Origin of the sequence: Neptunomonas antarctica (assembly GCF_001305295.1) — a bacterium.
In the GTDB taxonomy this organism is placed as follows: Bacteria; Pseudomonadota; Gammaproteobacteria; order Pseudomonadales; family Balneatricaceae; genus Neptunomonas; species Neptunomonas antarctica.
Map to the genome: position 1 here is coordinate 115,343 of NZ_LJSI01000015.1, position 111,838 is coordinate 227,180.

Annotated in this window: 91 protein-coding genes, 2 tRNA genes and 1 pseudogene (1 of these 94 only partly in view); 44 read left to right on the plus strand and 50 right to left on the minus strand. The window is 46.8% G+C overall.

Annotated features, from left to right (window positions below):
• Positions 1-46: the 3' end of a DMT family transporter gene (locus Nant_RS00855; RefSeq protein WP_054339749.1), read on the plus strand. 875 nt of this gene lie to the left of the window's left edge; only the last 46 of its 921 coding nucleotides appear in the window; its start codon lies off the left edge, out of view; it ends in the stop codon at positions 44-46.
• Between the two features lie 157 nt (positions 47-203).
• Here Nant_RS00855 and glyS read toward each other — a convergent pair whose 3' ends face one another.
• Positions 204-2,255, minus strand: a complete 2,052-nt coding sequence (gene glyS, locus Nant_RS00860) for a glycine--tRNA ligase subunit beta (RefSeq protein ID WP_054339750.1) — start codon at positions 2,253-2,255, stop codon at positions 204-206.
• Positions 2,255-3,226, minus strand: coding sequence for a glycine--tRNA ligase subunit alpha (gene glyQ / locus Nant_RS00865; protein ID WP_054339751.1), 972 nt, complete (start codon positions 3,224-3,226; stop codon positions 2,255-2,257). Before glyQ ends, glyS begins: the two co-directional genes overlap by 1 nt.
• Positions 3,227-3,366: 140 nt before the next feature.
• Between glyQ and Nant_RS00870 the strand changes: the two genes are divergently transcribed.
• Positions 3,367-4,263: a lysophospholipid acyltransferase family protein gene (locus Nant_RS00870; protein WP_054339752.1), complete on the plus strand. Its 897-nt coding sequence runs from the start codon at positions 3,367-3,369 to the stop codon at positions 4,261-4,263.
• A 3-nt stretch (positions 4,264-4,266) separates the two neighbouring features.
• Here Nant_RS00870 and Nant_RS00875 read toward each other — a convergent pair whose 3' ends face one another.
• The 5 genes from Nant_RS00875 to def form a co-directional block, all read right to left on the minus strand.
• Positions 4,267-5,715, minus strand: coding sequence for a TrkH family potassium uptake protein (locus Nant_RS00875; protein WP_054339753.1), 1,449 nt, complete (start codon positions 5,713-5,715; stop codon positions 4,267-4,269).
• 17 nt (positions 5,716-5,732) lie between these two features.
• Positions 5,733-7,109: a Trk system potassium transporter TrkA gene (trkA, locus tag Nant_RS00880; RefSeq protein ID WP_054339754.1), complete on the minus strand. Its 1,377-nt coding sequence runs from the start codon at positions 7,107-7,109 to the stop codon at positions 5,733-5,735.
• Positions 7,110-7,127: 18 nt separating this feature from the next.
• A complete protein-coding gene (rsmB, locus tag Nant_RS00885; protein ID WP_076495875.1) occupies positions 7,128-8,426 on the minus strand; it encodes a 16S rRNA (cytosine(967)-C(5))-methyltransferase RsmB in 1,299 nt (432 codons plus the stop codon).
• On the minus strand, positions 8,423-9,376 hold the full coding sequence (gene fmt / locus Nant_RS00890; RefSeq protein WP_054339833.1) for a methionyl-tRNA formyltransferase: 954 nt from the start codon (positions 9,374-9,376) through the stop codon (positions 8,423-8,425). The genes rsmB and fmt overlap by 4 nt, the downstream gene beginning before the upstream one ends.
• A 66-nt stretch (positions 9,377-9,442) precedes the next feature.
• Positions 9,443-9,955 (minus strand): peptide deformylase, encoded by a 513-nt coding sequence (def, locus tag Nant_RS00895; RefSeq protein ID WP_054339755.1) that lies wholly within the window; start codon positions 9,953-9,955, stop codon positions 9,443-9,445.
• A 163-nt stretch (positions 9,956-10,118) separates the two neighbouring features.
• On the opposite strand from def, the gene Nant_RS00900 reads away from it, so the two are divergent.
• The 6 genes from Nant_RS00900 to Nant_RS00925 all read left to right on the plus strand — a co-directional run bounded on the left by Nant_RS00900 (position 10,119) and on the right by Nant_RS00925 (position 17,253).
• Positions 10,119-11,159, plus strand: a complete 1,041-nt coding sequence (locus tag Nant_RS00900; protein ID WP_054339756.1) for a LysM peptidoglycan-binding domain-containing protein — start codon at positions 10,119-10,121, stop codon at positions 11,157-11,159.
• A gap of 28 nt (positions 11,160-11,187) precedes the next feature.
• Entirely contained in the window at positions 11,188-12,369 is a 1,182-nt protein-coding gene (gene dprA / locus Nant_RS00905; protein WP_054339757.1) for a DNA-processing protein DprA, read from the plus strand.
• Between the two features lie 75 nt (positions 12,370-12,444).
• Positions 12,445-13,002 carry an L-threonylcarbamoyladenylate synthase type 1 TsaC gene (gene tsaC / locus Nant_RS00910; protein ID WP_054339834.1) on the plus strand — a complete coding sequence of 186 codons (558 nt, stop codon included), beginning with the start codon at positions 12,445-12,447 and terminating at the stop codon, positions 13,000-13,002.
• 27 nt (positions 13,003-13,029) lie between these two features.
• The gene (gene hemF / locus Nant_RS00915) at positions 13,030-13,944 is read left to right on the plus strand and encodes an oxygen-dependent coproporphyrinogen oxidase (protein WP_054339758.1); all 915 of its coding nucleotides are present in this window, start codon (positions 13,030-13,032) and stop codon (positions 13,942-13,944) included.
• Between the two features lie 3 nt (positions 13,945-13,947).
• The gene (gene aroE, locus Nant_RS00920; protein ID WP_054339759.1) at positions 13,948-14,772 is read left to right on the plus strand and encodes a shikimate dehydrogenase; all 825 of its coding nucleotides are present in this window, start codon (positions 13,948-13,950) and stop codon (positions 14,770-14,772) included.
• 99 nt (positions 14,773-14,871) lie between these two features.
• Positions 14,872-17,253 carry a Lon protease family protein gene (locus Nant_RS00925; RefSeq protein WP_054339760.1) on the plus strand — a complete coding sequence of 794 codons (2,382 nt, stop codon included), beginning with the start codon at positions 14,872-14,874 and terminating at the stop codon, positions 17,251-17,253.
• Positions 17,254-17,406: 153 nt separating this feature from the next.
• Here the strand turns inward: Nant_RS00925 and Nant_RS00930 are convergent, their stop codons facing one another.
• Positions 17,407-17,790 (minus strand): c-type cytochrome, encoded by a 384-nt coding sequence (locus Nant_RS00930; RefSeq protein WP_054339761.1) that lies wholly within the window; start codon positions 17,788-17,790, stop codon positions 17,407-17,409.
• Between the two features lie 163 nt (positions 17,791-17,953).
• Entirely contained in the window at positions 17,954-19,300 is a 1,347-nt protein-coding gene (locus Nant_RS00935; RefSeq protein WP_054339762.1) for an HD-GYP domain-containing protein, read from the minus strand.
• Between the two features lie 269 nt (positions 19,301-19,569).
• Here Nant_RS00935 and Nant_RS00940 point away from each other — a divergent pair, with 269 nt between their 5' ends.
• The 5 genes from Nant_RS00940 (at position 19,570) to Nant_RS00955 (ending at position 27,497) form a co-directional block, all read left to right on the plus strand.
• Positions 19,570-24,345 carry an NAD-glutamate dehydrogenase gene (locus tag Nant_RS00940; RefSeq protein WP_054339763.1) on the plus strand — a complete coding sequence of 1,592 codons (4,776 nt, stop codon included), beginning with the start codon at positions 19,570-19,572 and terminating at the stop codon, positions 24,343-24,345.
• 182 nt (positions 24,346-24,527) lie between these two features.
• The gene (locus Nant_RS00945) at positions 24,528-25,403 is read left to right on the plus strand and encodes a DUF2971 domain-containing protein (RefSeq protein ID WP_054339764.1); all 876 of its coding nucleotides are present in this window, start codon (positions 24,528-24,530) and stop codon (positions 25,401-25,403) included.
• A 431-nt stretch (positions 25,404-25,834) separates the two neighbouring features.
• Positions 25,835-25,999 (plus strand): hypothetical protein, encoded by a 165-nt coding sequence (locus Nant_RS21425; protein ID WP_162224913.1) that lies wholly within the window; start codon positions 25,835-25,837, stop codon positions 25,997-25,999.
• A gap of 4 nt (positions 26,000-26,003) precedes the next feature.
• Positions 26,004-26,699 (plus strand): ice-binding family protein, encoded by a 696-nt coding sequence (locus Nant_RS21430; protein ID WP_162224914.1) that lies wholly within the window; start codon positions 26,004-26,006, stop codon positions 26,697-26,699.
• A gap of 354 nt (positions 26,700-27,053) precedes the next feature.
• Positions 27,054-27,497 (plus strand): Lrp/AsnC family transcriptional regulator, encoded by a 444-nt coding sequence (locus Nant_RS00955; RefSeq protein WP_238377033.1) that lies wholly within the window; start codon positions 27,054-27,056, stop codon positions 27,495-27,497.
• Between the two features lie 92 nt (positions 27,498-27,589).
• Here the strand turns inward: Nant_RS00955 and Nant_RS00960 are convergent, their stop codons facing one another.
• The 7 genes from Nant_RS00960 to Nant_RS00990 form a co-directional block, all read right to left on the minus strand.
• Positions 27,590-28,495, minus strand: coding sequence for a DMT family transporter (locus Nant_RS00960; protein ID WP_238377034.1), 906 nt, complete (start codon positions 28,493-28,495; stop codon positions 27,590-27,592).
• 221 nt (positions 28,496-28,716) lie between these two features.
• Complete coding sequence (locus tag Nant_RS00965) at positions 28,717-29,718, minus strand: dihydroorotate dehydrogenase-like protein (protein WP_054339766.1); 1,002 nt, start codon at positions 29,716-29,718, stop codon at positions 28,717-28,719.
• Complete coding sequence (nifJ, locus tag Nant_RS00970; protein ID WP_054339767.1) at positions 29,715-33,407, minus strand: pyruvate:ferredoxin (flavodoxin) oxidoreductase; 3,693 nt, start codon at positions 33,405-33,407, stop codon at positions 29,715-29,717. Before nifJ ends, Nant_RS00965 begins: the two co-directional genes overlap by 4 nt.
• Positions 33,408-33,510: 103 nt before the next feature.
• Positions 33,511-34,641 (minus strand): DUF1513 domain-containing protein, encoded by a 1,131-nt coding sequence (locus Nant_RS00975; RefSeq protein WP_054339768.1) that lies wholly within the window; start codon positions 34,639-34,641, stop codon positions 33,511-33,513.
• Entirely contained in the window at positions 34,631-35,809 is a 1,179-nt protein-coding gene (locus Nant_RS00980) for an imelysin family protein (RefSeq protein ID WP_054339769.1), read from the minus strand. The genes Nant_RS00975 and Nant_RS00980 overlap by 11 nt, the downstream gene beginning before the upstream one ends.
• Positions 35,809-37,266 (minus strand): di-heme oxidoreductase family protein, encoded by a 1,458-nt coding sequence (locus Nant_RS00985; RefSeq protein WP_054339770.1) that lies wholly within the window; start codon positions 37,264-37,266, stop codon positions 35,809-35,811. The genes Nant_RS00980 and Nant_RS00985 overlap by 1 nt, the downstream gene beginning before the upstream one ends.
• A gap of 10 nt (positions 37,267-37,276) precedes the next feature.
• Positions 37,277-38,548, minus strand: a complete 1,272-nt coding sequence (locus Nant_RS00990) for an imelysin family protein (RefSeq protein ID WP_054339771.1) — start codon at positions 38,546-38,548, stop codon at positions 37,277-37,279.
• A 142-nt stretch (positions 38,549-38,690) separates the two neighbouring features.
• Between Nant_RS00990 and Nant_RS00995 the strand changes: the two genes are divergently transcribed.
• Positions 38,691-39,824, plus strand: a complete 1,134-nt coding sequence (locus Nant_RS00995; RefSeq protein ID WP_338011150.1) for a cytochrome-c peroxidase — start codon at positions 38,691-38,693, stop codon at positions 39,822-39,824.
• Between the two features lie 69 nt (positions 39,825-39,893).
• Here Nant_RS00995 and Nant_RS01000 read toward each other — a convergent pair whose 3' ends face one another.
• The 5 genes from Nant_RS01000 to Nant_RS01020 form a co-directional block, all read right to left on the minus strand.
• Positions 39,894-40,805 carry a DUF6630 family protein gene (locus Nant_RS01000; protein WP_054339773.1) on the minus strand — a complete coding sequence of 304 codons (912 nt, stop codon included), beginning with the start codon at positions 40,803-40,805 and terminating at the stop codon, positions 39,894-39,896.
• Complete coding sequence (locus tag Nant_RS01005) at positions 40,795-41,058, minus strand: hypothetical protein (protein ID WP_054339774.1); 264 nt, start codon at positions 41,056-41,058, stop codon at positions 40,795-40,797. Before Nant_RS01005 ends, Nant_RS01000 begins: the two co-directional genes overlap by 11 nt.
• Positions 41,059-41,120: 62 nt before the next feature.
• Positions 41,121-41,783 carry a hypothetical protein gene (locus Nant_RS01010; protein WP_054339775.1) on the minus strand — a complete coding sequence of 221 codons (663 nt, stop codon included), beginning with the start codon at positions 41,781-41,783 and terminating at the stop codon, positions 41,121-41,123.
• 137 nt (positions 41,784-41,920) lie between these two features.
• Positions 41,921-42,577 carry an imm11 family protein gene (locus Nant_RS01015; protein WP_054339776.1) on the minus strand — a complete coding sequence of 219 codons (657 nt, stop codon included), beginning with the start codon at positions 42,575-42,577 and terminating at the stop codon, positions 41,921-41,923.
• Positions 42,578-42,588: 11 nt separating this feature from the next.
• Positions 42,589-44,478: a polymorphic toxin-type HINT domain-containing protein gene (locus tag Nant_RS01020; protein WP_054339777.1), complete on the minus strand. Its 1,890-nt coding sequence runs from the start codon at positions 44,476-44,478 to the stop codon at positions 42,589-42,591.
• 84 nt (positions 44,479-44,562) lie between these two features.
• Here Nant_RS01020 and Nant_RS01025 point away from each other — a divergent pair.
• A pseudogene (locus Nant_RS01025) lies at positions 44,563-44,918 on the plus strand (DDE-type integrase/transposase/recombinase); the annotation flags it as partial.
• 51 nt (positions 44,919-44,969) lie between these two features.
• On the opposite strand, the gene Nant_RS01030 reads toward Nant_RS01025, so the two are convergent.
• Entirely contained in the window at positions 44,970-45,605 is a 636-nt protein-coding gene (locus tag Nant_RS01030; protein ID WP_143773463.1) for a hypothetical protein, read from the minus strand.
• Positions 45,606-45,759: 154 nt separating this feature from the next.
• A complete protein-coding gene (locus Nant_RS01035) occupies positions 45,760-45,975 on the minus strand; it encodes a hypothetical protein (protein ID WP_143773464.1) in 216 nt (71 codons plus the stop codon).
• A gap of 269 nt (positions 45,976-46,244) precedes the next feature.
• Between Nant_RS01035 and Nant_RS01040 the strand changes: the two genes are divergently transcribed.
• Complete coding sequence (locus tag Nant_RS01040) at positions 46,245-46,547, plus strand: hypothetical protein (RefSeq protein WP_054339781.1); 303 nt, start codon at positions 46,245-46,247, stop codon at positions 46,545-46,547.
• A 168-nt stretch (positions 46,548-46,715) separates the two neighbouring features.
• Here the strand turns inward: Nant_RS01040 and Nant_RS01045 are convergent, their stop codons facing one another.
• Complete coding sequence (locus Nant_RS01045; protein WP_054339782.1) at positions 46,716-47,762, minus strand: NAD(P)H-dependent flavin oxidoreductase; 1,047 nt, start codon at positions 47,760-47,762, stop codon at positions 46,716-46,718.
• Between the two features lie 291 nt (positions 47,763-48,053).
• Here Nant_RS01045 and Nant_RS01050 point away from each other — a divergent pair, with 291 nt between their 5' ends.
• The gene (locus Nant_RS01050; protein ID WP_054339783.1) at positions 48,054-48,347 is read left to right on the plus strand and encodes a hypothetical protein; all 294 of its coding nucleotides are present in this window, start codon (positions 48,054-48,056) and stop codon (positions 48,345-48,347) included.
• 58 nt (positions 48,348-48,405) lie between these two features.
• Here the strand turns inward: Nant_RS01050 and Nant_RS01055 are convergent, their stop codons facing one another.
• Positions 48,406-48,948, minus strand: coding sequence for a gamma carbonic anhydrase family protein (locus tag Nant_RS01055; protein ID WP_054339784.1), 543 nt, complete (start codon positions 48,946-48,948; stop codon positions 48,406-48,408).
• A 161-nt stretch (positions 48,949-49,109) separates the two neighbouring features.
• On the opposite strand from Nant_RS01055, the gene prlC reads away from it, so the two are divergent.
• The 3 genes from prlC to Nant_RS01070 all read left to right on the plus strand — a co-directional run bounded on the left by prlC (position 49,110) and on the right by Nant_RS01070 (position 52,198).
• The gene (gene prlC, locus Nant_RS01060; protein WP_054339785.1) at positions 49,110-51,140 is read left to right on the plus strand and encodes an oligopeptidase A; all 2,031 of its coding nucleotides are present in this window, start codon (positions 49,110-49,112) and stop codon (positions 51,138-51,140) included.
• A 155-nt stretch (positions 51,141-51,295) separates the two neighbouring features.
• On the plus strand, positions 51,296-51,556 hold the full coding sequence (locus tag Nant_RS01065; protein WP_054339786.1) for a YheV family putative zinc ribbon protein: 261 nt from the start codon (positions 51,296-51,298) through the stop codon (positions 51,554-51,556).
• A gap of 48 nt (positions 51,557-51,604) precedes the next feature.
• Positions 51,605-52,198 carry a DNA-3-methyladenine glycosylase I gene (locus Nant_RS01070; protein WP_054339787.1) on the plus strand — a complete coding sequence of 198 codons (594 nt, stop codon included), beginning with the start codon at positions 51,605-51,607 and terminating at the stop codon, positions 52,196-52,198.
• Positions 52,199-52,231: 33 nt separating this feature from the next.
• On the opposite strand, the gene Nant_RS01075 is transcribed toward Nant_RS01070, so the two are convergent.
• The 4 genes from Nant_RS01075 to Nant_RS01090 all read right to left on the minus strand — a co-directional run bounded on the left by Nant_RS01075 (position 52,232) and on the right by Nant_RS01090 (position 55,678).
• On the minus strand, positions 52,232-53,521 hold the full coding sequence (locus Nant_RS01075) for an MATE family efflux transporter (RefSeq protein ID WP_238377036.1): 1,290 nt from the start codon (positions 53,519-53,521) through the stop codon (positions 52,232-52,234).
• Positions 53,522-53,592: 71 nt separating this feature from the next.
• Entirely contained in the window at positions 53,593-54,393 is an 801-nt protein-coding gene (znuB, locus tag Nant_RS01080) for a zinc ABC transporter permease subunit ZnuB (RefSeq protein ID WP_420798919.1), read from the minus strand.
• Positions 54,393-55,190, minus strand: coding sequence for a zinc ABC transporter ATP-binding protein ZnuC (gene znuC / locus Nant_RS01085; RefSeq protein ID WP_054339789.1), 798 nt, complete (start codon positions 55,188-55,190; stop codon positions 54,393-54,395). Before znuC ends, znuB begins: the two co-directional genes overlap by 1 nt.
• Positions 55,187-55,678 (minus strand): Fur family transcriptional regulator, encoded by a 492-nt coding sequence (locus tag Nant_RS01090; RefSeq protein WP_054339790.1) that lies wholly within the window; start codon positions 55,676-55,678, stop codon positions 55,187-55,189. The genes znuC and Nant_RS01090 overlap by 4 nt, the downstream gene beginning before the upstream one ends.
• A gap of 112 nt (positions 55,679-55,790) precedes the next feature.
• Between Nant_RS01090 and znuA the strand changes: the two genes are divergently transcribed.
• From znuA to Nant_RS01105, 3 genes are all read left to right on the plus strand, one after another.
• The gene (znuA, locus tag Nant_RS01095) at positions 55,791-56,735 is read left to right on the plus strand and encodes a zinc ABC transporter substrate-binding protein ZnuA (RefSeq protein ID WP_054339791.1); all 945 of its coding nucleotides are present in this window, start codon (positions 55,791-55,793) and stop codon (positions 56,733-56,735) included.
• Between the two features lie 88 nt (positions 56,736-56,823).
• A tRNA-Leu gene (locus Nant_RS01100) sits at positions 56,824-56,910 on the plus strand.
• Between the two features lie 102 nt (positions 56,911-57,012).
• Positions 57,013-57,099, plus strand: a tRNA-Leu gene (locus Nant_RS01105).
• Between the two features lie 154 nt (positions 57,100-57,253).
• On the opposite strand, the gene Nant_RS21780 is transcribed toward Nant_RS01105, so the two are convergent.
• The 5 genes from Nant_RS21780 to Nant_RS01125 form a co-directional block, all read right to left on the minus strand.
• Positions 57,254-57,382 (minus strand): hypothetical protein, encoded by a 129-nt coding sequence (locus Nant_RS21780; RefSeq protein WP_274378309.1) that lies wholly within the window; start codon positions 57,380-57,382, stop codon positions 57,254-57,256.
• A gap of 104 nt (positions 57,383-57,486) precedes the next feature.
• Positions 57,487-59,277, minus strand: a complete 1,791-nt coding sequence (locus Nant_RS01110) for a two-component system response regulator (RefSeq protein ID WP_054339792.1) — start codon at positions 59,275-59,277, stop codon at positions 57,487-57,489.
• A gap of 28 nt (positions 59,278-59,305) precedes the next feature.
• Positions 59,306-59,728 (minus strand): response regulator, encoded by a 423-nt coding sequence (locus Nant_RS01115; RefSeq protein ID WP_054339793.1) that lies wholly within the window; start codon positions 59,726-59,728, stop codon positions 59,306-59,308.
• 39 nt (positions 59,729-59,767) lie between these two features.
• A complete protein-coding gene (locus Nant_RS01120) occupies positions 59,768-62,302 on the minus strand; it encodes a CHASE domain-containing protein (protein WP_082400001.1) in 2,535 nt (844 codons plus the stop codon).
• A 201-nt stretch (positions 62,303-62,503) separates the two neighbouring features.
• Positions 62,504-64,171 (minus strand): aminotransferase class V-fold PLP-dependent enzyme, encoded by a 1,668-nt coding sequence (locus Nant_RS01125; protein ID WP_054339795.1) that lies wholly within the window; start codon positions 64,169-64,171, stop codon positions 62,504-62,506.
• Positions 64,172-64,358: 187 nt separating this feature from the next.
• Between Nant_RS01125 and Nant_RS01130 the strand changes: the two genes are divergently transcribed.
• The 8 genes from Nant_RS01130 (at position 64,359) to Nant_RS01160 (ending at position 70,754) form a co-directional block, all read left to right on the plus strand.
• Positions 64,359-64,844, plus strand: a complete 486-nt coding sequence (locus tag Nant_RS01130; protein ID WP_054339796.1) for an Lrp/AsnC family transcriptional regulator — start codon at positions 64,359-64,361, stop codon at positions 64,842-64,844.
• Between the two features lie 189 nt (positions 64,845-65,033).
• Positions 65,034-65,105, plus strand: a complete 72-nt coding sequence (gene pqqA, locus Nant_RS20915; RefSeq protein WP_076495920.1) for a pyrroloquinoline quinone precursor peptide PqqA — start codon at positions 65,034-65,036, stop codon at positions 65,103-65,105.
• Positions 65,106-65,226: 121 nt separating this feature from the next.
• Positions 65,227-66,159, plus strand: a complete 933-nt coding sequence (gene pqqB / locus Nant_RS01135; RefSeq protein WP_054339797.1) for a pyrroloquinoline quinone biosynthesis protein PqqB — start codon at positions 65,227-65,229, stop codon at positions 66,157-66,159.
• Between the two features lie 8 nt (positions 66,160-66,167).
• On the plus strand, positions 66,168-66,941 hold the full coding sequence (pqqC, locus tag Nant_RS01140) for a pyrroloquinoline-quinone synthase PqqC (protein ID WP_076495879.1): 774 nt from the start codon (positions 66,168-66,170) through the stop codon (positions 66,939-66,941).
• Positions 66,938-67,213: a pyrroloquinoline quinone biosynthesis peptide chaperone PqqD gene (pqqD, locus tag Nant_RS01145; RefSeq protein ID WP_054339798.1), complete on the plus strand. Its 276-nt coding sequence runs from the start codon at positions 66,938-66,940 to the stop codon at positions 67,211-67,213. The genes pqqC and pqqD overlap by 4 nt, the downstream gene beginning before the upstream one ends.
• A complete protein-coding gene (gene pqqE, locus Nant_RS01150; RefSeq protein WP_054339799.1) occupies positions 67,210-68,379 on the plus strand; it encodes a pyrroloquinoline quinone biosynthesis protein PqqE in 1,170 nt (389 codons plus the stop codon). The genes pqqD and pqqE overlap by 4 nt, the downstream gene beginning before the upstream one ends.
• Positions 68,360-70,303, plus strand: coding sequence for an alpha/beta hydrolase family protein (locus tag Nant_RS01155; RefSeq protein ID WP_162224915.1), 1,944 nt, complete (start codon positions 68,360-68,362; stop codon positions 70,301-70,303). Before pqqE ends, Nant_RS01155 begins: the two co-directional genes overlap by 20 nt.
• Positions 70,304-70,376: 73 nt before the next feature.
• On the plus strand, positions 70,377-70,754 hold the full coding sequence (locus Nant_RS01160) for a PH domain-containing protein (protein ID WP_054339801.1): 378 nt from the start codon (positions 70,377-70,379) through the stop codon (positions 70,752-70,754).
• Between the two features lie 72 nt (positions 70,755-70,826).
• On the opposite strand, the gene Nant_RS01165 is transcribed toward Nant_RS01160, so the two are convergent.
• A complete protein-coding gene (locus tag Nant_RS01165; protein WP_238377037.1) occupies positions 70,827-72,086 on the minus strand; it encodes a peptidoglycan DD-metalloendopeptidase family protein in 1,260 nt (419 codons plus the stop codon).
• A 160-nt stretch (positions 72,087-72,246) separates the two neighbouring features.
• Here Nant_RS01165 and Nant_RS01170 point away from each other — a divergent pair, with 160 nt between their 5' ends.
• Positions 72,247-72,852 carry a gamma-glutamylcyclotransferase family protein gene (locus Nant_RS01170; RefSeq protein ID WP_054339802.1) on the plus strand — a complete coding sequence of 202 codons (606 nt, stop codon included), beginning with the start codon at positions 72,247-72,249 and terminating at the stop codon, positions 72,850-72,852.
• A 334-nt stretch (positions 72,853-73,186) separates the two neighbouring features.
• Positions 73,187-74,143, plus strand: coding sequence for a DUF808 domain-containing protein (locus tag Nant_RS01175; protein ID WP_054339803.1), 957 nt, complete (start codon positions 73,187-73,189; stop codon positions 74,141-74,143).
• A 218-nt stretch (positions 74,144-74,361) separates the two neighbouring features.
• Here the strand turns inward: Nant_RS01175 and Nant_RS01180 are convergent, their stop codons facing one another.
• Genes Nant_RS01180 through Nant_RS01190 form a run of 3 tightly spaced genes read right to left on the minus strand, consistent with a single transcriptional unit; the run spans position 74,362 to position 77,167 of the window.
• On the minus strand, positions 74,362-74,655 hold the full coding sequence (locus tag Nant_RS01180; RefSeq protein ID WP_054339804.1) for a hypothetical protein: 294 nt from the start codon (positions 74,653-74,655) through the stop codon (positions 74,362-74,364).
• A 17-nt stretch (positions 74,656-74,672) separates the two neighbouring features.
• Entirely contained in the window at positions 74,673-75,800 is a 1,128-nt protein-coding gene (locus Nant_RS01185) for a DMT family transporter (RefSeq protein WP_054339805.1), read from the minus strand.
• Positions 75,797-77,167 carry an NAD(P)-binding domain-containing protein gene (locus Nant_RS01190; RefSeq protein ID WP_054339806.1) on the minus strand — a complete coding sequence of 457 codons (1,371 nt, stop codon included), beginning with the start codon at positions 77,165-77,167 and terminating at the stop codon, positions 75,797-75,799. Before Nant_RS01190 ends, Nant_RS01185 begins: the two co-directional genes overlap by 4 nt.
• 527 nt (positions 77,168-77,694) lie before the next feature.
• On the opposite strand from Nant_RS01190, the gene ercA reads away from it, so the two are divergent.
• The 4 genes from ercA (at position 77,695) to Nant_RS01210 (ending at position 84,453) form a co-directional block, all read left to right on the plus strand.
• On the plus strand, positions 77,695-78,897 hold the full coding sequence (gene ercA, locus Nant_RS01195) for an alcohol dehydrogenase-like regulatory protein ErcA (RefSeq protein ID WP_238377038.1): 1,203 nt from the start codon (positions 77,695-77,697) through the stop codon (positions 78,895-78,897).
• A complete protein-coding gene (locus tag Nant_RS01200; protein WP_054339808.1) occupies positions 78,881-80,620 on the plus strand; it encodes a PAS domain-containing hybrid sensor histidine kinase/response regulator in 1,740 nt (579 codons plus the stop codon). Before ercA ends, Nant_RS01200 begins: the two co-directional genes overlap by 17 nt.
• 103 nt (positions 80,621-80,723) lie before the next feature.
• A complete protein-coding gene (gene nosP, locus Nant_RS01205; protein WP_054339809.1) occupies positions 80,724-81,896 on the plus strand; it encodes a nitric oxide-sensing protein NosP in 1,173 nt (390 codons plus the stop codon).
• A complete protein-coding gene (locus Nant_RS01210; RefSeq protein WP_054339810.1) occupies positions 81,889-84,453 on the plus strand; it encodes a PAS domain-containing hybrid sensor histidine kinase/response regulator in 2,565 nt (854 codons plus the stop codon). The genes nosP and Nant_RS01210 overlap by 8 nt, the downstream gene beginning before the upstream one ends.
• Positions 84,454-84,456: 3 nt before the next feature.
• Here Nant_RS01210 and Nant_RS01215 read toward each other — a convergent pair whose 3' ends face one another.
• The 3 genes from Nant_RS01215 to Nant_RS01225 form a co-directional block, all read right to left on the minus strand.
• Positions 84,457-85,125 carry a response regulator gene (locus Nant_RS01215; protein WP_054339811.1) on the minus strand — a complete coding sequence of 223 codons (669 nt, stop codon included), beginning with the start codon at positions 85,123-85,125 and terminating at the stop codon, positions 84,457-84,459.
• Between the two features lie 267 nt (positions 85,126-85,392).
• Entirely contained in the window at positions 85,393-86,010 is a 618-nt protein-coding gene (locus Nant_RS01220) for a LysE family translocator (RefSeq protein ID WP_054339812.1), read from the minus strand.
• Between the two features lie 113 nt (positions 86,011-86,123).
• Positions 86,124-86,654 (minus strand): Slp family lipoprotein, encoded by a 531-nt coding sequence (locus Nant_RS01225; protein ID WP_054339813.1) that lies wholly within the window; start codon positions 86,652-86,654, stop codon positions 86,124-86,126.
• A gap of 239 nt (positions 86,655-86,893) precedes the next feature.
• On the opposite strand from Nant_RS01225, the gene Nant_RS20920 reads away from it, so the two are divergent.
• Positions 86,894-87,064, plus strand: coding sequence for an oxidoreductase-like domain-containing protein (locus Nant_RS20920; RefSeq protein ID WP_076495880.1), 171 nt, complete (start codon positions 86,894-86,896; stop codon positions 87,062-87,064).
• Here Nant_RS20920 and Nant_RS01230 read toward each other — a convergent pair.
• Genes Nant_RS01230 through Nant_RS01245 form a run of 4 tightly spaced genes read right to left on the minus strand, consistent with a single transcriptional unit; the run spans position 87,061 to position 90,779 of the window.
• Complete coding sequence (locus Nant_RS01230) at positions 87,061-87,867, minus strand: ABC transporter permease (RefSeq protein ID WP_238377039.1); 807 nt, start codon at positions 87,865-87,867, stop codon at positions 87,061-87,063. The two genes, Nant_RS20920 and Nant_RS01230, sit on opposite strands and share 4 nt — an antisense overlap.
• Positions 87,864-88,628, minus strand: a complete 765-nt coding sequence (locus Nant_RS01235; protein ID WP_054339814.1) for an ABC transporter ATP-binding protein — start codon at positions 88,626-88,628, stop codon at positions 87,864-87,866. Before Nant_RS01235 ends, Nant_RS01230 begins: the two co-directional genes overlap by 4 nt.
• Entirely contained in the window at positions 88,625-89,599 is a 975-nt protein-coding gene (locus Nant_RS01240) for a YVTN family beta-propeller repeat protein (RefSeq protein WP_054339815.1), read from the minus strand. Before Nant_RS01240 ends, Nant_RS01235 begins: the two co-directional genes overlap by 4 nt.
• Before the next feature lie 13 nt (positions 89,600-89,612).
• On the minus strand, positions 89,613-90,779 hold the full coding sequence (locus Nant_RS01245) for an ABC transporter substrate-binding protein (protein ID WP_238377040.1): 1,167 nt from the start codon (positions 90,777-90,779) through the stop codon (positions 89,613-89,615).
• Between the two features lie 235 nt (positions 90,780-91,014).
• On the opposite strand from Nant_RS01245, the gene Nant_RS01250 reads away from it, so the two are divergent.
• Positions 91,015-91,614 carry a hypothetical protein gene (locus Nant_RS01250; protein ID WP_054339817.1) on the plus strand — a complete coding sequence of 200 codons (600 nt, stop codon included), beginning with the start codon at positions 91,015-91,017 and terminating at the stop codon, positions 91,612-91,614.
• Between the two features lie 225 nt (positions 91,615-91,839).
• On the opposite strand, the gene Nant_RS01255 is transcribed toward Nant_RS01250, so the two are convergent.
• Entirely contained in the window at positions 91,840-92,169 is a 330-nt protein-coding gene (locus Nant_RS01255) for a DNA cytosine methyltransferase (RefSeq protein ID WP_054339818.1), read from the minus strand.
• Between the two features lie 484 nt (positions 92,170-92,653).
• On the opposite strand from Nant_RS01255, the gene Nant_RS01260 reads away from it, so the two are divergent.
• The 4 genes from Nant_RS01260 (at position 92,654) to Nant_RS01275 (ending at position 105,733) form a co-directional block, all read left to right on the plus strand.
• Complete coding sequence (locus Nant_RS01260) at positions 92,654-95,650, plus strand: hypothetical protein (RefSeq protein WP_054339819.1); 2,997 nt, start codon at positions 92,654-92,656, stop codon at positions 95,648-95,650.
• A gap of 29 nt (positions 95,651-95,679) precedes the next feature.
• A complete protein-coding gene (locus tag Nant_RS01265; protein WP_054339820.1) occupies positions 95,680-101,859 on the plus strand; it encodes a DEAD/DEAH box helicase in 6,180 nt (2,059 codons plus the stop codon).
• 23 nt (positions 101,860-101,882) lie between these two features.
• Positions 101,883-103,559 carry an NERD domain-containing protein gene (locus Nant_RS01270; protein WP_054339821.1) on the plus strand — a complete coding sequence of 559 codons (1,677 nt, stop codon included), beginning with the start codon at positions 101,883-101,885 and terminating at the stop codon, positions 103,557-103,559.
• 602 nt (positions 103,560-104,161) lie between these two features.
• Complete coding sequence (locus Nant_RS01275) at positions 104,162-105,733, plus strand: DNA cytosine methyltransferase (protein WP_054339822.1); 1,572 nt, start codon at positions 104,162-104,164, stop codon at positions 105,731-105,733.
• 47 nt (positions 105,734-105,780) lie between these two features.
• On the opposite strand, the gene Nant_RS01280 is transcribed toward Nant_RS01275, so the two are convergent.
• Both Nant_RS01280 and Nant_RS01285 read right to left on the minus strand, forming a co-directional pair.
• The gene (locus tag Nant_RS01280) at positions 105,781-106,302 is read right to left on the minus strand and encodes a HEPN domain-containing protein (RefSeq protein WP_202904920.1); all 522 of its coding nucleotides are present in this window, start codon (positions 106,300-106,302) and stop codon (positions 105,781-105,783) included.
• Positions 106,274-107,848 (minus strand): DUF262 domain-containing protein, encoded by a 1,575-nt coding sequence (locus Nant_RS01285; protein ID WP_054339823.1) that lies wholly within the window; start codon positions 107,846-107,848, stop codon positions 106,274-106,276. Before Nant_RS01285 ends, Nant_RS01280 begins: the two co-directional genes overlap by 29 nt.
• 506 nt (positions 107,849-108,354) lie before the next feature.
• Here Nant_RS01285 and Nant_RS01290 point away from each other — a divergent pair.
• Positions 108,355-109,302, plus strand: a complete 948-nt coding sequence (locus Nant_RS01290; RefSeq protein WP_054339824.1) for an IS30 family transposase — start codon at positions 108,355-108,357, stop codon at positions 109,300-109,302.
• A gap of 389 nt (positions 109,303-109,691) precedes the next feature.
• Here the strand turns inward: Nant_RS01290 and Nant_RS01295 are convergent, their stop codons facing one another.
• Both Nant_RS01295 and Nant_RS01300 read right to left on the minus strand, forming a co-directional pair.
• Positions 109,692-109,958, minus strand: a complete 267-nt coding sequence (locus Nant_RS01295) for a DksA/TraR family C4-type zinc finger protein (protein WP_054339825.1) — start codon at positions 109,956-109,958, stop codon at positions 109,692-109,694.
• Between the two features lie 482 nt (positions 109,959-110,440).
• Positions 110,441-111,583, minus strand: coding sequence for an ice-binding family protein (locus tag Nant_RS01300; RefSeq protein ID WP_054339842.1), 1,143 nt, complete (start codon positions 111,581-111,583; stop codon positions 110,441-110,443).
• Positions 111,584-111,838 lie beyond the last annotated feature (255 nt).

Below are 111,838 nucleotides of genomic sequence, written 5' to 3' on the forward strand. Positions count from 1 at the left end.
GGGTTTGTTAAGAAAGATAATCAAAGCTTCGCCTGCGCCTGATTAGAGATCAGTCTATGTTTCACGTGAAACACGCAGCTGTTAGTAAAGAATAAGCCAGCAAAGAATAGAGTAATAAATAGCAGACATTAAAAAACCGGCAGTCGCCGGTTTTTTAATGTCTGGACTAAGCCTGACAATAAGCTAGCTCTCCATTAGATAAGCTAGCTATTAAGCAATGAAATATCTGCCGTTCTTAAAAACAGATCCCGCAAATTCGAAAGAAGCGCTAAGCGGTTATTTCTTACACTTTCATCATCAGCCATCACCATCACGCTATCGAAGAACGCATCTACATCGGCCTGTAGTGATGCAAGCTCTGCAAGTGCGTGAGTATAATCGCCGGCGGCGAAAAGAGGCTGAAGACGCGTTTGCAGCGCTTCAACGCTGCTATGCAATTTAATCTCTTCTGCTTCCTCCAGCAGAGAAATGTTAACTGTGCTTTCCGTTGAAAGTTTGTTTTTCTCAAGGATATTCGACACGCGCTTATTCGCGGCTGCCAATGAAGCTGCTTCCGGTAATGTCTTGAAGCTGTTCACTGCATTAACGCGTTTGTCGAAGTCTAAAGGATTGGTTGGACGCACGGCGACAACGGCTAAGTAGCTGTCTATTGATACGCCTTTGTCTTCATACCAGGCACGTAAACGTTCCAGCATAAAGTCTGTGGCTTTCTCTGCTGCGGTTGCAGCAGCGGGAAGGCTTGCGTGTAAAGAAACAGCCTTAGTCACCAGGTCTTTCAGATCCAGATCCAGTTTGCGCTCAATGATGATACGCAGCACACCCAATGAAGCACGACGTAACGCGAACGGATCTTTTGAACCTGTTGGCGGTTGGTTGATGCCGAATAGACCGGTGAGTGTGTCAAGACGATCAGCTAGCGCGACAGCGATACCAGCATTGCTTTGTGGCAGATCATCGCCTGCAAATTTAGGGAGATACTGTTCATTAATAGCGATGGCTACTTCTTCCTGTTCGCCATCATGTAATGCGTAGTGGTAACCCATCAATCCTTGCAGGTCGGTGAATTCAAAAACCATGTCGCTGAGTAGGTCACCTTTTGCCAGGTACCCTGCTCTTTTTGCATTCTCTACATCGGCATGTAGTAGTACAGCGATGTGTCCTGCCAGTGCAGAGATGCGTGTGGCTTTGTCCAGCACGGTCCCCAATTGGTTCTGGAAGACTACACTAGAGAGCTTTTCGACACGTGATGCTAATGTACTTTTCTTATCGGTTTCATAGAAAAAAGCAGCATCGGCTAAGCGCGGGCGAATGACTTTTTCGTTACCTTCGATCACTTGCTGCGGATCTTTAGATTCGATATTAGCGACCGTAATGAAGTACGGCATCAGCTTTCCATCAGCGTCGACAGCATGGAAGTACTTCTGGTTTTCCTTCATGGACAGGATTAATGCTTCTGCTGGCACATCAAGAAAACGTTCTTCGAAGCGCCCTGTTAGGGCTACCGGCCACTCATTTAGCGCCGTTACTTCATCTAATAAATCCGGATCTATTTCGACAGTCCCGCCAATCTTGACTCCAGCATCGATAACCTGCGAGTTGATTTTTGCGCGACGTGTTGCAAAGTCGGCTATCACATAACCTGGAGCGAGTAGTTTAGCTTCGTATTCGGAAGCATCGATCAGCTCTATTTCATGGTTGTAATGGAAGCGATGTCCGCGCGTTTTACGGCCAGATTCAAGGCCAAGAATGGTGGCAGGAACGACTTCATCACCAAACAGCATTACCAGCCATTTAGAAGGTCTGACGAACTCAATACGGCTGGAACCCCAACGCATACGTTTAGGAATCGGCAGTGCGTTTAACGATTCTTGAACAAACGCAGGAAGCAGGGATAAGGTATCCGTCCCCTTTTCCGTGGTGCGATAGATGTAGTAATCGCCTTTGTTTGTTTCGAGGACTTGTAAATCCGACGACTCAATACCACAAGAGCGTGCAAATCCATCAATCGCTTTTTGGGGCGCTTTGCATGAAGGGCCGCGTTTTTCTATCTCAGCATCCGGTTGTTGGATGCTCACGCCGCTGATTTTTACAGCTAAGCGACGTGGCGCCGCGAATGAGGTGACGTCGCCAAAGGTAATGTTGGCTTTTGTTAATGCCTCGACAATGCCTTTAGTAAACGCGTTGGATAAAGATATCAGGGATTTTGGGGGTAACTCTTCTGTGCCGAGTTCAACGAGAAAATCACGAGTGGTCATTATTTCTCCACCTCATTGGCAGCAAGCACTTCATTGCGCAATGCTTCAGTTGCTAAAGGAAAGCCGAGTGCTTTACGAGTATCGAAGTAGCTTTCTGCTACACCGCGGGCCAGTGTACGAACGCGAAGAATATAACGTTGGCGTTCGGTTACTGATATGGCGTGGCGGGCATCCAGCAAATTGAATGTATGAGAAGCTTTCAATACTTGCTCATAAGCGGGCAAAGGTAGCGGCTTATCAAGGGCGAGAAGCTTCTGGCATTCACGCTCATAATGGTCGAAGTTTTCGAACAGCTTAGGGACATCGGCGTGTTCAAAATTATAAGTAGATTGTTCTACTTCATTTTGGTGGAATACATCACCGTAGGTCACTACGCTGCCGTCAGGGCTTTTTGCCCAGATAAGATCGTAGACACTGTCTACGTTCTGCAGATACATGGCAATACGTTCTAAGCCATAAGTAATCTCGCCGGTCACCGGGTAGCATTCAAGTCCACCGGCTTGCTGGAAATAAGTGAACTGAGATACTTCCATACCATTCAGCCATATTTCCCAACCGAGTCCCCATGCGCCAAGCGTTGGCGATTCCCAGTTATCTTCAACGAAACGTACATCGTGCACCAGCAGATCAACACCGACTCTTTGCAGAGACTCCAGGTATAGCTCTTGGATATTATCCGGAGATGGCTTTAGCGCCACCTGGAATTGATAGTAATGCTGCAGTCGATTAGGATTTTCACCGTAGCGTCCGTCAGTCGGGCGTCGGCTAGGCTGAACATAAGCCGAACGCCATGTTTCGGGCCCTATTGCACGTAGAAATGTGGCAGGATGAAATGTTCCTGCGCCGACTTCCATATCCAGTGGCTGGATAATGACGCAGCCCTGCTCCGCCCAATAGGTTTGAAGTGCCAGGATTAATCCCTGGAACGTACTTACATCTGGAGTCGCATTGTCCGTCACGAAAACCACCATTTCTGAAATAAAGTGAAAAAATTAGCGCTGAATTATACACCATCGACTTACTTTTTCCTGTTCAATACTGCTGTATGGTTGGCGCTAATATTCTTTTTATATGATTTATATATAATGTATTTATTTTTCAGGTTAAATAAATGAAGCAAGTAAAGGCGTATGTTGCGATTGCTATACTTGGATTGATGTCCTTATTGTCTTTGAAGTTGGCGCAAAGATTTGGAGGGTTTCTGGGTAAGCGGTTCGCTAACAATCAGGATTCTGATGTTTCTCGGATCACGCGGATCAATGTAGAGCTGTGTTTTACTGATCTTTCAGCTGACGAGAAAAGCCAATTAGTTCGGTCGAGTGTTATACAAACCTGCAAATCGTTCTCTGAAATGGGGATGTCGTGGTTTTGGTCCCCAGCCCGGTTACTTAAAACAATCAGAAAAATTGAGAATGCGTCATTGATGGCTGATGCTTTTAAGCAAGGATCAGGTGTTATTTTTATTGCTCCTCATCTGGGCAATTGGGAAGTATTGAATTTTTATCTATCAGAGCGCTACCCTTTAACCGCTATGTATCGCCCTCCGAAGTTAAAGTTATTAGATGATCTGATTAAGAAGCGTCGGGCAAGGCTCGGCACTAGGCTAGCACCTGCTGATGCTTCAGGCGTTAGGATGGTGATGAAGGCGCTGCGGCGTGGTGAGGTGGTTGGGATTTTGCCGGATCAGGAGCCTGTGACAGGTGGTGATTTTTCTCCCTTTTTCGGCCATAACGCTTATTCGATGAAGCTGCTCGCCCAGTTAGTTAAGCAGACAGGAGCCAGAGTTGTTTGCGGATATGCTGAGAGATTAAGCGACGGAGAAGGTTTTGATCTCCACTTTATTGAAGCGGATCAGTCTATTTATGATCAAGACCTGGGAACCGCGATGGCGGCAATGAACCGCTCGGTTGAACAGTGTGTCCGAGCGATTCCTGAGCAGTATCAGTGGGAGTATAAGCGTTTTAATTGCCAGCCTGAGGGCATAGAAAGCCCTTATAAGAAGCGCTAATGTTTAACGCCGCCAGAACGCTGGGGTAAACAGCACGAGTAGCGTAAAGACTTCAAGGCGCCCCAGCAGCATGGCGAAGCACAATATCCACTTGGCGGTTTCATTCAAATCCCCGTAGTGCACCGCTACATCTCCTAAACCCGGGCCTAGATTGTTAAGGGTGGCGCCTACCGCTGACCATGCTGTTACTTGATCCAGTCCAGTGCCTAATAATGCAATCATCATAAGGATGAAGACAAGCAGGTACACCGAGAAGAATCCCCACACTGCTTCCAGCACTCTATCTGAAATGGGTTTATTACCCAGCTTAACGGGTATTACAGCATTAGGATGAACGAGTCTTTTTATTTCCCGATAGCCTTGTTTAAGTATTAAAAGGATACGGATAACTTTCATGCCGCCCCCTGTAGAGCCTGCGCAGCCACCGGCAAAAGCGGCAACAAATAACATAAAGGGCAGCATTACCGGCCAGTGTGCGAAATCGGCAGTAGCGAATCCTGTCGTGGTGGCAATAGAGACGACCATAAACGAGGATTTTCTGAGTGAGTCTAGTGGCGCGTATGTATGGGTGCCAATGAGGGCAACGAATGTGATCAAAAACACCACGCCGAGTATGCTTAAATAAAATCTGAATTCAGGGTCATGGAAGTAATGCAGCAGCGTTTTCTGGCGCCATCCATAAAAATGGAGACTGAAATTCACCGCCGAAATTATCATAAAGAAAGTACAGATTGCTTCGATAAGTGTGCTATCAAAATATCCAATACTACCGTCATGTGTTGAAAATCCGCCAATGGCAACCGTGGAAAAGCTGTGACCAATGGCATCGAATAAGGTCATTCCGGCTAGCCAATAACCCAAAGCACAGGCAATCGTAAGCGCCAAATAGATGTACCAGAGTGCTTTTGCGGTTTCTGTAATGCGCGGTGTCAGCTTGCTGTCTTTTACTGGTCCGGGTGTTTCTGCCCGGTAAAGCTGCATACCACCGATACCCAGCATAGGTAATATGGCAACTGCTAGAACGATAATTCCCATGCCTCCAAGCCATTGGAGCTGTTGACGGTAATAAAGAATAGATTTTGGGAGTAAATCAATACCGGTCATTACGGTTGCACCGGTCGTGGTTAAGCCAGATAAAGACTCAAATACAGCATCAACAATGGTCAGATGAGGGCTGGCTGACAGGATTAATGGCACCGCGCCAAATAAGCCGAGCACCACCCAAAACAATACGGTGATCAGAAACCCATCGCGTGTTCTCAAGTCTTGTTTTACCCGGTATACAGGCAGCCAAATAAGGAACCCTGTGAGTAACGTAATGGCGAATGCACCCACAAAAGCATAATCGTGGCCGTCATTATAAAATAACGAGACGCCAATGGGTGGCAGCATGGTGATGCTAAACACCATGAGCAGTATGCCTAAAATTCTTAATATAACGCGATAGTGCATAACCAGTTCTCAGAGTGTTAGAAGAATGCCAAACCGACTTGGAATAGCCGCTCTACTTCCCCAATTCTTCGTTTATCAACGAGGAACAAAATCACATGGTCGCCATTTTCAACAACAACATCATCATGTGCAATTAAGACTTCTTCATTACGCACAACAGCGCCGATAGTTGTACCGGGTGGCAAGTCGATTTCTTCTATTGTGCGCCCCACTACTTTGGAGCTTCGTTTATCGCCGTGAGCAACCGCTTCTAGAGCCTCAGCTGCGCCTCTTCGTAATGAATGCACGGCAGCAACATCGCCTCGTCTTACATGTGTCAATAAAGCGCCGATCGTGGTTTGCTGAGGTGAAATCGCAATATCGATAACACCGCCTTGCACTAAATCTACATAGGCCGGATTATTGATAAGTGTCATTACCGTTCGGGCGCCCAGGCGCTTGGCTAGCATTGACGCCATAATGTTGGCTTCGTCATCGTTAGTTAACGCACAAAAGACATCAGTATCTTCAATGTTCTCTTCTAATAACAATTCTTTGTCAGATGCGCTGCCGTTAAGAACAATGGTGTTGTTAAGCGTACGTGCAAGTAGGTTGCATCGTGGCATGCTGCGCTCAATGATTTTTACTTGGTAATCGTTTTCAATATCACTGGCTAAGCGAGCCCCGATGTTTCCTCCACCCGCAATGATGATCCGTTTGTAGGGATTATCCAGACGCCGTAGTTCGCTCATGACGGCGCGAATATCTTTTTTTGCCGCAATAAAAAAAACTTCATCGTCGGCTTCTATAACGGTATTACCTTGAGGGATGATCGGTTTTCCCTGCCTGAAGATGGCTGCTACACGCGTATCAACAGAGGGCATATGGGTACGAAGGTATGCGATTTCGCGCCCTACCAGCGGCCCACCGTAATACGCCTTTACAGCAACGAGCTGTGCCTTGCCGCTTGCGAAATCGAGTACTTGTAACGCGCCGGGTTGCTGAATAAGGCGTTTGATGTGTTGAGTTACCAACTGTTCCGGGCTGATCAGAACATCAATAGGTAGTGCGTCTTTGTTGAACAGTAACTTTTCTTGCTGCAGATAATCATAAGCACGCACCCGCGCGATTTTGGTAGGTATATTAAATAGAGTTTGGCCTATCTGACACGCCACCATATTGATTTCGTCACTGTTGGTGACGGCAATAAGCATATCTGCATCCTGGGCTCCTGCCTGCGCTAATGCGCTTGGATAAGAGGCGTTTCCTTCGACCGTCCGTATGTCCAGTCGGTCTTGCAGCTCACGAAGCCGATTAATATCCGTATCGACAATAGTAATGTCATTTGCTTCGTTGGCCAGATTTTCGGCTAGCGTGCCACCTACCTGGCCAGCTCCAAGAATAACTATTTTCATTCGGGTTATCCGCTAAGGTTAATCGTCAGCTTTTTTTAAAATCGCGTAATAGAAGCCATCATGACCGTTGGGTTGTGGGAATAGCTGTCTGCCAAAAGGGCGTTCAACCCCCCATTTTGCTTTAATCGGCGTATGGTTAGCGTCACTGTGTTCCTTTATGAAACGTTCTATCAGGCGCTCGTTTTCCTGCGGAAATATTGAGCAGGTGGCATACACAAGTGTCCCACCCCTTTTTAGCATATGCCATAAGTTATTGAGTATTTTTAGTTGCAGGTTAGACAGTGCGTGAATCTCTTCCGCTTTGCGTAATATTTTTATGTCAGGATTTCTACGGATCACGCCAGTTGCGCTACACGGCGCATCAACCAGTATTTTGTCATACGGGTTGTTATCCCACCATGTGTCTGTGGACGCATCGGCTATTAATATATTGGCTTCAAGATTTAAGCGTGTGAGGTTGTCTGTTATACGTTCGGCTCTGGTTGATGATATCTCCAGAGCATCAACTGATATGTTTGGGTTAGATTCCAGCAGATGACATAGTTTGCCTCCGGGAGCCGCGCATGCATCTAGAATACGTTCGCCATTTTGTGGGTCGATTAGCGCTGCACTTAGTTGAGCGGCTTCATCCTGTACGCTGATATCACCTTCTGAAAAGCCAGGCAATTCGGTTACATCAACAGCTGCAGAGAGCATTATTGCCTGTTTCGAATGAGCGCACTGCTCTGCAGCAATGCCGGCTTCTTCAAGAGACTGTAGGTATGTTTCACGTGAAACGCTGCGTTGGTTTACGCGTAACGTCATTGGAGCTTGCTGGTTATTCTGAATTAAAATTTCTTGCCAGTATTCAGGCCAGTTGTGTTTGAGCTTTTCAATGAACCAGATTGGGTGGTTGTACAAAAAAATAGTGTTGTCATAAAGTGATTCGATGATCTGGTCTTTTTCTCTGCTGAAACGTCTCAGCACCGCATTGAGCAGCCCTGTAGTTCGTTGTGCATCAAGCTGATGTGCCGCTTCCACTGTTTCGCTGATGGCGGCATGAGCAGGTATTCTCATCTCTAATAGCTGATAAAGGCCCACCAATAAAAGCGCGTGAATGTGAACATCAGATTTGCGTATGGGTCTTTCCAGAAGCGCTTCAGATATTAACTGCAGTTTGGGTTGATTACGTGCCGTGCCGTAGCAAAGCTGTTTAAGCAGTGATCTGTCTTTATCGTCGCAACGTTTAAGAGAGTCTCCCAGTGTTTGTGTCAGGGAGCCTTTATCGTTAAGTAACGGTGCGATAGCTAAGGCGGCTAAGCCGCGTACATTGATCATATCCCTAAGTGTGTTCCTGTTGAGAAAAGTTCTTTACGGGCATTGAGCACGTCTCGTGATGATAGCGGCTTGCCTCCCGGCAATTGCAGACGGTCTATCGAGAGTGTTGTTCCATTACCGCAGGCAATAATAATTTTTTCTTTGGTCGTCTCAATAATGATGCCCGGTGCTGCAGTGGTTGTTGTCGCTTCTGGTGATGCACTTATGATCCGGAGGGTATCGTCGCCGCGTGTGGTAAATGCAACGGGCCAAGGTGAAAGTCCTCGAATTTGCCGGTCAATGACCTCAGCTGTTTCTGCCCAGTCGATTAGTCCTTCCTGCTTCGTCAGTTTGTGTGCGTAGCAGGCATCCGCGTTATTCTGTTTTACAGGGCTTAATTGCTTATCGGTTATTAGCCGGAGTGTATCCAGTAAGGCCTCCGCGCCCTGCTCTGCGAGCCTATCGTGCAATGCGCCGCTGGTATCTTCTGGAAGAATGGGGCAAGTGGATTTGTACAGCATATCACCGGTATCGAGGCCTTCATCCATTTGCATAATGGTGATACCCGTTTCGGAGTCACCTGCCAGTAATGAGCGGTGTATCGGTGCAGCGCCTCGCCAACGAGGTAATAAAGATGCATGCACATTAATACAGCCCTGCTTCGGCGCATCAAGAATAGCTGCGGGCAAAAGTAGTCCATAGGCTACGACAACCATAAGATCAGCGTTAAGAGCCCGTAGAGCGGCTTGTTCAGGCTCTTCTTTAAAGTTTTGTGGCTGATAAACAGGAATGTCATGTTTAATCGCTAGCGCTTTAACGGGGCTTGCTGTGAGCTTACGGCCTCGGCCTGCAGGCCTGTCCGGCTGAGTATAAACCGCAACAATCTGATGTTCGCTGCTAATCAGGGCCGCTAAGCTACTGGCTGCAAAATCGGGAGTGCCGGCAAAGATTATTCTTAAAGGTGTTGTCATAAGGAGGCCCATAAACAAAAACAGGCTTGCATAGAGCAAGCCTGTGGGTAATCAATATCAAACAGTTTAGTTCGTTTGTTCAAATTTATGAATTTTCTCTAACTTAGTGCGTATACGGTTTCGTTTCAGCGTAGAAAGATAATCAACAAATAGTTTTCCTTCGAGGTGATCAATTTCATGCTGAATACAAACGGCTAGCAAGTCATGAGCTTCGAATTCGAGCGGTTCACCATTCCTGTCTAGTGCTTTTACGCGGATATGGTTCGAGCGTATGATTTCTTCATAAAATCCAGGGACGGATAAACAGCCTTCCTGCATCTCTTCGAGTTCTTCGGATAATATTTCGAAGCTAGGATTAATGAGCACTAATGGTTCATTACTCTCTTCTGATACATCAATAGTAACAATTTGACGATGAATGTTAACTTGCGTTGCCGCCAGGCCAATGCCGGGCGCGTCATACATCGTTTCAAACATATCGTCGATGATTGTGCGTAGTTCATCATCAACAAGTTCAACAGGCTCGGCGATAGTACGCAGCCGGGGGTCGGGAAATTCTAAAACGGATAGCAGGGCCATAAAAATCACATATTCTTTGCAAAGTTATTAAGAAGTGCCATAAACGACACAAAACATCATTTAACCTATTATACTGATATAGCGCTACGATGCATTTGTCGTTCACCATTGTCTTATTATACGTGCAATGGATAATTCTGGTCACTCAGCAAGGGAACTGGAGATGAAAAAACTGTTGGGAATGTGTTTGGCTTCATGGCTTATTCTGTCAACGCCAACTCAAGTACAAGCAAGAGCTGATCAGATACAGCTCCAAGAAAATTATCCACAAGAATATGTGGTGGTTAAAGGAGATACTCTTTGGGATATTTCTGGCCACTTTCTCGAAAAACCTTGGCGTTGGCCTGAGCTATGGGACATTAATCCGCAGATTGATGACCCTCATTGGATCTATCCTGGTGATGTTCTTTATCTGACGTGGGTTAATGGGCAGCCGAAACTACGCGTGAAAAATGATGGACGCTTACAACCGCATGCACGCGTATCTAAGCTGGATAATGCGATCCCTGGTATTGCACTTAAAGACCTGTATGCGTTCTTGAGTGATAACGTAGTGTTGGATGATACACTGCTTGCACAAACACCTTATGTATTAGGTGGGCGTAATAATCGGATTATTTCCGGTGCTGGCGATCGGATTTACGCCAGAGGTGAAATCGACCTCGAGCACAGCACGCAGAATGTCTATCGCCCTGCCAAAAGTTATATTGATCCTGAGACACAAGAACTGCTGGGCTATGAGCTGCTAAAAGTGGCTGAAGCGCGTGTGGTTTCCGTAAAAGCTGATATTACTAGCCTGGATATCCAAAAATCACGAGAGGAAGTGCGTGTACAGGATCGTGTGATTCCTTCTCCTGAGACGCGTATTCAGTCTGTATTTTATCCTGTTGCTGCTCCTGCAGAGTCAGAGGCAACTATTCTTTCTGTGTTGCGTGGTGTGACTAAAATTGGTCGTTATGATGCGGTAGCGATTAATAAGGGAAGTCGGGAAGGGTTGAAATCAGGACATGTTTTCATTGTCTATACGAAAGGCGAAACTATTACTGATCCGGTGACTCAAGAGGAGATAACCCTTCCTTCTGAGGAGGCCGGCACGTTAATGGTTTTCAAAACGTTCGAAAAAGTCAGTTACGGATTAGTTATGACGGCAACGAATGTGTTGTCTGTTGGTGATAGCCTACGTTCACCTGACTTTTATGAGTAAGTTCTGATAAGTAAACAGAGAGTCTGATATGCCAAGCGATCCAAGGGACTGGATCGCTATCAGTCAGTTGCCGGGCATTGGCCCTGCAACATTAGCTAAGCTTTTTCGAGGAAAGTGGACGCCTGATAGATTGATAGCGGATCAACACGATAGTTTCCAATTAACCTCCCCGCATTTGACGTCTCCAGGGCCTGGCTCTCAACAGCTCAGCTTTCCTCGGCTAAATAGTGTGCAGATAGCTCAATTAACCAGCTATGTTAAGCAGACAGGCCCCTTGTGGGAAAAAACTAATCAATTTGTAAATCAGCTGGATGCTATGCAGATTCAGTGCATATTGTCAGACAGTGACAGCTACCCTGCTCTCTTACGTAAAGCGGCGGATCACCCCGTGCTACTTTTTGTGCAGGGTAACCTTGAGGCCTTACATCTGCCGATTGTGTCAATTGTCGGTAGTCGTAACGCGAGTGCGGCGGGCTTACGGCATGCTTATCAGTTCTCTGCATCGCTATCACAGGCGGGATTTGTGGTGGCCAGTGGGCTTGCATTAGGTATCGACGGAGCGGCTCACCAGGCGGCAGTAGATCTTGGGCTACCGACGGTGGCCGTGATGGGTACCGGAAGTGACCGACTTTATCCCTTAAGGCATAAGAAACTATCTGAAAAGATACTAGGGTGCGGTGGCGCGTTAGTCACAGAGCTACTACCCGGCAGTGGGCCTTTGGCGGCTCACTTTCCACGCCGTAACCGGATTATCAGTGGGCTGTCTACTGGAGTATTAGTGGTGGAAGCCGCCTTGAAAAGTGGTTCGTTAATTACTGCAAGATTGGGATTAAATCAAGGCCGCGAGGTTTTTGCATTGCCAGGCTCTATTGATCATCCCGGAAGTCGTGGCTGCCATGCATTAATCAGAGAAGGCGCTGTGCTGGTTGAATCGGTTGAACATATGCTGGATGAGTTATCCACAATGCTGGGTGTGTTAAGGCAAGCGTCTGACAATATCAGCCCAAGCAGCCAGGAAAATAACTTATCAACAGATCAAAATTTAATTCTGACGTCCATAGACTTCTCCTTGACGCTTCTTGAAGAGATTGTTGATCGGCTGGGACTTCTGGATAGCCCTTTAACGAGTCATCTGCAGTCCAGTTTAGTTGAGTTGGAACTGTTTGGGTGGATAGAAGCAGTAGGCGGCGGTTACCGACGGATACGCTGACTTGGCAGCCTATCAGTGTTGCAACTGACCGGCGAAACAGGTATTTTTCCGGTTTTAACTCAAAGAGTTTTAGGCATGAATCAGCAGCACTACTCTCAGGCTGCCAGAGTGTTGCATCAGGGGGGCGTTATCGCTTATCCCACTGAAGCTGTCTGGGGGCTGGGTTGTGATCCTTATAACGAAATAGCGGTACAGAAACTACTGTCATTAAAGCAGCGGCCTGTCGAAAAAGGCATCATTCTGGTTGCCGCCAGTATGGAACAGGTTCAGCCTTTATTGAAAAATCTGGACGCTGTCAGTCTCGCGCGTCTTGAAGCAAGTTGGCCTGGTCCGAACACATGGTTGATACCCGATCCTGACAATGTTATTCCTACGTGGATAAAAGGTGAACACGCCTCTGTGGCGGTTAGAGTCAGTGCTCATGCAGGGGTTATTGCGCTCTGTAAAGCATTTGGAGGGCCGGTTGTATCTACCTCGGCTAATATAGCAGGATTAGAGCCTGCGAGGATCCTATCGGAAGTAAGTGCTTACTTCGGTGATTTTATTGACTATTACCTGCCTGGATCACTGGGTGATTTAGAACAACCAACACGTATACAGGATCTGCGTGATAGCCGCGTAGTTCGTTCTTAATATTCGATCAACCGTTGGAGCTTGGCAATGTCTGTACCCAATATTGACGCCGTAAAAAGTTATTTATTAGACCTTCAGGATCGCATCTGCGACGCGCTAGAAGCGGCCGATGGTGAGCAAAAATTCATAGAAGATAGCTGGGACCGTCCACAAGGTGGCGGTGGTCGCACGCGTGTTATTGTTGATGGCGGGATCTTCGAAAAAGGCGGCGTTAATTTCTCGCATGTATTTGGTGATGCCCTGCCCGCTTCAGCATCAGCACACCGCCCTGAATTGGCAGGCCGCACATTTGAAGCGATGGGGGTGTCGTTAGTCATGCATCCGAAAAATCCATATATTCCGACGTCACATGCCAATGTGCGTTTTTTCATCGCTGAAAAAGAGGGTGAAGAGCCCGTATGGTGGTTTGGTGGTGGTTTCGATATGACACCGTACTATGGCAATGATGACGATTGCCGCCATTGGCATATGACAGCAAAAGATGCTTGTGATCCTTTTGGTGAAGAGATTTACCCGCGGTATAAGCAGTGGTGTGATGATTATTTTTATCTGAAACATCGTGATGAACCGCGTGGTATCGGCGGCCTGTTTTTCGATGACTTGAATGAGTTGGGCTTTGAGAAAAGTTTTGCTCTGATGCAATCGATTGGTAATGCTTATATCCCAGCCTATGTACCGATTATTCAACGCAGAAACGGCACACCTTACGGAGAGAAGCAGCGTGACTTCCAATTGCATCGTCGCGGACGTTATGTTGAGTTTAATCTGGTGTATGACCGTGGAACACTGTTCGGACTGCAATCGGGTGGCCGAACAGAGTCGATATTAATGTCATTACCACCAGAAGTGCGCTGGGGATATGACTGGAAACCTGAACCGGCGAGTGAAGAGTCCGAGCTGTATGAGCATTATCTGAAACCGCAGAATTGGCTGGAGGTTTAGTTTATGGATCGTTATGCCGTGTTTGGTAATCCCATATCGCATTCAAAATCGCCGGCTATCCACACTGCGTTCGCTCAACAAACATCCCAGGTACTGAGCTATGAGGCTATTTGTGCGCCTGTGGATAAGTTTGAAGAAACAGTAAAGGCCTTTTTGGCTGACGGCGGGAAAGGTCTTAATATCACCGTTCCATTTAAGGAAGAAGCCTGGAAACTGGCAGTACTTCGGTCGGAACGTGCCGAGCTAGCCGGTGCCGTTAATACGCTCTATCTGAATCAGGAAGGCCTGTTGTGTGGAGAGAATACCGATGGTGTCGGTATGGTTCGGGATATACAGCACAATCATGGCTACAGCATTAAAGGCAAAAGAGTCTTAATTTTGGGTGCGGGTGGTGCCGTACGTGGGGTTATGAAGCCGGTATTAGAGCAGCAGCCAAAGCAGGTTGTGATCGCCAACCGGACACTCGCGAAGGCCGAGACACTGGCGGCATTATTTGCGCCTTTTGGTCATATTACTGCGTCGTCATTCGACGCTTTGGAAGGCCCTTTTGATCTGATTATGAATGGTACTGCCGCCAGCTTACAGGGCGAAATGCCGGCATTGCCAGAAGGAATGCTTCATTCTCAGTCCTGGTGCTACGACATGATGTACAGCGCCGCCCAAACGCCCTTTAATCAGTGGGCAGAGGCTCAGGGAGCCTGTCAGCAACTGGACGGCCTGGGGATGTTGGTCGAGCAGGCTGCCGAGTCTTTTTATATTTGGCGCGGTATACGCCCGGATACGTCATCGCTTATTCAGATTATCCGCAATGAGTTATTAAATCATTGATTTTGAAGCGTTAACGCATACTTTATTTAGAACCATTTCTTGCATACATTCCGATCAGGGTTTATAAAGTTTATAAACCCTCCTGCTCAGGAAGCTCCGATGGAAAAGCTCAAACCCCTGTCACCCGAAGCACTTTATAAAGTGTGCGATCTCGATATTCTTCCTTTCAGAACGACTGAAACGCTGGAGAATTTTAATGGTTTCTTTGGTCAGGAAAGGGCTATTGAAGCTATGGGCTTCGGTGTCGGTATGCATCGGCCCGGCTACAACCTTTTCGTTATGGGTAACCCGCATACCGGGCGTTTCTCCTTTGCTATGGAGAACCTGAAAGGGATCGCTAAAAAAGAAAAGAAGCCGAGTGACTGGTGTTATCTGAATAATATGCTGGACGATCGCTATCCTCTGGCTATTGAGCTGCAGGCGGGCAAAGCGGCACAGTTGCGTCGCGATAATAAACGCATGATGGAAACCATCATGACGGAGTTGCCTGCCGTTTTCGAAAATCCTGCGTATCAGCGTAAAAAAAGCAAAATTGAGCGTGATTTTAATCGCCATTACGATCAGGCCATTGATAGTGTCGAAAAGCGCGCGCGTGAACATAGCGTGGCTGTCTATCAAGATGCCGGCACGGTTGGATTTACGCCGGTGGCTGATGGCCAGGCGATGGATGAGGCGGCATTTTCTCAGTTACCGGAAGAGGCGCGCGATAAGTTTTCTAAAAACATATCTGAGCTGGAAGATTTTCTGACAGAAAGTCTGACCGAGCTGCCGCAATGGCGCCGTGAAGCAGCAGAAAGAATGAAAGTGCTGGACCGTGATACCGCGCGGCAAACGATTTCTCCATTAATCCAGACGGTTAAAGAAAAGTACAATAATATCAGTGGGCTACCTGATTACTTCAATCAGTTAGAGAGCCACATTGTGAAAAATTGTGCAGATATGATTAATGATGAAAAATTGATTGAGGCGCGCACAGACAATGGCCGTCGCACATTGTTAGATGATCAGTTTGGCGTTAATTTATTGGTTGATAACAGTAAAACCAAAGGGTCTCCCGTTGTTTTTGAAGCACATCCGAGTTATGAAAATTTGTTTGGTCGGGTGGAATACAATAACGATATGGGAGCGCTGGTCACCAATTATCAGATGATCCGCCCCGGTGCGCTGCACAGCGCTAACGGCGGTTATCTGGTGCTGGAAGCAGAAAAACTGCTGGAGCAACCCTTTGTTTATGGTGCGCTTAAGCGCGCGTTAAAAGCACATGAAATTCGTATTGAGAATCCGATGAGTGAGTTCTCGGGTATCAGTACGATTACCTTAAGCCCTACTCCCATCCCACTGCACCTTAAAGTGGTGTTGATAGGGGGGCGCGACACCTATTACTTATTGCAGGAGATGGATCAGGACTTCGAAAAAATGTTTCGTGTGGTGGTCGATTTTGATGAGGATGTCGAACGTACTCCCGCGACAATCCGTAATTATGCCCGTTTAATGAAGACACTGGCCGGTGAAGAAAATTTAGCGCCGCTAACGCGTGATGCGGTGGCCAGGTTGGTAGAGCATAGCTCGCGGTTATCGGGTGATCAGGATTTACTCTCAGCTCACATCGGCGAGTTGGTCGATCTGTTATGCGAAGCGGATTACAAACGAAAAGCGTCAGACGAAGATATTATCAATGTAAAACATGTAGAGATGGCGCTGAACGCTAAAGAAAAACGTACCGGGCGCCTGTCACAGAAGATTCTTGAAAGTATTCTTAACGAAACGGTATTGATCGATACAGACGGGCAGGCGGTAGGTAAAAGTAATGGTCTTACCGTACTTCAGGTGGGTGATGTGTCTTTTGGTACGCCGGCACGTATCACGGCTACGGTACATCCGGGTAACCATGGCATTGTCGATATCGAACGTGAAGTCCAGCTCGGTCAGTCTATACATTCCAAAGGCGTCCTGATCCTCTCCGGCTATCTGGGGCATCAGTATGCACAGGATTTTCCGCTCACCATGTCAGCTAGCATTGCTCTGGAGCAATCGTACGGGTATATAGACGGCGACAGTGCGTCGCTGGCTGAGGTCTGCACTTTGATTTCAGCACTGACGCATATTCCGATCTACCAGCAATATGCACTCACAGGGTCGATCAACCAGTATGGCGAAGTACAGGCGATTGGCGGCGTTAACGAAAAAATTGAGGGGTATTTTAAACTCTGTGAAACGCGCGGATTAACCGGTACGCAAGGGGTCATTATTCCACGTGCCAATGTGCGTAATCTGATGTTGAAAAAGGCGGTAGTAGAAGCGGTCGAACGCGGTGAATTTCGCATTTATTCAGTGGCTACCGTTGATGAATGTTTACAGATTCTGATGGGTCGTGCTGTCGGGCAGCGTAAGCAGGATGGTAGTTTTACACAACGCAGTATTAACTATCAGGTGGTTAAGCGATTGAAAGAACTGCACAAAGCCACAAATTCAAGTAAATAAGCCGCGAGTAACCAGATCATAGGCAGTAGTCTATGATCAGTCAGTAGTCGTAGGAAACCAGCAGGGACTCCCCTGCCGGTTGTTGCTTCTTTAGGTACGGGTGTTAACAGGTACTTATGTGAAAAAGCGGTTTTAACGAACGGTAATAAAGAGTTATTTTAACGAGCGTAAGAAGCTGATCAGATAATCCTGTTCTGCTTGGTCAGTAATCGATACATGGCGCATCCGGGTACCCGGTACCAGTGCTTCATTATCGCTAATCCACTTACGAAGATTATCTTCAGTCCATGTGAGCCCGGACGCTTTCATTGCTTCTGAATAAGCAAAACGCGGCATTGATGCTGCTTTGCGCTCAACCACGCCAATCAGGCTTGGTCCGAACGTATTTTTACTGGGTTCAAGTGAGTGGCATGCGGTGCAGTTATGGTTAAAAATCTGTCGACCAGCTTCTGTCATTCCTCCATCTTCTGCCTGAGCAGATAACGGTGCAGCCAAAACACTGCATAAAATTAAAGACGATAGCAAGTTTGCTTTCATTAGGTGTCCCCCTCCTTATAACGCGGTAAAGACAGTATATTGAGTAAGGCTTTTGTTCGGCTCTTCTACAAAAGAACCGGTTCTATAGCACCTAAGTACTTTTATGGCGGCATGCATGGGAGGAGGTAAAAAGAATGCATTAAAGGGTCTGATAAAGGGATTGTTAATGCTCAATAAAATGAAACTCATGGGATACTTTTAAGAGCGCCTCGTAACATCGGCGATCAACCTGAGTATCAAGGTGTTCTGCCATCATTTCCAACGCCTGTGGTACGGGAATAGGACCACGGTAGGGACGGTCAGCGGTAATGGCATCAAAAATATCGGCGGTCGTAATAATGCGGGTGTCCAGTGTAACTTCGTCGCCTTGCAGGCCGAGTGGGTAGCCTTTGCCATCCATACGTTCATGGTGCGCCTGCGCAACATCTGCCAGCTCTTTAAATGCGCCAATACGCGACAGAATTTCACCGGTAAATGTGGGGTGTAGTTTAATGGTGGTAAATTCTTCATCGGTTAATTTGTCTGGTTTATCAAGGATGCTATTACTGATTCCCAGCTTACCGACATCATGCAATAAAGCGGCGCGCTTCAACCAGCGGCGTCGTTCTTGTGAGTAGCCTAATTCTCTCGCTAACAGGTCGGTAATTAAGGCAACACGATTACTGTGCCCTGCGGTGAAAGGGCTCTTGGAATCGACGACTTGTCCGAAAGCGGCTGCTATCTCATCAATATAATCCTCATCCAGCGTTACCTGAAACTGTGCAGGTTCTAATTGGATGATTAACTCTGCAAGGTTTGTGCTGGCGAGAGTGTCCCAAAACGTATCATCTGCAATACTTAAAAAGCACTCGACCAGGGAAGGTTCAAACCAGCTACCGCAACGTTTTTCAACCTCTGCCAGACAGGCGTGCCTGTCTGTACCTGTGAAAAAAACATCAATCACTTGCGACAGTAGCGCGATTCTTGAATACATCGAAATAGCATCGCCCTTAAGCCCGTAGGGCTTGCCTCCGCCATTCCAGTGCTCATCCAGCCCTCTGATGCCTTCCGCTACCGCTTCGTTAAAGCGCAGTTGGCGAGCAATATCGGCGCCTCTTTCGCAGCGAGTTTGCATTAACTCTGTGCTCCACTTAGTGCCGTTACGCATCACAGAGAGTGTCTGCTTAAAGCGTTCAGCTAAGCCTTTTTGAACACCGGTATGTTGCAGCACAAAGTTGAGAACTTGTTTCAGGCTGCCATCCACTGATTTGAAGTCATGTTTAAAACCTAAATCATCAGTGGCGTAGAGTTGACAGATCCTGGCCGCATTACTGCTACACCCGAGGTCTTTTAATAAAATTGTATAGTACAGCTCCCATAATTGATGAGCCTGTAAACCACAGGTCTGACCTAATTGCATGCCTATCCAGCAAGCACGGATACAGTGGCCTGGTGGTTGCCCTTCGGTCATATCCAATGCATGGCTTAGAGCACTGATTAACTCTGACATTTTCATCGATTGATCGGGCATGAACAGTCTCGTTTATAGGGATATGGAATGCATGATAGATTCAGTATAGATGAAAGCAAAAGAGCTGCCCGAATAGCGCCATAAAATATCAAAATTGCGCCATGACGGGATAATTTTGCGGAAATCTCTTAAATAGTAGACTAAAGTTTGAAGCGCTCCTTTTCAGGGCATACCATACTGAAGTTAACTAACATTCTATACGACGAACAATAATCTCTTTTCATCGATCCCATTTTATCCCGACCAGCTAATAGCGGAGCTCATACTCAATGGACAGCGAGATAGCTAATAAAAAGAATAACAAAACCCTGGCAAAACTTAAGGAACTGCTCCAAAAGAGGCTGGAGGGGCCACAATCCTCCGCCGTTGGGCAGTTTGCTGATCAGTTTTTTACTTACGCACCTGAAGATGAAATTGCCCAGCGACCGATGGAGGCTCTTTATGGTGCCACCTTGTCTTCCTGGTCTTTTTTAAATCGGTTTGATGCCTCTTGCTCAAAAATACAAGTATTTAACCCTGATCTGGAGCAGCACGGTTGGCACAGTAGCCACACTGTCATTCAGATTCTTGCAGTGGATTCTCCGTTCATCGTTGACTCGGTGCGTATGGAGCTGAATCGCCAGGGGATCGGTATCCATGTTATTCAAAATGTTGTTCTGTGGGTACAGCGCGAAGGCGAAGATTTTCAAGGGCTTGCACCTGCGGGCGAAGGTGTGTCCGAATCCTATATTTATCTGGAAGTCGATCGTCATACTGAGGTTGAGTTACTTAAAGGCCTGCAAGATGAATTATTGACAACGATGGCGGCAGTATCGGTGTCGGTTAAAGATTTTTTGCCCATGAAAACACGTGCGGCGGAATGTGCTAATGCATTATCTGCTGCGGGTTATACGCAGGAACAAGCGTTTACAGAATGGTTGTTAGAGGACCACTTCACCTTCCTGGCCAGTGATGAAGTTGAGTGTGAAAATGCGGGCGTGGTGGTTAAGCCTGATTCTGTCTTAGGTATGCTGGCGCTGCCGGGATTGTTGCATCTGGATACTATTGAGACCCCTGATCAGCCGTTATTGATGGTTCGTCATGGTGACCGATCACGGGTGCATCGCCCTGCTTATTTAGATCTGGTTATCATTAGCCGCTTCGATGAACAGGGTGCGTTTATGGGCGCTACGCGTTTTCTGGGGCTTTACACCTCCCCTGTTTATCGTGAAAGACCCAAGCGCATCCCCCTTATTCGCCAGAAAGTCGAACGGGTATTGGCGCGTTCAGGGTTTAACCCCCATGGTCACAGCGGTAAATCGCTGGAACAAGTATTAATTGATCTGCCACGTGATGAGCTGTTTCTGGCAACGGAATACGAACTCTATAACACCGCACTGAAGATATTCTATCTGCAGGAACGGCGGCGTGCCTGCTTGCTGGTGCGTGCCGATAAAAGTGGTCAGTTTATATCTTGTCTCTACTATGCACCGCGTGATCTGTTCAGTACTGCGTTGCGGCTTAATGTTCAAAACTTATTAGCAAAAGCATTCAATGCGCAGGATATTGATTTTACCAACTCATTCAGTGAATCTGTGTTGGCGCGTACGCATTTCGTTATTCGTGTGACACCGGGGCAGGCCACACCGGATCTGGAGAAATTGGAAGCCGATGTTCAGGAACTGTCACGTTCGTGGAACGATGATCTGCAAAATGCCTTGATTGAGACCTGTGGTGAAGAGCTGGGAACAACCCGCAGCAATCTTTATCGGGAAGCCTTCTCTGCTGCTTATCGAGAGCACTTCAGCACACTGCACGCAGTACATGACATTGAAAAAATGGAGGTGCTGGCGACACAGCCATTAAGCATGAGCTTTTACCGGATGCTTGAGCAATCCCGGTCAGTATTACGTTTCAAACTGTTTACCCCGGAAGAGCCTTTGATCCTGTCGGATGTGATTCCGGTACTGGAAAATCTTGGCCTGCGTGTGGTCGGAGAACATCCGTACGTGGTGAGTTGCGTTAACGGAAAAACCTATTGGATTCATGACTTCTCTCTGTCGCATCGTGGTGGTTCAGTACCGATTGAGCTGGATGAAGTTAAAGATATTTTCCAGCAAGCCTATGCGGCTATCTGGCAGGGCCTGGCCGATAACGACGAGTTCAACCGTTTAGTACTGGGCGCTGGACTTAATTGGCGTGAAGTGGCGATGCTACGTGCTTACGCACGTTATAACCAACAGATTCGCTTTGGCTTTAGTCAGGCGTATATTGCTGAAACAATGAGCCGCCATACACAGGTCACGCGTTTGCTGGTAGCGCTGTTTCGGGCACGGTTTGAGCCTTCTCGTCAGGGACGCAGTAAAGGGCAAGCTCTTGTTGAGCGCATTGAAAATAGTATTCTGGATGCGCTAGATAAGGTCGATAACCTCAATGACGATAAGATCCTGCGGCGTTTTCTTGAATTAATAAAAGCAACACTGCGCACCAACTATTACCAGTTAAATGAGCACAACCAGCCGAAAGAGTACCAGTCGTTCAAATTGAATCCGCATCTTATTGCCGGAATTCCTAAGCCGCTGCCGATGTTCGAGATGTTTGTTTACTCGCCGCGTGTAGAGGGTGTGCATCTGCGTGGTGGTAAGGTTGCCCGTGGTGGTTTGCGCTGGTCTGATCGTTTAGAAGATTACCGTACGGAAGTGCTGGGTTTGGTTAAAGCACAGCAGGTAAAAAACGCGGTGATTGTTCCCGTCGGCGCGAAAGGCGGATTTGTTGCTAAATGCCTGCCAAAGGACGGCAGCCGTGATGAAATTCTGGCAGAGGGTATCGCCAGTTATAAAATATTTATCCGTGGTTTACTCGATGTCGCCGATAACTTAAAAAGTGGCGAAGTGATTCCTCCGGTCAATGTCGTGCGTCACGATGGAGATGACCCTTATTTGGTCGTGGCAGCCGATAAAGGCACAGCGACATTCTCTGACATTGCGAATGAGATAGCCGAGTCCTACGGTTTCTGGATGGGTGATGCGTTCGCCTCAGGTGGTAGCCAGGGGTATGACCATAAAGGTATGGGCATCACCGCGAAAGGTGCATGGGAATCGGTCAAATTGCATTTTCGTGAAATGGGTATCAACACCCAGACTGATCCTTTCTCGGTGATTGGTATCGGCGATATGGCCGGTGATGTTTTTGGTAATGGTATGCTGCTATCGGAGCAAATCCGCTTAGTCGCTGCGTTTAACCATATGCATATCTTTATTGACCCGACACCGGACGAAGCCAGCAGCTTTATCGAGCGTCAGCGGATGTTTGCGCTGCCCCGCTCCGGCTGGGAAGATTATGATAAATCGTTAATTTCGAAAGGTGGCGGTATCTTCCTGCGTGCGGCGAAATCAATCACGCTGACACCCGAGATGAAACAACGCTTTGATATCAAAGAAGATAAGTTATCACCGAATGATCTGATCTCGGCTCTGCTGAAAGCCCCCATCGATCTGTTATGGAATGGTGGTATCGGCACTTATGTTAAAGCCAGTACCGAGAACCATGCGGATGTCGGCGATAAAGCTAACGATGCACTGCGTGTTAACGGCAATGAATTGCGTTGCAGGGTTATCGGCGAAGGTGGAAACCTGGGCTTTACTCAGCTGGGACGTATAGAGTTTTGTCATAATGGCGGCGCTTGTAACACCGACTTTATCGATAATGCCGGTGGCGTCGACTGTTCCGACCATGAGGTGAACATTAAAATTCTCCTCAACAAATGTATTGCTGATGGTGATCTCACGATGAAACAGCGTAACGATCTGTTACGTGAAATGACCGATGCCGTTGCCATACAGGTACTGAAAAGTAATGACCGCCAGGCGCGGGCACTCAGTCTGGCGCTGCAACATGCCGGAAAATCCCAGGACGAATATGCACGTCTGATGGATCGTTTAGAGAGAGAAGGACGTCTGGATCGCGCCTTGGAGTTCCTGCCGGGTAACGATGAACTGCAACAGCGTAGGCTGTCTCACCAGAGCCTCACACGTCCTGAATTGTCTGTGCTTATCTCTTACACTAAGGCCGAGTTAAAAGAGAGCTTAACGCAGTCCTGGATTACCGACGATCCTTATGTAAAAAATGAGATTAAAGAGGCATTTCCGGCACAGCTGGTAACGCGTTTTCCTGAAGCGGTACAGGATCATCAGCTGAAGAAAGAGATCATTGCTACGCAGGTTGCCAATGCCATGGTGAATCACATGGGCATCACCTTTACTAACCGCATGATGGAGACCGCCGGGCAGTCTGCCGATCAGGTGGCGGTGGCTTATCTGGTTGCACGTGATGTTTTCCAGTTGCGAGAGCTCTGGGCGGATGTCGAAGCATTAGATAATAAGGTATCGACCGGACTTCAGCAGCGCATGCTGGTGGATCTGCTGCGTCTGATGCGCCGTGCAAGCTATTGGTTACTGCGTAATGTCTGTAACCGTGGCTGTTTCGAAGTACAGGCCGTGATCAATCGGTTTAAACCGGCCATAGCTGAAATAGCCGACTCGTTTACCGACTTATTGTCTGGTGACCTGAAATCTAATTGGCTGGCAAAACGCCAAGAGCTGATTGATGCTGGCATCCCGGAAGAGCTGGCATCACGTATTACCTGTGCAGAGCGGCTCTATGCGGGATTGGCCATCAGTGAAGTGTCTGATGAAGTTAAACAGCCAATCATTAATACGGCGGAAGTTGATTTTTGGCTGGGAGAGCGATTACAGCTGGATTGGGTGAGTGAGCGGATTCGTCAGATTGACCCGCAGAATCATTGGCAGCTGCTGGCGCGTGAAGGCTTTAATGAAGATCTTAATACACAGCAAAGCCGTTTGACCCGCTCAGTACTGAGTTGCGATAGTGAATTAACCGGACAAGCGTTGGCACAAAACTGGCTGGATAAAAATGATCAGGGGTTGAAACGCTGGGAGCGGGTACTTGAAGAACTGCGTTCGACCAGTGATGCGGATAGTGCCACTTTTACGGTCGTGATTCGCGAGCTGACAGAGTTATCTAAAAAAGCTATAAACAGGTCATAACCTGAATAACTGAGTCACAATAAAGGGGATTCTTTACATGTAAGGAATCCCCTTTTTTTGTCTTAGTCATTTGTGTATCAGTTATACGCGTTGGTGATCGAAGACCTATCATGCCTTCAGTCACAGTCAATCCATGAAAATGTGCTAATGTTAATAATGTACTAAAAATACCAGGTTAGTTTATGGTCAGCGATATTACCGAGAAACTTTACTCCGATATACCCAACGAAACTATGTATCACTACACCACCTTTTCGGGGCTGTTAGGTATCGTCGGGAGTGGTTCATTATGGGCCAGTGACATTCGTTATATGAACGACTCTGCAGAGTTGAATCATATGGTGACTCTTATACGTGAAGAGGTTGATCAGCGTATTGGTTTAGGCCACCCCAATCCAAAATTACTGAATCAATTTCTTGACTGGATTGAAGGGCGGGTGACGAATGGCCACATGCTATTTGCCGGATCATTCCGCGCCAATGGTAATCTGCTTAGCCAATGGCGGGGCTACAGTGAGCTGGGTAAGGGGGTCAGTATTGGTTTTGAGCCTAACCAGATTCTGACCTGCGCCCGTCAGCAATCATTTATGGTGGGTAAATGCATCTATGATAGCGCCCGGCAGCGGGAGTTGATCCATCAGATAGTTGATTTTGTAGAAGCCCTGGCGGCGGCTTCATGTGGCCTGCACGGATGCCGGGATGACCTTGTGTTTGCTGAGGTTTTTGAAAAGGTTGAGAGCGATCTGCTACGTATTGCGGCTGTGCTTAAGCATCCTTCGTTTCAGGAGGAAGAAGAGTGGCGTATTGTCTCCCCTGTCATTACTGATTTTCGAGACCCTTCTGTACATTATCGCGAGGGTACGTCGATGCTGGTGCCTTTCTTTGAGTTTTCGCTGGTGGCGCCGAAAGCACAGAAACCGCAGATTCAGCATATTTTCTTGGGTCCTACACCTAATATCAGCTTGTCGATGAACTCATTATCGATGTATCTGGCAAAAGAAGGGGTAGCCCCTAAGCGTGGCATTAACTATTGTCAGATCCCTTACCGGCAGCGTTAAAATCTCTTGATTAGCTTCCGTTTTCGGCGTTAACTAATCGGGCTTCAACGTTGCTTATGGCTTAGCAGAAACTCTCAACATTTCCCCTTCTGCTTGTCTTTATTAAGTGTGCACTTATTATCAAAAATCCTGTCACCCTTGTATTCAACCATCCAATATAAATCATCTCGCTTCCAAAAAAAGTCTGTAGTTTGAACCATATTCAGCTTCTTGAGTTGAATAAATTTGACTGGATTACACTTAGGTGATCACTGCAATACACAACCTACAAAGATCCTGTTCATAAAGAGTTCAGGTAGCAAGTGTGAAAATTATGACGATAAAGAGGCGATAATAGGCCAATCTGCTGATCGTAGTACGTTTTTACTCGTCAAAATCGAAGTTAATCACTATCAGATATTGATCGCTGACCAAAGGGAAGCGAGTTTCAGATGGAGTATGATTATGATAAAAAGGACTTTCCGCCCAGCGGTATTAAAGACAATCACCATAAATGGTTGTCAGAAATTCAGGTATTTGAGGGTGTTACTATTCACTGTCCTTGCCGCGCTCTTTTCGGTACACACCCAAGCAATAGACTCGCCAATATTGAGTGATGATATGAAGACCTTCGCGGTGCTGGGTACCACGGGCGTAAGCAGTGCAGGCACCAAAGGCAGCACTATTGGCAGGGGCGGCAATGTAGGCACCATTACAGCTAACGCGATCACCGGTAAGTATACATTCAAAAAAGGACCCGCCGGATCGAAACAATCAGTGACCCAACTCGCCAATGATGCGCAGGCTGGAATTGATCCTGCGATCGACGCGTTGCAGCTCTTAGCCTCAGAGGCCGGTGCTATCAACATCCCAACAACTCTGGAAGCCTACCAGAGCGTCCATGGCGGCTCTATCGCTCCGGGTACCTACAAGATCACATCCCAAGCCACTGATATCGTTGATAAACTTACTCTCGATGGAGGAGGAGATCCTAATTCCGTGTGGATTTTTGTGTTTTCAACCACTTTCATTACCGGCGTAAAGTCGCATGTTACAGTGAAGCATATAGATGACGGTTCGGGTGTCGGTCTATTCTGGGTAGCCGATACTGGCGCGACCCTTAATGGCAAACATTTTGAAGGAAACGTCCTCGCCCAAAGTGCTATCACCAGTGACGGCGGTCTAAAGATGTGCGGTAGACTCTTGGCGGGCACAGCAGTGACATTGTATAAGGACACTATAGACACAGACTGTAACAACGATGGCTATAGTGGCAGTTCGCTAAATAAACCCTCATTCACATTCCTCTATTATTAGTGTTGGGTTGGCTGGATTATCGGTATTCAGGAAAGACACCAAGAACGCATAATCAGCATTAAGTCCGACAGGCTGCTAGGACAAGTTATTTAATCGACCTGCTCAGTACATAGTTTATTGTTATCTGGGGTCGCTACTCTGAAACAAAAAAGCTGATCTTACGTTCAGATTTTTTACAGTTTCTGATGAGTTTATATCTGATACCCGCGTTTACTTATCGTCTGCGTTACCCTAGATACGTTCCCGTTTTGCCATATTTAATCGTTGTAATCATTAGCAATTAAATTCTTAATGTTAACGGCAACTAATGATATGAATTTCACAGTATGAGTAATATTTTATGGCCCACTTTGTATGATCGATAATATTAACCGAAGGATTTTGAACGCCTTACAGAAGAATGCCCGTATCTCCTACGCAGAACTGGGTAAACAGGTGCATTTATCCGCCCCTGCCGTGACTGAAAGAATCCGTAAAATGGAGCAGGAGGGTGTGATTACCGGCTATTCTGTGTCGGTCAATATGGATAAGTTGGGTTTGCCGGTACTGGCGATCGTACAATGCAAAGTGTTTCGTGCAAAGGAACGTCAGTTTAAAGAGTTGTTACTGAGCATTCCCGATATTCTTGAGTGTTACAACACCACAGGAGAGCAGGCGTTTATTATCAAACTGGCCACCGGATCGATGGCCAGATTGGATGAAATACTGGATCTCTTTGGGGATATGAGTGACACCAATACTATGATGATCCTATCAGCGCCGGTTCATCGTGCGCTCCCCGACACTTTTTTTGATTAAGCTTTTTATTAACTGAAGAAAAAGCTGCTTTCTAAACGGCTATGTAGTTAAACGGATTCAACGTAACCCAAACTCAGATCCAGGCCCTGATTCTACAAAGCAGCGCCTTGCTCAATGGTGGCTTTAGGCTTGCGCTCCGGCCATTGGCTAATCAGCATGCCGGTTAGCATTAATGCGCACCCTGTTAGCTGATTGCTGGTGAGTTGTTCGTTGAGTAGTAACCACCCTCCGATTAAGGCAAAAACAGCTTCTGTGGATAAAATAAGCGCTGTGACGCTGGGTTCTACCTGGCGTTGGGCAATGATCTGTAGTGTAAAGGCGATACCGCTGGAAGCAACGCCTGCATACAGCAAGGGCCACATAGCCAGTTCAAATTGAGCGACTGTAGGCTCTTCGACGATAAGCATCACGATGGCCGCTAAAATGGCAGCCACAAAAAATTGCAGGATCGACAGGCTTATGGCATCTACCTTACGGCATAACCAACCTAAAATGAGCACGTGAGCCGTCCAGAAAAAAGCTCCGATAAGTTCCATCGCATCGCCTTTATTGATGGTCAGGTCATCGGATACCGACAAGGCATAAAGACCGGCAAGCGCCAGCAAAACACCGCTCCAGGTTTTCATATTGGTCGCATGGCCTAAGACAACGCCGACGATTGGCACCATAACGATATACATACCCGTGATAAAACCGGCATTGCCGGCCGTGGTATATTGCAGGCCTATTTGCTGAAAGCTAAAACCACCGAACATCACAGTGCCTGCTACCAGGCCTCCGATGAACAGATCTTTGTTAAGCGGTAGCTTGTGTTTACCTAAAATAAGCCACAGCGGAATCAACGAAAGCGCCCCCAGTAAAAAGCGGGCCGCATTAAAGCTATGCGGGCCCAAATGCTCCATGCCGGTGGTTTGTGCAACAAATGCAAAGCCCCAAATGATAGCGACAACGATCAGCAGCGCATGGGAGGGTTTCATCAGTGTCGTTAGCATTGTCATAACAGTTAAGCGTCCAATAAGAGGGCCAATATAAGGAGTCTTTAATGACGCTATTGTAAGGCTGGACAGCCCGTGAGAGACAGATGGTAACTAACGAAAACAAAGCTGGAAGTCTTTAAAACAAAGGTTATCAGGCTTGCCTGCCTTCTTTTCGAAAGCCAGTTCTGTTTTGACAGCCCACTTTTCAAAAGACAGGCTGTGTTGTGTTGATAATCGATGCTTTATCGGCCCCAGCCGTCCAGTAGGTCCAGATAATTACTACGCTCATAACGGCCGGGATCACGGGTATTAGAATGTGACATACTGCCGCGTAGCTGCGCTAAGGATTCGTATTCATTGGCGTCTAACCAGTTATTGATGTCACGGTTGAGTTCAGTAATAACGGCAGGGCCTTTTTGTAGCAGTACGCTGCACAGTTGGGTGATGTCGGCTCCGGCCAGTGAGGCTTTAATCACATCGGCACTGGTATGCACCCCGCCGGTGACCGCCAGATCAATCGCCACCTGATGTTTCAATATAGCGGTCCAGCGGAGTCGCTCCAACAATTCTGACGAGGTTGACAGCTCAATATGGCTATCTACATCGAATGTTTCCAGGTTGATATCCGGTTGATAAAAACGGTTAAAAATCACTACCGCATTCGCACCGGCTACTTTCAGCTTTTCTACAAAATGTAACGGACTGCTGAACTGCGAAGAAATTTTAATCGCCAGTGGAATATCAACAACCTTGCGCACCCGGCTGACAATCTCGGTGTAACGATGCTCCACCTGCTCTGCGCTTTCTCTGAGGTTGGCCGCTACATAGTAGATGTTCAGCTCAAGTGCATCGGCACCGGCTTGCTGCATATTAGCAGCATGCTCTTCCCAGCCTTCCAGCGACACACCGTTAAGGCTGGCAATCACAGGAATAGAGAGCTCCTGCTTTAATGACATCAGGGTTTCCAGATAATGATCTTCGGTGGTTTTCAGTTTTTCTAAAACCGGCGTAGGCAGATAACCATTGGCTTCTGCGTGGCCGATATCCTGTTCATGCAGAAGCTTATGAATAATCTCATTATCCTGCTGGCAGTGCTCTTCAAACAGGCTGCGCATAACAATGGCAGCAATGCCCGCTTCTTCCAGTTCTGCGGCACTTTTCAAGCTTGCGGTCAGTGGCGATGCGGAGGCGACCAACGGACTCTTTAAGACCATGCCCAGGTAATTGCTGGTGAGCTTATTCATGATGAGATCTCCTTCTTATTTTTTATCTCAGGCTCGGGACCCGCTTCTGCTTCGGGTATGGGTGCCGCCTGCCAATCCATCTCAGCCAGTTGTTCGTAGCGTTTATAGCGTTCACTGACCTCATGTTGTGCGCGTTCCAGCAACAGCTTCGCTTCTTCGGGGTGGGTGCGGTAAAGCATACTGAAACGAGACTCCAGTAAGGCAAATTTAGCATAGGGAATGGATGGCGCTTTAGAGTCGAGTTTAAGCGGATTTTTCCCCTCAGCGGCTTTGCGCGGATCATAGCGGAACAGTGGCCAATGGCCGCTTTCAACCGCCAGTTTCTGATGCAAATGATTATCCTGAAGCTCGTAACCATGGGCGATACAAGGTGAGTAAGCGATTATTAACGATGGCCCGTCGTAAGACTCCGCTTCAAGAAAGGTACGCAGTGTTTGCACATCTTTTCCGGCGTAGGCCACATGCGCTACATACACATGGCCGTAATCCATTGCCAGACGCGCCAGATCTTTTTTGCCGGTAGATTTTCCCGCCGCAGAGAATTTAGCCACCGCTCCCAGAGGCGTCGCTTTTGAGGTTTGGCCACCGGTGTTGGAGTACACTTCGGTATCCAACACCAGAATATTGACATTGCGGTTAGACGCGAGCACATGGTCCAGTCCGCCGTAACCTATATCGTAAGCCCAGCCATCGCCTCCGATAATCCAGACGCTTTTACGGCACAGCTGATCGGCAATATGGGCTAATTCGGGAGCATCGGGATGCTTAACCTTGTCCAGCTGTTTTCGCAATTCAGCGACACGCTGGCGCTGTTCTTCAATACCGGTTTCGGCATTCTTATCGGCCGCCTGATCAGCGCTTAGAATTGCTTCGACAAGCACTTGATCTAGCTGAGGTGTTAAGCGGATCAGTAATTCGCGGGCATACTCATGCTGTTTATCCACAGCGGCGCGCATGCCCAGGCCAAATTCGGCATTATCTTCGAACAGTGAGTTATTCCATGCCGGCCCCCTGCCCTCGTGATTTTTTGTCCAGGGGGTTGTGGGTAAGTTTCCGCCATAGATGGATGAGCAACCGGTTGCATTGGCGACGAGCATACGGTCACCAAATAACTGGCTGGCCAGTCGGATATAAGAGGTTTCGCCGCAACCGGAGCACGCGCCACTAAATTCAAACAACGGCTGCATTAACATCGCACCTTTGATAGTGCCGGTTTTCAGCCCTTTACGATCAAACTCAGGAATCTGCTCAAAAAATGCCCAGTTGTCTTTTTCCTGCGCTAATATTTGTTCCTTGGGTACCATGTTCAGCGCTTTACGGCTGACATTGGTTTTATCCTTAATCGGGCAGATATCCACACACAACGTGCAGCCGGTGCAGTCTTGTGGAGATATTTGATACGTAATCAGCGTCCCTTCCGGGAACTCTTTTGCGCCTTTGATCGGTACGGCTTTAAAGCCTGCGGGTGCATCGTTCAACTGTTCGGGCGCAAATGCTTTGGCGCGCATCACACCGTGTGGGCAGACCAGTACGCATTTGCCGCAGTGCGTACACAAATCCTCTTCCCACTGGGGCAGCTCATGTGCCAGATCGCGCTTTTCATAGCGGGCGGTACCGGTTGGCCAGGTGCCGTCTTGTGGCACCTGACTGACAGGGATCTGATTACCATGCCCGGCTATCAATTCGGCCGTTAACTGTTTCACAAACGCACTGGCGCGCTCTGTCTGTACTTCATGCATCGGAATCCGGCTGGTGGCCTGTGCCGGTATAGTAAGTTGATGCAACTGCGAAAGAGTGGCATCAATCGCTTTTATATTGAGGTCGACAATCCTTTTGCTATGGTGGCCATAGGTTTTTTGTACTGCGGCTTTTATCTGTGCAATGGCTTGGTCGTGCGGGAGTACGCCTGAGATAGCGAAAAAACAGGTCTGCATAATAGTATTAATACGTTTGCCTAGCTTGGCGTCGCCAGCCACGCGATAGGCATCAATAATATGTACGCGTATCTGTTTATCAATAATCTGCTGCTGCACGGAGGTCGGAAAAGTTTCCCACGCCTGTGCGGGTGACGCGGCGGTATTGATGAGTAACACCGCACCCTGCTTAGCTTTATCCAGCATGGGGTAGCGTTTTAAAAAGTCGGGCTGGTGACAGCCAATAAAATTGGCGTGGTTATCCTGAATTTCATAGGCTGAATGAATCGGCTCTGCGCCAAAGCGTAAATGTGACACGGTAATCGCACCGGACTTTTTAGAGTCGTAAACAAAGTGCCCCTGTGCATAAAATCCATCCTGCTCACCAATGATTTTGATGCTGTTCTTGTTCGCGCTAACCGTTCCATCGGCACCTAAACCATAAAAAAGCGCCTGAAAATTGGCCGCGTTGGCGTCAATCGAAAAATCGGGGTCGTAATCCAGGCTGGTGTGCGTCTGGTCGTCGTTAATCCCAACGGTAAACAGATTCTTGCTGTGTGGCTTATCCAGCTCATCAAACACCGCTTTGACCATTGCCGGGGTGAACTCTTTAGATGAGAGGCCAAAACGGCCGCCGATCACTTTAGGAATACGAATAGTGACTGTGGATAACTTTTTGTCGGATGTTTCCAGCAGGTTTTTTGCTGACTGCTCCTGAAATAGCGACTGAAGCAGTGCTGTGGATATGTCTTTATAGAGCGGCTCACCGTTAGCGCCCGGCTCTTTAGTGCGATCCAGCACCGCAATTTTATTAACCGAAACAGGTAATGCATCTAAGAGACGTTGCGCATCAAAAGGACGAAACAGGCGTACTTTTAACAAGCCGGTATTTTCACCGCTTTTGTTAAGGTAAGTAACGGTTTCTTCTGCTGTTTCCGCACCTGAGCCCATAAGGATAATAACTTTATCAGCGCTCGGTGAGCCAATGTATTGATATGTTTGGTATTGGCGGCCAGTGACTTTCGCAAAGCGATCCATCGCGGTTTGCACCACCTCAGGAAAGGCATCATAAAAAGGGTTACTGGCTTCACGGGATTGGAAAAACAGATCAGGATTTTGCGAGGTACCGCGTACTACGGGATGTTCAGGGGATAAAGCGCGATCACGGCAAGCGCGAATCAGATCTCGGTCAATTAACTGCTGCAGCATGTCGGGGGTAACGATGTTTACTTTGCTGACTTCATGACTGGTACGAAAACCATCAAAAAAATGCAGAACCGGCACCCGCCCTTGCAGTGATGCCATTTCAGCAATAGTCGCCATATCCATCACTTCTTGTACGGAGTTTGACGCCAGAATCGCAAAACCTGTGGTTCTCGCTGCCATCACATCACTGTGATCACAGAAAATCGACAGTGCATGGCTGGCTACCGAACGCGCCGCAATGTGGAACACGGTAGGCGTTAGCTCCCCCGCTATCTTGAACATATTGGGGATTTTCAGTAACAAGCCTTGGGATGCGGTGAATGTACAGGTTTTGGCGCCGGCCTGTAATGCACCATGAACCGCACCGGCCGCACCGGCTTCGCTTTGCAGCTCAATAACATCAGGTACTGTGCCCCAGAGATTAGGTTTACCACTGGCGCTCCATGCATCGCTTAATTCACCCATGGGCGAGGCCGGTGTAATCGGATAGATCGCGATGACATCGTTTAACTGGTATGCAATATAAGCGGCGGCTTCATTACCGTCCATCATCCGAAACTGACCCGCCATAACGTATCCCTCTCTGTCTATCTTTAGGCACCTTTACCCAGCATAGAACTTTCGAGAGGGGTGTATTAGCATAATCTGATCAAACGTTGAGGCAGATCAATGGCTAGAAACTGACCAAAGATAAATGATTGTCCCACTGTATAGAATGATCGGTGCTTGCTGCTAAGGAGTTGCGTGCAAGAGTGTGGCTATCAATCGTGTAGAGTCTTCCACGTCCGGTACTCACAAGAAACTCCCCCGCGCGCTCTGTAGGCGCCAGACCACAGCCATCATTAATTTTGATGGCGGCATGAAACTGCTGTAATCGCATGTCCCAGAGAGTAATGAGGTTGCCACGTGGCGCTGAAACGGCGGCAAACTCACCGGAACTATCAAAACAGGCGCTGCCGCAATATTGGTTGAGCTGGCTGTGTACTCCTAATGGTATATTTAAGGGCTTAATGGATTCTCCGCGTGTGTGATAAGCGATTAGCGGGACGTTGTCTCCGGGGTTTCCCTGATATTGCATGGCGATAATCACCTGACCCTCAGCACCGATATCAATATGCCGGATACTGGATTGGTGATATTGATCAGGCAGGTTCACTTGTTCTAGTACGCGGCCGCTGTGCACATCGATATAGGCCAATGAAGGCTGCATCGACGCCAGATTCATTTTTTCTCTGCCCTGTGTTTTTATACCGCCGTTGGCAATTACGACGGTTTTCTGGTCACTCGACAAGCGTAGTTCGTGTGGGCCGATACCTGCGGTTGAGTATTCGTTAATTACCTGAAAATGGTTATTGATATCACGTATCACCAGCCGGCCATCGTCGTGTTGTGCACTGTTTTCGGTGGTTAGCAGATAGCGGCCATCCGCGGTTATCTGTGCGTGCCCATATAAGTGGTGGTCGTTAGCGCAGTTGATCCGCTGCACTAATGTTCCGTTTTCATAGTCCAGCACCTCGATAGACGTACCTGGACGCCGGGCCACGGCCAATAGCCAAGGTTGAGTTGGATGGCTGATCACCTGATGAGCCCTGCCCGGTAGAGCATGGCGAATGATCTCTTTACCAAGCCCGTCAAACAGATGCAGATAATGCTCACCCGTGAGGCTCTGGCTGGCCGACGTGAAGCGTAGTAATGAAGCATCATCCACATCCATGTTCGCATTCAGGGCCTGGCTTGCACGACTCTGCAACAGTAAGGGGGCTGCGGCTATCCAGCCTAAAAACTGACGTCGGTTAATCCCCATCACGGCTGTTAAACCCCAGTTGAATATTTAACGTTTGCATGGCCTGTTCCAGGGTATTTTGCAGCACCAGCAAATGCTCGGTTGTTTGCAATAACTGCTGGCGTATAGCTGCTGTGATCTTCAGGTCAGTAATGGCGGGAAGAGCCGCCAGTTGTTCGCTAATCGTCTTGAATTCAGATTCAATTAATTGCGCACTGACGCTGTCGCCTGACGCTACTAAAAGCGTTTTAACGCTAAGCGGCTGCGTGCCACTGTAAAGCTCATGTAAGGCGATTACGTTCTGCCGGATGTTGTTAATGGATTGTTCGCTGCGCCATGATTCGCTTTTCTTCCAGCGGCTCTGCGCAGCTGATGCACCTAAGGGTGATAGAAGTTTGGTATCACGAAGCGCGTCAACCGGCTCGACCAGCGATTTCATAAATTCTGTTGCCGCTTCTGAGGGCGTCTCGTAGGCAGGAATTGAATCGTCGTTAGTCATATTGTTTTCTCCCGCTGCTGAGATCAACCGGGTCTCTTCTGTCCATTCGGTATGAATCGACGCCGCCGTATCCGAAATATGGCGCGCAATAGCGTGAGCAAGGCTACATTCGGCAGTATCCGCTGTGTCTATCAGATGCTTGTTGGTAAAAAGTAAGCGCTCTAACGCAGGAAAACCTTTAACGCTGATACTCGCAGCACGGAAAAATTCTTCATCGAATCTCTGGTCTGTTGATGCCGGATCTTTCGATGCCAAAGTTTTCGAAGCAAGAGCGGCGCTAAGTTGCTTGGCGCCAATATTCTTTTTATCGGGCCAGTATTGGAGTGAATAATTACGCATCAGCAGTGTTACTGGGCCAAATTGAATATGCTGCACGCCCTGCCAGCTGGCTTGTGCCGCATTAAAGCCAGTGCGTGCCACGCTAAGCGTTTCAAGGCTCGGGGCATCACAAAGCTGCTGAACCTGTTTCTCAAGCGTCGCACTATTGTCTGCCAATAGCTGATAGCGTGGCATCACATGCTGTTCGATAATAGCGCTGTTTAATGTGTGCCATTGCGCTTCAGTTGGTGCCTGGCTCGGCGCTTCAGCAGCATGCACAGCCGTATGTGCCGACGCATGCATAGTGCCCACGCCTAGTATGAGTAAAGATATGCCGAGTAAAACGGGTGTGAGTGAGCCGGTTGGTTGCATTAGAGTGATTCCACAAAAGTGATCAGGTGATGTCTGTTGGATGGTGTCAGTTGCATAAAGCGTCTCTTGCTGGCTTCTGCTTCGCCGCCGTGCCAGAGAATCGCTTCAAGCAAATTCCGTGCGCGTCCATCATGTAAAAATTGGGTATGCTGGCTGACTGCCTGAGTTAAGCCTATTCCCCACAGGGGCGGTGTACGCCATTCCCGGCCCGTGGCAACAAATTCCGGGCGATGATCCGCCAGTCCTTCGCCCATGTCATGTAACAGCAAGTCTGTATAAGGCCAGATGGTTTGGTTGGCCTGTGCCGCAGGCGCATCACCTGTCGTTACATAACGCGGCGTGTGGCATTGCTGACAGCCGATCTGTGTAAAGAGCTTTTCACCATTGATAACCGTTTTAGTGGTGGTATTACGCTGTGCCGGAACCGCCAGATTACGCGTATAAAACTCAATCCAATCGACTATCTGAGCAGATGCTTCTGCGTTATCCAGATGCGCGCTATTGCCGTTGGGCATCGCTTGGCAGCGTATTTGTTGTGTTGTGCATTCACCTGCCCCCTTGGGAAACATCGGTGACGAGATACCCATATCCGCATGCAGGGCCGCATTATTCTGTTGTTTCAGGGTTGGGTTACCTGCTTTCCAGCCAAAGCGTCCGATCACGGACTGTTGTTGCTCAATATCCCAAACGTGGTTGGTGCGGCCAGAGATACCATCATGGTTGTGATCGTCAGGATCTTCGTTAGCGATAATATCGGTTTCTTTAATGGCGGCTAATAGCCCTAATCCAATCATGGGTGGAGCCACACGGAGCGATAACTGTGTTTCAGCATGCAGAGGGCCATACTGGAGCTGCTCAACACGGTACTCAGGCTTTCGAAGAGAGACCGTCGCGGTATCATCAGGAAAGCGAACGGCTATTTCCTGATAACGGACGTTGATGCGCCCTTCTGCCTGCAATCCCTGTACCGATAAATCCTGTAGCTGCGTTCCATAAATGGGTTCAGGAATCACACCTATTTTTCCTGCGTCTAACATGGCCTGTTGCTGTGGTGTTTGCGCAGGGATACTGAGGCGCATGATTATCGATCCGGCCGGGTTTTTAAGGTTATTTGTCTCAATGGGGTGTCCCCGGCCATTTCGAATATGGCAGCGCAGGCATGAGCGGGCATTATACAGCGGGCCCAGTCCATCACTGGCCGTGGTGGAAGACGGTGAAGACACCCATATTTTTTTAAACAGACTGCGGCCCAATGTAAAGGCCATCTGTTCTTCCTGAGTCAGATTGGCTGAGGGAGATGAAAAGGCTCGCTCAGGCTTTTTATAAGGAGCATCAGGGTGCGGCTCGCTGGCATAAGCTGGTGAAGCCTGTGCTTGTGAAAAGCCGAGTAAAGTTGCGATCGTTGCCGTGGGAGCAGCGATCGCAATAATGATCAATACCAAGTAGAACCGTTTCATATCTGAGTGGTTAGTTTTTCAGTGCTGCGTTGGGGTTATCAAGGCTATCGGAACCTTCCAGCGCCCCGCCATCAAGTTCGAGTGCGCTCATTGCTTTCTCGATAGAGCGGGTCTGAGTGATCAGCGCATCGACGGCTTTTTGTACGATGGCATTACCGGCAGTGTTACCGCTGGCAATCAGTACATCAAAGGTATTGCCTTCATTGGCTTGTTCTACCATCGCGTGCATCGCCGCTTGTGTTGAATTGAGTTCATCACGCAGTTGCTGATCGACCTCGGGTGCTTTTGCACGGACGACATCTGATAAGCTCGGACCTTTAATCTTGCTACCATCTATACGTGTATATTCACCCAAATAAACGTTCCTGATACCCATGGCATCATAGAAGTGTGAGTTATGAGTATTATCGGAAAAGCAGTCATGTTCTTCTTCCGGATCGTGCAGCATCAGGCCGAGTTTAATACGCTCGCCAGCCAGCTCGCCGTATGAGAGGCTACCCATACCGCTTAAAATGGTAGTTAAGAACTCTTTCTCGCTTTTTTCAGCAAGTTGGGCTCGCGCTGCGCCGCCTACTTTCCAATTGTTTGCCATCTCATCCAGATCGCTAATCAGCAGCGTGGTTGCCGCCGTGAGATAATCGCGACGGCGATCACAATGTCCGCCTGTGCAATTTTCTATACTGAAATCGGTTGCCGGACGAGCCCCTGCACCCTTTTGTGTTCCGTTCAGATCCTGGCCCCACAGCAAAAACTCAATGGCGTGGTAACCGGTGGCGACATTGGCATCGATAGCATCGGCTTCGTGCAGTGTTTCAGAGAGTAGTTGTGGAGTAATAATAGATGCATCAATCGTACGGGTGCCGAGTGTTAATAGCGGATTAGCGATGACATTGGCGGTATAAAGTTGATTTTCATCGGACTCCGCACCGTAGCTGTCTGTATTCACGTAATCTATCAGGCCCTCATCTAATGGCCATCCATTTACCCGTCCTTCCCACTCATCCACGATAGCGTTGCCAAAGCGGTAGGCTTCTGATTGCTGGTAGGGAACCCGGGCATTAATCCAGGCGTGTCTTGCGGCATCGAGATTTGCTGTCGTCGGCGTTTTCAGTAATGTGTCTACGGCCGCGCTAAGTGTGTTAGCGCTGGTCAGTGCGTCGCCATAAGTCGCTTCCGCAATATCGCTATAGGTACTAAAAATAGCAGAGTCACTGTTAGCAAAAGCGGCTGGAGTTGCTGTGGCGACTAAGGCGGCCAGTGTTAATTGCGAAAATAACTTCATCGAATCCTCCTGAAAATTAAATATTGGATGTGAATATAAATGATAAGCGTTATCATTACAAATATTGTTTGGGGGTGAGCTTAATAAAAAGTCTTGATAGTGAACCCGATAAAAACTATTACTTTATGTGGAGGTCGTTACATTGAAAAGGGTTGCTGTATTGTTATTTATCCAGGTATCAATGATGAATGTGGTGAGTGTTTCCGCCGAGGAAATACAGCAAAAAGAGAAGATATCTCTTGGCCAGCAGCTGTTTTTTGATGTGAACTTGTCGCGTAATCGGACGCAATCCTGCGCCACCTGCCATGCGCCGGATAAAGGGTTTGTCGATCATCGGGGAAAAGATGCCGCCTTAGCCGTCTCGCTAGGAGATGATGGAAAATCGCTAGGCGACAGAAATGCACCATCAGCCAGTTATGCCGCGTTTTCGCCGCCCTTTCATCAAACCAAGGCCGGGGTTTTTGCCGGCGGTCAGTTTTGGGATGGCCGTGCTAATACGTTAGCCGATCAAGCCGCTGGCCCACCACTTAATCCTGGTGAAATGGGGTTGCTGGATAAAGTCAGTGTCATGGCAAGGTTACAAGAAAATAGCCAGTACCAAGCCGCTTTTAAAGGACTCTACGGAGAAGCAATTTTTGAGCAATCCAACAGCGCTTATGCCGCCATGACGGATGCGATTGCTGCTTTTGAGAAAACAGATTTTTTCTCACCCTTTGATGCCAAATATGACCGCTATCTGCGGGGCGAATATCAACTCACACCGCAAGAAGATTTAGGGCGCACCCTCTTTTTCTCTCAGCAATTTACCAACTGTAATTTGTGTCATCAGTTACGCGCACTGCCTGAACAGCAAGAAGAAACGTTTAGTAATTATGAGTTTCATAACATTGGCGTACCGGCCAATACTAAACTGCGTGCATTGAACGGCGTAACCCAAAGTGATAACGGCTTACTTAATCATCCCAATGTGGATGACGTAGCACAACGTGGCAAATTCAAAACCCCGACACTACGTAATGTAGCTGTCACAGGTCCTTATATGCATAACGGTGTGTTTTCTGATTTACGGACGGTGATTTTGTTTTATAACCAGTACAACAGCCGTAGCGCAAAGCGCCAAATCAATCCTGAAACCGGTGAGCAATGGCGCGCGCCAGAAATCCCTGAAACGCTCTCGCGTAAAGAGCTGGAAACCGGTCCCGCACTGGATGACCAGCGTATTGACGCGCTGGTGGCTTTTCTTAAAACACTGACAGATAAAAAATATGAGTACTAGTTACATTCAGTTTTATCGCCAGGATAAAACGGATCAGGAGGCCTGAGGGAAGGGCCTCTATCTACAGCCTTAAAAAGGCTTCCCTGCTGTAAACGTATGCAGCGAAAAACCTGTAGATTCCAATAGTGTACGGACCTCTTCTTCTGATTGCGCTGATACCAAGCAGGCATGGTAGGCATCATCACCCAGGTTAAGCGGCAACACACACCAGCCCTGCGGTGCCAGCCACTCATTGAAGATAAAGAGTACTTCCCAGACACGTTCGGGTGCGTTGAGGCTCAGCGGGTCGGGTTCAAATAAGGCGTCTATTCCTACGGTGCGTGCCATCTGTTGTGTGAAGTGCAGTGCGCTTTCATCATCCTTCCAGTCGACATGCAGCATCAACGTGCGCTTGAAGCGGCTGTTCAGCTCAGCGCCCACCTCTCCACCATTGAGTGCGTAGATAAAATCGATGGCATCCAGCGTATCGCCTTCATACTCCTCTTTTAGCCAGGTGATCATCTGGTTCCAGAGCGTGTTTTGTAAACTCTCGGGCAGTGTTGCAGCGAGCTGATCAAACACCTCAGTAAACGGTATAAGCAGTGCCGGTGCAGGCTGGCGTTTGGGTTTGCGCTTAGGGGCGGGGGGTAAGGGTTCTGGCGCATCAACGATAGGCGGCAGGATAACAGGCTCACCGCGATACGGCGCACAGGCAAACATTAAGTCGGTCGGATAAAACTCGTGGTCAATAAAGGTACTGTCGTCGATATTGAGTGCGGCTACCAGTGCCGCCGCTGGGTAGCACCAATAGCCTGTCCATCCGCAGCCAGGTCTGTCGTGATCATCAGAGTTCATCATCGGGATATCCTCTTTCAGCAGGAACTTTTCCCAGTTATCCAGAAAGCCGGTAATAATTTTCGGACGTTTTTCCGGTGGTGCATCAAACACGCTGTATAACTTTTTATACAAGCTATTGTGGTAAAGCTTAGGGTCATCCTGCATTTTTCAGCCGGTCGTTATATAGCCATTCCTGGCTCATCTGCTTGCCATCATTGGATGTACAGAGGGAGCCTGCCTTACAACTTGCGCTATCTTTAGAACCCGAGGCTTTAGATTCGACTATGTAAATTTTGCCATCTTTGCCTCGGTATATACTGTCTATGCCTTTAGAGCCGACATACTTGCCATAGTCTGTATCGAAGGCTGCTTCGGTTTCTACATTTCTCCACTTGAGGTTTTCATCGCCCAAAGCCAACGTCGTTACTGGCCTAAGGCGTTACGGCCCCGTCCTGCATTGGCTGCGCTGCGTTTTTGAGTTTACAACTGCGAGGTATGACTCATTATTTTTTCGATCATGGGTTCGATGTGGCTGAGTTGCCCGTCGCCCGTCGCCAGGAAAAAACTGATCGGAAGGCCCGAAGGGAGCATGCCCATAAAACTTTTGATGGCGAAGGTTTGGCCTTGGGTTTTCATGCTGATGATCTCTTCATAGCCAACGATGTCGCCATAGCTGACTTTATGCATGTTTTTCACCGTAAACGGCTCTGCTATCCCCATCTTTTTGCGGACGGTTTTTAATCCACTCATCGCCACTAAGGGCAGAGTGCCGGTGTTGATCTTTTGATTGGGGATGCGGACGATATCGAGACGGGCAGGTGGGTAGTAGTTTTCTGGGGTTGTCAGCACGATCGCATAGGCATCTTGTCTTAGCTCTGTTTCCCAGTGCCATGCGGGGCGATCAGGAATATAGATTTGTAACCCGGCTTGAGGAATGGCGGTTACGGCAAAAGGCCTTTTAGCACGCTCGTCTGCCACGGCATGACTGGCCATACCTAAAATAAAGAGAAGTAAGGTGCCAATAACCGCTAAGGGGCGCTTCATCTTGAGCTGAAAGCGGTTGCAGCTAAGTATGATGATATAGACCAGCAGCGCACTGATAAAGAAGCGGCCGGCCAGGTTTCCTAGCGTGTGTGCATCCATGTCTTAGTCATTCCTTTTTACGTATTAGGGAAAATATATCCCGCGACTGATCGCCTTGGTGTTATCTTTTTAGGTTTTACTCTTACGCCGCTTGTTTCTAGTGCGCCTCAACATGGCAGCATAAATCGACGGTACACTTAAATCCTCTTCATCTCGTCAAGCGGTGTATACTTTATGCCTGTCATGCCGATGTCTTGCACTTTTTTGACAATATCTGAGCGCAGCATTAAAGGGGGGCTTCCCCCGTTAATATACACATAAAATAACTTTTGATTTGCCGGTATCGCGTCCTCTAATAGCGCATATTTTTCTATCGCCCTGATTTTCAACTCCCCTCCCAGGTCTACCTCAGTCTTAAATACCGCATTGTTTTCATCAAATACTGCCAGCATATCCCTAGGGGCTAGCAGGTAATAAGGCTCCGGGTACCGCTCGCCCTTAATGGTGACCGCCGCCTCAGTAAAGTAGGCTTCAACCGCTTCTTCTTCCAATAAACGCTTCAGCCGGGAGGATACAAAGTAATAAATCCCCAATTTAAACAGATCAAGCAAGCGTCCCTCTGGCAGCGTATAGCTCTCATCAAACCTTGCTTCCTCCCCCTTATAGTCCTCAATATGGATCACAGGAATTGGCGACGTCGGCAGTATGTCTGGATCTTGATAGAATCGAAGAGAAGCAAGGCCGGCCCACTTTCTTACTGATCTATCATCATTTCTCAAAAACCATTTTGCTGTCGCTTCTGCATAGACAAGGTTATGCCCTGACGTTATCTGCTTAACCTGTAAATATTCCATCGTATTTCTCCTTATTGCCACGCTTGAGGCTCACAGCCCGAACCGGGCTTACACAGTAGCACTCGACCGGCGAGTAGGTCAGACTCGATATCGCCTTGTACTTTTTGTATCTCTGCTGCCAGCCGTTCATCACTCCAGGGCCTGCCAGAATCATTTGCAGCGTCGAAATCTGTATCCAATTGCTCCAACTTAGCCTTAACATAGTCTTGATAACTATTCGAAACGCAATCGCCCGTACCACAGCCCGTGTGGCCGCTCTTATGAATCGGTAGTACCGAGTCTCTGATAATACCACCGTCTGGCGCTAAAGCGCCTTGCTTGCCCGGTAACATAATACCGTTAAACGCTGAGTTCTGATCATAGACGCCTTTTTCTGCTGCAGCTTGTAAAGCCTTCGACCCAGGTGCTTGCTGGCTGGTGATGAGATGATGTGCCGCCCAGCCTTTCTTCAGATAATTGCCCTCAGGGTCTAACTGGGTTCTCAGTTTTGAGGGGCTTCCCTTCAACGTTCCTTTGCAGTTGGCATTATGCACCCAGGCTTGGACTTCACCCGCAAAGTAACTGGGAGTATTTGCGACGGTGAAATTGTAAACCTTGATCGGTTTATCTACGAATTGATTGCCGTAGGTGACGGCATCGCCTTGCAAGGTGGCGATCGGGTCTTCCCACTCTAGATCTTTTCCTTGCACCCAGAATGGGTGTTCAGGGGTGGTGGTGATGGATCCGAACTCGGTGTCTATTCGCTGGTAACCCGGAGCGGTACGATTCAACAGCGCAATAATGGTTTGCGGCTGATTGACCATGCTCTGCTCATGGCGTGAGTGTACGCTATCTCCTTTGCGCAGCTGTTCTATTGCGATTCTGCCTGACGGCGTCCAGATCGGTGTTCCGGCGGGAAAGCTTTCGCAGTTAATTTTCTTTTTCCGCTGATTCGCGTATGCAATTAATTTAGCATTACCGGAAAGGTCGGCTAATTTGGTCAAGACTTTTACGGCGATCAACGGCGTGATATTTTGGCCTGCGATCTGCCCTATATCCAACGGCCCACAGTGGATTACTTTTTCTATATCACCTTTAACCGCTTCAAGCATCGCCAGCAACGTGCCTTTGGGGTCTTTTATGAACTTCTCTGCAAGATCAAGCAGGACACTCGGGTCCTTGAGTAAATTCCAAATATCTTCTGCTTGGTCGCCCATTCCTGCCAAAAAACCCGTCGCAAAATCCCACAGTACATTGGCGGCTGCTTTTAAGTCCTCCGTGAAGTCTACTGCCGCGCAGTACCAGCGGCCTTCACATTTTTTCGCTTGGTATTTTTCATCTTCCCACGTTGATTGGCATTGATAGGGGTTGTCTGGTGGAATGGGCGTTCCTTCATCAGGCGTCTTCGGATCAACAGGATCAACGGGATCAACGGGATCAACGGGATCAGTAGGGTCTGTAGGATGTGTAGTGCCTGTGTGTGGGATGAATTTAGGCACATAACTGCTAACTAAACTGCCGTCATATCCTCCGGGAGTGGTGGGTAAGCTTATACCCGTGTCGGTTCCTACTAACCTTTCTATCGGGCCGCTTTGTGCCCGGGGTAAGCCTTGCTGCTCTGCCAGGGAGACCATCGCGCTATTTTGCCGGGCGCGGGTGTGCATGCGCAAAATGCTGGTGCTGGTTACCGGTATCATGTTGTTGGCGTATAGCCGTTGTTCAAAGGAGCCGGGGGGGCTAATCCCCTGACCTATCAGCGAGATGAGGTTGCTGATAAAGGGCATGCGTCGCTCTACCCCCCAGGTGATCTCTGTTTTAAGCAGGTTGGCATCCTGGATGTTTATGCCGCTTGTGCTACCAATCGCTGTGCTTTTCAGGTGTAGGTCTTGGTTGGGGAGGTAGCGATGGCCATCTTCGCTCACGCCAAAGTCGTCAAAAGCCTCCGGCGTGGGGTTGAGTATGCGGATGCGCGATTGGGTGCCCGGTGTTGCCGCCAGGCGAGCGTGGAATCATTCTTTCGTCGCGTATTGAAGGCAGAAAAAAAGCTGGCTCATCGACAAAAATCAACACCGAACAGGCAGATCAAAAAAACCAGAGCGTTAATGGCGACAGCGCCCAATCAGCTTTGCAGCTGGGATATTACCTACTTGCCCACGGCGGTGAGAGATGTCTTTTTGTACCTTTATCTAGTGGTGGATATTTATAGCCGGAAAATAGTGGGCTGGCAGGTTTATGAGAAAGAGAGTAGCGCATTGGCGCCGATTTAATGAAGGATTTCTGTCAGAGGGAGGGTGTTAAGCCTGATCAGGTGATTCTGCATTCCGACAACGATAGTCCTATGAAAGGAGCAACGATGCTGGCTGCGCCTTTTTCTTTTCGTATCCGCTTCTTTACAATAGTCATGGTAATCGGGTTACTGCCAGTCGAGTTCAGGGATAATAAATTTGCTTTTGGGTATACAGGTTTCTTCTAAGAGGATGGGATGTTCTTTTGCTTTGGTTTTCTCAATCTCAGCAAATATTTGATGAGGCCATCCGTAAATAGCTAAAGAGCATGTTTTTATTCCACCTAAACCCGGTATTTTTTTTGAAGCCCAGCTACATTCCCGATCAAGAAAAATCCGGGTATCACTGGTACTTGTTAGTAAAGAGATCGGGGTTGTATTAAAGCTACGGCGCTGCATCTGCCGAACGTTTGGCTTACCTCTTTCGTTTTTGGAATAAACTTTATCGGGAGTGTGCCACGCTTGGGAGTGGAGCGTTTTCTCTGTGTGAGTTGGCCCCAGGGTGATCGTTACTTTTTCGGTGGTCACTTTCTCTATATAGGAGTGTCCCGGGATAAAATAGGACGTTACTTTTGACTTGATATCGACCACTATCAGCGGATCCGGATCTTCTGCAGGGGGCATCGTATATGATGTTTTGAGCACCACGCCCTGCACTTCTTCATTGGCACAGCCAGAGGATGCATAAGACGTGCTTATAGAGATTATCGGTAAGAGTAGTAATCCGAAATAAAAAAGGTGTGTATAACATTGTTTCATGGCCATGCCTCCACCATTATTATTTGCCAGAGTGGGTTGTAAAGGTTTGAATGTACGTCGTTCAAAATACACACGTGCTCTGCTGTAACCTCTGATCGTTGTCCCTTTGCTATCTATTCCCATCCGCGTTCTATTTAAGGGGACGGTGTCTATATCTGATTTACTGTCCAGTGGAGGAACGCAGCTTATCTTCTGCTGCCCAGGAAGTCAGGCTGTTATTCATTGTGTGCGGCGTCCGGGCTTCTTTACGAAGTGTCAGCAAACCGAAACCGAACGACTTGGACCACGCACGGTTGTTGAGCCATTGTTCCGAACCTGCATAACTGGTTTTAACCATCTTACTCATCTCATCACTATCTTCGGACGTCGATAACATCTTAACAGCTCCCGCTAAGGCCAGCATGTAACGTGTTGTAGCGATGTCGATGCCTGTCCGGAAATTGCTGGCAGCCCCAGAATTAAGGTCGGTCGTATTGGTGTCTATTAAAGCAAGTCAGGTGGCATGGTAACGCTCAAAAGTATAAAAATATGATATAACAAAAAATTATCAAAATAAGTTTTCTTATTTCAGTTTGGTTTCAGCTTCGGGATTTAAAGTAGCCACATCAAACAGCGACTCACGCTAACGAACTTAAGGAAATGACCATGAAAACTTTACTGACAACTGCTCTTCTTTCTTCAGCTATTTTTGCTTCACAGGCATTTGCCGGTGGTTTAAGTGACTTCGATGCTCCGTCGGTTGAAGCAAATCTGGCCGCAGGCCATGTAGCCGCTGCTCAGGGTTTTGCATCCGTTGGCAGTCCGCTTTCTGATCTGGGTGCTTCGGTTCAAGCGCATTTGGGTGATGCTAATCACAACATTGCCAGCACTGCTAGTCACACATATAGCCATACGGTTACTTTAACCGGTTTAGACGTACCCGCTAACTCAACCGAAGCACAGCTTTAATCGTTTGTACGGGAGGCTTGCTTGCCTCCCTCCATTATATCCGCGCTGGTTACCCGCACTTATCAAGAAGCCGGGTAACGCATTTGACCTCTCATCAAGCAGTAGACACAGACCTTTAGCCGCTAACTATTCTAATAGTTCAGCGGCTTTTTTTTGTGTCGGTAAGTCTTATCGTTTTAACACTTCAGCCACAAGCTCTGCCGTTAGGTCTGCGGCTGATATCTCTTTGCACCCTGTAGCATTTTGTCCACACCACAAAGGTGAAAAATCACCGCTGCCATTGGCTTCAGCTTTGGAACGCAGCGACGTAATCGCCGTTGTGGCTAATGGGAACTCAGGTGTGCTGTTGCTAATAGGTCCAATTTCTCTAATAACACGGTTAACAATACTGCGAGCCGGTCTTCCTGAGAATAGATTCGTGAGTGCGGTGTGCTGTGCCGATGCGCTTTTTAGTGCGGCCCGGTGCACCTGGCTTGTTTTTGTTTCGGGACAGAGTAAGTAAGCCGTACCTATTTGTGCGGCAATAGCACCCAGCGACAGTGCCGCTGCAACGCCTTTGGCGTCGGCGATACCGCCGGCGGCAATCACAGGGATATTCACGGCCTGACTAATTTGAGGCAGTAATGAAAAAGTCCCGACCTGCGTGGTTATATCGTCTGATAAAAACAGCCCTCGGTGCCCTCCTGCTTCCAGTCCCTGAGCGATAATGGCATCTGCGCCATGAGCTTCAAGCCACTTAGCCTCTTCAACCGTGGTTGCGGTTGATAGTACCTTTGCGCCCCACCCCTTTATGCGCGCCAATAAATCAGGGCTTGGCAGGCCAAAATGAAAACTGACGATGGGCGGATGAAACGCTTCTATCGCATCAGCTATAGCGTGTGAGAACGGTGCCCGGCCAGCCCCGGCGGGGATATCATCAGCATTGATATCATATTCAGCAAAATACGGCTGTAGTGCTGTTCGCCACGTTGCTTCGCGCTCTGCACTCACCTGAGGTGGCGTGTGACAAAAGAAATTCACATTAAAAGGTTTGCTGGTTGCCGTTGTGATGGCCGTTAATTCTGCCCGGATCATGTCAGGCGTCAGCATGGCGCAAGGCAGAGAACCTAACCCCCCTGCCTGTGATACGGCAATGGCTAATTCACTGCCTTGTACGCCCGCCATAGGTGCTTGAATAATAGGGTGTTCGATACCTAGCAAATCCTTAATACTCATATAATAGCTTCTCCTTGATGTGTGTATAACTCGCGTAAATAGCGGATAGTTCTGACTTCAGACGACGCGCTGGAACGCCTTTCTTATATCATGTTCGGTAGAGTCTGCGGCGCCAGTGGCTATGTATATGTGTGCGCTTTTAGAGAGTTCGGTCAGTGTTTTGTGAGCTTAATATATATAACTAAAATATTGTTAAAAACACGTTTCTTATTTCAGTTTGATTTCAGGTTTGGCTTGTAAAGTAACCCCATCAAGCAGCGAAACACGCTGAACTCTTTAAAGGAAACGACCATGAAAACTCTACTGACTACTGCTCTTCTTTCTTCTGCTCTTTTTGCTTCACAGGCGTTTGCTAGTGGCCTGAATGATTTTTCGGCTCAGTCTGTTGAGGCTAACTTGGCGGCAGGCCATGTAGCCACAGCGCAAGGCTTCAAATCAATCGGTAGCCCTTTGTCTGACTTAGGTGCGTCGGTACAAGCACATTTAGGTGATGGCCATCAAAACGCGGTTAACCGTGTTTATACAAGCGCCGTCGTACTAACAGGGTTAAACGTCCCATCTGTCTCTAGAGAAGCGCAGCTTTAATAATTCAGCTTAGTCGATCGGTAACGGTTAAGGGAGGCGTGCCTCCCTTAACGCCTTCTCACCCTGCCCATTCTTCTTGAAGATGCTTATCTTTCAGCTTTACGTAATTGCCCGCAGTGTAGGTGAAGTAGTTCATTTCGGCTTCGCTTAGCGCCCTCACCTGTTTGGCTGGCCTGCCTACATACAAAAATCCACTGGCGAGTATTTTTCCCGGCGGCACTAAGCTGCCCGCGCCAATCACCACATCGGATTCAACGACAGCGCCATCCATAATAGTCGCTCCCATACCTACCAGCACCCGGTCTCCAATAGTGCAGCCATGCAGCATTGCCTGATGGCCTACCGTGACATGATCACCAATGATCAGCGGAAAACCCTCTGGATTGTAAGGGCCTGCATGGGTGATATGCAGAATAGAGCCATCCTGTATGCTACAGGAGTGGCCGATACGGATTTTGTGCATATCGCCACGAATAACCACTAATGGCCAGATAGAGGTATCGTCCCCGATTATCACATCGCCCAGCACCACCGCTGAAGGGTCTACAAAAGTTTTATTGCCGAGTGTGGGTGTTATGCCTTGAAAAGATCGAATGTTCATTAATTATTACCCGCTTGCATCGCCATCATCAGCCCCCATTGTATACTAATCACTATTTTCTATTGTACTGGCATAAGTACAGATATAAGTGCCTACGACAAGTACTTGACGCGTTTCTGTAACGCTCATGTAACGTATATGAACTCGATTTGGAGAGATTAATGAGCAATCCGTTATTGGAATCCACCCTGCTACCCCCGTTTAGCCAGATTAAACCCTCCGACATTTCACCGGCTGTGGATAAGTTATTAGAACAAGGGCGTGAGCAGATTGCCAGGTTGACTGGCGATGTGAGCAGTGCTGAGTGGGATAAAGTGATTGCACCGCTGGATACGATTAATGATGCGCTTAATCAGGCCTGGTCCCCTGTGTCACATCTGAACATGGTACTTAACAGTGATGAGTTGCGAGAAGCATATAACGAAAACTTGCCGAAGTTGTCGGCCTATTGGACGGAGATGGGCCAAAATGAAGGCTTATTCAATGCTTATCGACGTGTGTCAGAGCAGTCTTCTGGTTTAGATACCGCTCAGAAAAAAGTACTGGAACATAATCTGCGTGATTTTCGTTTATCGGGTATTGATCTGCCTGTGGATAAAAAACAGCGTTATGCCGATATCCGCCAGCGCTTATCTGAACTGAGCACTAAGTTTTCTGAAAATGTGCTGGATGCCACACAGGGCTGGGAAAAACTGATTACTGATCCTGAAATGCTAAAAGGCATGCCTGAGATGTCGCTGGCGGCAGCAAAGCAAGCGGCTAAGGCTAAAGAGAAAGAGGGTTATCTGTTATCGCTGGAATTTCCTTCGTATTTCCCGGTGATAACGCATTGCGATGATCGGGCGTTGCGCCGTGAAGTCTATGAGGCTTACGCGACACGTGCATCTGACCAGGGGCCAAGTGCTGGCAAGTGGGATAATTCAGAAGTAATGACTGAAATTCTGACATTGCGTCAGGAGATGTCGGCGTTACTGGGTTTTGAAAGTTATGCACATTACTCACTCGCCACCAAAATGGCCGATACGCCAGAGCAGGTGTTGCAGTTCCTTTATGATCTGGCGGATAAAAGCGTTGATGTGGCTCGTCAGGAATATAAAGAGCTATGCGCGTTTGCTAAAGAAGAGTTTGGTGCTGAGAGTGTCGAGTCCTGGGATGTGTCTTACTATTCTGAAAAGCTTAAACAATCACGTTATGCGCTTTCACAAGAAATGCTACGTCCGTACTTCCCTTATCCAAAAGTTCTTAAGGGAATGTTTGAGGTTGCAGGGCGTTTATTTAATATCGAAGTTGAAGAAGTGGCGGACGTTGATGTTTGGCATCCCGATGCGCGTCTGTTTGCCGTTAAGCGTAATGCAGAGACCATTGCGCGTTTTTATCTAGACCCTTTTGCCCGCGCTAATAAACAGGGTGGCGCATGGATGGATGATTGTCGCACCCGTCGTCGTCTCGAAGATGGTTCGTTACAACTGCCAGCGGCCTATCTGGTGTGTAACTTTAATGGACCTGTCGGTGATGATCCGGCACTGCTGACACATAATGAAGTAACCACACTGTTTCATGAGTTTGGTCATGGTTTGCATCACATGCTGACGCAGATGGAATATGCTGATGTGAGTGGTATTAACGGTGTTGCCTGGGATGCCGTAGAGCTACCGAGCCAGTTTATGGAAAACTGGTGCTGGGAGCCTGAAGCACTGGACATTATCTCCGGGCACTATCAAACGGGCGAAACGCTGCCTGTCGAGTTATTAGATAAGATGCTGGCGGCGAAAAACTTCCAGTCTGCTCTGATGATGGTGCGCCAGCTGGAGCTGTCCATCTTTGACTTTAAGCTGCATCATGAATTTGAAGCGGGTAAAACCGATATTCAAGGGTTGTTACAAGGGGTTCGTCAGCAGGTAGCCGCGATTACACCGCCGGCGTTCAACCGTTTTCAGCATAGCTTCAGCCATATTTTTGGTGGTGGCTATGCCGCCGGATACTACAGCTATAAATGGGCTGAAGTGCTCTCTGCTGATGCCTTCTCATTGTTTGAGGAGCAGGGCGTGTTTAATCAGGAAGCGGGTCAGCGTTTCCGTGAAACAGTGCTGGAGAACGGGGGTTCTAAAGAGCCAATGGAGTTGTTTGTGGCTTTTCGTGGACGTGAGCCAAAAGTGGATGCGTTATTAAAACATTCCGGTATCAATGTTTAGATTTTCAGGTCAGAAATAAAGGGTTGCTGCTGGAAATTCAGCAGCAACCAATCAGAAGATTTTATAAAAAAGTATATGTTTATCAATAGCTTAATTGTTGCATAAAAGGAACAATTGCATTTCTGGGCATTGTTGCAAAAAAAGAAGGCGTAAATATGACGGTAATAAAACGTTTTGTGGCGGGGGCTGTCTGTCCTCGTTGTGGTGAGATGGATACGATTCGTATCTATCGAAACGAGATTCGCGAGTACCGCGAGTGTGTTAAATGTGATTATGTGAACGGCCAGAATATTGATGGTTCCCCGGATGAGGCCGAGCTGGAAACACGGGTCAATAAAAAACCGGATCCTGCGCCTACATCAAAGCCGCTAATGTTTGTGCCTAATCCCGCTCTTAAGAAAAAAGATAGTAAATAGATGCCGGTAATACTGGCGTTTTCAGCAGTATTGCATAAAGGATAAGCTATGTGCCAGCGATGTTATTGGGCTACGAATAAGTCATTGTTAGAGCAGAACTACCACGATAAAGAGTGGGGTATGCCGCAAACAGAGGATAACGTTCTGTTTGAATTTCTGACTCTGGAAGCGGCTCAGGCAGGGCTGAGCTGGCGCACGGTGCTGGAAAAGCGTGAAGGGTATCGCCATTATTATAAGGATTTTGATCCGGTTTTAGTGGCGGGCTTTGGGGATGATGAACAGCAAAAAATGTTGGCTGATCCTGCTATTATTCGTAATAAACTTAAAGTGGCGTCGTCTATCTCGAATGCCCGTGTATTTTTGCGGTTACAGCAGGAGCATGGGAGCTTTGCCCGTTATTTATGGGGGTTTGTAGATAACCAGCCGCTGCAGAACAGCAGAAATAATCACAGTGAGGTTCCTGCTGAAACAGATGTATCCAAACAGCTCTCTAAAGCACTGAAAAAAGAGGGGATGCGCTTTGTCGGGCCAACGATTATGTATGCTTATATGCAGGCTGTCGGCATGGTAAATGACCACGAAGTGAGTTGTTGTCGCTATCAGGCGTGTCGTGATGCAGGCGAAGCATTTTCTGTGAGTTGAGAGCTTATATTTGAGAGTTGTATCTGGCACCGATTAGGCAGAGGCTTTTCGTGTGATCTGCCACTGCTGTTTTCTGCTTAATTGCCAAAAAACCCAGCCGCCGCTGATGCCTCGGGCTAGAAACAGCGTCAGGTAGGCGATCCATAAGCCGTGATTGCCGAGAGGTTGAAGTAACCACCATGCGGGTATAAAAACACAAAATACCGAGAATAACATGGTGTTCTGCATCGCTTTAACCTGGGTCGCCCCGATAAAAATCCCATCTAGCAGAAAACTCCACACGCCAATTAATGGCAGGATGATTAGCCATGGGAGGTAAATCATGGCTTGTTGTTGAACGTTTTCGATTGATGTTAATAGTTGGATAACCCAGCCACCCGCGACCCAGAAAAACAGCGAAAAAAGCAGGGCGGTTATCGCTGACCAGATCGCCGCAGTAGTAACGGTGCGATAAAAGCCGGTCATATCCTGACGACCGGAGCGCTTGCCAATTAAGGCTTCCGTGGCGTGCGCGAATCCATCGAGACCATTGGAAATCAGCAGTATAAAGTTGAGTAATACCGCATTGGCAGAAAGAATATCGGTGCCCTGACGTGCGCCTTGCGCGGTAAAAAAAGCCATTGAAAAGAGTAGAGCAAGGGTGCGGATAAATAGGTAGCGGTTCACCTGAAACAGCGCGGTATAGTGTCTGACCTGAGTTAATGATGCCGCCAGAAGCTGGCCGCTCATCGGTCTTAATATACTTCTGCATAAATATAGTCCCAGCAGTAAGCTGCCGTATTCTGCGATTACGCTGGCCAGTGCAACCCCGTCGGCATGCATTCCCAGCCCGTAAACGGCAATAATATCCAGGACCATATTCAGCAGGTTAGTCACCGTTAGCAGCAGTAAGGGGATTTTGCTGTTCTGGTTGCCAAGAAACCAGCCGAGTAAGGCAAAATTACACAGCACGGCAGGCGCACCATAAACTCTGATAGATGCGTATTGGCGTGCTTCTTCCGTGACTAATGGCTCGGCGGCTATCCAGTGTAGCGCCAGTTCAATAATTGGCGTTTGCAGCATAATAATACACAGGCCAATGAGTGTCGCCATCACTAATGACTGCGCTAACAGAGTACGGTTGGCTGTTGGATCTTCCGCGCCTAAAGCTTGGGCCGTTAGGCCTGTTGTGCCCATGCGCAGAAAGCCGAATGCCCAGTAAACAATCGAGAAGATCATGCTGCCGATAGCCACCGCAGCCAGATGATGGCCGTCCGGTAGGTGGCCTATAACGGCAGTATCCACCAGTCCGACCAAGGGTACGGTAATGTTGGACAGGATCATTGGCCACGCCAGCGACCAGACTTCTTTATGGTCGCGTTGGGTGGGCCAGTTAATGTGAGCAGATCGGAGCATCAGGCGTTGACAGTCTTTCGCAACGGGATCAGATAAATAATCACGAACTCAGCTAGCGCCGCTACCACAACGGATGGGCCCGCCGGTGTATCCCATGTCCATGAGCCCCAGATGCCGATTAATACCGCCGTGCATCCCAATACGGAGGCGTAAATGGCCATCTGTTCTGGTGTTGTAGACAGCCGCCGGGCAGCGGCCGCAGGAATCACGAGTAAAGAGGTGATCAGCAGAATACCCACAATTTTCATCGAGACGGCAATCACAATCGCAATCAGTACCATCAGAATTAAACGGGTACGGCTAACATTGACGCCTTCTACCTGGGCGAGTTCCTCGTTAATGGTAATGGCAAGCAAGGACTCCCAGAAAACACGGATAGTGAGTAGTACAACGGCACCGCCTAGCAGAATCCAGACCAGATCCATAGGTGCAATGGCGAGCAGATCGCCAAACAGGTAATCCATCAGATCCAGCCGGATATCGTCAACAAAGGAGATGGCGACTAAACCTAAAGAAAGAGTGCTATGAGCCATGATGCCCAGCAGGGTGTCGGTGGCGATCAGACGTTGTTTTTGCAGTGCGACGAGTACCAGCGCTAATAATACGCAGCAGACGATCACCGCGAGATTCAGGTTGAAATCCAGCAAAATTCCCAGCGCAACGCCTAAAAGCGCCGAATGTGCCAGACTATCACCAAAATAAGCCATGCGGCGCCACACCACAAATGCACCCAACGGCCCTGCAACAATGGCAACGCCCAGCCCACCCAATAGGGCGTAAATAAGGAAGTCGTAAATCATCAGTGTTTACACTCCGTCTGTACTTCCCTGGGCGCTTCCTCTGGATGCGGGTGATCAGCAATCACATCGCCATGCGTATCATGCTGGTGATTATGGTGATGGTTATAGAGCGCCATACTGGCGGCGCCCTGTGGGCCAAATAGCTCAATAAAGGACGGATCATTACTGACATGTTCCGGGTGGCCTGAGCAGCAGATATGATGGTTGAGACACACCACATGATCGGTTGACGACATAACCAGATGCAAATCATGCGAGATCATCAGAACACCGCAGCCGCGCTTTTTGCGAATGCTGGCGATAAGATCGTAAAGCTCTACCTGGCCGTTAATGTCGACTCCCTGAACGGGTTCATCCAGTACTAATAGCTCCGGCTCACGCAACAGTGCCCGCGCCAGCATAACGCGCTGGTTTTCGCCGCCGGAGAGATCGTGGATTGAGTGGTTCATTAAGTGTCCGGCACTGACATCATCCAATGCTTTTTGCATCTTTAGCGCGTCTTTCACGCGTGCCGTTTGTAAAAAGCGCTTCACCGTGAGCGGAAATGTCCGGTCAATATGCAGCTTTTGCGGCATATAACCGACGCGTAAATTTGGCTGCAACCAGACACTGCCGCTAGTGGGTTTTATCAGGCCCAGTACAATACGGACTAATGTGGTTTTGCCGGCACCATTGGGGCCAATAAGTGTGGTGATACAGTCTTTGTGTAGCGTCAGATTCACATTCTGAAGAACATGATTGTGGTCAAAAAGAACATTAATCTGGTCGAGCCTGACTAAATCTATCGGTTGGCTCATGGCTTGCTGTCTTCCTGTTGGCAATTAGGGCATACGCCTGCGACTTCAAGCGTTTCGGTCACCACGCTAAAGCCAATCTCGGCGGCACAGGCTTTAATGGCCTGAGATACCGCATCGGATTCCAGTTCAACAGCACTCTGGCAGCGGATGCAAATAAGAAAGCTGTTATTACACGGATGTTCCGGGTGGCTGCAGCCAATAAAGGCATTAAGGGACGCTATGCGATGCACCAATCCCTGTTCCTGAAGAAAGTCCAGTGCCCGATAAACCGTAGGAGGCGCAGAATTGAAGCCTGCGGCGGCCAGTGCAGGTAAAAGATCATAAGCCCCGAGTGGCTTGTGGCTTTGCCAGATCAATTTGAGTACCAATTCGCGCACCGGCGTGAAACGTTGCTGGCGGCCACGACAAAGATGGGCCGCCTCCTGCAATGCTTGGGTAATGCAGCGGCTGTGATCATGTGATGGCTGGAAAGCGAGTTCGTTCTTCATAAATAAAAAGTCATAGATAATAGGTCATAATCAGCAAGTCTGGATTTTGTTATGTTGTAACAATTGCTTTAGTTTGTTACATTATAACATCAATTAACCATGGATGAAGAGCATGCGCCGACAAAGTTTACTATTGGCTTTATTATTTATAGTGTCTTTACCCGTTTCTGCTGCCTCAGAGTTAAAAGTACTGACCAGTATTACGCCGATACAGTTGATTGCAAGTGAAATTCTGGCAGGCGTGACGCAGCCCGATGTGTTATTGCCTCCAGGCGCATCACCCCATCAATATTCATTACGTCCGTCGGATGTGCGCAAAATACAGCAAGCTGATCTTATCTTTTGGGTCGGGCCGGAGCTGGAGCGCTTCCTGGCAAAATCATTAGGGCAAACCGATGCAACCGTGATCGCGTTGATGGATGAGGAGGCGCACTCAGATGAGGAGGCACATCCAGATGAGGAGGCACATCCAGATGAGGAGACGCATCCAGATGAGGAGACGCATCCAGATGAGGCTGGCGACCATGACCACGACCACGGTGGTGCAGATCCGCATATATGGCTTGATCCTCTGCATGCGTTGGAAGTTGCAGAGGTCATTCATGAGGCCGCGGTAAAAGCTGCACCAGCACAGAAAGCGCAGCTTGATAGTAATTATGCTGAGTTTTCATCGGCACTGCTGGCGCTTGATAAGCAGTTGATGCTTGAGCTGTCGCCGTTAGCTACGCGTGGCTTTGTGGTTTTTCATGATGCCTATCATGGTTTCGTTGCACATTATAATTTGTTACAGCTGGATGCTATTACTATCAATCCCTCTAGAAAGGCCGGTGCGAAGCACTTAGCAGAGTTGCGCGAGGCCGTTATCCAGAGTAAAGCAGTCTGTATTTTCAGTGAGCCGCAATTTAGTTCAGCGGTGTTGCAGGCGGTTACGTCGGGATCGACCATCCATACTGCCGAACTGGATCCGCTGGGGCAAAGTATCACGCCAGGCAAAGGTGCTTATCTTGCATTCCTGACTGATTTCGCCGCTGTGTTTGAGGGCTGTTTGAAGGATTAAAGATTATACGGGAGGCTATATTTTTCAATATGGACGAAAACGGCTTCCCAAACCTAAAGGCGGTCTATATAATACCGCCGACTTTCGAGCAGATGTGGTGGAATTGGTAGACACGCTAGCTTCAGGTGCTAGTGCCTTCACGGGCGTGGGAGTTCGAGTCTCCCCATCTGCACCAAATCCTGTTTCTTCAGGCTTGGTGCTGAAAGCGAAAATATCAGAGCTTACACTCTTTAAATGTATGTTTGATTTCAAATATTGATGTCAAAGTAAGACCGATGCAGATGTGGTGGAATTGGTAGACACGCTAGCTTCAGGTGCTAGTGCCCTCACGGGCGTGGGAGTTCGAGTCTCCCCATCTGCACCAATCGGTTATTCCTTTTTTCCTGCTTTATCTTGCTTCTTGTGTTTCTTCTATCTGTATCTCATAGGTGTGAATTGCTGGTAACGGATCAGCGAGTGCCTGATTCCCGCCGAATAATCTATGCTCTCTTTCACGGAAAAAGACACAAATTTACTCATCAATTCATTAAAATAATGACTTGTATGATGACGGGCAGAATAGCGATAACTAAGCCTCCTAATACCATCAAGATAGAAGGAATTACACCAATAGTCTCAACACCTTGTTCTTCATTTGTGTGTGTCATTGTCGTATCTCTCTGTATTTGTTTGCTTACAGGAGGTAATGCAATGTCGGTGCCAGATAGTATAAGTATTTTATCTCTATGATTTTAAAAGCATTAAAAATTTTTCAAATTATATGCTCTTTCTCTGATCGCAGTCCTCTGCCATTTTTAGTTTTATAAATGTCAAATGTGTCATTGTTGACGTAGCGTTGGTTTATATCCGAAGCAGATAGGCCCGGATCATAGTAAAACCCTTGTACTTTCGTGATTCCTAATGATTTGCACAACTGTTCATTCTCTTCTGTTTCAACGCCTTCCGCGACTATCACTAAATCCAATGTTTGTAGCATCTTTACAAGGCCGGTCATCAAAGTCACTTTTTTATCACGGTCATGTTTGCTCGGGTTGTGCTGCCCATTAGGAAGCATTGATTTATCAAGCTTCACGCAGCTCAGTGGGGTGTTGTGTAGATGCGAAATGGAGGAATAGCCAGTGCCGAAGTCATCCAGAGCCAAAGTGCATCCCAGCGCGATAATGTCATTTAAAAAAGCATGTGTTACATCGTTGATTTCCAGCAGTGTTGTTTCCGTTAGTTCGAATTCTATGAAACTCGGTGAGACATTATGTGTACGGCATAAGCGTTCTACGAGAGGGATAAATTCCTTATCGCGCAGCTGGGCACCTGATAAATTGATAGCCATTTTAAGTGGTTGGGTTAAGAGTGTGTTCCAGGCGGCTATTTGCTGAATGGCTTGGCTAACCACCCATCTGCCGATCTGGACTATCTGATGAGACTTTTCAGCAATAGGAATAAACTCAGCAGGTGAAATCAGCTCCGTGGGTGATTGCCAGCGGATTAATGCCTCAAAGCCTGTTAAAGACATGTCACTGGTATTGAATACTGGCTGATAGACTAAAAAGAACTCATTATTGACGATGGCTTTAGAGAGGTTATTTTCCAATGTGAGCCGACGTTGAGTCTGTTCATGCATTGTCTCTTCGAAAAAGCTGATAAGGCCCCGCCCTTCGCGCTTAGCTCGGTACATGGCAATATCGGCAAATTTCAATAATTCTTCTGCCGTTGCCTTTTTATCTTTCTGCCCAACAGAGATACCGATACTGATGGTTGTTTTAACTTCTTTTTCGTCAATGATGAACGGTGCGCGCATACTGAGCTGAATACGGTTGGCTATCCTTGCTACGTCAACGTGAGAGTGTTGATTCGTGAGTAGGATGGCAAACTCATCGCCACCGAGTCTGGCAAACAGCTCGGTGCCACGCAGTACATCTGTAATGCGCGCGCAAACACCTTTTAGTAACTCATCACCTGTATGGTGGCCAAGGGTATCGTTAATGAGTTTAAAGTTATCCACATCGAAAAGAATTATGGCCAGCCCTGACAAATCGCGCTGGTTGTTGTTTACTTCTGTTTTGAGCGTTACATCAAACAGGTATCGGTTCGCTAAATGAGTGAGTGAATCTTGCTCTGCTAATTTTTTAACGCGTTTAAAACTATCAAGGAGTTCTTGCTCTAGTGCGCCTTTTTTCTGCGCTTGCAATATGGTGCGTCTGAGCTTAGCGCCTGTAATTTCGTTTTTGAGCAAGAAGTCCTGCGCGCCGCATTCGATGCAATGCAGGGCAATATCCTCGTCTTCTGAATTACTCATCATCACAACGACTTCTGATTTACTGTTAAGGCGATGTTTGAGTTTGAGTTCAAGTAATAGCTCTACACCATTGCGCTGCGGTAGTCGGTAGTCCAGTAGAATTACATCAAAATACTGAGCATTACACATAGATAATGCAGTATCTACATCCATTGCTTCAGTGATACTGCAGTTGAATGATGATTTAAGTAAAGAGCGTCGGACGCTCTCTCTATCAACAATGTCGTCATCAACAATTAACACGCGCATTATTATTTCTCTCATTTTTTATTTTTATTTACGTGGGTAGATAGGCGATTTTCCAGTACCCATTTAATACGGCCACAACGTCTAATATGCCTTCGCCTGAACTCTCTTTGAGAAAGTATCCCGCAATTTGTTGGTGGTAGGCCTGCATCATTTCGTCTTCAGAGCGAGAGGTGGTGAGTACAAAGATGATGCTGTCTTCGAAGTCGGGCTCCTTTCGAACAGCCTCTATAAACTCTAAGCCATTCATGCGAGGCATTTGTAAATCGAGCAAGATAATGAAAGGTTTTTTTATGTCACCCTGTTGCAGCATTTCCAGTGCTTCCAACCCGTCTTTTGCGCGTACAATCGGGTTACCTATGCGCAATTTATTAAAGGCGCGCGAAATGCTCATGGCATCTACATCGTCGTCTTCAATTAAGAAGAGCGTTACTTCGCTAGGTTGTTTGTGCATGATGGTTATTTACCTGTAATGCCCGTTGATATTGAATGTTCATATTAAGTGTTGAGGTATAGGTAAGTAGGTGACGATAGTTGTCCCTTTAGTTTCTTCAGACTCAATCTGTAATGATCCTCCATAGCCCTCAATAATTTTTTTACATAACGCGAGCCCCATTCCGCTGCCTTCTACCTCGTCTCTGGGGCGAAGAGTCTGGAACATTTCGCATGCTTTCGCATGTAAATGTTGTGGGATGCCCGCGCCATCATCGATAACCCTGAGATAAAATCCGTCCGGGTTAGTATCAATACTGATGTTTATATGGCCCGTTTTATCCGGGTGGTGTTTAACGGCGTTACCGATCAGGTTTCTCAGCACTTGCTCAAGTGGTATTTTAGGCGCAATCACTGATATGTCGGGTGCGGTGCAGATGAAGCCTGTGGGAATATCCTGCAGGGTTGCTATATTTTTTGTTAGTTGCTGAATGTTAACGCGCTCGTACTCATGGCTAACCCGGCCAACCCGTGAAAATAATAAGAGATCATCGAGTAGTTTTGCCATTCGGCTGACACGGGATTTAAGTAAATCAAAATGTTCTTTTGATGCCTCAGGGATAACTTCGAGACAGTCTTCTTCAATCCAGCCTGCTAGTTTGCTGATGGCATTAAGCGGCGCTTTTAAGTCATGTGAGGCGACATAGGCAAACTGATCTAGCTCTTCGTTACTGCGTTCTAGTTCGAGATTTTGTGCGGAGAGTCTGAGAGATAAGCGCTTGGCTTCGTCGATGTTGATGATTTGAGCAACGATATAGCATACCTTTCCTATTTTATCTTTAACCGTAGAGGCTGAAAGTACACCCCAAACAAGAGCACCATCTTTACGTTTGTATTGTTTTTCCAGATGAATAGAGTTCACATGGCCTTGAATCATGTTGATTAAGTTGTCATTCGATGCGATGTGCGCATCTTCTGGCAATATATCAGTCACGGGCCGGCCTATTAATTCTTCAGGTGAGTAGCCTAACCATTCAGCTAGTGCCTTATTTATTTCAGTGAAGTGGCCTTGTGTATTCATCATTAAAAAGCCAGCTAACGATGCATGTACCGCCGCACTTAAAATGGCTTCTTTTTCTGCGATTTTCTGCTCATCTTTTTCTTTATCTGTCAGATCGTGGATAACACCGGTAAATATTTTAGAGCCTGCTTCATTACCTTCACTCACTTGTAAATAGATAGGGAAAACAGTGCGATCTTTTCGGAGTCCCTGAAGTAATCGTCGTTTGCCTATGACGCGTTTTTCTCCGTGGGTTAAGTAATCGTGTAAGTAACCATCATGTGCCGATTGGTGAGGCTCTGGCATCATACATCGAATGTTTTGTCCGACCAGTTCTTCTCGTGTGTAAAGGAATAGTTTTAGTGCGGCATTGTTAACCTCAAGAATTGTTCCCTTATCGGAGATGACAACTAAGCCATCAAGCATAGTATCAAACGCACTACTCATCCTGTTATAGGCTGATTCCAGATCCTGTTTGTTTTTTACGAGGTCTTGAGTGACAATTTCGGCATAGTCGATGACTTTGCGATGATTGAAAATCAGTACCATAAAGAACGCGAACAGTAATATGTTCAGAATAAGTCCGGAAAATAGGATAATCAGTGGTTGATAATTAGAAAACAGTGACTTGAAAATTTGGCTGCTTTGTATTTTAAATGTCCAGATTCTTCCATGGAGATCAATCTGGTAAGTTTCACTAAACAGTGGCATGGGGTCGAAATCGACTGAAGCGGTAGATAGCTCGTTGTACAACAGGTCGTCGCCATCTTTGATCGAAAAGTTTACCAGACGATTTTCATTCGCCAACGCTCCGTCCATTAAATTTTTCATAATAAAAGGCGCGTAGACTATGCCTATGAATTCTTTTTGCTTTTGTTCTAAGGTTTCGGGGACTCTGTCGCTGGAATAGAAGGGCACATATAAGAGAAATCCAGGTGTTTTCTTTGAATCCTGGACCAGCACAATGGGCCCGGTGATCTGTGTTGTGCCCGAGTCTCTGGCCCGTAACGCAGCAGTGAGTCTATTGGCTTCATGCGCTATATCTAAACCGATCGCTTTAAGATTGCTCTTTTCGGGTTCTATGTAAGTAATAGGCCAGAATTCATTGTTGTTATGCGCAGGGTGTATTTTGAAATAGGGACGGTCTTTCTGTTGGCTCTCCACGAATGGTGCGACTTGATCCGCGGCTATATTGTATATGACCCCGATACCGTTAACCCCGGGGTACTTTGACTCAGTTCTTAATGCCCCCGCGTATGTTTTCCACGTGGCTGCTGTGAGCTCATTATTCAAAAGGTTGATAGTGGCGGCGCTATTTTTCAATGTGTCTTCATAATGACGGATACGCTCTTCAATCAACTCAATCAGATGATTCGCCTGAAACGAATACTGGAGGTCCATCTTTTGTTGGCTTTGTTGTGATGTTACATACCAGCCGCTTAAAGTGAGCAGAGTTGATGAGCAGAGAACAAGCCAGTGGGTCCAGTTAAACCGGGAAAGGATGGCATAAAATGAGTAATTTGCAGTGAATATCATAAGGTAAGGGTTCCGCGTACCTTGTCGGTATGGGTTATGTGGCTTGTGTGGATATCCCTTTCCATTCTCTCTTTATAATTTAGCTCATATATAAGAAATAGCTATTTTGGGGCTAATATTTTCCGGCAAGTATTTAGAACCCAGATGAATACCTCTTTCAGGGAGCTGCCGTTATAGCCCGAAAAACAGTGTTAACCAACGTTATGATTGCGGTAGCGCAAACCAGCGTAATTTTTCGGCTGCTTCAGGCAGTATCAGTTCGTATTTGAATCCTTCTCTGTTGTCTCTGCGTATTTCCTCTTCTGCGTATGCCATATAGTCAGGCAAGTTTACCGTTAACGGGGGGGGCGTCGTGTCTGGAATCGCGTTAACCGAATTAAAATCTAATGTGCCCAGACTTGAGTCTGGAAAGATCTTTTTATCCTGATAGCGCCACACGCCACTCACTTTATCGAAATGGTAAAAAGGTAAAAGTTTCCAGCCATATTCTGCGACCAGTTCGATTGCACGCACAATGTAGTCAAAGCTTGTCTCATCAATAAAATAGTTAAAATTCAAGCGTGTCCAGCCAGGTCTCATTACCATGAGGCCTTCCAGTAATTGTGCTTCGAGGGCTTTGCTATAGGCCATATCCATGCCTAGCAGGCTATGCCCGTATGGGCCAGCGCAGGAGCAGCCACCACGGGCCTGAATGCCAAAAAGATCATTCAGCAACGCAACTACAAATCCATAATGAAGATCTTTATCGCTACCCTTGTGTTTGATTCGCAATGAGATAATAGAAAGACGTGGGGCGTTAAGATTGCCCAGAATCTCGATGTTGTCGCAATCGGACCAACGCTTCAGCGCTCTTTGAACGAATGTGGTTTCGCGGCGTTCAATTTCATCGGTGCCGACGGCTTGCTGTAATTTGAATACCAGACCTGCGCGAATGGATTCGATGATGGCCGGTGTGCCGCCTTCTTCGCGGCGCTCAGTATCGGCAATATAGCGGTGGTCTGTTGGTGTTACATAGAGCACCGTGCCGCCGCCGGGTACGGCGGGTACGCGGTTGTGTATGACGCGTTGATTAACAACCAGGATTCCCGGGGTCCCCGGTCCGCCAATAAACTTGTGCGGAGAGATAAATACGGCGTCTTTGCTGTTGTTCGTTGTCGGGTTTTCGCTGCCTCGCATATCGATACCCACATAGGGGGCTGCTGCGGCGTAGTCCCAAAAAGAAAAAGTGTTGTAGCGCTGCAGTAATTCTGAGACTGCATCTACATCTGTTTTTAATCCCGTCACATTAGAGGCGGCGGAGAAACTGCCTATTTTGGTTGTTCTGTCCTTGTATGCCAGTAACTGAGTTTCGAGAGCTTTCAGGTCTAATATTCCTTCACTATTTAACGGAATAACGACGAGTTCAGCTATGCTCTCTCTCCAGGGCAGCTCGTTAGAGTGATGCTCATAGGGGCCGATGAAAACCACAGGACGCTCGTGGTCCGGGATCTGTTGCTGTAGCTGGTAGCGCTCATTCAGGTCGCTGGGCAGGCGAATATTCAGAATGTCGATTAATTTGTTGATGGCAGCCGTTGCACCTGATCCGCAGAAAATCACGCTGTCTTCTTGGCGGGCATTCACTGCACGACGGATTTCCTGACGTGCTTCTTCCCGTAGTTTGCTGGTTTGAGCGCCCGTATAGGACGTTTCGGTATGTGTATTAGCGTAAAAAGGCAGCACATGCTGGCGGATATAGTTTTCGATAAACCCCAGAGACCGGCCTGAAGCTGTGTAGTCAGCATAGACCAGTGGCTTCTGGCCGAACGGCGTTTCTATTAACTGGTTGTCGCCGATGACCGATGCTCGAATGCTCTCTACCAATGTGCTCATCTTATTATTTCCTCGCTCATGTGAAGCTAAATAATAGAGAAAATAGCGTTGAACAATGTCTCTTATTGCATCAGTAAAATTATAATAATCGAATTAATGTTTCACTTTTCAAGAAATAGTGGAACGATGAGTCATTTAATTTATTTTGAAGAGAACGACATTAATTTTTTATGGTAGGAGTGCTGATATGGCTAAGCCGATGTTGAATAATTATGACCGGGCAATTCTTGAACTGCTGCAGCGGGACGCTTCTCTTTCAATAGGTGATATTGCAGAGCGTGTTGGGATTTCTAAGTCGGCGTGCTGGCGGAGAATCCAAAAACTTGAGCAGGATAATGTGATTTATGAGCGTGTCACGTTACTTAATCAGGCGCAGGTGAATCTGCCTCTGACCGTCTATATATCGATTCGTACCAATCAACATAATGATCAATGGGCGGAGCAGTTCAAGCGGGTAATAGAGGATATTCCTCTGGTGCTCGAAGTTTACCGCATGAGTGGCGATTTAGATTACCTGATTAAGGCTGTTGTTACGGATATGCCCGGGTACGATAAGCTCTATAAAAGTTTTCTCAAAGCAGATCTGTTTGATGTCAGTTCCAGTTTTGTCATGGAAACAATGAAACACACAACACAGCTGCCGTTGGAATACAGTAAAAAATCCGCAGAGTGAGCACTTATAAAAGTGCGATTAGTTGTCATTTGCATGCGACCAAAACAGGTGGTTTTTCGTTCCAAAGTACCATATAGGTCTCTGTTAACCTCTCCTATTATTAAAGGAGTCTTCGGACATTTTTGAATAACAACTCTGAATAACAACTCTGAATAACAACTATGAATAACAACAAGAGAGGTACTTATCATGTGGACTAAGCCAGCTTATCTGGATCTGCGTATCGGCTTCGAAGTAACAATGTACTTCGCAAACCGTTAAGCGTTATGGCACTCTGGATACAGAGCGCCTGAACCAGCGCCGGGTTCATGCTCACCGGTGCTGTGTTTAAGCATTATTTTATAATAATAACGATTACACACTTCTGAGCCATGAGTCTTTTATGAAAATACAGGTGTTAGGTTCTGCCGCCGGTGGCGGTTTCCCGCAATGGAATTGTAATTGCAGTAATTGTAAGGGATTTCGCGATGGCACTATCAATGCCAAAGCACGTACACAGTCTTCAATTGCCGTCAGTATCAATGGTATTGATTGGATTCTTTTCAATACGTCTCCGGATATACGCGAGCAACTAGCAGCGTTTGCGCCGATGCAGCCTGCCAGAACTATTCGTGATACCGGTATTGCTGCCATTGTTTATATGGATAGTCAGATTGACCATACCACGGGTTTATTGATGTTGCGTGAAGGGTGTCCGCATCAGGTATGGTGTACCGATATGGTTTATCAGGATCTGACCACGGGATTCCCTGTGTTTACGATGCTGAAACATTGGAATGGCGGCATTGAGCGTCACACTATTCCCGTCGGTAGCGATAACAATGCACAAGGTAGCAGCTTTGTGGTGCCGCAGGTGCCTGAACTTAAGTTAACCGCTATTCCCTTGCGTAGCAGTGCGCCACCTTATTCGCCAAACCGAAATAATCCGCATCCCGGAGACAATATCGGTATTCTCATAGAAGATACACGTAGCGGAAAAACCCTGTTCTATGCGCCGGGCCTCGGCAAAATTGAACCACACCTTAACCCTTTAATGTCCAATGCTGATTGTTTACTCGTGGACGGCACCTTGTGGCGCGAAGATGAGATGATAACCGCGGGGGTTGGTGATAAGTTAGGCGTGACGATGGGGCATCTGCCGCAGTCTGGTGAGGGTGGCATGATTGAGTATCTGGACACGCTGACAAAACCGCGCAAGGTACTTATCCACATCAATAATACTAACCCGATTCTGGATGAAGACTCTGCCGAGCGTAAAGAAGTTGAAGCGCACGGTATTGAGATCTCCTATGACGGTATGAGTATCGAATTGTAGGTGTTTATATGAGCCAGCAGACGGCTAAAATTGATACATTACCTATGACACGTAAAGAATTCGAAACGGCCTTACGTGCCAAGGGGAATTTTTACCATACACAGCATCCCTACCATGTGGCTATGTATGAAGGCCGCTGCACACCTGAGCAGATTCGTGGCTGGGTGGCGAATCGATTTTATTATCAAATTAGTATTCCAATAAAAGATGCAGCGATTATGGCGAACTGTCCGGATCGTGATGCGCGGCGTCAGTGGGTGCAACGGATACTGGATCATGATGGCTATGAAGGGTCAGAAGGCGGTATTGAAGCCTGGTTGCGCTTAGGTGAATCGGTTGGTCTGACGCGTGAAGAAATCATATCAGAAGAGCATGTTTTGCCGGGTGTGCGCTTTGCAGTGGATGCTTATATTAATTTTGCCCGTCGCGCTAACTGGAAAGAAGCAGCCAGCTCCTCGCTAACCGAGATGTTTGCGCCGACGATTCACCAGAATCGTCTCGATACCTGGCCGACGCACTATCCATGGATTAACGCCGATGGCTATCAGTATTTCCGTAACCGCTTAACCGAAGCGCGCCGTGATGTTGAGCATGGTTTGACCATTACCTTAGATCACTACACTACCCGTGAGCAGCAAGAGCGGATGTTGGAAATCTTGCAGTTTAAGCTGGATATTCTCTGGAGTATGCTGGATTCCATGACGATGGCTTACGAGCTGAACCGGCCTCCGTATCATACGGTAACTGACCAGCGCGTATATCATCGGGGGCTATCCGTATGAGTAATCTGGAGATGATCCCGGAATTGGAAAAAATGTTCCGATTCCAGTGGGAAGAAGCACAGCAATGTTATGTGCTGCTATACCCTGAGGGGATGGTGAAGCTGAATGGCCCGGCGGGTGAGATTTTATCGCAGGTTGATGGGCAGCGGAGTTTGGCGCAAATCATTGAACTGTTAGTCATAAAATATCCAGAGGCGGAAGATCTGGATAAAGATGTATTAGCGTTTATTGACGATGCTTTGCAGCAACATTGGATTCGGGGTGCAGTATGAGCGGAGTTTGTCAGGGGAAACCCTCGTCATTACCAACATCACCTTCGTCATCACCGACGCATGGGCAGCCGTTGTGGTTATTAGCTGAGCTGACCTATAAATGTCCGTTGCAGTGTCCATATTGCTCAAACCCTAAAGACTTTGCCGATTTTAGCGAAGAGCTGACCACACAAGAGTGGATTAAGGTCTTTGAAGAAGGACGTAAGCTGGGCGCAGTACAGTTGGGATTCTCCGGTGGCGAGCCATTAGTCAGACAGGATTTAGGTGAACTGATTAAGGCGGCACGTGATTTAGGCTATTACACCAATTTGATTACCTCTGGTGTTGGCCTTAACGAGCATAAAGTGGCGGAGTTTCGTGAGGCCGGCCTGGATCATATTCAGGTGAGCTTTCAGGCCAGTGATGAAACCGTTAATAATATGCTGGCTGGTTCTAAAAAGGCTTTTCAGCAAAAATTGAAGATGGCCCGTGAAGTTAAAGCTCAGGGTTATCCTATGGTGCTTAACTTTGTCACGCATAGACACAATATTGATCAAATTGACCGTATTATCGAGCTGTGTGTCGAGTTAGAAGCGGATTATGTTGAACTGGCCACCTGCCAATATTATGGCTGGGCGTATGAAAATCGCCAACAGCTAATGCCGACGCGCGCGCAGTTAGAGCGTGCCGAACGTATCACCAATGAATATCGCGTTAAGTTGGCGGCAGCGGGAAATCCGATCAAGCTGATATTCGTCACTCCGGATTACTACGAAGAGCGCCCAAAAGGCTGTATGAACGGCTGGGGGCAGGTGTTCCTGACGGTTACACCCGATGGGCAAGCTTTGCCTTGCCACAGCGCCAGAATGCTACCGATGGAGTTTCCGAATGTGCGCGAGCATAGCCTCGATCATATCTGGAACGACTCTTTTGGTTTCAATCACTTCCGGGGCTACGAATGGATGAAGGAGCCGTGTCTTTCCTGTGATGAAAAAGAGAAAGACTTTGGTGGTTGCCGTTGTCAGGCGTTTATGATGACAGGCGATGCGCATAATACCGATCCTGTGTGCAGTAAATCGCCGAATCACGATATGATTCTGCAAGCGCGTGAAGAGGCTGAAACGCCTGCTGCAGAGCCTTTTCTGTACCGTAATGAGCGCAACTCACGTGTCTTCTGTAAAGGTTAATAGGCCACCCACGGCGCTCTCGGCGGAACAGGCGGTCGCCGGACTTAAAGATTATGGCCAGCTTACCTGTGATGCTGACGGCGTTTTGTTCTGGGTGGAGTATCGTCCTGAAGAAGCCGGTCGTAACTGCCTGATGCGCTATGCCAATGGTGTCGGGCAAAACCTCACACCGCCGGAATTTGATGTGCGCAGCCGGGTGCATGAGTACGGTGGTTTGAGCTGGTGCCTGATTGACCAGCAGAGCTGGGTTTTTGTCAACAAGCAGGATCAACAGCTCTATCGCCAGACATTAGCCGCGAATGCGCCAGAGCAGCTAACATTCCGGCCGGAATCTCGTTTTGGTGAACCGCACTATGACGCTCTGCATCATCGTATTATCATGATCGAAGAAATACATTCTGACAAGAATGTTTCGAATCGACTGGTTTTCATGTGCTTGTCCAGCGGCTTGATAACAGTACTGCATGAAGGGCAGGACTTTTATAGTTCAATAGCGCTTTCGGTCGATGGGTTACAGTGTCTTTTTATTAGTTGGGATCACCCTAATCAGCCATGGATAGCGACACAGTTACATCATTGTTGTTTTGACAAACCTGGTCAGGTAATTAGCTCTAAGGTAATAAGTTCGCAGGTATTAGCGGGTTCCGACTTGAAGGAGTCAATCCTGCAGCCTTCATTTGATGCAGACGGAAAAATATGGGCGATTACTGATCAATCTGGCTGGTGGAATCTTTGTTGTTACGATACGGATAAACAAGCATTACTGCCTTATTGGTCTGTTGAGGCCGATTGCACCACAGCGCCCTGGCAGTTTGGTGGTTATCATTATGTATTCACGCAAGACAGCGTCACTGTCATGCGGCTGGAACAGGCCTCTGCTGCATTAATACAATTACGTAGGGGCGAGGTGATTCGTCAGCTAGGAAGTGATTACCATCAGTTCAGAGCGATAACCGCGTGGCAGAATAAAGTCTATGCCGTGGTTAATTCGGTAAGTCGATTGCCACACGTCGTGGAAATAGATCACATTAGCGGTGAAATTCGCGAATTATCCGGATCCGAGCTTAACTCTGATAACCCCTCGGCCAACGAACCTTCTTTATCTACAAGCCAACTCTCGCTTCCACAGCATGTCAGTTTTTCTGTAGATAGCGGCGAAGCGTTCGGTTTTTTTTACCCCCCGCTTATAACGTCATCGGATTCTTCTCCCGAGAATGATGCATCGCAAGCGCTACCTTTACTGCCACCCGTGGTGCTGTTTTTCCACGGCGGCCCAACCGCCTGTACTTATCCGGTACTTAATCCCCGTATCCAGTACTGGACACAGCGCGGGTTTGCCGTGATGGATCTTAATTATCGGGGTAGCAGTGGTTACGGCAGAGCGTATCGGTTGTTACTGCATAAACGCTGGGGCATTACCGATGTTGAAGACGCCGAAGCGGCGGTTCGGTATTTATCCGACAGAGGCCTGATTAATGCCCGGCAGGCATTTGTGCGGGGTAGCAGTGCCGGAGGTTTTACCGCATTAGCCGCGTTGGCATTCTCCGACTGTTTCAGCGGTGGGGCTAGTTTATATGGCGTAACTGATCCGTTAGCACTGGCCACAGCCACTCACAAATTTGAATCTCATTATATGGACTGGTTAATAGGCTCGCCGGCAACGCAGCAAAAGACTTATCAGGCGCGTTCACCCCTGCATCACGTAAAGCAAATTCAGGTGCCGGTTATTTTCTTTCAGGGCGAACTAGATGCTGTAGTAGTGCCAGAACAGACGCGCTCAATGGTAGCGGCGCTTCAGCAGCAGCACACGTCTGTTGAGGCGCATTATTATGTAGAAGAAGGGCATGGATTTCGTTCTGCGGCGAATCTCGCCGATGCACTGGAAAAAGAGTATCACTTCTATCAACGCGTTATCAGCAGCTGATTGCCGGGCCATAATGCATCCTTAAAAGATATCCCTTATTATCCATAGACAGTCATTCGCATAGGCAGGATATATGATAGATTTTAAAAACTCATCGGTTTTCAAATTAAAGCCAATAGACTCAGATAACGTGAGAGAGGATTTTCATAAATTCATGATAGAGGGGGAGTCTATTTTTGCAGCGTTTAAAAGTATTAGAGACCAGGTTGTTTTTACAAATAAAAGAATCATTACTGCCAATGTACAAGGCATTACTGGTTCGAAAGTGGATTACACTTCCTTGCCCTATAGTAAGATTCAGGCTTTTTCAGTTGAGTCATCCGGTACGTTGGATTTGGATTGTGAAATAGAGATTTATTTAAGTGAATTAGGGATGGCTAGATTTGAAATAAAGGGATCTTTCGACCTCATACAGTTTAATCAATATATCAGCCAACATGTACTCGCCTGAGTATTATCTAACGCGAGTTTTCTATTGCCACATATTTTGGCCAACGGTTAGGAAATCCGAACCCCTTAGTTGCTAGCCCATTTTTTTGCGTTGTTTAGCGACCAGTTGTTTAAAGGCAATACGATCTTTACCTTCTATTTCCGTCATGATTGGGATATCAGCACGCATCGCGTTGACCGCGCGGTTATTGATATGCAACTCATAGTGAAGATGTGCGCCGGTGGAGCGACCTGAATTACCTGATAGCGCAATTTTTTGCCCGCGTGACACCGTTTGTCCTTTGTGGACATAGGCTTTTTTGAGATGCAGATAACGGGTTTTGTATTTCTGCCCATGCTTGATTTTTATATAGAGACCGGCATAAGGATGCTTTATTACGTCAATAACGACACCATCGCCCGTCGCTAATACCGGCGTACCAATGGGTGCCGCAAAGTCGGTGCCATTGTGGGGTCGGATCCGATGTGTGATCGGATGGCGGCGATTAGGGTTAAAGTTCGATGTGATACGCAATTTTCTGGCGAGGGGGTAGCGTGAAAAGGCACGTTCAAGGCCAATGCCTTCTGTATCGTAGTAGCTGTCTTTGTACAAAAAAGCGGTTATCTCGCGTTTCTTATTGACCAGACGAATACCGTCAAGGCGTGTTTCGCCTGTTTCTACACCATCAACCAGCTGTTTTGAGCGTACTATCTGAAAAGTATCACCGAGACGGAAGCCGCGATTAAAATTAATTTTTTCCTTAAGCAGTGATGATATTTCCATAATATCGCCGGCGTCTAGCCCTGCATGCGCCGCTGAGTTATAAAAACTACCTTTGACATCCCCGGCGAGCACTTCCTGCGTCCAGGTGCCGGGGAGTATCAGTTGTTTGTATTCAAAACCTCCGGTATCCACATGTTGGTAAATAACTTTTTGAGCAAGATTGAACTCAATTTCGAGCTTATCCAGCTGCTGTGTTTGCGGATTTAACCAAAAACGTAATTTATTACCTGGTTTTAACGTATCTAATGCGAGCAGTGTCTGATCGGTTTCCAGAATTTCATACATAGTAGATTGTGGGATACGTAGCAGGTCAAAAATATTACTGAGCGTGTTCCCGCCTGCGATGGTATAAGCGTAATTTGCAGGGTATTTGCTGCTCGCTTTGAATTCTTGCTCGTCAATATTGCTTTCTGCCATGGTCAGCTTCGGCAGTGTCAATGTTTGAGGTGCGTTGCTTCTGCCCAGAAATATCACCAGTAAAACTAACAGGGTCAAAATCAGAGAAAGAAGCTTATGAAATGAAGGTAAACGGGACCAGGCAAGATCCGCATACATGAGTACTTGGCGCATATGACAATAAAACCATACAGAAAATGAGTATAAGGTGTCTAAAGTAGCGGATTACGCTGAGGAAGCCAAGTATGATTGTATTTATGCAGGGGTTTCTTCTACGGCAGACAGGCTGTAAGGAGTCTGGAGTAGGCGCGTAGGTGGAAATAAAGGGGGTTGAATGAGTAAGCTGGATAGACATTTCATTTTTGGGTACGGTAGTTTAATTAATAGCCTGAGTCGTGCGGTAACAGGCGAGTCGGGTAAGGTATTGGCGGTTAGAATTTGTGGCTATGAAAGGTCATGGTCGGTGATGTCTGTTGACTTTGGCATGAGCTCAGTCGCTGTGGTACAGAGAGAAGGGGCTTATTGTAATGGTGTGTTGGTTGAAGTACCCGAAAGTGAGATTCCTCATTTTGACCGACGCGAGCAAGGATATCAGCGTTCTTTAATTGAGCGGCATCAGATAGAAACGTATCAGGAAATTGATTTACCCGAAGGTACGTTATGGATCTATCATGCGCATGAAATTGTACCGCCAACACAAGCATGTCCTATTGCCCTGAGTTATGCCGACGTCATTCTGGCAGGCTGTATCGAACATGGTCATGACTTTGCTGCCGAGTTTATAGCACTGACAAAAGGCTGGGAGTGTCCGGCACTCAATGATAGGGATGCTCCTCGCTATCCGCGTGTGCAGCCAGAGTTATCCACGCCAGTCCTCAATGTACTTATGGCGAGTGTCATCAATTTATCAGACGATCAGTTATTAGCGTCTTATGATTAATCTTAAGTCGTTTATTCATAGCTTGTATTAACCAATACACTCGCGCTAATTACTACTTAAGTATAGCCACCAGAGTAGTAAGACATTTACGCTTTTGCAGTAGTTTTCCGATGTATAAAAAGTAGCATAATAGGCACGTTGTTTGTTACCGCACACGTTTTTATTTCTGTGCATTCTGGTATGTATCACCATCATTACTGTTTTCCGACATCCTTTTTTTGCCCGCACTTGTGCGGGTTTTTTTATGGGTGCAATATTATTGCAGTAAAACATTTAGCATAAGAATCCGTTATGCTTCTCACCTGTATTGATTACTTTATTCAGGAAATAAAAAATGGCCGGATCCAGCCTGTTAGTCTTAATTGATGATATAGCGACGCTGCTAGATGACGTGGCGTTGATGACCAAAGTGGCTGCCAAAAAGACGGCGGGTGTATTGGGCGACGATCTTGCACTGAATGCAGAGCAGGTATCCGGCGTAAAGGCTGATCGTGAGTTACCGGTCGTCTGGGCGGTGGCGAAAGGTTCCCTGCTGAATAAAGTCATTCTGGTGCCGGGCGCATTAGCGATTAGTTATTTTCTGCCGTGGCTGATAGTTCCAATGTTAATGCTGGGCGGGCTGTTTCTGTGTTACGAGGGTTTTGAGAAAGTCGCTCATAAGTACCTGCACAGCGCTGATGAAGATAAAGTGCATCATGCTGAACTAGCAGCAGCAGTAGATAATGCTAATGTAGATATGGTGGCGTTCGAAGAAAAGAAAATCAAAGGCGCTATTCGTACCGATTTTATTTTGTCTGCAGAGATTATTGTTATCACGCTGGGGACCGTGGCAGGGGCCCCATTACTGACGCAGCTTATCGTACTCATTGGTATCGCATTAGTCGTTACTGTCGGTGTTTATGGCATTGTGGCCGGAATAGTGAGGCTGGATGATCTGGGCTTATATTTAATGCGGAAAAAGGGTGGGGGTAGTTGGGTTAAATTTCAGCGTAGCGTTGGCCGTAATATTTTGATCGCAGCTCCGTATTTGATGAAAGGCCTGGCAGTTGTGGGTACCGTCGCCATGTTTCTGGTGGGTGGCGGCATCATCTCGCACGGTATTCCGGTATTGCATCATTTGATTGAAGGGGCTGAAAGTAAGGTTGAAATGTTACCTGCTGTGGGTTCTATTATGGGGGCACTAACGCCTACGTTATTGAATTTTGGGATTGGCTTACTGGCTGGCGCCTTAGTGTTGGCGGTGGTAACGCTGGGACAAAAAATAGTGAGTAAAAAGACACCTCTTTCTTGATCAAAACCGGCGCTGGCACGTCCGGAAGGACGGCCAGTGCCCGCTGTTTAGAGGTGTTGTTTAGATGTGTTATTTAGAGTTTGGTTACGAAGGTACGTGCCTGGTATAGGGCAAAACTACTAAGCACGATAATGACGGCAACGGCGAGCATATCAGCCCCCGGAAAACCCCAAAAATCAGACATAATATCTCCTTTTTTAGTTAGGTAGCACCGGCTATCAGGCCAGTGCAGTGTCGCGCATGCGTTGCCGACCGAAGTCGTTAAGCCTGAACTTGAACAATATCCGGCCTGCGCCAAAATACGCCCGGTCGTCGAGTTGCTCTTCAACGCTCTCTATGATGCCGCTGGAGAACAAATCGGCCAGAGTAACGCGGGTATTGCCGCGCCAGTAGGCACCGCTAAGACCGTATTCGCGCATCACAGCGTCGCTGATTTGCCAGTCCCAGATGCCGACATGCTGCTGATCATTGATCAGCTGGAGAATGCGGCCCTTCATATGCAGTTTCTTCATGGGGTGTGCTCCAATGATTACGAGTTGACCGCAGTAGCGGTGGCGGTCGTCGTTTTGGTATCGGTCGATACGGCACGCACGACCTCTAACACTTCGTCACTTTCCGTGAACATGACAAACCCGCCTGTAACAAACAGGAACAAACCTGCTAAGAAGTTCCACTCGGGAAATTCGAGAGTGAACGCGGCGAGGAATATCACGGCAAAAAGCCCGTACAATGCAGCAATCGCTTGCCCTCGGCCGACGCCTATCAGTGGGAACGACTTGTACCAGGAGACATAGCAGAAGGCGAAGGTGACGCCTGCCAGCATCAGCCAGCCGATGGCCGCCCAGTTAAATGTGGCAATGACCAGTTCCACGACCGGTTGGTCGGTGAAGATGAAGATTGCGGGTAAAATAAGCAAAACCCAATACAGGACTTCGGCCGTGAATCGCACCGTAATACCCACATCCGGATCGGCCACATCTAGCCCGCGTCCCGCGATTGCGCCCTCTACACCCCAGCCAATGGCCGCCATTGCGCCGCCCAGATAGCCAAGCCAGCCGGCTTCTCCGGTGCCGGTGATCTCAGCAATAATACCGGGTGCATATACCGTTACTCCCCCAGCAAGGATGATGAAGATACCCACCGCTGCACGCCGGGTAATCTTTTCCTGATACCAGAGTCTGGCTAAGGTGGCACCGATGATGGGATACATCAACGCTGAAATGGCCGCGAAGGCCCCGCCTATGTAGCCTATCGCCAGATACGAGCCAAAGATGGCCATCGGGCCGCCAAATATGGCACCGATGAAGAACCACTTGGATATATGACGCATCTGCCTGATGGTGCGGACGTATTCGCCCAATTTTCCCAATACCCCATTCCAGACAAACAGAAAGAACAGTACGGTAATGGCGTTGAAAGTGGTTAGCACGGCAGCTGCCAGTAGAAACTCGGCATTGGTATCGAAGCTCAGATTAACATAGGGAGCTTCATACCAAACGGCGGATCCTGGCACATACCAGGCACCCCAGAGCACGGCGGCCCATAAGGCCCACATAAAGCCCCAGCGTATGCTGCTGGCGGTAAAGCGTGATCGCGCCTGGCTAAGTTTAGGATTTAGACTAGGGTTCAGGCTTGGGCTCAGGGTCGATTGACTCATGCAGACTCCTTTGCCGTCTCTGATTGGTCTTCTTTGAGGAAGGCTTCCAGAGAATCATCCATCGCATCCATCCATGGCGTATGATGCACGGGCGCCAGAGTACCGGTCAGTGTTGAGCGGTAGCTCTTGTTGCGATAGCCGAGAATGTCCGCTTCTTTGTCGTGTTCCCACTGCTTGAAAATTTCGGCGACACGGGTCACATCGAAAGCGGGGTAGTCGGTAGGCTCAATCAAATCGAGTATGTAAGCTGCCTGAAAGTCGATCTCTTCGGTGGGATCGGCGAGCTTCAGCTCGCGGGCGACCCATTCACGGCTATCGGCCAGCATGGCTTCGTTTGACGGTAGTGTGATGCGACCGAGCATCACATCACGGGCATACCATGCCTGGGCGTCGAACATGTTAAAGGTGTAGTACTGATCCTGCATGCCAAGGAATATCAGCTTCGGATTGGCCAGGGAAATGATGCCTTTGTACAGACCTTCCGGATACATACGGTTGTGCGTGGTCAGCGTCATTTCGTTGGGCAAAAACGGGAAGTGATGCTGATATCCGGTACACAGAATGATCGCGTCAACCTCTTTGCTGGTGCCATCCTTGAAGTGCGCCGTCTTGCCGGTCACGCCGGTGAGCAAGGGCACTTCGCTGAATGACTCAGGCCAGTCGAAGCCCATGGGGCTGGAGCGATAGCTGAAGGTGACCGATTTGGCGCCGTATTTGTGGCACTGGGTGCCGATATCTTCCGCCGAGTAACTACTGCCGATCAGCAGCAGATCCTTACCCTGGAACTCGCAAGCGTCACGGAAATCATGGGCGTGTAGCACACGACCTGGAAACTGTTCCAGACCTTCGAAATAGGGAGCATTGGGAGTCGAAAAGTGTCCGGTAGCGACAATCACATGATCGAATTCTTCGGTACTCAGTTCGTCCTTTTTGAGGTCTCGCACTGTGACCGCAAATTTGTCGGTGGCTTCGTCATGGGCAACCCAGTGCACGGCTGTGTTAAAACGGATGTACTGGCGCATATTGCTCTTGGCGACGCGTCCCATGATGTAGTCGCGTAACACGGCGCGCGGAGGGTAGGACGGGATAGGACGACCAAAGTGTTCCTCGAAGCTATAATCCGCTAACTCCAGGCACTCTTTTGGGCCGTTTGACCATAGGTAACGATACATGCTGCCGTGGACGGGTTCGCCATAGGCATCCAGGCCGGTGCGCCATGTGTAGTTCCACATACCGCCCCAGTCGCTCTGCTTTTCATAGCAGACGATCTCGGGAATCTCAGCGCCAGCGTCGCGGGCTGCTTCAAAAGCACGTAGTTGGGCCAGACCGCTCGGGCCAGCGCCTAAAATGGCAACTCTAAAACTCATAATGACTCCTGTTTACAGGGGTTGTATCGTGCGTCAGGCGAAAGCGGCCCGAACGACGATTAAAAGCGGAAAAACGCTCAGCTCGAACCGGCAACGGTCCAGCTATGAGGTTCCGCGGTGAGATGCACCAAATTCGGGTAAACCGATGGCACAATATAATGAAGACGCATCTGTGGGGAGAAACAGAAAGCCGAGGGCGGGCAGGCCGCCGATGAAACGCGAGATCTCGAGAAAACGCCTTAGGGAAGCGCTCGAACTGGTCAAGCAAGATAAAAATACTTGGTAACTCGTATGCCAGGACCGACAGCCTAACACATTTTGGTCGGCTTTTTATTTTCTTCCACGAAAATGGTGCCCGTTTTACATGTGATGGGCGTCATATCCTAAGCTTACGATGGCTATTATCGTAGGCTTTTAGTAGGGGGTAGCTGCGTAGCTGTAAGACTGGATGGCACATAAGGCTCATTGTAAAAACAGCGTAAACTTCATATTCTGTAGTCTCTGTTGTGTATGTGCGTCAGCTGATCATGACGTCTAATAAAAAGAAGTTACCTGAGTACCCGTCGATGCGCTCTGATGTTTCTAATCTACGTAAATTTGTCTCTCCTGAAATAATTTTTGGTGCCGGAGCGCGCCATACGGTGGGTAATTATGCCCGCACATTTGGTGCGCGTAAGGTGCTGATTGTCTCTGATCCTGGTGTTGAAAAAGCCGGCTGGCTGCATGATGTTATCCACAGTCTTGAAGAGCAGAGCATTCCCTACGCCACCTTTACCGCCGTGTCTCCCAACCCTCGTTGTGAGGAGGTGATGGCTGGCGCGCAGTTTTATCAGGAAGAGCACTGCAATGTGATTGTGGCGGTTGGCGGCGGGAGTCCGATGGACTGCGCCAAAGGGATTGGTATCGTTAGTGCTCATGGTCGGCATATTCTGGAGTTTGAGGGCGTCGATACAATTGATGTGGCCATTCCTCCGCTGATTTTTATACCTACAACGGCCGGAACCTCGGCGGATGTCTCACAATTTGCGATTATTTCTGATCAGAATGAGAAGGTTAAATTCTCGATTGTCAGTAAAGCGGTTGTGCCGGATGTGTCTTTAATTGACCCGGAAACAACAGCAACCATGGATGCTTTTCTGAGTGCTTGCACGGGTATTGACGCATTAGTACATGCGATTGAAGCGTTCGTTTCTACCGGTGCAGGGCCTTTGACTGACATGCACGCATTAGATGCCATTCGCCTGATTAATATGAATATTGCTCCGCTGGTGGCTAATCCTCAGGATATGCAGCTGCGTGAACAGATTATGCTGGGATCAATGAAAGCCGGATTGGCGTTTTCCAATGCGATTCTGGGTGCTGTGCATGCGATGTCGCATAGTTTGGGCGGGTTTTTGGACCTGCCGCATGGCTTGTGCAATGCGATGTTGTTGGAGCATGTGATTGATTTTAATTACTCAGAAGCGACTGATCGTTTCAAAGTCGTTGCTGAAACTATGGGTATTGATACCCGTGGCTTAACCACGCCACAGATCAAGCAGCGCCTAATGCAGCATGTTATTGCGCTGAAGGCTGAAGTGGGATTAACTCAGAAATTATCAGAGCATGGTGTCAGTGTGTCGGATATTCCGACATTGTCGGTAAAAGCGCTCAGAGACCCCTGTATTCTCACAAACCCGCGTAAATCCAGCCAACGAGATGTTGAAGTCGTGTATGAAGAAGCGCTCTGAGCGAAACAATGCAACCTTTGAGGACCTGATTGGCCTCGGAAACCATTCTGCCCGTAAAAACTATTATCCGGAACTTACGCAAAAGCTGGATGAACTGGAAGCTGAACGTAACCGCTATAAATGGTTATTCGATAACGCGCTGCATGGTATTTTTCAGGCAGATTTGTCGGGGCGATTCAGAACAGTAAACCCTGCGATGGCTGCATTGTGTGGTTATTCGTCTGCCAATCATTTAGTTGAACAAATAACGGCGATCGATCAGCAACTTTTTGTTGATGCACAGGCTTACAAGACGCTACTGATGCTGTTGAGCCGGGACGGTAAAGTTCACCGTTACGAAACGCGCTTGTTTAAAGCCGATGGCAATGCCATTTTTGTCTCGATGAATGCCTTGCTGAAACGAGACGCTGATGATGTCACGCTGGAGGTCTTCGTGCAGGATATCAGTGAACGGAAAAATGATCAGGCACGCTTAAAAAAACTAAATGAAGAACTGGAACAGCGGGTAGAAGAACGTACCCATGCGCTGGCGACGGTCAATAGCAAACTGTGGGATGAAATTCGCGAACGTGAAGTAGCGCAGCAACAGTTACAGGTCGCGAAAGAGCAGGCCGAAGACGCGAATGTCAGTAAAGACAAATATTTAGCGGCCGCTAGCCATGATCTGTTACAGCCGATGAATGCGGCGCGGCTACTGGTGTCTACCCTACGAGAGCGGGAGTTGGCGGCGGCTGATAATCATTTGGTAGAGCGGATTCATGTCGCGCTGGAAGGCGCAGAGGATTTACTGACGGATCTGTTGGATATCTCAAAATTGGATCAGAACGCGGTACAGTCCGATCCTTGTGCGTTTCATCTTTCGCAGTTGTTAAATGCAGTACAAACAGAATTTCAACCGGTTGCCGAGAGTGCCGGACTGGTTTTGCGCATTCGAAAAACAGATCAGGTGGTTTTTTCTGATGCCCACTTATTGATGCGCGTATTGCGCAACTTTGTGAGCAATGCACTGCGCTACACTAATACGGGTGGGGTATTAGTCGGCTGCCGATTACGCGGTCAACAGCTTGAAATACAGGTGTGGGATAGCGGTGAAGGCATTCCGCATGGCTGTATTGTGGATATTTTTAAGGAGTTTAATCAACTCGAACAGCATCGTAATGGTATGCGTACCGGCGTGGGTCTGGGGTTAGCTATCGTCGAGCGTATAGCACGCGTACTCGATCACCCGATAGGGGTGCACTCACGTTCCGATAGGGGATCAGTATTTTCTATTAAGGTGCCGCTGGCAGACGCGGATGTTTCGCTTCCAATGCCGGTAGGCCAGGTATCGGGTAACAATCAGTTTGACGGTGAAGCGATACTGGTGGTGGATAATGATCAGGATATTCTGATCAGTATGCAGGCGCTGTTGACGCAGTGGGGACTCAAGGTTTATATCGCTATTGATGCAGAAGAGGCCATTGCGTTGTGCCAGCAGGGGCAGATTGTTCCCAGAGTGTTGCTGCTGGATTATCATTTGAACGACGGCAAGACAGGTCTGGATGCGCGGCAATCTTTAGATCAATATTTCAACTACCAGATACCGGCGGCATTGCTAACCGCAGAGCGTGCCGACCACAGCCTTAAGCAGTTTCGCGCGCAAGGGCTGCAGGTGTTAAATAAGCCGATGAAACCTGGCAAATTACGCGCATTATTAACGCATATCTTGTCGCTACGAACGTAATTAACGTTGTTATGTAAAGAATTAGTTCACAAGTAGTATGTGAACCGCAGAGTAGTCTGCCTAGACTGCATTAATATCTTATCAGATTAGGATGACCATCTTTATGTCTGAAGCTGCTATGTATAAATCCTCTATGTCAAAAGCGATTGTCACAGGGTTTTCAAACCACAGTGATCCATTTTTAGCCGCCGCTGAGCTGCAGCAACAGCTGGTGCATAATGATGTAGGCTTCGTGCTATTTTTCTGCTCCGCTGAATATGATCTTGCGCATCTGGCTGAGGCAATGAATCAGGCTTTTGATCTTGTCCCGCTGGCGGGATGTACGACGGCGGGAGAAATCACAGCGCAAGGTTATGCACAGGGCGCGATCAGTGCGATTGGTTTTAATCGTCACCACTTTGCTGTCGAAGCATCGTTGATTGAGGCGATGGATAATTTATCCTTAACTCAGGCGCAATCGACGGTTGAGTCGTTTATCAATAAAGGCCGGGCGAAACAACTGGCCCCGATTAAAGGTAATAGTTTTGTATTGACGCTGCTGGATGGTTTGTCGGTACAGGAAGAGCAAGTGCTGGCAACACTGAGTTCGGCGCTGGGTAACATTCCCCACTTTGGAGGCTCCGCCGGTGATGATATTCATCTGGCGAATACGCATGTATTTGCCCATGGTGCCTTTCATACTGGCGCGGCAGTCGTTCTGTTATTTAATACTGACTGTGAATTTGAAGTGTTTACCACGCACCACCTTAAACCGTTGAGTGAGAAGCTGGTAGTGACCGCCGCCGACCGTGATAACCGACGGGTGCATGAGTTGAATGCCGAACCGGCCGCACAAGAGTACGCCAGTCTGATTGGTTTGAGTGTGGCTGATCTGAACCCTGAAGTATTCGCATTAAACCCGCTGGCGGTGCGGATTGGTAATGAATTTTATGTGCGAGCGATTCAAAAAGTTAATGCTGATCTAAGTCTGACTTTTTACTGTGCTGTTGAGAACGGTATCGTGCTTACCCGTATGCATAGTGATGATATTTTAAAGAACCTGACAACAGAGCTTGAATGCATCGAGCAAAATATCGGTTCTCCTCAGTTGATTATTGGCTGTGACTGTTTCCTGCGCCGTCTTGAAATAGAGCATCTGGGCATAGCCGCCGAAGCATCAGAACTATTTCGACAACATAAGGTGGTAGGTTTTAATACATACGGCGAGCATTTAGAAGGGATGCATATCAACCAGACATTTACCGGCGTTGTGATTGGGAGCCCTGCTGATGACTGAAACTGCGCAAGCTGTGCGATTGGCGCAGTTAGAGAAGGAAAATTACAAGCTCAAGCGTATCAATCAGGCGTTGATTGAGCGGGTTGAGTCGGGGAATGCGCAAAATGCTAATCCCTACGCCACTTTTGAACATTCCGTTGCGCTGGCTGAGCAGGTGCGGGAGCGAACGGAAGCACTCAATGACGCCCTGTCTGAATTGAAGATCAGCCATCAGGCGCTGAAAAATGCGAACCAGATAGCCGATCTTGCCAATCAGCGTCTGGTGGATGCTATAGAAAGTATATCGGATGCTTTTGTACTGTTTGATCGGGAGCGGCGTATTGTGCTCTGTAACAGTAAATTTGAGTCCGTTTGGAAAGAAACGGGTCAGAAAATTGCCACGGGAACAACGATTCAGGACATTCGTCGCTTAGCGGTTGAACATGGCTTGATTGCGGAAGAATACGGTGAAGCGGGCGATGGCCATAGAGTATTCCGTCTGGCTGCCGGGCAATGGATACAGATGAGTGAACGGCCGACTGCCGATGGCGGTATGGTTGTTTTGTATACTGACATCAGTCAGTTAAAAGCGGCTGAAACTGAACGCCGCGAAGTCGAACTGGCGCAAAAATCGCGCTTATTACAACGCATGGTTGATAACTTGTCGCAAGGTATCGCTTTAGTGAATGCCAGTGATCAGTTAGAAATATGGAATGATCGCTTTTTAAGCTTAACCGGTGTTTCTAGGGAGCAGGCGGAGTGTTTGCCTCCTTTTCGTGCGCTTAATCTCAGGCATTTCCATGATTCAAGAGCGAAGGGAGGTCAATCTGATACCTCTAATGTGATGCGTCATAATGACCATATTATCGAGGTTCGTACCCATGCTATGCCCGATGGTGGGTATGTAAATACTTACACTGATATTACCGAACGTTATCAATACGCTGAAACGTTGAAAGAGAGCGAACAGTGGATCCGTCTGATTACCGACCATGTTCCGGCCTTGATTGCCTATGTGGGTGATGACCTGTGCTACCGCTTTACCAATAAAGTTTATGATGAATGGTACGGCTGGGAGCGTGGCAAGCTGACGGGCGAAAGCATTAAACAAGTACATGGCGCGCATAACTTCAGAGAGCTACAGCCTTATATTCAACGGGTGTTGTCAGGTGAAAACGTTAGCTTTGATATCGCCGAGCGTAACAGTGCTGACGAGCAACGCCATATGCTCAAATCCTATGTGCCTAATTTGGGTGCTGATGGCAAAACGGTTGGTTTTTTCGTGATGATCCGGGACATTACGGATCGCCGCAAAGTGGCGTTAGAGCTGGAAGAAGCTTATCAAAGCCTGGAACAGCGCGTCGGCGAACGTACTTCAGAACTGACTGCCGTTAATGAGCATTTATTGTCTGAAATCGAAGAGCGGACACATGTAGAGGCTCGCTTAAGAGAAGCAAAAAAAGATGCTGAACAGGCTAACCTGTCGAAAACTAAATTTTTGGCCGCGGTGAGTCATGATTTGTTACAGCCGTTAAACGCGGCGCGACTATTTACCGGCGCCTTAGCGGAAAAACCACTCAGCAGCGATACGCGCCCGCTGGTTAATTCAGTCACACATGCGTTGGGCGATGTTGAATCGCTGCTGGGAACGCTGGTGGATATCTCTAAGCTGGATGCAGGCGTCGTCACTCCCGATATCACCACCTTTCGTGCGAGTGAGTTGATGGAAAATATTGCCAACGAATTTAGTCAGTTTGCTCAGCATGATGGCCTGATCATGCGCTATATACCTTCATCTGTTGTGATCTCCAGTGATTCGCAATTATTGGCACGAATTCTTAGGAATTTTCTTTCGAATGCTATTCGCTATACCGCAAAAGGGCAGATTCTTTTCGGCTGTCGGCGTAAATCTCAAACGCTGTCGATTGAGGTATGGGATACAGGGTTGGGTATCCCTGAGGCACAATTGCAGGAAATTTTTCAGGAGTTTCGCAGGCTTAACCCGCAGGATCAGGGGCGTGATAAAGGTTTGGGACTGGGTCTGGCGATAGTGGATAAAATTTCCAGTGTGCTCAGGCATCCGATAAACGTACGTTCTATCGAAGGCAAAGGTTCCGTTTTTTCCGTAGAGGTCCCGTATGGTGAGTTGGCGCTTTATTCAGCGGTGCCAGAGTATCGCCAGCAAACGATTTCTGATTGCTTGCGGGGTGCGCATATTTGGGTGATCGATAATGATCAGGCCATTTGTGAGGGCATGCAGACCTTGCTGGAAGGCTGGGGCTGTTATGTGACCACCGCATTGTCTTTGGAACAGCTGTTGGAGCGGGTGAATCCAGCGCGGGATCCGGTCGACCTGTTGGTTGCGGATTATCATCTGGATGACGGAAAAAACGGTGTAGATGCAGCACGTTGTGTCGCAGAGCAGCGGGATCAGCTTCTTCGGGTGCTGATGATTACGGCGAACTACAATAAAGATCTGAAACAAGAAATACGCGAACTGGGCTACATTCTGATGAATAAGCCCGTTAAACCCTTAAAGCTGAAAACCACTTTGCTTCATCTGCTCAAAGAACGCTGACGATTAGCGCTTCAGATATTCACTAAAGTTGATATTGCCTGCTGATAGCACGGCCTGAATACGGTTATGCACATTCAGTTTACGTAAAATAGCCGAGACATGGGCTTTAACAGTGGTTTCGGCAATGTTCAGATTATAGGCAATCTGCTTGTTTGATTCACCGGTGGACATCCGTTCTAATACCAGCAGTTGACGACGGGTCAGCGAGGACAACATTTCCGGCGCAATACGACGATCATCGTTACGAGGCTGGCGACGCGTTTCAGGAGAGTTGCTACGGATAATATCGGATGGCAAATAAACATTTCCGGCCAAAATCTGCTTTAACGCGTTGGTCATCTGCTCGCGTGATGAAGACTTAGTGATAAAACCAACAGCACCATAGGTAATCGCTTGTAACACTATCTGCTTATCTTCTTCGGCTGAAACAATCACAACAGGGATAGTAGGGGATTCATTACGTAAGGTGATTAAGCCGTTTAAGCCATTCATACCGGGCATATTCAAATCTAACAGAATCAGATCTAAATCATCTCGTTCAAGTGAGACCTCAAGCGCCGCATCAAGGGTTTGGGATTCAAGTAATTCACAATCAGGGAAACTGGTATGAATGACATTGCTAATCGCTTCCCTGAACAGGGGGTGATCATCCGCAATCAGTATTTTATACACAAGTTACTCCCGTACTTTCCCGTACTTATAGTTATTATGGATCAGGGTAAAATATTTATGATGCTCCTTTTTTATTTTAAAATCAGCTTCTTGCCAATCGTTAGAGCCGTTCCGGTACCCGTATAGAGCAGCCACCCACCGTGACGCAGCTTTTTGACACTTGTATTACACCTTGCTGGCAGGCAGAGATATATTCTGCAAAAGAGCGATAAAAACAGTACTAAAGTACTGTTTTTATGAAGAAATCAAAGCAACGCTTCGTGTCTGTTAATGACGGCTAGCCAGATAAGCGCCCGCACCTACCATGATAGAACCTGCAGAGCGGTTGAGATTACGCATGGCTTTAGCGGACTTGAAGAACCTACGCGCCTTCGATGCCATATGGGCGACCATCATCACTCCGAGCATCAGTGCGAACAATTGTAGGGTCGAGGCCAAGACAATATCAGCGCTACTTAAGGCAGACAGATCCATGAATGTAGGCAAGAACGCAATATAAAATAAAATGACTTTAGGGTTGGAAGCTGAGATCAAAAAGCCCTGTACAAAACTTCTTATGCCGTTACGGGGTTTAGTCGCAGGCGTCTCTGTGGAGAGATCAATCGGTGTTGTCCACAGTTTCCAGCCAAGGTAACAGAGGTAAGCGGCGCCGGTGAAACGGATGATGGTAAACACCTCAGCCCAATGCTCAGCGATGGCGGCCAGTCCAAAACACGCTAGCACCAGATAGATAATATCGCTGGTAACCATCCCCAACGCGAGCAGAAAGCATGAACGGGTACCTTCCACCATGGCGCGGGCCAGAATAGCAAAAATGCCGGGGCCGGGTGTTATGCCGAAAATAAAGATAGCGATAAAAAAAGTGATGGCGCTTTCAAAAGACACAACGGTTAACCCCAATGCTTATAAGAGATCAATGATACATACTTTGAATATATATCACGTATCAATGCTGGCTGACAGCGTCCTGTAAATAGATAAATAAATATGGCTGTGGGCTATTTTTTGAGATCCCTCGGAAGATAAACCGGGGTGTGAATGATATAGGGAATATAGCGCGTTTCTATCTGCTTTTCAGGCTGCCAGAGGTATAGCTTCTGGCTGAGTAGCACCGGAAAAAGATAGGGTTGTTCGCCTATATAGCCTTTTTCGCTGGAGGATATACTCCCCAGTATTGTGAGTTCACGTCCCTCTTTATAAATCATGGGATCAAGAAATTGATTAATTTTCACGCGAAAACGGCCTGCGCTATTATCTGTCACATTGGGGCGGCTGTTACTGTTGAGTGCGAATTGCACGACTTCTAACTGAGTCATGCCCTCTCTGTTTTCAGTGCTGGCAATGACACCGCCCCAGCGGGCCATACTCTGAAATTCCACTGTCTGGCTATCAGCATGAGCATCAGCAGGATAATTTCTGGCTGACTCATAACTGGTTAACGGGGTGGTTTCGGGAACCTGGAGTTGCTCGGGTACGCCGCTGCAGCCGACCATCAATGTTAATAAAATAAGGGGTAACAGAAATCTCATATTCACCTTAATTCTCTCTTTTGCTTTAACTCTTTAGAATGAGCTTTCGATAATGAGCGTTATGTTGTGGATAGCATTTTGACAGGTTTGATAGACAATTGTTCGTGCTTTCAGGTGTTTTTGATGTGTCGGTGATGTCAGTATATGGGTATGGAGGAATGAATCTGATAAGCCTGATTGGCAAAAGATAATCAGGCCGTTAAAATGAACACTGACGATATTGATGTAGTGGATAGATTATGACAGATAAACCAACGCCTCCGGGCGACTATGAGTGTTGCGAAAGTGCGTGTGAGCCTTGTGTATGGGACACGTACTATGAAGAAATGCGTGAGTGGAAACAGGCTGAAGCAGAGAAAAAAGCGGCCCAAGCGGCGGCTAACGAGCCTGCCGCTACCTCTGAGCATTAGCCGGGTTTTCCGCCTCCGGCTGCTCGCTGTGGATTAAATCCTTTAATGGCAAATACTGAGAAGATAAGCGCTGTTGCCAGTGTCACGCTGCATGCTGTGCCATCAAATTTCAGATACAACGCATGCCTGACTAATTCGACCGCATAGGTGAAGGGGTTGGCTGTGCAGATCCAGTAAATCCATTCGCTGGACTCCTGCATTTTCCACAGAGGATAAAGCGCTGAAGAGAGAAAAAACATCGGAAAGATGACGAAGTTCATCACGCCGGCAAAGTTCTCCAGTTGCTTAATCCACGATGAGATAAACAAGCCAATCGCACCCAGCATCACCGCTACTAACAGCAATGCAGGCAATACCGCTAAATATCCCCACAGTGGTGGTTCCACATCCACCAGCAACGCGATCAGCAGGAATGCATATACCTGCAGTAACGATACCAGCGCGATAGAGATCAGCTTACAGACCAGTAAAAACCAGCGCGGTAATGGGCTCATCAGTAAGACGCGCATGCTGCCCATTTCCCGGTCATAGACCATCGACAATGAACTTTGCATACCGTTAAACAGCAAAATCATGCAGCACAATCCGGGTGCGATATAGACTTCATACGTGATGTAGGTTTCGTAGGGTTCGATAATCGCGATACCCAGCGCGGCGCGGAACCCTGCCGCGAACACCACAAGCCAGAGCAACGGGCGAACCAGCGCACTAAAAAAGCGTGTGCGCTGTTGAATGAAACGTAGGTATTCGCGGATTAAAATGCCCTGAAAGCAATACCAATAGTGCGCCGGTGTCATCTTCATACAGCCTGCTCCTTGGTCGGAGCCTGACCCGGAATTTGAGCCGGAACTTGAGTAAGCTGCTCGAAGGCGTCAGCCATATGGCTTTGACCGCTGAGATTACACAGATCCAGACCCGTGCCAGAGGATAATAAGCGGCCTTGATGAAGCAGCAGCACGCGGTCTTCAGGTAGGACTTCGTCAATCAAATGCGTTGCCCATAATACCGTGATCATCGAGTCGGTGCAGAGTTGCCGTACGTGCAGATTCAGTGCCTTACGTGCTTGCGGGTCAAGGCCGGTGGTGGGCTCATCAAGCAGTAATACGCTCGGCTGGTGCAGCAGTGCGCGGGCTATCTCTACACGCCGCCGGTGTCCGCCATTGAGGGATCGTACTTTCTCATGGGCGCGCTCTTTCATGGCCATGCGTTCGAGTTCCTGAGCGATACGCACACGGGCTGTGGCGCCGCAAAGCCCATGCAGCGAGGCATGGTAAGCGAGGTTCTGTTGTACCGTTAGATCAAGATCGAGTGTGCTTTGCTGAAATACCACACCGAGTTGCTGCATGACCTGTGTGGGAGCTGTTTGCAGATCCAGGCCTTGAATATGGATGTTGCCTTGTTGCAAAGCGTAAAGCCGTGTCAGGAGCGCAAACAGCGTACTCTTACCCGCGCCATTCGGCCCCAGCAGCGCGCAAAACTGGCCGTTTTCCAGGATAAAACTCAGCTCGCTCAATGCCGTCTTACGGGCATAGCGAAAGCTTATTTTATCAACCTCAATACTCATTTAGATTTCACCACGATACCCCACGGATAGCGGCCAACTTTGATCGACTTAATGGCTTTGCGCTTGGCTACATCAATCACCGTGACATCACCACTAATGCCATTCGTGGTGAGCAGCAGCGATTGATCAGCATTAAACGCCATATGCCAGACGCGACGGCCTACTAAAATGTAGTCAATCACTTCAAAACTATGTGCATCGATAATGGCGATATGGTTAGCCGGGCCAAGTGCCACAAACGCGTATTTGCCATCATCACTCAGCTTGATACCAACCGGTTGCATCTTGTCGGAATGGACACCACGAATCTTGAACGTCACCTTATGGATAATCTTGCGGCTGGCAACATCAATAACAGACACGGTGCCGCCAATTTCAGAGGTTGCCCAGAGATACTTATTATCTTTGGAAAACTCAACAAAACGCGGACGCTGGTCGACCAGCGTGTTGTCATACAGCGCCATGGTTTCGGTATCAATCCAGTGCACCATGTTGGTAGTTTCGCTGGTGTTTACCGCGATCTTACCGTCGGAGCTCACGGCCATACCTTCCGGCTCAACGCCCACATCAATCTGTGCCAGCACCTCATTAGTGTCCGTATCGACGATGGTCACCAGTGCATCATTTTCATTCGAAATATAGAGATGATGATCATTCGGGTGGAGTGAAAATTGCTCAGGGTCTTCACCGGAGGGTAGTTGTTTGGTGATCTTATGTGTTGCCAGATCCATGACCTGTACCGTGTCGGAATCAGACGCGCAGATATACAGCTTAGTTTGATCGTGCGACAGAATAATACCGCGTGGACGTTTGCCGACATCCAGTGTGGCGGTCACCTCGTAGGTATCCAGGTCGATGACGGAAATCGTGTTGTCCTTCTCGTTGGATACATAAGCAACCTCTGCCAGCGCGAGGCTACTGAACAGTAGTAAAGAGGCTGTAGCCGCCGCTATCGGTATATTTATTTTCATTATGACCTCAGGGTTAAAAGTTTTTCATCAGGTTGCATTGGCTTTCTGGTTTATCGAACCCTAGCGTGTCTAGTTCCGATACCGGATGTAAAAAGCCTTCCTGCGGTGATTGGGATACCAGTGAACGCGCATGCACCAACGGAATGGGCTGGCGGAGCTGTCCGCTCCAGGCACGGTAACTGAGTTTGCGGCCTTTAAAGCCGGCGAGCTCAAACTGCTCAGAGGCGATAAAGTGTTTGATCGCATCTACCTCTGTCTTTTTGGTTCGCGTCACCGCCTCTGCTATAGAGCGTACCGCCAGCCATGCGGCGTAATCCTTGTTATTCATCCATCTATGCGCCAGCTGATCAAAGCGGCTCTGTAATTGTGCAGCCCCCCATTGTTCCACGACTCTATGCCAGGCAACGGGTGTTAAGCCTTGTGTGCCCACCACGGGCCGGGGATACCAAGTGTTGTAAAGCACATATTCACCGAAATCACCGCGCTCATCTGCCACCACAACAACATCGTATTCATCTGTCTGGGTAAAAACGGGCATCTCTTTTTGTGCGCTACGGCGTAAATCGGTATCAAAACTCCAGTGTTTCTCAGCCACAATTTTATGACCAAAGCGTTTCGCGGCACGCTTCATCGCCTCGGCATAGGCGGTATCTTCAGGCGTTGTACCGGTAATCATCAACCAGCGTGTAAGGCGTTTTACTTGCAGCCATTGAGCCAGAGCATCGGTGAGCATGGCGCGGCTGGGAATCGTATGCAGCAGATTGCTCACACAGTCGGTGGTACGTAATGCATCATCTTGTGTCCCGGCGTTAAAGAATAACGCCTGATCACCTAATTGCTGAGCCAGCAGTTGTAGCTCTTTTGCGGGTATATCGGTGACAAAAAAGCGAATGCCACGGCTATAGAGTGTGGCGGCCTGTTCTGAAATAGCCGAAAAATCCTGACTGACTACCTGACTTAACTGATATTTCTGATTAAGAAACCGCCCTGTAGTGTTGCTGTCCTGAATGGCTAACTCCGCACCCCGTTGGCCAGAATCTTCCGGAATAGGAAATATATTAGAGAGCACCGGGCCTTGATCTTGTACCAGCTTAAGATAAGCGATTTCTATTGTTTGAGAAGAGGCTTGAGCATAGAGAGGCCCCGAATAAAATCCGGATAATGAAAGCAGTGATGTCATCAGTAATCTAGTGAGGTGTTTTTTCATAATGCTATTACGTTAACCTTCCTTGTATTTTTATTATCGCGCTATTAACTAAGGTCGTCAGTCATTAAGCCAGCTTAAGGCGTAACAGGCCAAGACGAAATATGAAAAAAGTACGAAACTTTTAGTACTGAAGTAGTATTTTTTTGAATGCTGGTGGGGCTAGCATAGAGTTTTATCGGTTAGATAATCGTTATCGGAGGGTGTTGTCATGCTGTTGCGAAAGTATATGTCGGTGGTTATGTGGATAGGTCTGGTGCTCACGGCCTCTCTCAGTACTAGTATCAGTGCAGGCGCGGCGGCTGTCGAAGCGGTTGTTGAAGTGCGCCCGATTATTCTTTTTAACGCCGCTACCGGCGAAGAGCGGACGATCGGATCTCTGATGCTTGAGCAAGACGAAGCGGCAGGATCATGGACGTTTGAGGTGGTACTGGATGAGTCACAATTTACCGATAAATTTCTTTCCATGCGGCCTTTTAAATGTCTGGAGAAAGGCACCGAGCTATTGTGTCACCTGCCGTATACCTATGAAAATAAATACAGCATCACAGCGGACGATCTCACTGATCTTGAATACAGCTTATTATTTATCCGTAAAGCCGCAAAAGATTATGGAATAGACCCCTGGGATGGCACCTACTACCGGCTGAAATGGACGCAATCAGGTGGGTTAGAGGGGCAGTTACATGAAGTGAATCTTAATCTGCTGGCGGCACCCCCTGAAAAGGGTAACCTGCGTCCTATCGTGGCAGAGGATCTGTATGAAGTTGATCCGCAGGTACACTGGCTGCCGGGCATTCGTATTGAGTAAAAACGAGGCTTTCTGTGTGAATCGAAGACCCCGTGTGAAGTACCGCGCTAGCATTCGTTTTCATCACATCGGACAAAATACCTGTTCACGATGATAATCCAGATATTCCTGATGTTGAGCGTGCAATTTGATTCTCATTGCGTCATGAATGCCAAGGATATTGGGGGTGATGATCATTCAGTATTCGTTTTGAAATAAACGTCCGTAGTACTACTTGAAATTCTTCTAACTCGCTAGTTTCTTAAACATCGCACCTAAAGCTTCACCTAACAGTGGAGGTACGGCATTTCCTACTTGCGTGTACTTCGGGCAGCTTTGCTTTCTCAGAACCCTTCCAGTTGTATAAGGTCCTTTAAATTCATAATGATCAGGAAAGGATTGGAGTCGGGCCATTTCCCTTACAGTTAAAATTCTCGGCTCACTATAGTGTAAAATATCATCTGGCAATGTTGTAACTGTCGCAGAAGGAGCGTCTTCATCAGGAGGGGTTAATGCGTGTTTTTTCGTGCCATAAGCTTCAGATAGATTCCAACCAATTATGTAATTACACCTCATGATTCAATGAATTAGTCAATTAGGGCCTCTTTCTGAGTGTTCTAATGCTTCGATTGCAACGTCAGTGATGGATATGTCAGATTGAAGGGATAGGGCACACGCTTCGCGCTTGTCCTCGGCGGAAAATTTTTTCGTAAATTAGACATGTAGATACCTAGTTAAGAGATAGATTATCTACTCTTAACTAGGTATCCGGTAAATCGGGGTGAAACCAGATTACCCTTTGACTTGGTATAGAACATTCAAATTAGATGTTCTGATTTGGTTTATTTAGTTAACTTGTCAATACTTGACAGGTCGCTCATCACTTTGCCCATTACTTAAAGTGAAATATGGCAAATAGTCTAATTAGTAAGTTGCTACATTTAGGGTGAGAATAAGTACAGAATCTTGGCTGGACGTGACCGCTTCATGCTGTCTGTAGCTAAGTTAAAGGAATTTAATCGCAGTTTCTCTAGAAACTGCAGATGTATATGGAAATCGTATGTCGTTATTTACCGAGTGGAACTCATTGTTGCTTGAAGAATATTTTTCACCTGCTAAAGCTGATCAAGATGTTTGGATTCCTACAACTAGACTTGAACTTGAAGGAATTGGTGTTCATAAAGGCGGGGCAAATGGGTTGGTCGAAGCGGTTAAGCAAGGGCCTGCGTGGTTTCATGGGTCAGGTGATGTTGCGAAAAAAGCTCAAGAATTGGTTAGGCAACGATTAACCTCTAGAAATCACCCTGATGGGTATAGTTATCATGATAGCGATATCAATGTATATCAAGACTCAAAAGCGCCACCATATTTGCCATATATAGCATTATGGGTGCTTTCTCGATCCGAAGCAGGAGAGTCAGGTTTCTATGCAAAAGTAAGTGAGTTGGTCTGCGATCCATTCCTTAATAATAGTAATACTAGACAGCAAATGGAATATGTATGGGCTGATTTAGAACATTGGTCTATAGATCAACAAAAAGGAAGATTTGGCAAGTTCAAGCTCAATGTGCTCGGAAAGCATAGATTTGTGGGCATGGCATACGCTCAAACAATGGTCACTCATAAGGATATGGATGGCATAAGTAGTTTATTTGGTAGCTGTAGGTTACATCCTGGACAAGCTTTGGATAATTCTCATTTTATGCAACTGCTAGAGCATGGTCAGAACTCAAATTTTTTAAGTGCAGGGCTTAAGGCTGCAATGGGAAAGGAGGATTACTGGAATCACCTAAAGCAATTATTAAGTATCTATCTTGAGTTCTGGGATGGACGTGTGCCAAAACGAACAAACGTTAGTAGTGGCGTATCAAACAAACAAGTTGAGTTTCAACAAGGCGAGAACGACGAATTATCAATCATCCTGCAATTGAAGAACTCTGGGGAATCCCTTTGTTGGGAAGTAGGTTGGCGCCTTCCTGCTGTTGTGACAGGTCTATGCTATGCAATTAAAGTGGATGATGGTGAAGAAACAGAGGCTAAGCTAGAGGTTGCAGGAACCCATATTCACTGTGTTTCTTCTGTAAATCAGAATGACGCGAGACGTGCGCTAGGTCAGTCAGCTAGAAAAGAAGTTGATTCAACCTTGTCTTATGCGGGAAGCGATGGGGAGCGCAATGAAAGAAAAATTTACTTACGGCATGATAAGGTTCGGGTCTTGGTAGAGGACAAACCGGATCCCTCACTTCACGACTCATATCTTGAGCGTGAAATGCCGTTAAAGGGTCCTGTCTACCTTCTATATTCCCGCATTGAATATTTAAATTTAGAGCTGTTTCTAGAAAACGAAGAAATAAAGCATGAGTTGTTATATATAGATGGTCTGCCAGACGATTGGAGCCTTATTTGTATCAATTGCACTGAGAACCTAACGCCTGAACAGCGGGCTGTGATAGTTGATGAAGAGCCTGTTGCTCTCGCTAAGGCTCGCATCAGGCTTGTTGGAGGAAAGCCCGTTATAGGGGCAGGCAGCAAGAAATACGCATATTACGATTTGCCCCTTGTTGAGTTAGAAGCTCCTGTCGGCGCTGAGCTGACATCTGCCGGGTTGACCTTTGAAGAGCTGGTCAATGCTGATAATGGTTGCGTAAGACGATTTAAATATAGTCTGGATGATGGGAGCGTGTGCGCTTTCAAAATCAAAGCACAACTCGGTGATGAGATATTGTGTACTGCAGGTTTACAGGTGTTGGCTGCTGGGGGGGTATCGTCTACACACCGTCCCCATTTTTCTATCGATAATTTTGGAAGGCCATTGGCTAATGCTAACGGTCTTTGTGGTGCGATTATTGGTGATACACAAGCTGGTGATCTTGACTTAGGTGTTGATTACTTTCACGTGGATGAAAAAGCGCTCGTTAATTCAAATGGAATAGATGTTTGGGAGTGCATGGAATTAAATGTTTCATCCCAGTTTCTTGATTCAATAGCTCTAACCATTAGAGGCTCTATGACCTATGGCGTGGCGCGTGATCAAATCAGGCGCCTTGCCAGTAATATAGGCATTGATGATATTGAACCCGCACTTTTGATACGCGAACTTAGACGTAGGGGGCATGTTGAAATAGAAACTGATGTCAAAGGCCATATGGTTAGGATATTTGCTGTACCTCCAACGCTCTATAGCCTACCTATCAAAGATGCTGAGCAGCGCCAGTTGTATGGTATTTGTGGAAGCCTAAGGCTACAACAATGGAAAGAGCTTGCGCAAGCAGCGGGTATCAGGGCTTTTGTTGAGATAGAGCCGTCATACAATTTCCCCGTTGTTCGTATTGCCCCTGATGGACAGTCAGCGATCAGTTCAATCGCAAAGTCTGCAAATTTTCTGGTAGTAGCTTTACCCGTTAAGCAATTATCTCAATGGTTGGGCTCTGTTAAGGAACTAAAGGAGAATCTCTCATGGTACCACGAGCAAGGTTTCACGCCTAATTACTTGGAGAAATTGAACCCAGTTTCAGGCAAGTTTAGTGCTGAAGAAAACATTTTGGTTGATTCTGATCGGAAATTTGAACTATTTAGGTATGAAGATCCGCAGATACAAGGGCTACGTGTTTATAAACTAGGTAGAAATCTTGGGGATGGTTTTTCAAAATATAGCTTTATTCAGGATTCAAGGTGGGGAGTATGGATGGCTGTTAGCGCCTTTGCTGAGTACGTTAATACCATAGGCTTTTTCGTCGATGCCAGTCCTTGGCCAATCTATTACGATAGCGTCAACGGTTGTTTATGGTTACCGGCAAGAATGGAACCACCTTTCGTTATAGAGCGAGCTTTAACACTCTGTGCGGGTACTGGGCCTATTGTAATGCAAGCTCTAGGTAAGGCGGACGGCGACTCAATTTTACTTTCTGAAAAAGGACTGCACATGATTGGCAAGGTAAGCTCCGTGTACTACGACATGGCTGATGGTAAATGGCTTTGTTATCGCTGGGTTCCAGAGGTAATTGCTAGGCATGTTGCACACTTGCTTGGTGGTGAACTTAGAGCTTTCGGATGTTGAACCGTGTTGACGAAATTTAAGGATTGAAAATGTCAGTAAGTATAGATAAAGATCCCATCGGGGCTTGGGAAAGTCTGCAAGATCATTTGAAAAAGTATGTAAAGTCGGCATTCGGGACTAACTCCAAATCATTTGAGGAAGAACGCCAGTGCTTGCTAGATACGCCAGGGGTATTTTTTCAGGAGCCTTACTTAGAAGTATTACCCGCGTATGTGTCAGGTAAAAAACTGGAAGAACTAAATACGCTAGACCTGCCTGCTATGCCTCAAGACGCCATAGATGCTTTTTGTAAAGTGGCTGGTGCATCACTTATCCCAAGCGATATGTATTTGTACAAGCATCAAGAGGTGATGTTGACAAAAGCTATGGGCGAGGAAAGGAAGCACTGTGTTGTTGTGACCGGTACAGGTTCTGGGAAGACTGAGGCTTTTTTACTACCGGTGCTGGCATCAATCATTAATGAGGCTAAAAGGAAATGGGATGCGCCTGCTGCTCTACATGGAAAGTGGCCGACGAAAATTTCATGGAAAGACAGCCGAAAAGCAATTAGAAAAGAGACTCGAACGCCAGCTGTTCGAGCTTTATTGCTATACCCAATGAATGCATTGGTGGAAGATCAAATTTCAAGGCTTAGAGCCGCGTTGGATTCTGATGAATCGCATAACGCTATGAATGATGCTTTAGGCGGTAATCGGATTCGATTTGGTAGATACAATGGTTCTACACCGGTTTCAGGACATCCTTTTAAAGCGGATGGGAGTGCTAACACTTCCAAGATAGCAGACCTCAGGAAAAAAATTGAGGAGGCAAGGAGAGAATATGAAGATTACAAGGGGCGGTTAGGTATTGCTCGGAACGCTCTAGCAGAAGTCAACCGTGAAGGGGATGAAATTCGAATAGCAGTTGCGGAAAAAGAATTAGAGACCCTTTTGGAACAGAGAGATTTTATTCCGAACATGGAAGCGGGTGCTTGTGAGATGTTTCATCGCTGGGAGATGCAGGATTCACCACCAGATTTACTCATCACCAATGTGAGTATGTTGTCTATCATGCTGATGCGTCATGAAGACACGCGAGTAGAAGAAGATAGGGCCGATTCCCAGATTTTTGATGCTACCAAGCAATGGCTTGATGAAGATAGAGAAAATCATGTTTTCCAACTGGTCGTTGATGAGTTGCATTTATACCGTGGATCCTCAGGAACAGAGGTGGGTTACTTACTCCGGTTGTTGATGGATCGACTGGGGCTGTCGCCGGACAGTAAGCAACTCCAAATTTTAGCGTCGAGTGCCTCTCTTGATGATGACGATGAGTCATATGATTTTCTGGGCGGTATGTTTGGTTTAACTCCAGCTGAAGCTAAAGAACGCTTTCATATTGAAAGCGGTGAGTCTATGTATTCAGGCGATGGGCTAAATAGAAGCCTTACCGATACCGTCGATACTGCCTGCGTACAATTAGGTGTATCTCTAGATATGGATGAAGAACCTGATGATCGTCTAGTGACGGAGCTGGTAACGGCTAATAATATGGAGGCGGTGGCGTACAGTTTTCTTGATAGTACTAGCAATCGCTTTACTTCATTGTCATTAGAGAAACTAATGACAATGTGGTTTCCAAATTTACAACCGAAAGAGAAAGAGGTCGCCACAAGAGGCTTGCTTTATGCGTTGGGGCGGGCAACGGCTCTTCAAAATCAGGGAAAGAGTTTCATTGCTGAGATTTTACCTAGGCTGCGTTTTCACTGGATGGCCAAGAATATTGACGGTCTCTGGGCCACAGCCGATTTATCGCGAGGAGGGGACAAGGAGCGGAGGGTCGGTAGGCTGTTACCAGAGCCAAGGATCGCTTTAGAAGGTAAACGAGTCTTAGAGGTTCTTTACTGTGAGTGTTGCGGTACGCAGTTATTGGCAGGTTACAAAATGCGGTCTGGTGGTACTGTGCCTAACCCAAAATATGAACTCGCTCCTATGCCTTCCGCTATTGAAAGTATGCCTGAGGCAGCTCCACAAGGGCGCACGGATATGCAACGTTACCAAAAACTTGGCGTTGTATATTTATTGCCTGATCAGTATCCAAACGTAGACGATTTAACATGGTTACAAGGCTCAGTTGAACGAAAATTACACGATGGTCGTGTAGGTAATCCTTGCAAAACAGCTGAATCCGCATGGAAAATTGCTTCGATTGATCCGCGTACAGGGATCGTTGAGGTTGGGGTTGATAATCCAGAAAAAGTTAAATGCTTATGGTTTAGTGCTGACGATAAAGACTGGGAGGAACAATATCAATTACCGGCAATGCCGCAAATGTGCCCATCTTGTCATACAAGTTATTCAGAACGGCAGGGCGGTAAACCATCACCTATTAGGGCTTTTGCAACGGGTTTAGACCAAATGTCTTTGTTACTTGCAAAGCATCTGATGTCGATATTACCAAATCAATCCAGAAAACTCGTCGCATTTTCAGATAGCCGACAAGCAGCGGCAAAATTGGCCAACGGTGTAGAGTCTGGTCAATGGGATAGCCTGTTGCAGTATTTTATTCTAGACGAAATACGCCAAAGATCGGCAGGTTCAATAGAGGGAATAAAAAAGGTTATTCTAGAAAAAGTTAAACAAGATGATGAAAATGGCGTAGATGCGATTATTGAGGAAGAAAATGATAGTCAGGTGCAGGATGAATTAAAAGCGTTCGCTAACGCTGCGGAGTCAGTAATTTTCAAACCTAAGCGAGCTACTTTCGATGAAAAATCACATGTCGAACGCATTGAAAATTATAAGTCTGGTTATGTCAGGGTAGATAGTTTTTTACACCCTGTAAGTGATCAGTGTCGGGATTTACCCGTGATCTGGAAAAGAATGCTAAAGCTTGGTATAAATCCTGCCGGCTCAGGTGTGGATGTTAAGTATGCCCAGCTAGATAGCGATGAATTTGGATGGGTAGAACTTATCAATTTTGATGAGACTTTATTAGCTGAGAACCTAACCCAAGCCAAAAAAAGTTTCTTGATGAATAAAATGGACAGCACGATAAGGAAAAAGGCTTGGAAGGCTATCTCTGGGCGCTTGTTATATAACCTAGAGGCAAAAGGATTTGGCCATCTTGCGTTGTCATCTGGTTTTAAGAAAGTTGGTCCAGCGGGTATAACTTGTAGCATTCTCAGGAATGTTTCTGAAAGTGTGCTTCGTATTCTCACGGAAGAGTATTTTACGACTCCATATGAATACGATGATTATGGGCCTAGAGTAGAATGGAGTAATGATAAACCAAATGATCGCTCTCGGCAGATTGCTCAGAAACGAGTCAAACGTTATTTAGAAGCGTGTTCGCTAAAGCATAACACCCACTTTGAATTACTCAGGGATGCTGTTCGTGATGCCCTTACTGAGGATAGGCATCACTGGGGTATTGTGAGGCTGGATCAACTTTGGGTGCGCAAAGTTGATCCGAAAGATAAACCGTGGGTGTGTACGAACTGTACACAAATTCACTGGCACTCTTCCGGGGAAGTATGCTCAAGATGTTCTACTACGCTTACGACAGAAGCTAACGGCGAAAAAACAGCCGGACAGATTGAAAGGGAACATTATTACGCGAATCTTTCTTCGATACCTTCGTCCGCATTTCGTATTCATGCTGAGGAGCTGACTGGGCAAACAGATAATCAAGCTCAAAGACAACGGCACTTTAGAGACATTTTTTTTGCTGGTGAACAACTAGACGATGTAGTGCCACGAGATGTTAAGCCTGAGATAGACCGCATCGATCTGTTGTCAGTGACCACAACGATGGAAGTCGGTGTTGATATCGGCGCGTTATTATCAGTGTTTCAGGCCAATATGCCACCAGAACGTTTTAATTATCAGCAGCGAGCGGGTCGTGCAGGAAGAAAGAAACAGGCCTTTTCCTCTGCGCTGACGTATTGCCGTGGACAAACCCATGACCGTATTCATTTTGAGCACCCCGAGGAAATGACAAGTGGAATTCCACCGCAACCGAGTGTTTCGGTGAGTGAAGATCAAACGATATTGGCGGAGCGACTATTTAATAAAGAAGTTTTACGGCGTGCATTTCAATCTGTTGGTCTAACCTGGGCCGATTCTAATTCGAGACCTGATACCCATGGAGAGATGGGGATTGTAAAAGACTTCTTAGGGGGTAACGGTAGTAGGCGTGATAATGTTGCTCATTGGTTGAGCCGCAATGAGCAAGAAATTAAAGAGATTGCTACCGTTGTATCCCGTGGGACAGCCATTAAGGCAGAGACACTCACTAAAGACCCATCTGATTTAATAGATCGTTTAGAGTTGATCTCAAAAAATGAGCAAGACCAGACGCGTGGTTTTGCTAACGCCTTGGCGGATGCTGGTGTACTACCCATGTATGGTATGCCAACCATGGTTAGAAATTTGCATTTTTCATTGCCAAAAGGCGAGGGTCGGTCTCCAGAAGCTAAGACCTTGGATCGCTCTATTGAACAGGCCATAACAGATTATGCGCCAGGGGCTGAGCGGATATGGGATAAACGGCTTTTAACTCCGATTGGGCTTGTCGGGCCTGTTCAGCATAAGAAAAATAATCAGTGGATATCGAATGCCGGGCCAGTGGGAGAAACTACTTGGCAAGTCTTTTGCCGTGAATGCCGAAACCTGAGTGTCGTTCCAATAAAGCTTGAAGATGCTCAAGATAGAGAACCCTATGAGCAATGCGAGAATTGTCTGGCAGATAACGCAAGCGCTTATTTAGCCGTGGTGCCGAATGGATTTATGACTGATTTCGATCTTAGTAAACCAGCAGGATCAGGCCAGTCTAATGGTGGTGAAGGGGTCGTATCTTTTGTTGCTTCGCCGGCTATTAAGGGGGTCGAAGCAAAGCTTATTGGAGGTGCTTTTATAGCCTTTTCGCGACAACAAAAAGTATATAGAGTTACTCAAAATAAAAAACTAATGCCTTTTTCATTTAGAAAAGAGGAATCAATTAGAAGCCCAAATGGCCAGTGGCTTAATGCTTCTATGTGGATTAAAGATGATAAAAGCAAGGACGTTCTCGCGTCACTTGTGGCACCAAAGACTACGGATCTTTTGAGTATAAGGTTGCTCGATCGTTCAGGACTTTGCTTTTTTGATAACAATAAAGAGCTCGCTTGTCGTAAAGCCGCGTGGTTTTCTGCAGCGACTATTCTCCAGCGAGCTATTGCGTTGGAACTCGATGTTGATTCCCTCGATATAGAGATCGCCTCTGTTCATAAATATAATCATGAGGGCCAAGAGGGTGCCGAGCTCTATTTATCCGACGAGCATCCAAATGGTGCAGGCCTTGTAGACTGGGCCAGCAAGGTATGGGCTGAATTGTTAGGGGGTTGTATTGACCCTGTCAATCAAGAGAGGTTTTCTAAACTAGGCGAGTATATAAGGGATGAATGCAAACGTGCACAAAAACCGGGGCACGAGTGGAGAAGCCCTGATTTACTCCTAAAAGGTTTTCGGAACCGTCATTTGCACCCCTTGCTGGATTGGCGGCTTGGCTTAGAGTTACTGTCGGTAATGCGTGATCCTGCGTGTATACCCGGTGTAATGCCATATTTTAAAGACTGGGGTTTAGGATTGAAAAGCTGGCAGGAAGAGTCTGCCTACATCGCTGAAAATTATTGCTCTGCATTTGGTGACGGAAATATCGTGCCAATCACTGATGGTTGTTATCTCCATGGTTGGCTCTCTGAAGAAGTGGGTGTTTTAGAAGTGGTTGCTCACCCTTTGTGGGAATTTGACACTCTTTTAAAAGACTCAGTATCTCAATCTATACACGCATTTGCCATAAGCCAATCTAATGTCAATTCCGTACGGTTGCTTGATTCATTTAACCTTTCCAGAAGGATGTCATGGGTGAGGAATAATCCAGAATTTTTCCGCGAATATCCTTTAAACAATGTTGGTAACAGTTCAAGTAGTGACCTAAACCAGTTGATTTTTAAATCAGAGGTAGGGAGCTCTTTTGAGTATGGAGATAAAGCTTGGGAAAGGGTATTGGAGCAAGATGCATGGTCTATCGCGAAGGGATTTTATATTGTGAAACAAGATGAAATAGAGCCTTTTATTGCTTCAATTAGTTCGATGCCAGGTAAGGGGCAAATGGTGAAGCCAGTTGATAGACCAAGTTTGGATAAAACCCAATGGGCTGGTTTAAAAGTAGTTGCGCGCCGTCAGTAATTATTTCAAGGGAGTAGTTGGTTATGCCACGAGTAATTGGGCCTGTTCCATCAGACAGGTGGGAAAGGGAAGTCCGCAGGCAACTGTTAAAGCAACTGCCTGATAAATGGATAGTGGTATGTAATGTGTCGTGGGCTTTGAAAAATGAGATGGGCTCCGTTCGTGATGGCCAAGCGGATTTTGTGATATTGGCTCCAGAGCTTGGTTTGGCTGTTGTAGAGGTTAAGGGTTCAAAGTCAGTGCGTGTGGACGCAGAAGGAAAGTGGTACAGGATAGCGGGGGGTTATAATGGCAAGTCTAGTGAAATATTATTGAAAGAGCCGCCTCCTGAGCAAGCTACTCGAAACCTGCACACACTTACTAAGGTTGTTAAGGAGGAACTCTCATTTGGTGAAAATGCCCCTTTCCCTGGTTTGCATGCTTGGCTAGTGGTTTATCCGAATGGCGAAGTTGAAGGAAAACTTGATACGTACGATCAGTCAACCATTGTTACTAAAAAGCGTATGCACCAGTTAGGTAGCGTAATTAGCGGTGCGTTGTTAGCCAAAGGAGGGGAGGCCACAGGAAAGAAATTCAGTCAGGAATTGGCTGATAGAGCCGCCGAAATTTTGACAAATCAACGCTTTCGTGTGGTTGCTGTTGATACAGAGTTGGATACATACGAAGATGAAAAAGATATTGATGAGTTAACTCGTCAACAGTTTGCTGCATTACGGGGGGCATTCGAATTACCTCGTGTTGCTATTATTGGGCCTGCAGGTTCGGGAAAAACTTTGCTCGCCATATGGAAATTGTCGGCTTTGCTGGAAGAAGGTCAAAAGGCAATTTTTGTATGTTTTAACAAGGCATTAGCCGAAAGTTTAAGGATCAAACATCCCAGTATGGCTAATGCTATTGTTAGCATAGATTCGCTATTTTGGCGGATTGTTGATGACCATGCAGGGAGCTCTGAAAAAGATTTTTATTCTAAAGTCTTGCCGGAAAGGGTCTTGGATGCTTTGTATTCGTTTAAGGATGATGATAAATATGACGCCATCATTATTGATGAGGGGCAGGATTTTGGCGATGACAGAATTGTTGCCCTGTATCACTTACTTGAGGATAGTGATAACTCCCAATGGCTTTACTTTGCAGATAGTAAGCAGGATTTATACGGGCAGGGTACGAATGAGACCCTAGGTGCTGAAGTGACATTTCGCCTATATCACAACTGTCGAAATACTGAACGCGTAAATGCCGCTACCAATAAAGTTTGTAGTGGTGAGGTCAAATCAATGCCAGGCATGCCTAGCGGTGAAATACCTCATGTTAGTATTTGCAAAGCTGATTTTATGGCGCAAAAGGCATGGTCACTAGTAAATGAGTTAAGTTCGGAGGGTGGTGCGGTGATCCTATCACCATTCAAGTTGGAAAATTCATGCATGAATGGTTCTAAAAAGGCTTATGGTCTTGAACTTACAGAAGATATTAGTAAGCTTGGTCAACCGGGCTTTGTTTTTTATTCAACCATCAAATCATTCAAGGGGTTAGAGGCTCGACATGTGGTCTTTGTTCATGCTGACAAGCCTGGGATGAATCCGGCACTGGCTGATGAAGACTTGTATGTGGCTTTCACTCGTGCAACGGCTCGGCTGGATGTCGTCACAACTAACAGAGAGGCAGAATCTTGGTTGTCAGGCTTGCTTATGACCTTGGCGTGACCTTTAGCAAAGGTAGAGAGTGTTTTAGATAAATCAATACCTATAGATAGTGAAAATTGATTGATTATCGGGATAAGGTGATTAATTTTAGTGAGGTTGTCCCGTTTTCTAATCCCGTAAAGATTAGGTCTCTTTTGGATGATCTCTCATTTATACATGAAAATAGACAGAAGTGGGGTTGTCTAATGCAAGGCGGATGCAAGAAAATTCATTAGATGACTTTAATTTGATTGTTTCTGTGGGTTCATCTGGTGAATGCGCATAATCAATATCTCTTTTCTCTGGCTACCGAGGTATGGACTGGTCACAAATCGGCTGTATGTGAAGTGGAGAGTTGCTTTTGCTTTTATAACTACAAGCGTAAGCATTCTGTACTCGATTATATGACACCCTATCAAAAGGATTGTGAATTGAAAAATATGGCTTAAATACTATCCAGTTTTAGTTGCCCATTATAGAGAACGCAGAGGGTCATTTCTTTGAGTCGAGTAAACCTTAAAGGCTAAATGTGTCAATACTATCTAAAAAACCCCCTGGACTTTTCACTCTTTATTGCTTAAAATACCTAGTTGCCCCCCTTCACTGCATCTGCGAGTATAAATTTGAACCACATAGAGCTTTTTTCAGGTTGCGGCGGATTATCTCTAGGCCTCGAACGGGCGGGCTTTGAGTTAACATTTGCCAATGAGTTATCCCCGATGGCTGGAGAAACATTTGCATATAACCTACTAGGTGAAGACCTAGATAAGCTTGCCAAGCTAGGTGAAAAGAGTGACAAAGTGTACTGGATTAGCAGCCAGTTTGATGACTTAAATCGCCGTCTTCGTGAGAATCCATTTGAATACCCAGAGTTAGCTTGTGGTGTAACAGATATCCCGGATGATCCAGACCTGCTTAAAGGAAAGTTATTAATTGGTAATATCATCCATTTAAACAGTCTGCTTGAAAGTCGACCTCAATTGCTGGAGGCGGTTAAATGCGGATTTGGTAATAATGGTGTAGATCTTGTTTCTGGAGGGCCACCTTGTCAGAGCTTTAGTTTAGCGGGACTGCGTAAAAAGGATTGCGATAAAAACTCATTACCTTGGGAGTTCGCAAAGTTTGTCGGCATGGTTCAACCCAAGTTCGCAGTGCTTGAAAATGTAACAGGTATACTTCGTGCATTTAAAGAGGGCGGTGTTAGTTATCACGCATGGTTTGAAGTAGCTAAAGCTTTTGCTGGTAGGGGGTATATTCCACTTTGTTTACATATCAATGCCAGATTAGCAGGTATTCCTCAAAATCGACCTCGCTTTATCATGATCGGTGTTAGAGAAGATGTTTATCAAAGTATATCGGCTTCTTTCTGTGAGGCGGAAAAGGCATTATTTTCACAATGTATTGATTTATTTCAGAAAACAAAATCCGGTAAGGTTGTTGATATTAATAACTACCACTGTTTCGATGCCAAAGAAGGAAAAGATGCCGAGTTGTTCCGTAACTCATTCCTCTCATCACTGATAGATCAAGAAGAGGTTTCGGTAAAAAAAGCCATTCATGACTTGCGGTTAAATAACAAGAGTAAAAAGTCTGATTTTGTCAATAAGTTAAATAACCAGTTTGAATCCGTACTGGGAGAGGCTGTATCGATAGCTAATCATGGCCTAAGAAATAATAGTAATTTAGTGAAAAGAAGATTCAGAATATACCAAGTAATACAGAAATGTAGCTTAGATATGGGTAAACAGATATTTAGTATATTAAAAGGTGAGTCTTCAAGCCTTTGTGATGCTACATGGAATGTACTTAAAAACCATGAGTATGTGTCTGAAGAGGGTGGCTACATAAAATTTAAAACTAAAGTTGATTTTATTAATTATTTATTACGACATCCAACCAAAAAACGTACACAAAGAGCTCTTGATGCATTTGAACCAGCACCTGCTGCCTTATCTATACCTGATGATGCGTGCCATTATGATGATAATGAGTTGCGCACGTTAACGGTTCGAGAAATGGCTAGGATTCAATCATTTCCAGATGCTTTCATCTTCCGATCAAAAGTGACAACGGGTGGGAAAATGAGGCGCTTTGAAGTACCGCAATATACTCAAGTAGGGAATGCAGTTCCTCCACTATTAGGACTGAAACTAGGCAATTCTATTCTTGACTTGTTAAATAGACTTCCTACTTAAATTAAAGCGAGAAGATACTCACTACGAGTGAGTATCTTCTCATTGACTTACGATTTCACTTTACCATCAATAAATGAAACTAAGTCACCTATTGTGGAAAAGGCATTACGAACCGAAACAAGCGTAACCCCTGTTGTATTTGATTCCTGCCCATGAGCAATGCCGTTACGCCAACGTACAATAGAGTTTATATTACTCTTTCTATTATCATCTTGTTCCAGCCAATATAAAAAATCCTCACTCCATTTTGAATTAAATTGGCCTAAAATATCATTAATATTTTGGGTATTCATATTTCTAGATATTGGCCAAGTTTCTTCTATATATCTTGATATCTGGGGTCTAGCTCCCTGAAATGTATAATGTAATAACAACTCTTTTATTGCTTGTTCTAAATAGCCAGAGACCAAAACAGCAAGGTATTTAGCATTATGCGCTTGCTCTGCAGGGTCACTAACGTTGTCATATACATTAAACAAGTTTGTTATTCTAGATTTATATTTATCGTGGCCTTTATGGCGAGAACGAAGTGCCATAACTCTACCCTTTAAATATTCTGATTGCTGCATTAACTCTCTTGATTACATTTCCCGTATCGTTAATGAATTCAGCGGTAGAGTCGACATAATCCTGATCGTCAAGTAACAGCTCTATCTTGGAATTTATTTCTTTATTTTCAAAGACTGATCCTGAAGCTATAGCCTTTGCGAAACCAACAGTTACAGCATCGAATTTTGATAGAAGAAGAGTTCCACCAGTTCTAAATAGTGATTCACCACAAGCGTTAAGAAGAAGACTAGTGATTCTTTCAAAAAGCTGATGCAATTCTAGTATCTTATCAGCCTCCATATTCCGATTATCCTCCATATATTTATCAAGAAAACTAGGCATTGGAGCTTTATAATTTTCGACGTTTTCATATAAGGCCAAAAATCTTAAAATAGTTTCAACATCTTTATATCGACTATGCTCGGGACCAAACAAGCTACGCCATGATTCATTCTTATTAAGATCATGAAGAAGTTCATCAAGAGGCCCATAGAAAATACATGACCTAACTTCTTGTGGTTGCAAAGCTTTGCCGCTCGTATTTAACCTTCTGAATATTTGTACTACTGCATTATTATATTCCTGACCATATTCAGGGCTATCTGATGAAGGGTCTGGTTTGATCACGATACTGTGTAAAATAGAATCACTTAAAGTCCGTTCATCGGCATCTTCAAGGACCTTAGACTTCGCACCTTTTGCCACATTACGGTTGTAGTAGCATCCGCGAAGATCTTCATGGATTTTTTTGCTGTTTGATAAGGCGAATTTTCCACCTAAATAGCGCTGAAGTGTCTTTAGTCGTTGTTGACCGTCTACTATATTTAAGTTTTTAGTGATTCGGTCTAGAGCAAGGAAAATATTTGGAACAGGTAAACCAAGAATCAAAGATTCGATGAATCTAGATTGCTCAACGGGGCTCCATACGAAACCGCGCTGAAATCGTGGTAGTTTAATATCACCACGATTGAGTCGTTTAACAAGACCTTCTACATCACTGTCCCAGCCATAACTAGAAACTTCAAATCGAGATGGTTCATCTAATTCGCTACTAACAGGATCTATAACCTGAGTTTCTTCGCCGAAATCTGCGACTCCAATGAATTCACTAGAGTCGTAGTTGATGCGATCTAATATCTCAGAAAAGTCAGAACCATCAGTAGCATTAAGTGGCTGACCATCCGATAAGTTTAGAACTACAATATTACTATTTTCGACAAATAGCGCGAATACTTGCTCGGGTGATGCAAAAAGATGGAACCTTCCTGGCCAAAAACGTGTATCACCTCTACCATTTGCACGATATAGCGACGCCGTTGTTTCTTCACGAAGAGATTTGCTTAAAATAATGCACGGAAGCATTACTTTATGTTCAGTACCGAAACTTTGGGAATCATAGTCATGTATGTGTTTTGATTTTAATAACTGCGCTATAGGTACGGTAGCGTCCAAGATACTTTTTTTTAAGCCATTATCAGTTAAAAAAAGTAGTGCATAAGTAATGCCTGATTGATTTAAAACTTCTGTTTTTTCGAGTTCATCTGGCGTGAGTTCTCTTGTATTCATATCAACGGATCCATTATTGATTAGTAATAAAATATTTAATATATTGAAGATCAATTAGTTTATAAATCTGTGATTATCTTCCGTGAAGCCTCGTGTATTGAGTCTCGCACAGATTATGGTTTTTCGTAGGAGGTGATCTATACACCGAACTAAGCTCCGTTTTTCGACTTAAAATTCTCTGGGATTAATAGCCCAAAATACAGTTCTTTTCTGACGGTTGCCATTAGAAAAAAGATTCTATGTCGTTGTATTATCTAAAATTGAAGTGCTTGCTTACATCTTACCTATAATTTGCAGAGTCGCAAGCAAGCAGCGGTAAGCTAATGAAAATCGGCACTACTTTATAAGTTGTATGATTTTATTAGTTTAAGGGATTTTATTTGTCAACCTATGCAAGTAAAGCGCGATTTCAGATAATAAGTGCAACACTCATGATGGAACGGCGAGAGGAGGTCAATTGCTGATAGTGATACTCTTCAGCTCGCCAAAGACAAAGAAGTATCATCATGAGTTACCAGCAATTGACCGAAGGGAAACGATACCAGATTTCGTTACTTATTTCGCAGGGGTTTAGCGCAGCAGATATTGCTCGTTTTATTAATGTGCACCGATCAACCCTCGGGAGAGAGATTAAACGTAATAGCCTAGCTCAATGCTATCAGCCTGAAGTGGCTGAAACCTTGACTCAGAAGAGGCGGCGACAATCGATAAAGTACAGCATACCGACCCATGTCGTGGTGTATGTTGAGTGGGCGCTCAGTTTTGATTGGAGTCCTGAGCAGATCAGCGAAGTGGGTAAGACGGTCGGCTATCGTGTCAGCCATGAATGGATCTACCGCCATGTGGCGGCAGACAAAGCCTCTGGTGGGCAGTTATTCAGGCACTTACGACAAGGTCATAAACGATACAGAAGAGGAAAGAACGGTAAGTGCTCCCCGATTCCTAATCGCGTATCTATTGATGTAAGGCCGTCTATTGTGGAATCACGAAAACGCGTAGGTGATTGGGAAGCGGATACCGTATTAGGGAAACAAGGCACGGGCGTGCTGGTGACACTGGCCGAACGGAAAAGCCGCCTTTATCTTGTTCAGCGTGTCGACAGTAAACATTCAGACGTTGTCACTCAGGCGATTATCGATATGCTGACACCGTACAAAGAGAGTGTTCACACCATCACCTTTGATAATGGTGGTGAATTCGCTGGGCATGAGAAGATAGCCAAGAGTCTTGAAGCGGAAATGTACTTTGCTCACCCCTATTCATCCTGGGAGCGTGGCTTGAATGAAAATTTTAATGGTTTGCTGCGCCAATATATTCCCAAAGGAACCGATTTACGCGGGGTGAGCGATGAATATGTAAGACAGGTGCAAACCCGAATAAACTTAAGGCCGAGAAAATGTCTCGGCTTTAAGCAGCCACAGAAGATCTTTGACGAACTCTGTCAGGCCGCATAAGCGAGTGTTGCACTTGAGAGTTGAATTCGCGAAGTATCTTCATATCAAGTTAAAAAAATAAAACTGGAATGCGATAATTTTCCACGGGCAATTAATTTAAAATCAACACAAATTGATAATTACTTAGCGAATGCTGTTAAAGCGTTAACAAATAAAAACGAGAATTTTTAATAAAAATAGGATCAAGACCGTAGGGAAAGATATAAGAATAACAAAGTTCATTAAGCGCTTTTGTAAAACAGCATGATTTGCCTGTTTGTAGCTAGTGGTTCGAACTTATAAATTAGTAGAGTCAGATGAAACTTACTTTTATTATTCCTGGCATGTGTCATCTGTCCCCACTTAATTACAAAACCTATAGTAACCATGTCCTTCGTTCTGTTTGAAGGTCACCTCAATTGGTTGTCTTTGCTGCCGCGTCGGTTATAGCTACTGAGGTTGGCTTGCTGTTCGTCGAGCGCGGTCTGGCAGCGGACACATAATCGCACACCGGGCACAGCATTGCGTCGCGCTTCTGGGATGATGGCTTCACATTCCTCGCAATGCGTTAAGCTATCGCCGCCAGGTAAGCGGCTGCGGACCAGTGCTATCGCATCTTCCACACTGGCATCAATTTGATCCTGAACCGCCCCGTCCCGGGACCAGCCACCTGCCATGATTCGCTCCTGTATTTCTCAAGTTGAATGAGCCTCACATTTAACTTTGATCTAATTTATTCACTAATTCACCACTTAATTTCTGATATGCAAAAAAAGCCGCTGAGCTCTTAAATACAAGTTCTTAAATCTAAATGATTAAAGCTGAGCTTCTGTAGAATAAAATTAAGTGGGGGTGAACTAAGAGGGGTCAGACGAAACATGCCGGGAGTACTTGACCGCGATTGCATATAATAAGTGCAACAAACATGTAATTTAATCGAGCTGATATGACTTCAATGGGTTATTTATAAACCACATTGAGTTGATTAAAGGTATTGAGAATAAGTACGAATTTTAACTGAGTAAGCAGCGCCTTGCGGCCTGCAGAAAAGCGCATATCCAGAGGCTGGGGCTAAAGGTTAACTATTACCCCACAGGGATTTTCGCCTTAGACATCCTTCCTCATAAAATGAGGAAGGATGTCTTCATTTACAATTACTTCAGCATTTATTTTTACGGTTGGATTTAACAGAAGCCAGCACAATAAGTATGGCGCCCATTAGAAAACCTGTCGATGGTTCTGGCACTGATACTGCTGCTGACCTGCTGTTTATCGCGAAACTATCAATGACCTGAATGCCATCACTTAACCCATTAATTGAGCCAGCCCATGTCTCTGATCCCAGGCAATTCGTAGATGTCACCGAACCTATGCCAATGGCCGCCGTAGCAAATAAGCTTCCGCAACTAACGCTTGATGTAGCACCCGTTACAGCTCCCGTTACAAAAGCAGTACCCAGAAAAGATGTACCGGCACCCAGATCCAGAGCACCGCCTAAATTCCAGATGACACCAGCACCCGCGCCTGCGTTAATTATTTCAAATGTAGTATTAGCACCCACTGTCATGGCCGCGCTAAGATTAAAAATCCACAACGGATTTTCTTCAAAAAGCCCATCAAGCGTAATGGTTGAACCTGCAACTATAGTCAGAGCCGATCCTTCGTAGACTCCGGCATCAAAGTTATAAGATCCTAGGTTCGTCATCACATCATAATCTTTTTTGATGTTAAATAAGGATTTCTGAGCACTATCTATTTGTTCCAAAGCTTTTGCGAGGTCTAAGGTTTCCTGATAGGAATTGATAGCGGTAGTAGTCGTAGTTGTATTACCTGCACTACTACTGTTTACCACACCTGCATTAGTGATGGCCGCCGCCGCATACACATCTTCTGCAGATGCGCCCGCTCCCAGCGTGATGGCTGCGCCAGAATAGATATTATCAGCGCTAGCATTAGCGCCCACAGTGGTGGCGGCACCTGCATAGATGTTTGCAGCGCTGGCGTCAGCACCTAAACTAACGGCCATGCCTGCATAGGTATTTCCCGTGGTAGCGTTAGCTCCGATTGCCACGGCGGCGTTACCAGAATAGATGTTTGCCGTCTCAGTCCTGGCACCGATTGCAACGGCGGCAACGGCACCGAGATTATTATCAACGACCGCGTCTGCTGCTATAGATATGGCAGCACCAGCCACTGCAGAATAACCTAACAAATCAGGACCCAGCAATAAGCCTGCTGCAGCCCCTGATGAGTTGATTGATAAGATGCTACATAAGAAAATTTTTGACCATTTGTTGCTCATAGACCGCTCGAATTGAAACATAAACACTTTTTTTTTCCATTACTGTCGTTCCCAAATCTCATCCTAGTATCTGGTTGTATGTGATTAATAGTGTCGTCAAAGAGCCAGAATCAGTCTTTTACTTTAGTATTATTAACCTTTATATAAAATTATATGGTTATATATTGACCAGTATAACAATATGTTTACTGCTATCCTAATGATAGTTATTAATTTGTTTGAATAAATATATAAATTTAATTTAACTAGTTGATA

Excerpts from the sequence above, each read along its gene's own strand:
- glyS (WP_054339750.1), bottom strand. The coding sequence starts at position 2,255 with ATGACCACTCGTGATTTTCTCGTTGAACTCGGCACAGAAGAGTTACCC.
- glyQ (WP_054339751.1), bottom strand. The coding sequence starts at position 3,226 with ATGGTGGTTTTCGTGACGGACAATGCGACTCCAGATGTAAGTACGTTC.
- Nant_RS00870 (WP_054339752.1), top strand. The coding sequence starts at position 3,367 with ATGAAGCAAGTAAAGGCGTATGTTGCGATTGCTATACTTGGATTGATG.
- Nant_RS00875 (WP_054339753.1), bottom strand. The coding sequence starts at position 5,715 with ATGCACTATCGCGTTATATTAAGAATTTTAGGCATACTGCTCATGGTG.
- trkA (WP_054339754.1), bottom strand. The coding sequence starts at position 7,109 with ATGAAAATAGTTATTCTTGGAGCTGGCCAGGTAGGTGGCACGCTAGCC.
- rsmB (WP_076495875.1), bottom strand. The coding sequence starts at position 8,426 with ATGATCAATGTACGCGGCTTAGCCGCCTTAGCTATCGCACCGTTACTT.
- fmt (WP_054339833.1), bottom strand. The coding sequence starts at position 9,376 with ATGACAACACCTTTAAGAATAATCTTTGCCGGCACTCCCGATTTTGCA.
- def (WP_054339755.1), bottom strand. The coding sequence starts at position 9,955 with ATGGCCCTGCTATCCGTTTTAGAATTTCCCGACCCCCGGCTGCGTACT.
- Nant_RS00900 (WP_054339756.1), top strand. The coding sequence starts at position 10,119 with ATGAAAAAACTGTTGGGAATGTGTTTGGCTTCATGGCTTATTCTGTCA.
- dprA (WP_054339757.1), top strand. The coding sequence starts at position 11,188 with ATGCCAAGCGATCCAAGGGACTGGATCGCTATCAGTCAGTTGCCGGGC.
- tsaC (WP_054339834.1), top strand. The coding sequence starts at position 12,445 with ATGAATCAGCAGCACTACTCTCAGGCTGCCAGAGTGTTGCATCAGGGG.
- hemF (WP_054339758.1), top strand. The coding sequence starts at position 13,030 with ATGTCTGTACCCAATATTGACGCCGTAAAAAGTTATTTATTAGACCTT.
- aroE (WP_054339759.1), top strand. The coding sequence starts at position 13,948 with ATGGATCGTTATGCCGTGTTTGGTAATCCCATATCGCATTCAAAATCG.
- Nant_RS00925 (WP_054339760.1), top strand. The coding sequence starts at position 14,872 with ATGGAAAAGCTCAAACCCCTGTCACCCGAAGCACTTTATAAAGTGTGC.
- Nant_RS00930 (WP_054339761.1), bottom strand. The coding sequence starts at position 17,790 with ATGAAAGCAAACTTGCTATCGTCTTTAATTTTATGCAGTGTTTTGGCT.
- Nant_RS00935 (WP_054339762.1), bottom strand. The coding sequence starts at position 19,300 with ATGCCCGATCAATCGATGAAAATGTCAGAGTTAATCAGTGCTCTAAGC.
- Nant_RS00940 (WP_054339763.1), top strand. The coding sequence starts at position 19,570 with ATGGACAGCGAGATAGCTAATAAAAAGAATAACAAAACCCTGGCAAAA.
- Nant_RS00945 (WP_054339764.1), top strand. The coding sequence starts at position 24,528 with ATGGTCAGCGATATTACCGAGAAACTTTACTCCGATATACCCAACGAA.
- Nant_RS21425 (WP_162224913.1), top strand. The coding sequence starts at position 25,835 with ATGGAGTATGATTATGATAAAAAGGACTTTCCGCCCAGCGGTATTAAA.
- Nant_RS21430 (WP_162224914.1), top strand. The coding sequence starts at position 26,004 with ATGAAGACCTTCGCGGTGCTGGGTACCACGGGCGTAAGCAGTGCAGGC.
- Nant_RS00955 (WP_238377033.1), top strand. The coding sequence starts at position 27,054 with ATGATCGATAATATTAACCGAAGGATTTTGAACGCCTTACAGAAGAAT.
- Nant_RS00960 (WP_238377034.1), bottom strand. The coding sequence starts at position 28,495 with ATGACAATGCTAACGACACTGATGAAACCCTCCCATGCGCTGCTGATC.
- Nant_RS00965 (WP_054339766.1), bottom strand. The coding sequence starts at position 29,718 with ATGAATAAGCTCACCAGCAATTACCTGGGCATGGTCTTAAAGAGTCCG.
- nifJ (WP_054339767.1), bottom strand. The coding sequence starts at position 33,407 with ATGGCGGGTCAGTTTCGGATGATGGACGGTAATGAAGCCGCCGCTTAT.
- Nant_RS00975 (WP_054339768.1), bottom strand. The coding sequence starts at position 34,641 with ATGGGGATTAACCGACGTCAGTTTTTAGGCTGGATAGCCGCAGCCCCC.
- Nant_RS00980 (WP_054339769.1), bottom strand. The coding sequence starts at position 35,809 with ATGCAACCAACCGGCTCACTCACACCCGTTTTACTCGGCATATCTTTA.
- Nant_RS00985 (WP_054339770.1), bottom strand. The coding sequence starts at position 37,266 with ATGAAACGGTTCTACTTGGTATTGATCATTATTGCGATCGCTGCTCCC.
- Nant_RS00990 (WP_054339771.1), bottom strand. The coding sequence starts at position 38,548 with ATGAAGTTATTTTCGCAATTAACACTGGCCGCCTTAGTCGCCACAGCA.
- Nant_RS01000 (WP_054339773.1), bottom strand. The coding sequence starts at position 40,805 with ATGCAGGATGACCCTAAGCTTTACCACAATAGCTTGTATAAAAAGTTA.
- Nant_RS01010 (WP_054339775.1), bottom strand. The coding sequence starts at position 41,783 with ATGGATGCACACACGCTAGGAAACCTGGCCGGCCGCTTCTTTATCAGT.
- Nant_RS01015 (WP_054339776.1), bottom strand. The coding sequence starts at position 42,577 with ATGGAATATTTACAGGTTAAGCAGATAACGTCAGGGCATAACCTTGTC.
- Nant_RS01030 (WP_143773463.1), bottom strand. The coding sequence starts at position 45,605 with ATGGCCATGAAACAATGTTATACACACCTTTTTTATTTCGGATTACTA.
- Nant_RS01035 (WP_143773464.1), bottom strand. The coding sequence starts at position 45,975 with ATGTTATCGACGTCCGAAGATAGTGATGAGATGAGTAAGATGGTTAAA.
- Nant_RS01040 (WP_054339781.1), top strand. The coding sequence starts at position 46,245 with ATGAAAACTTTACTGACAACTGCTCTTCTTTCTTCAGCTATTTTTGCT.
- Nant_RS01045 (WP_054339782.1), bottom strand. The coding sequence starts at position 47,762 with ATGAGTATTAAGGATTTGCTAGGTATCGAACACCCTATTATTCAAGCA.
- Nant_RS01050 (WP_054339783.1), top strand. The coding sequence starts at position 48,054 with ATGAAAACTCTACTGACTACTGCTCTTCTTTCTTCTGCTCTTTTTGCT.
- Nant_RS01055 (WP_054339784.1), bottom strand. The coding sequence starts at position 48,948 with ATGAACATTCGATCTTTTCAAGGCATAACACCCACACTCGGCAATAAA.
- prlC (WP_054339785.1), top strand. The coding sequence starts at position 49,110 with ATGAGCAATCCGTTATTGGAATCCACCCTGCTACCCCCGTTTAGCCAG.
- Nant_RS01065 (WP_054339786.1), top strand. The coding sequence starts at position 51,296 with ATGACGGTAATAAAACGTTTTGTGGCGGGGGCTGTCTGTCCTCGTTGT.
- Nant_RS01070 (WP_054339787.1), top strand. The coding sequence starts at position 51,605 with ATGTGCCAGCGATGTTATTGGGCTACGAATAAGTCATTGTTAGAGCAG.
- Nant_RS01075 (WP_238377036.1), bottom strand. The coding sequence starts at position 53,521 with ATGATCCTGTCCAACATTACCGTACCCTTGGTCGGACTGGTGGATACT.
- znuB (WP_420798919.1), bottom strand. The coding sequence starts at position 54,393 with ATGATTTACGACTTCCTTATTTACGCCCTATTGGGTGGGCTGGGCGTT.
- znuC (WP_054339789.1), bottom strand. The coding sequence starts at position 55,190 with ATGAGCCAACCGATAGATTTAGTCAGGCTCGACCAGATTAATGTTCTT.
- Nant_RS01090 (WP_054339790.1), bottom strand. The coding sequence starts at position 55,678 with ATGAAGAACGAACTCGCTTTCCAGCCATCACATGATCACAGCCGCTGC.
- znuA (WP_054339791.1), top strand. The coding sequence starts at position 55,791 with ATGCGCCGACAAAGTTTACTATTGGCTTTATTATTTATAGTGTCTTTA.
- Nant_RS21780 (WP_274378309.1), bottom strand. The coding sequence starts at position 57,382 with ATGACACACACAAATGAAGAACAAGGTGTTGAGACTATTGGTGTAATT.
- Nant_RS01110 (WP_054339792.1), bottom strand. The coding sequence starts at position 59,277 with ATGCGCGTGTTAATTGTTGATGACGACATTGTTGATAGAGAGAGCGTC.
- Nant_RS01115 (WP_054339793.1), bottom strand. The coding sequence starts at position 59,728 with ATGCACAAACAACCTAGCGAAGTAACGCTCTTCTTAATTGAAGACGAC.
- Nant_RS01120 (WP_082400001.1), bottom strand. The coding sequence starts at position 62,302 with ATGATATTCACTGCAAATTACTCATTTTATGCCATCCTTTCCCGGTTT.
- Nant_RS01125 (WP_054339795.1), bottom strand. The coding sequence starts at position 64,171 with ATGAGCACATTGGTAGAGAGCATTCGAGCATCGGTCATCGGCGACAAC.
- Nant_RS01130 (WP_054339796.1), top strand. The coding sequence starts at position 64,359 with ATGGCTAAGCCGATGTTGAATAATTATGACCGGGCAATTCTTGAACTG.
- pqqB (WP_054339797.1), top strand. The coding sequence starts at position 65,227 with ATGAAAATACAGGTGTTAGGTTCTGCCGCCGGTGGCGGTTTCCCGCAA.
- pqqC (WP_076495879.1), top strand. The coding sequence starts at position 66,168 with ATGAGCCAGCAGACGGCTAAAATTGATACATTACCTATGACACGTAAA.
- pqqD (WP_054339798.1), top strand. The coding sequence starts at position 66,938 with ATGAGTAATCTGGAGATGATCCCGGAATTGGAAAAAATGTTCCGATTC.
- pqqE (WP_054339799.1), top strand. The coding sequence starts at position 67,210 with ATGAGCGGAGTTTGTCAGGGGAAACCCTCGTCATTACCAACATCACCT.
- Nant_RS01160 (WP_054339801.1), top strand. The coding sequence starts at position 70,377 with ATGATAGATTTTAAAAACTCATCGGTTTTCAAATTAAAGCCAATAGAC.
- Nant_RS01165 (WP_238377037.1), bottom strand. The coding sequence starts at position 72,086 with ATGCGCCAAGTACTCATGTATGCGGATCTTGCCTGGTCCCGTTTACCT.
- Nant_RS01170 (WP_054339802.1), top strand. The coding sequence starts at position 72,247 with ATGAGTAAGCTGGATAGACATTTCATTTTTGGGTACGGTAGTTTAATT.
- Nant_RS01175 (WP_054339803.1), top strand. The coding sequence starts at position 73,187 with ATGGCCGGATCCAGCCTGTTAGTCTTAATTGATGATATAGCGACGCTG.
- Nant_RS01180 (WP_054339804.1), bottom strand. The coding sequence starts at position 74,655 with ATGAAGAAACTGCATATGAAGGGCCGCATTCTCCAGCTGATCAATGAT.
- Nant_RS01185 (WP_054339805.1), bottom strand. The coding sequence starts at position 75,800 with ATGAGTCAATCGACCCTGAGCCCAAGCCTGAACCCTAGTCTAAATCCT.
- Nant_RS01190 (WP_054339806.1), bottom strand. The coding sequence starts at position 77,167 with ATGAGTTTTAGAGTTGCCATTTTAGGCGCTGGCCCGAGCGGTCTGGCC.
- ercA (WP_238377038.1), top strand. The coding sequence starts at position 77,695 with ATGACGTCTAATAAAAAGAAGTTACCTGAGTACCCGTCGATGCGCTCT.
- Nant_RS01200 (WP_054339808.1), top strand. The coding sequence starts at position 78,881 with ATGAAGAAGCGCTCTGAGCGAAACAATGCAACCTTTGAGGACCTGATT.
- nosP (WP_054339809.1), top strand. The coding sequence starts at position 80,724 with ATGTCTGAAGCTGCTATGTATAAATCCTCTATGTCAAAAGCGATTGTC.
- Nant_RS01210 (WP_054339810.1), top strand. The coding sequence starts at position 81,889 with ATGACTGAAACTGCGCAAGCTGTGCGATTGGCGCAGTTAGAGAAGGAA.
- Nant_RS01225 (WP_054339813.1), bottom strand. The coding sequence starts at position 86,654 with ATGAGATTTCTGTTACCCCTTATTTTATTAACATTGATGGTCGGCTGC.
- Nant_RS20920 (WP_076495880.1), top strand. The coding sequence starts at position 86,894 with ATGACAGATAAACCAACGCCTCCGGGCGACTATGAGTGTTGCGAAAGT.
- Nant_RS01230 (WP_238377039.1), bottom strand. The coding sequence starts at position 87,867 with ATGAAGATGACACCGGCGCACTATTGGTATTGCTTTCAGGGCATTTTA.
- Nant_RS01235 (WP_054339814.1), bottom strand. The coding sequence starts at position 88,628 with ATGAGTATTGAGGTTGATAAAATAAGCTTTCGCTATGCCCGTAAGACG.
- Nant_RS01240 (WP_054339815.1), bottom strand. The coding sequence starts at position 89,599 with ATGAAAATAAATATACCGATAGCGGCGGCTACAGCCTCTTTACTACTG.
- Nant_RS01245 (WP_238377040.1), bottom strand. The coding sequence starts at position 90,779 with ATGACATCACTGCTTTCATTATCCGGATTTTATTCGGGGCCTCTCTAT.
- Nant_RS01250 (WP_054339817.1), top strand. The coding sequence starts at position 91,015 with ATGCTGTTGCGAAAGTATATGTCGGTGGTTATGTGGATAGGTCTGGTG.
- Nant_RS01255 (WP_054339818.1), bottom strand. The coding sequence starts at position 92,169 with ATGAGGTGTAATTACATAATTGGTTGGAATCTATCTGAAGCTTATGGC.
- Nant_RS01260 (WP_054339819.1), top strand. The coding sequence starts at position 92,654 with ATGTCGTTATTTACCGAGTGGAACTCATTGTTGCTTGAAGAATATTTT.
- Nant_RS01265 (WP_054339820.1), top strand. The coding sequence starts at position 95,680 with ATGTCAGTAAGTATAGATAAAGATCCCATCGGGGCTTGGGAAAGTCTG.
- Nant_RS01270 (WP_054339821.1), top strand. The coding sequence starts at position 101,883 with ATGCCACGAGTAATTGGGCCTGTTCCATCAGACAGGTGGGAAAGGGAA.
- Nant_RS01280 (WP_202904920.1), bottom strand. The coding sequence starts at position 106,302 with ATGCAGCAATCAGAATATTTAAAGGGTAGAGTTATGGCACTTCGTTCT.
- Nant_RS01285 (WP_054339823.1), bottom strand. The coding sequence starts at position 107,848 with ATGAATACAAGAGAACTCACGCCAGATGAACTCGAAAAAACAGAAGTT.
- Nant_RS01290 (WP_054339824.1), top strand. The coding sequence starts at position 108,355 with ATGAGTTACCAGCAATTGACCGAAGGGAAACGATACCAGATTTCGTTA.
- Nant_RS01295 (WP_054339825.1), bottom strand. The coding sequence starts at position 109,958 with ATGGCAGGTGGCTGGTCCCGGGACGGGGCGGTTCAGGATCAAATTGAT.
- Nant_RS01300 (WP_054339842.1), bottom strand. The coding sequence starts at position 111,583 with ATGAGCAACAAATGGTCAAAAATTTTCTTATGTAGCATCTTATCAATC.